Origin of the sequence: Aeromonas encheleia, from assembly GCF_900637545.1 — a bacterium.
Taxonomy (GTDB): domain Bacteria; phylum Pseudomonadota; class Gammaproteobacteria; order Enterobacterales; family Aeromonadaceae; genus Aeromonas; species Aeromonas encheleia.
The window spans coordinates 3,780,001-3,892,723 of record NZ_LR134376.1; the positions used below are offsets into that span (position 1 = coordinate 3,780,001).

Consider the following 112,723-nt stretch of genomic DNA (forward strand, 5'->3'; position numbering starts at 1 on the left):
AGCCGCACCGAGAAGATGAGGAACAGGGTCGCCATCGCATACTCATCGCCCATCAGGTGCGGGATCAGCTCGGTCCCGCCCCCCGTGACCGAGGGAGCAAACAACGACAGCACGCCGAAGGTGCCCGCCACCAGCATGCCGATGGCGACGAAGCGGTGGCGCTTGTTCTGATGCAGGGCCAGATAGCCGTCCTGACAGGCGAGCACCAGCTTGTTGAAGACGAATCCCAGCACGCCGAAACAGCCACCCATGAAGAGGAACAACCAGAGCGCCTTCAGGGTAGGCGCATCGTAGTGAGGCAGGCTGATCACCGGCGCCTGCCCCTTCATGTTTTGCAGCATCAGGGTCGCCATCACGGCCGAGATCCCCACCGCCTTGATGGCGAGGAAGGAGTAACGGAACTGGGGCCGCATCTCCTCCATCACGAACAGGATCCCCGCCAGCGGCGCATTGAAGGCGGCGGCGAGGCCTCCCGCCGCCCCCGCCGCCAGCAGGGCATGGCCATGTTCCTTGGGCAGCCGGAAGATATCGGCCACCATCTTGCCCAAGTTGCCGCCAATCTGTACCGAGGGCCCCTCCCGCCCCAGCACCATGCCCGAACTCAGGGTGCAGATGCCGCCGAAGAACTTGACCGGCAATACCCGCCACCAGCGCACCGGGCGCAGCTCATCCATGGCCCCTTCGATCTCGGGGATGCCGGAGCCGCCCGCTTCCGGGGCAAAGGTGTGGGTGAGGAAATAGCCGACCAAGCCCAGCAGGGCACTGAACCCGAACCCCAGCAGGCCAAGCTGCCACCAGGGGCGATCGGCCAGCAGCGCGAGACGCTGCTCGGCCATCCAGTGCACGCCGGATTCAAACAGCCCGCATACCAGCCCGGCCAGCATGCCCACCAGGGCGGCGAGCAATAGCACCAGCAGCGGCATCTTGTCCTGCTGGATGAGGCGCCGCAGGGCGGGCGGGCGACGCGGCGGCGGAGATTCAGAAGAGGGGGGCACTTGTTGCTGCATGGGAGACCACGTTCATATCTTACCAGTTTCAAGAAACACCCGGCCCATGGCCCGGCTGCCCTGCACAGCGGCTTTCTGCTATAGTCGGCCCGTTTTCCTGTGTCACGGAGCGAGCCAGCGGCCCGGGTAGCGAGAGCGCAAAGCATACTCCTCCCATCCCTGGCTGCCGAGCCGCAATCGGCTACCGCCCCCAGTGTGACATCCAAAATCCCATTAAGGATGATCCATGTCAAAATCAGATCAGCTGTTTGAACAGGCCCGCCAGACCATTCCGGGCGGCGTCAACTCACCGGTCCGCGCCTTCAATGGGGTCGGCGGTACTCCCCGCTTCATCGATCATGCAGACGGTGCCTATCTCTATGATGTGGATGGTCAGGCCTATGTGGACTACATAGGTTCCTGGGGCCCCATGCTGCTCGGTCACAATCACCCCGCCATCAAGGCCGCGGTGATCAAGGCGGTGGAGAAGGGGCTGAGCTTCGGCGCCCCCACCGAGATCGAGGTGCTGATGGCCGAGAAGGTGCGCCAGATAGTGCCCTCCATGGAGCAGGTACGGATGGTGAACTCCGGCACAGAGGCGACCATGAGCGCCATCCGGCTGGCCCGCGGTTACACCAACCGCGACAAGATCGTCAAATTTGAAGGCTGCTACCACGGTCACGCCGACTCCCTGCTGGTCAAGGCCGGCTCCGGCGCCCTCACCCTGGGTCAGCCCAACAGCCCGGGCGTGCCCGCCGACTTTGCCAAGCACACCCTGACCTGCGTGTTCAACGATCTGGCGTCGGTGCGCGAGGCCTTCGAACAGTACGGCAGCGAGATCGCCTGCATCATAGTCGAGCCGGTGGCCGGCAACATGAACTGCATCCCGCCGGTGCCCGGCTTCCTGGAAGGGCTGCGCGCCATCTGCGACGAGTTCGGCGCCCTGCTGATCCTGGATGAGGTGATGACCGGCTTCCGCGTCTCCCTGCGCGGGGCGCAAGGTCACTACAACATAGAGCCGGATCTCACCACCCTCGGCAAGATCATCGGGGCCGGCATGCCGGTCGGCGCCTTCGGCGGCAAGAAAAAGGTGATGCAGTACATAGCCCCGACCGGTCCTGTCTACCAGGCCGGTACCCTGTCCGGCAACCCGGTGGCCATGGCCGCCGGCCTCGCCATGCTGGATCTGCTGCAAGAGCCGGGTCTGTATGAGCAGCTGAGCGCCAAGACCGCCCGGGTGGCCGAGGGGCTGAAGGCCGCCGCCGCCAGGCACGGCATCCCGCTCGCCATCACCCACGTGGGCGGCATGTTCGGTTTCTTCTTCACCGACGAGACCGAGATCACCCGCTACGAGCAGGTGACCCGCTGCGACATGGAGCGCTTCAAGCGTTTCTACCATCTGATGCTGGCAGAGGGGGTCTACCTGGCGCCGAGCGCCTACGAGGCCGGCTTCCTGTCGCTGGCGCACGGTGACAAGGAGATCGAGCACACCCTGGCTGCCGCCGATCGCAGCTTCGCCAAGCTGGCAGGCTAAACCGCACCTAAATAGCAAAGGGCCCTCAGGGGGCCCTTTTTTTTCATCCTCGCCCCGACAAGGCCCTCCCCTCACGCAACTCCCCTTTCTGGTGCGATCTCAGGGCGCCCCACCGCGCTTTGCCACCCCTTGGTGCAACATGCGCCACTCTGGCTGTCATAAAGCGGGCCCACTATTTGCACCAGCTAGTGCAGGAGCCCACTTGACCGAGGTCTATATGGCAGAGATGAGCCCCATCGATGTGCTGCGGCGCTATCAGGAATATGAAGCCGAGCTGGCCCCCCTGTTGCTGGGCCTGCTCACCCTGCCCCAGGATTCCCTCAAGGGCTATCCCTTCGTGCAGAGCATAGGCCAGAGCCAGGCCGCGCCGGCCATACTGGCCCCCGTCCCCGCCCCACAGGCACAGCTGCGACTGGTGGTGCAGGGCCATGGCCGCGAGCTCGGCATCAACCTGCATCAGCTGATCGCCTGGCTGATGGGGGACAGGGAGCGGCGCCGCGCCATTCCCTGGTTCAGGGCGGTGTACGTGGTGCTGAGCCTGGCGCTATTTCTCATCGTCGCGACCCTGATCTGGCATGGCCTTGAGCAGATCTACCTGCTGCTGTGCGGCACCCAGCCGAACCGGCTCGGCGCCTTCAGCGCCATCATCTTCCTGACCCTGGCGCTGGCGGTGTTCGATCTGGGCAAGACCATTCTGGAGGAGGAGGTGCTGCTGCATAAGGACATCTTCCGCCACAGCGCCATCCGCCGCACCATCACCCGCTTCATCGCCGCCATCCTGATCGCGGTCTCCATCGAGGGCTTGCTGCTGCTGTTCAAGGGATCGCTCGGCCAGATCGAGCTGCTCTGGCCGGCGGTGGGGGTGATGGGTTGTGCGGTGGGGCTGCTGCTGGCGCTGGGGCTCTATGTCTTCCTCGGCGCCAAGGCCGAGGCGGCACTGGTGCAGGCCAGCCTGCGCCGCCCACCCGCGGAGGAGAGCGACGCCGGCCCACTCGCCAGGAGGCGCGGCTGGTCCAGGAGACATAAATGATGGCAGAGACCATCCGCCGTGCCGGCATCCCCTTGACGGGCTGTGTCCATGTACCCCGGCCAGCCCAGTCCTATACCCCTGCTAGCCTGCGCTCTCGGCCAGCTGGGAGCGGGGCTGATGGCGCGCCGCGCGCCAGGAGGCGTACATGGTCCAGGAGGTATAGATGACGACGAAGGCCACCAGCCATTTCAGCATCTCCATGTCCATGGACTGCACCACCATGGCGGCCAGCACCACCCCGAGCGGGCCGAAGATGGCCACCGCCAGCACGGCCCTGGCATCGAAAGCCCCCCGCCGGATGAAGGTACCCGCCGAGAAGACGCTGAGCACGGCGGTGGAGCCCATCATGATGGGGAAGGCCGCCATGGGGTTCATCCCCAGCAGATAGACCAGGGTCATGCAGGGGGCGAACAGGCCTATGCCGACGTTCATCAACACCCCGAACAGGAAGTTGCCGAGCAGGGCTATGGCCAGCTTGTAGCCCGTCAGCCCCATGGCCTCGCCGCCGAGGGGGAAGAGCCCCAGCAGCCCGGCGAAGATGAGCCCGGCCACCACCAGCAGGGAGACCGCCATCACCAGGCGGATGGTCTGCCGGTCGAAGGCCGCGACACGACTCGCCCCCCAGGCGGCTCCCGCCGCCGCCGCCGCCATCATGCCGATGAGGGTGAGCGGATCCACCTTGACCGCGCCGATGAAGATCAGGGACTGGGTCACGGTCGGCAACACGCACTGGCCGTTGAGGGTGCCGGGCAGCAGCCGATCATCGATCAGCTTGAACTGCTTGTAGCAGGCGGTCTTCACCGCGAAGCTGCCGACCCCCAGGGTATCGAGAAAATTGGCGACGAAGCCGATGCCCGCCACCGGCCAGAAGGGGGTGGGCTCCAGCTCGCCCAGGCGCCGCTTGTGCCACCAGGCATGGATCAGCATGAAGATGAAGACCAGGGCGCAGCCGATGAAGAGCAGGCGCAGCAGATTGATTAACATTGGGGTTCTCCAGCAAGGGCGGCGATTCTAAGGCAGCAGAAATAAAAAAATCTTGGTCAGGATCAACCATTCACCCCATGCCAACGATTCAGGGGGCCAGGTCCGGGCAGACGAGTTCGAACGGCTCTGCTAATACTTGTCGATGAGGGCGCAAGCCCGGGGTCATCGGTCGTAATTATGGTCATTTCGCGACGACCACAGTCGCCGATGGTGCATAACCAAAAGAAGGCGGTTTTCAGCTGCCTTCTTTTTTATTGCGCCCCCCTCAGCCTCGTAGCCGATGGCCCAGGGGCAACCAGCGGGGCAGCCAGGGCTCGAGGCGGTCGATCAGCCGATCCGAGCAGGGCGTCAACAACAGCAGCGGCAGACAGAGCAGGGCGAGACAGAGCGCACCGACATAGATATCCGTCAGCCAGTGAGCACCGGCGAGAATGCGGGGCGCCGAAAACAGCGGCACCATCAGCACCGCAAGGATGCCGGCCCAGCGCGGCAGATAGCGCAAGGCAAACCCGGCGAAGATCATCAGAAACAGCGCATGATCGCCGGGGAAGCTGTCACCGGCAGCATCCTTGGTGGGGATGGCACTGAGCTCGGTCAGCCGCAGCGCCCCTGCCACCGTCAGGGTGGGACTGGGACGCTTGACCGGCAGCAGATGACCCAGCTGGTTGATCAGCAAGGCCCCCAGCAACATGACAATCCCCATCGCCACCAGACGACGGCGCTCCTGCCCATAGGCCCGGCCGAAGCAGGCTGCCAGGATAGCGCCCATGCAGGTCAGCGTGGCCAGATCGAACAGACGGTTGTTGGTGATGGCGACCAGATCGGCCCAGCGGGAGTATTGGCCCAGCCAGCCGTTGACCAGCCGGAAGGTGGAGAGATCCCATTGGTCCCATGGACCATGGCCCGGCAGGGCGGCCCAGCTGATGGCGATCAGGCCCCCGACCAGATAGAAAGGTACGAACTTGCTCATGCGAGCCTCCCTTCGAATGCGAAAAAAGGTCACATGTTAAAACATAAAATTCGTGATTCAAATCACAAATTCGTGGAAGGCAATGGGAGAGGAATACCCTGCGAAATCTTATTCCGGCCACGCCAGCTGACACCCACGCCGGATGGAGACACCACCTTGGCTCGCCCCCCCGTTGCGGCTAGTATGACCACTCCCTCTCTTCAGGATGATGACGATGCGCAGTTACCTTCGCATGATGCTGTTTGCGCTCGGTTTGCTGGCGGGTGTGCAGATACCTGGGCTGATCGATCTCTACTACCAGCGGCTGGATGCCCGCCTGCAGCAGGCCGACCTCAGTCTGGCGCCCTTCCAGGGCACCGCGGATCGGTATTTCGGCGGCGATCTGGCGGCCCTGGTCGACCACTACAGCACCAACCCGGATCCGGTGTTTGCCCAGGATGCCGCCAGCCTGCAGCATCTGGTGAGCCAGCAGCAGCGCCTGCAACAGGAGCGCGCCTTCCAGGACAAGCCCTGGTACCAGCAGCTGTCCCACCTGCTGCTGCAACCGGATCCCCGGCTCTGGCAGGATACCCTGCACAACTACAGCTATGTGGTGCCGCTCAAACAGGCCGCCATCTTCTGTGGGGTGGTGGGGGGTCTGCTCGCGGCCCTGCTGGGGGATCTGCTGCTCGGCATCCTCTGGCTGCCCTTCCGCCCACGCCAGCCCGCACCGCGCCATGGCCTGCGCTGAGCCGGCGTCAGTTCAGATCAGCAAGAGGGGCCCCAGGGCCCCTCTTGCTTTCCCCCTCCCCCGAGGCGGCTACTCGAAGGGCTCGAGATAGGCCTGAATGGCCTTCTTCAACCAGGCCAGCACCTTGCCATGGTGGGCATTCTCCGACAGATAGACCCCGTAGTCCCGCCACTGCAGGCTGAACTTGTGCTTCAGGGTCAGCAGCTCCCCCTGCCGCAGCTGGCTCTGGATCAGCGGCGACGGCAGCACCGCCCAGCCGAGCCCGTCCAGCACCGCATCCCGCATCAGCTCGAAGCTCGACAGGCCGATGTGCTGGCCGCCGATGGGCAACAGGCTCTTGACCGAAAACTCGTCGACGTAGGAGAGCGTGACCTGGGTATGGCCGGTCAAGTCCTGCTGTAGCACCCGCTTCAGGCCGGCCAGCGGGTGGCTCGGCGCCACCACCATCAGGGTACGGATCGGATTGAGCACGTCGATATTGAGACCGCTGCGCTCCTGCTCCTCAGTGATGAGGCCAAAGGCGGCATCCACGAAGCCCTCCTCCACCAGAGCGGGCAGCTCGGGGGGCGAGGCCAGCACCAGGGAGATGCTGGTGCCGGGGAACTGGCGACGCAGGTTGCCCAGCAACTCGCGCCAGACCGGCTCGGGGATGGCGTCGTCCCGCGCCACTCGCAGCGCCACCTCGGCGCCGGAGGCGTGATGCTCGCACTTGAGTTTCAGGCTGTTGGCCGCCTGCAGCAACCGCTTGCAGTCGTCCAGCACCTGCTCACCGATCTCGGTCAGCCGGCTCTGGTTGGCCCCTCGTTCGAAAAGGTCGACGCCAAGCTCGATCTCCAGTGCGGCGATCGCCGTGCTGACGGCGCTGCGACTCTTGCCAAGACGCCTGGCCGCGTTGGCGATCGAGCCGCTGTCTGCTGATTCTACAAAGAGTTGTATCTGATAAAGCTTCATGATCGCGCTCTGATGGCGGAGTGTTCCAGAGTCAGATTACCCACCCCCTTTTGGCAAGGCAAACCGTCAGCGTTCGAATAGTCGACGCTCAGCGATTCCTGCGCCCCGCCCCAGCCCGGCTATCCTCTCTCCCGTCGCAGCAACAAAAGGAAATTTTATGTTATTCAGACCGCTGTTTTTAGCGCGCACCTTCTTGACGGGCGCCATCCTGACCGAGGTGGCAGGCACCTCCAGCATGGCGCTGATCCCGGAGAATGACGCCGGTTGGCTCAACTACCTGCCGATGTGGCTGCTCATCTCCTTCTCCTATCTGCTGCTGGCCAAGGCCGCCAAAACAATCTCCATTGGTATTGCGTTCGCGCTCTGGGAAGGGCTGGGGATCGCACTGATCACCACGGTCTCGGTGCTGTTCCTGGGCCATGACCTGAATGCCCAGGAGTGGGTCGGGCTGGCGCTGGCAATAGTGGGTATTGTTATGGTGACTATGGGTGAGAGCCACGACGCGCCGCTGGCCCGTCAGGCTGAGCCCACGGGCCCGTTCGGCGGGGAGGAGGCGACATGCACCCCTTGATCATAGTGCTGGGCGCGGCCCTGCTGGATGTGGGGGCCAACATGGCCATCAACCGCTCCCTCGGTTTCCGCCACAAGGGCTGGGGTTTTCTCGGCATACTGCTGGTGCTCTGCGCCTTCACCATGCTCAGCGAAGCGGTGAGCACAGGCCGGATCGATCTGGCGGTGGCCTATGCCACCTGGGGCGCCATCGGCATACTCGGCACGGCGCTCGGGGGCCTGCTGCTGTTTGGTGAGCGGCTCAAGCCCGTCGGCTGGGCCGGCATCCTGGTCATGGCCCTCGCCGTCGGGCTGCTGACCACGGCCTGACCTTCGCCACTCGCCCATTAAAAAAGCCGCCAGGCAACGCCTGGCGGCTTTTTGGGTTTGTGGCAGCCCGCGAGTAGGGTTAGCGGCCCGTCTCGTAGAGCTCAAGCGGCAGGCCATCGGGATCGGCGAAGAAGGTGAAGCGCTTGCCGGTCAGCTCATCGACCCGCACCGGCTCCACCGCAATCTGGTGCCGCTGCAGATGGGCGATGACGGGCTCGAGCGCCTTCACCCGAAACGCCAGGTGGCGCAGGCCGCAGGCCTCCGGCCGGGAGGGCCGCGCCGGCGGCGCCGGGAAGCTGAACAACTCCAGCTGGCTGCCGTCGGGCAGCGCCAGATCCAGCTTCCAGGACTCGCGCTCGGCACGCAGGGTCTCGTTGATGATGGGCAGCCCCAGCAGCTCATGATAGAAGTGACGCGAGCGGCCATAGTCGCTGGCGATGATGGCCAGGTGATGGATGCCATCGAAGAGGGAAACCGTCATATTCACTCCAGAGAGACGGGCGGCCAGGCCGCCCGTCGTCGTTAGTTGAAGAAACCGCTGAACCAGTTATCCAGCGCGTTGACCGGGTTGATCACCGGGCTGGCGCAGCTGGCGGGTGCAGGCAATCCTGCCAGCTTGGCCGGCACCTGCAGACTGCCTGGGCAATCGCTGGCGACCCGGGCGCCGCTGGAGCGGGAGAAGTTGGCCCAGCTCACCCCTTCCGGCATCTTCAGCCCCAGGCTGTTGACCCCGCGCTGGCTCATGTAGCCGCTGAACAGCTGCAGGGCACCGCTGGCCCCGGTCAGCCCGGCGGGCTGGTTGTCATCCCGGCCGACCCAGATGCTGACCAGCTCGTTGTTGTCCATCCCGGCAAACCAGGAGTCCCGCAGCTCGTTGGTGGTGCCGGTCTTGGCGGCCATGGTGGCGCCGGGGAACTTGGCGCTCAGGGCGCGGGCCGTGCCCTGGCTCACCGTCTTGGTCATGGCGAACAGGGTCAGCCAGCTGGCCTGCTGGTCCGTCACCCGCTTGGCGGCCTGATCATGCTGATAGAGCTGGCTGCCATCGCTGTTGATGACGGCGCGGATGGCCGACAGCGGCTGGGTCAGCCCCTGGTTGGCGATGGGCAGGTACATCTGGTTCACCTCCATCGGCGACAGTGCCACCGCCCCCAGCACCAGCGACGGATAGGGCTGGATATCCTGATCGACCCCCAGCTTGTGCAGGGTGTCCACCACCTTGTCCAGCCCCACCTGCAACCCCAGGTTGACGGTCGGCACGTTGAGGGAGCTGGCCAGCGCCTCCATCAGCGGCACGCTCTGGCGGAACTTGCGATCGTAGTTCTGCGGCGTCCAGATCTGGCCATCCTGACCACGGATGCGGATAGGCTGATCCTTGAGCGGGGTGCCCAGGGTCAGGCCATTGGAGAGGCCGGTGAGATAGACCGCCGGTTTCACCAGGGAACCTATCTGGCGACGGGCATCCAGCGCGCGGTTGAAGCCGGCGTAGCGCGGATCCCGGCCACCCACCATGGCGACCACCTCCCCCTTGTGCCAGTCGGAAACCACCATGGCCGCCTCCAGCTTCTTCTTGCCACGCTGCTTCTCGATGAGGGCGAGGCCGGACTCCACCGCCTGCTCGGCGGCGTGCTGGGCGATGGGATCCAGGCTGGTGAAGATCTTGAGGCCGGACTGCTTGAGCAGATCCGGGCCGAAGCGGCTCTGGATCTCGCGCTTGAGCAGCCCCATGAAGGCCGGGGTACGGCCATAGCTCATCTGGCCCCGGGCGATGATGCCGAGCGGCTGCTTGCTGGCCAGCTCATATTCGGCCGGTTGCAGGCTGCCATGATCCATCAGCAGCTTGAGCACCAGATCCCGACGCGCCTTGGCTCGCTCGGGGAAGCGCCAGGGATCGTAATAGGAGGGGCCCTTCACCAGCCCCACCAGCAGCGCCACCTGATCGATGTCCAGCTCGTTGACCGGGATGCCGAAGTAGAAGTAGGAGGCGAGCCCGAAGCCATAGACCCCCTGGGAGAAGTTCTGCCCCAGATAGACCTCGTTGAGGTAGGACTCCAGGATCTCGTCCTTGCTGTAGCGGTAGTCGATCAACACCGCCATGTAGGCTTCCTGCAGTTTCCGCCACAGGCTGCGCTCCCGGGTCAGGAAGAAGTTCTTGGCGAGCTGCTGGGTGAGGGTACTGCCCCCCTGTACGGTGCGACCGGCCAGCAGGTTGGCCGCCATGGCGCGCATGATGGCCACCGGCGAGACGCCGCCGTGCTGGTAGAAGTCCCGATCCTCGGTGGTGAGCAGGGTGATCAGCAGGCTGTCCGGCACCTCGGCGATGCGCACCAGCAGGCGATCCTCCCGATCCTCGGTGTTGAGTCGGTCCAGCAACACCGGGTCCATCTGGGCATAACCCAGCTGGCGCTGGGTCTCCAGGGACTGGATCCCCTCCAGCCGGGCGCCGTTGAAGGTGAGCCGCAGGCCGCGGGCGCCGTCGGCGCCGTCAGAGAATTCGAACGGACGGCGGACCAGCTCGATGCGATTGCCGTTGATGGCGTACTCGCCCGGGGTATGGGGCTGGCGCACCTGCTTGTAGCTCAGCATGTTGAGCTCGCGCAGCATCTGGGCCTGGGAGATGCGCTGGCTGGGATAGAGCTCCAGCGGACGGCTGTAGACCATCACCGGCAGCTGCCATTTCTCCCCGTCGAAGCGCTCGCGTACCTTGGTATCGAGGTAGATGCCAAATACCACCATGAAGGCGCCCACCACCAGGGAGAGCTTGAAACCAAGCCAGAACAGCTTGCGCCAGATGGTGCGGTTGGGCGCCGCCTTCTTGGGGGTACGCTTGCGTTGTTGCGTTGCCATGAATCCTCTTTGCTATTCGTTATGTCGCCATCGCGGGCGTAGTCATTATCTCATTGGTCTTGGCGAGAGCCGTAGGGCCGATTGCGCTTCGCCAATCGAGCCTGACTTCCTCTACATGCCCATCTTCTTCTTGGTCACCCGGGTCGGCATCGCCTCGAGGGGATTGTCCGGCCAGTAGTGACGGGGATAGCGCCCCTTCATCTCTTTCTTCACCAGCGCATAGGAGCCGGCCCAGAAGGCGGCCAGATCGGCGGTGATCTGCAGCGGCCGCTGGGCCGGCGAGAGCAGCTCCACCACCAGCGCCACCCGGCCATCGGCCACGCAGGGGGTGCTGGCCTGGCCGAACATCTCCTGGATCCGCACCGGGATCACCGGCGCCTGACCCGGCTGATAGCGGATCCGCACCCGGCTGCCGGTCGGTGCGGCAAAGTGACTCGGCAGTGCCTCGTCCAGCCGCCTCGGCAGCGGCCAGGGCAGGGACTGGCGCAATATGTCCACCAGGTTGAGCCGCTTCAGCTGCTCCAGCCGGGTCATGCCACTCAGGGCAGGCAATAACCACTCTTCCAGCCGGGCCAGCAGGCTCTCGTCGTCCATGGCGGGCCAGCCCTCATCCGGCAACCAGTCGGCAGCGCAGCGCAGGCGGGCCAGCAGCCCTTCACTCTGCTCATCCCAGGGCAGCACGTGCAACCCCTTGCGGCGAATGCCCTGCAGCAGGCAGCGCCCCTTCTGCTCGTCCGACAGCTCGGTCAGCGGCCGCTGGCTCAGCACCAGTTCGCCGAGCACCTGCTGGCGCTCGGCCCGCACCCGCGCCTCCCGCTCGTCCCAGTCGAACCACTGGCGCTCGCTCACCAGCTCGGGCAGCAGGCGGACCAGCTCGTCCAGCTCCACTGGCTCGGCGATGAAGATGCGGCTGCCGCGCTCGTTCTGCCCCATCTCGATGGCGATCAGGGCGCCTTGTCCCTGGCATGGATGACCTTCTACCAGATCGCAGCTCACCCCACCACTGAGTTGATAGCGGGTGGCGCTGCGCAACTTGCCGATCCGATCCGGCCAGGCGAGGGCGCACAGCAGCCCCAGCCACTGCCCCTGAGCCTCCCGTGGTGCAGAGCCGGGCCGCACCCCGAGCCGCTCGAACCAGCGGGCGGCGCCCTGACGCAGGGCTCCCAGGCGGCGGTGGAACAGCACCGAGAGGCGCTCGGATCCTCGCAGATCCTCTTCCAGCAGCGCCACCAGATAAGCGGCATCGGCGACAATCCCTGTCAGACCCTCGGCTTCCAGCTCCCGAGCCCGCAGCAGCAGGCGCGCCAGCCGGGGATGAGTGCCGAGCGCCGCCATGGCTCTGCCCTGGGGGGTGAGTTGTTGATCGCTGCCCGGCTGCATGGCCCCGAGGGCCACCAGCAGACGCTGGGCGCCGGCCAGCGCGGCGGCGGGGGGCATATCCAGCAGCGGCAGGCTCTCCACCCTGGCCCCCCACTGGGCGGCATCCAGCAGCAGGCCGGTCAGCTCCTGGGTCAGGATGTCCGGTGGGCTCTGCTCGGCGAGGCGCTCCTGCACCTCGCCGCTCCACAGTCGGTAGCAGACACCCGGACCGAGACGACCCGCGCGGCCCGCCCGCTGGGTGGCGGAGGCCCTGGCGATCTGGCGGGTCTCCAGCCGGGTGACACCGCTCTTCAGATCGAAGGAGGCGCTCCGCTCCAGCCCGCTGTCGATGACGACCGAGACCCCCTCTATGGTGAGGGAGGTCTCCGCCACATTGGTGGTGAGCACCAGCTTGCGACTGCCCGCAGGCGCCGGCTCGATGGCGGCCTGCTGCGCCGCCATGTCGAGGCGGCCATAGAGCGGCGCGAGGCGCACGTCATCGGGCAGCCGTCCCGCCAGCCACTGGGCCAGCCGCTCTATCTCCCCCTGCCCCGGCAGGAACACCAGGGCGCTGCCGGCGTGGCTGGCCAGCGCCTCCAGCACCACGGCGCCCAGCTGGGGCTCCAGCCACTGCTGACGATTGGCAGGACGATAGTGATAGTCGATGGGGAAGCCGCGCCCCTCGGAGCGGATGACGGGGGCGTCCGGCAGCAGGCTCTCCAGCGCCATGCCATCCAGGGTGGCGGACATGATCAGCAACTTGAGATCGTCGCGCAGCCCCTGCTGGCTCTCGATGGCGAAGGCCAGGGCGGTGTCGGCATGCAGGCTGCGCTCGTGGAATTCATCGAAGATGATCAGGGAGACGCCAGGGAGCTCGGGATCCTGCTGCAACATCCGGGTCAGCACCCCCTCGGTCACTATCTCCAGCCGGGTCTGGGCACTGACTCGGCTCTCGCCGCGCACCCGCAGGCCGATGCGCTCCCCCACCTTCTCGCCGAGTTGGCGGGCCAGAAAGCCGGCGATGTTGCGCGCCGCCAGCCGACGGGGCTCCAGCATGATGATCCGACCGGGCAAGCGGGCCTGGCGCACCAGCTCCAGCGGCAGCAGGGTCGACTTGCCCGCGCCGGGCGGCGCCTGCAGGATCACGCTGGCGTGGTGGTCGATGGCATCAAACAGCCCGGACAGCACCGAAACGATGGGGAGTTGGGACAAAGCGGCGAAAACCTTCTGTGATGACCTTAAAAACGGCGTCTATTCTGCCATAGAATGGGGCCATGTTATGAGCGTGAAAAAAAGGCACCATCACCCGAATGGCCAAACTCTTCTTTGCCCTGCCCCTGCACGAGACTGCCCCCGAGCTGATCGACTGGCGTGACCGACGCCCCTGGCCCGGCCTGCCGGTGCCGGAGATCAACCTGCACCTGACCCTGGCCTTTCTCGGTGAAGCCGACGAGGTCACCCAGGCCAGGCTGATGGCCGCCGCCGAGCGTCAACACTGCCCGCCGCTGCGCATCCCGCTGGATCAGACCGGCTGGTTCCATCGCGCCAAGGCCGCCTGGGTGGGGCCCAGCGAGTGGCCGAACGAGTTGAATGTGCTGGCCAAAGCGCTGCGGCGCCACGGCGAGAGGCTGGGCCTTGGCAACGGCGAGCAGGGTTATCGCCCCCACGTCACCCTGTCGCGCAAGGCCGGCGAGGCCCCCGCCGAGCTGCCGGCGCCGGATTTCGTGCTGACCGCCGATCACTTCTGCCTCTATCGCTCCGTCAGCACGCCGGACGGGGTCTGCTACCAGCCGCTCGCCTGCTGGCCCCTGCGCGCCCGCGCCAAGGCGGACACGCGAGAAGACCTGGCCTGATGAGCCATCCCCTTTGCAACCCAGCCCGCGGGTTGCTCCCCCAGAGAAACAAACAATAAGAAAGGACTGCGCCCCATGATTTTCGATCCCCCTCTGCAATCCGGCCTGCTGGTCTCCCGCTACAAGCGCTTCCTGACCGACGTGCTGCTGGACGATGGCGAGCAGATCACCATCCACTGCGCCAATACCGGTGCCATGACCGGTTGCGCCGATCCGGGCACCCGGGTCTGGTACTCCACCTCCAACAATCCCAAGCGCAAGCTGGCCCACAGCTGGGAGATCGCCGAAAGCCCGGCGGGGCACTTCATCTGCGTCAACACCGCCCGCGCCAACCAGATTGCCCGCGAGCTGATCGAGCAGGCGGCGCTGGCCCCCTTGGCGGGCTATGCCAGGCTGCGCACCGAGGTGAAATATGGCGAGGAGAACAGCCGCATCGATCTGCTGCTGGAGGATGACCACAAGCCCGATTGCTACATAGAGGTCAAGTCCGTCACCCTGCTCGACGAGCGGGCGGCGCCGGGGATGGGCTACTTCCCGGATGCGGTCACCACCCGGGGCGCCAAGCACCTGCGCGAGCTGATGGTCATGAAGGCGGCGGGGCATCGCGCCGTGTTGTTATTCATGGTATTGCACTCCGGAATAGCGCGGATGCGTCCTGCAACCCACATAGATCCGCACTATAGTCAGCTTATTGAGCAAGCCATGGCGGCAGGGGTTGAAATTTTATGCTATCGCCCCCATGTTGGGGTGCAGAGCATGGTGGCCCAAGGCTTTATTCCGTTTGAATCTGGCCACCTGCAACCCGAGGGCAGCGAATAAATGCTGGAATGGGTAACATTATTGGCAAGGCTTGTTTGCCTCCAGTTGACCCTTCTGCTATAGATACCGCCCTCAATTTACGGATGGCACGAGTAGCGTGCTGAATTAGGAGACAGGGCATGCCAACAGGCGAAAACAGGAAATCTCTGGGCCCCCTGGCCATTGCGGGTGTAGAGCCTTACCAGGTGAAAGCCGGTGAGGAGTACATGAATGACCAACAGAAGGTTCATTTCCGCAAAATCCTGGGAGCCTGGCGTAACCAACTGATGCAGGAAGTTGACCGCACCGTTGACCATATGAAGGATGAGGCTGCCAACTTCCCGGATCCAGTCGATCGCGCCGCGCAGGAAGAAGAGTTCGCGCTCGAACTGCGTACCCGCGACCGTGAACGCAAGCTGATCAAGAAGATCGAGAAGACCTTGCTGCTACTCGAAGAAGACGACTTTGGTTACTGCGAACACTGCGGTATCGAAATTGGTATTCGTCGCCTCGAAGCCCGTCCGACCGCCGACCTCTGTGTCGACTGCAAGACACTGGCTGAAATCAAGGAAAAACAGATGGCCGGCTGATGCCGACCCTCGACATAGTCAAAAAAGGGAGCTTGCGGGCTCCCTTTTTTATTGAGCTTTTAGCACTGGCATCCCAGAATGCAGCCTCAATGCATCGTCTACCCGAATCTTCATGGCCCTGACTCCCCTCTCCCGACCCTATGTCGGTCGCTTCGCTCCCTCCCCGTCCGGCCCGCTCCACTTCGGTTCGCTGGTGGCGGCCCTCGGCAGCTTCCTGCAGGCCAGGGCGCAAAGGGGACGCTGGCTGGTGCGCATCGAAGACATAGATCCGCCGCGGGAGATGGCCGGGGCCAGTGAGCTCATCCTCTATACCCTGGAGGCCCATGGCCTGCACTGGGATGGGGAGGTGATGTATCAGAGCCGGCGCCACGCCCGCTATGACGAGATCATCGAGCGGCTCTACCGGGCGGGGGACCTCTACTGGTGCCGCTGCACCCGGCGCGAGATCATGGCTGGCGGCGGCCTCTATGGCGGTCACTGCCGCGAGTTGAGGCTGGCACCGGCAGGCTGCGCCGCCCGCCTGCGCCAGCGACGCCCCGTCTATCATTTCGATGATGCGCTGCAGGGGAGGATAGCCGTGCCCGCCGCCCTGGCGGAGGAGGACTTTATCGTTCGCCGCCGCGACGGGCTCTATGCCTACAACCTGGCGGTGGTGGTGGATGACATGGACAGCGGCATCAGCGAGATAGTGCGCGGCGCCGATCTGCTGGAGCCCACGGTGCGCCAGATCGCGCTCTACCAGACGCTGGGGGCCGGCGTGCCCGACTGGGTACATTTGCCGCTGGCGGTGCTGGCGGATGGCAACAAGCTCTCCAAGCAGAACCACGCCCCGGCACTGTCCCTCGACGAGGTGAGGCCGGCGCTGTGGCAGGCGCTCGCCTTCCTCGGCCAGTGCCCGCCCCCCGAGCTGCGAAGCTGCCGCATCGAGGAGATCATCGGCTGGGGAATAGAACACTGGCGGCTGGAGCTTGTCCCCCGCCAGCCAAAGATCGCCCTGGCGAGCAGCTGAGCAGGTTCAGACTAGAGGAGCAGACAGAGCTGTTGCTTGTATGACCAGGCCCGAATAAGGGAAGCAGGCCACACCGTTTCTCATTTGGTCAGGCCTGAGCTATGATAGGCCGCTATTTTTTGGCCTCCCGTCAATTTGAAGTCATGAAGAGGTGTACCATTTTTTCCCAGATCGCAAACTTTTGCCGCAAGGTGCTCGGCAAGGACGACGGCGAGCAGTCGGTTGAATCTACCCTGCCGGTCCACGTAGCCGGCCAGCGTCGAACCTTGAGCCGCGACCAGCACCCCATCTCGCGCAAAGAGATCAGCGAGAATGCGCTCAAGGTGCTCTACCGCCTGAACAAGGGTGGCTATGACGCCTACCTGGTCGGGGGTGGTGTCCGGGATATTCTGCTCGGGAAGACACCAAAGGATTTCGACATCGCCACCAACGCGACGCCGGAGCAGATCAAGGCATTGTTCAGCAACTGCCGCCTGATCGGCCGCCGTTTCCGCCTGGCGCACATCGTCTTTGGTCGTGACGTGATCGAAGTGGCCACCTTCCGGGGTCACCACCATCAGGTCAATACCAGCAAACATGTGTCGGCCCAGTCTGATGAAGGCATGCTGCTGCGCGACAACGTCTACGGCACCATCGAAGAGGATGCCGAGCGCCGTGACTTTACCGTCAACGCCCTCTACTACAGCGCCAAGGATTTCACCCTGCACGATTTCGAGGGTGGCATCGAGGATCTCGCCCAGCGCAAGCTGGAGCTGATCGGTGACCCCGAGACCCGCTACCGGGAAGATCCGGTGCGGATGCTGCGGGCCGTGCGCTTCGCCGCCAAGCTGGACATGAACATCAGCCCGCGTACCGCCGCCCCCATCAAGGAGCTGGCGTCGCTGCTGCAGGATATCCCGCCCGCCCGCCTGTTTGAGGAGACCCTCAAGCTGTTCCTGGCTGGCGATGGCCTGGCGACCTACAAGCTGCTGCGTGAATACGGGCTGTTCCAGCCGCTGTTCCCGCAGGTGGCCGCCCTGTTCACCCCCCATGGCAACTCGCCGTTCGAGCAGTTCATCGAGCTGGCGCTGATGGACACCGACACCCGGGTGCGTGAAGACAAGCGGGTCACCCCCGCCTTCCTCTACGCCTCCCTGTTGTGGGGCGCCGTCGAGGCCCGTGCCCGGGTGCTGGAAAACGAGAGCGGCCTGCCCTGGCACGACGCCTTCATGCTGGCCATCAACGAGGTGCTGGACGCCCAGGTACGGATCATCGCCGTGCCGCGCCGCTTCACCACAGACGTGCGCGACATCTGGGCGCTGCAACAGCGGCTGACCCGTCGTCAGGGCCGTCACCCCGAGCGGGCCATGGAGCATCCGAAGTTCCGCGCCGCCTTCGACTTCCTGTTGCTGCGCAACCGGGTCGAGCGTGGCCTCGGCGAACTCGCCAGCTGGTGGGAACGCTATGTGGAATCCAACCCGGATGTGCGCCCGCAACTGCAGCGGGAAGCGACCCGGGGCGGTGAGCGCACCCTGCAGCGGGAAGCGACCCGCGAGGGTGAAGGCGCACCGGCACCGGCTGGCGAGAAGCGCAGCGGCAACAGCAACAGCCGCAATCGTCGTCGCCCCCGTCGTCGCAAACCGAAAGCGGCCGAGTGATAAAAAAGTGATGACCGAGGTCTTCGTTGCCATCGGCTCCAACCTGGGGGATCCCATCGCCCAGGCCAGGCGCGCCGTCACCGCATTGGCGGCGTTGCCACAGACCGAATTGCTGCAGGCCTCATCGCTTTACGGCAGCCGCCCCATGGGCCCTGCCGATCAGCCGGACTACGTCAATGCCGTGGTGCGGCTCAATACCCGGCTCGGCCCCCTGGCCCTGCTGGATCAGCTGCAAAGAATCGAGTTGGAACAGGGACGTGTGCGCAAGGACGAGCGTTGGGGTCCAAGGACCCTGGATCTGGATCTGTTGCTCTATGGGGAGCAGGTCATCCAGCATGAACGCCTGACCGTCCCCCACTACGGCATGAAGGAGCGGGAATTCGTGCTGCTCCCCCTCGCCGAACTTGCGCCCGCTCTGGTACTGCCCTGCGGTACCCCGCTCTCCGAACTGGTCGCCCGCTGCCCGCGCAATGGTCTCGTGATCCTTGCCGACGCCACGGGTGCGTAGACGAGTCGCCGTCATGAGCAAGATTGCCACCACCATCCTGCGCCAATCCAGGCCGACCCGTCAGACATTCACCGCCATCGCGACCCCGAAGATCATTCCCGACCTAGTGGGCGAGTAGGAGCAACCTAATGAGCAAGATCACCACCACCAGCCTGCTGAAGATGAAGCAGGACGGACAAAAAATCACCGCCATCACCGCCTATGACGCCAGCTTCGCCAAGCTGTTCGACGACGAGGGCGCCCAGGTGCTGCTGATCGGCGATTCCCTGGGCATGGTGCTGCAAGGGGGAGAAGACACCCTGGCGGTCAGCATGGACGAGATGGTCTACCACACCCGCTGCGTGGTGCGTGGCACCAGCAAGGCGCTGGTGGTCAGCGACATGCCGTTCATGAGCTACGCCACCCCGGAGCAGACCTACCAGAACGCCGCCCGGCTGATGGCCGCCGGTGCCCGCATGGTGAAGATGGAAGGGGGGGACTGGTTGTGTGACAGCATCCGCCACCTGACCCGCAACGGCGTCCCGGTCTGTGCTCACCTGGGCCTGACCCCGCAATCCGTGCACGTGTTTGGCGGCTTCAAGGTACAGGGCCGCGATGAGTTCCACGCCCAGGAGATCTACCGCCAGGCGCTCGAGCTGCAAGCGGCCGGGATCCAGCTGCTGGTGCTGGAATGCGTGCCGGTCAGCCTGGCCGAGCGCATCACCAAGGCGCTGCGCATCCCGGTGATCGGCATAGGTGCCGGCCCGGCCACCGATGGCCAGATCCTGGTGATGCACGACGCCTTCGGCATCACCTCCGGCTATGTGCCCAAGTTCACCAAGAACTTCCTGGCCGAGACCGGCGATCTGCATGCCGCCGTCCGTCTCTACGTGAAACAGGTCAGCGAGGGCACCTTCCCCGGTCCCGAGCACTGCTTCAACTGAGCAAGGCCTCATTCATGGCAACGGGGGCATCAGCCCCCGTTTCGCCATCCATATCCAGGCTGATTTAACCCCTCTCTCTTTGATGTATCCGAAGGTAACCGCCGATGTTGGTTGTGAACAATCCCGTCGATCTGCGTGAACAGATCGGTCAATGGCGCCGTGAAGGGCGCACCATCGCATTCGTGCCCACCATGGGCAATCTGCACCAGGGCCATCTCACTCTGGTTGAACAGGCGCGCCGCCACGGCGAGAAGGTGGTGGTCAGCATCTTCGTGAACCCGCTGCAGTTCGACAAGGCCGATGACCTCGCCAACTACCCGCGCACCCTGGAGCAGGATTGTGCCGCCCTGCAAGGGGCCGGCGTGGATCTGGTGTTCACACCGACCCCCGAGCTGATGTATCCCCACGGCCTGGCCAGCCAGACCTTCGTCGAGGTGCCCGGTCTCTCCGGCCTGCTGGAAGGGGCGCTGCGCCCCGGCCACTTCCGTGGCGTCAGTACAGTCGTCGCCAAGCTGTTCAACCTGGTCCAGCCGGACCTGGCCTGCTTCGGCCAGAAGGATTACCAGCAGCTGGCGCTGATCCGCAAGATGGTGGCCGACATGGCCATCCCGGTCGAGATCGTCGGCGTGCCGACGGTGCGAGCGCAGGACGGGCTGGCGCTGTCATCGCGCAACGGCTACCTCAGCGCCGCCGAGCGGGCCCTGGCCCCCGAGCTGGCCCGCACCATGAACTGGGTCGCCGAGCAGATCGAGGCCGGTGATCACCACCTGCCCTCCCTGGTGGCCCAGGCCAGCCAGCGCCTCGATAACGCCGGCTTCAGGACCGACGCCATCGACATCGTCGATGCCGATACGCTCGAATCGGCCACCGAGGCCAGCGAGCGGCTGGTGATCCTGATGGCCGCCTATCTGGGCAAGGCCCGCCTCATCGACAATTGTGTGGTCACGCTCGGGGCCTGACAGGTCCCGACAAGGAGAAAGAGATGTCCAAGAAGGTTTATTGCATCGCCCAGTTCCAGCCCAAGGCCGGTCAGGAGCAGGCGCTGTTCCAGGTGCTGCAGGGGCTCGAGCCCAACACCCTGCGGGAAGATGGCTGCCAGCAGTACATAGTCACCCGCCACATCCCCAGCCCCTTCGCCGAGGGCGAGAGCTTCCCCATCGCCTTCAACGAGATCTGGCGCGACATGGCGAGCTTCGAGGCTCACTGCCAGCGCGCCGAGATCAAGACCTTCTTCGAGCGCCATTGCCTCGCCGAAGACGGCATAGTTGCCAAGTGGAACGTCTGCATCTACAGCGATGAACCGGCGCACTACGACGCCCCCGTCTTCTGATCCCTTCAAGTCCAAAACAAAAGGCGCCCGCGGGCGCCTTTTTTCATGGTGACAGCACTCAGTGCCGCAGCCCGGTACCACGGGAGATCAGCCACCAGGCCAGGCCGTAGAGCGCGACGATGAAGCCGATGATGATGAGGTAGGCGGTGCCGAGCGGCACGTCGGAGATACCGAGGAAGCCGTAACGGAACGCGTTCACCATGTAGATGATGGGGTTCACCTGGGAGACCCCCTGCCAGAACGGCGGCAGCAGCGTGATGGAGTAGAAGACCCCGCCGAGGTAGGTGAGCGGCGTCAGCACGAAGGTGGGGATGATGCTGATGTCGTCGAAGGTCTTGGCAAACACCGCGTTGATGAGCCCGCCCAGGGAGAACAGGATCGAGGTCAGCAGCACGGTGAAGCAGACGCTGAACAGGTGGTGGATCTGCAAAGGCACGAAGAACAGCGACACCAGGGTGACGATGAGGCCGACGCAGAGGCCACGCGCCACGCCACCGCCCACGTAACCGGCGATGATGATGTAGTTCGGCACCGGTGCCACCAGCAGCTCCTCCACGTTGCGCTGGAACTTGGCGCTGAAGAAGGAGGAGGCGACGTTGGAGTAGGAGTTGGTGATGACCGACATCATGATGAGGCCGGGCACGATGAACTCCATGTAGCTGAAGCCCCCCATGTCACCGATGCGCGAACCTATGAGGTTGCCGAAGATGACGAAGTAGAGGCTCATGGTGATGGCCGGCGGCACCAGGGTCTGCAACCAGATCCGGGTGAAGCGGACCACTTCCTTGGTCAGTATGCTCTTGAAGGCGATGTAATAGGTGTTGGCGTTCATGCTTTACGGCCCTCTTCCACCAGGTTGACGAACAGCTCTTCCAGCCGGTTGGCCTTGTTGCGCATGCTCTGCACCTGCACCCCCTGGGCGGACAGCTGCTCGAACAGGCTGTTGAGGGACTGGCTCTTGTCCAGATCCACCTCCAGGGTATGCTCATCCTGCATCCGCCCCTGGAATTCGGGCACATGGGGCATGGCACTGCCGGGCGCCAGATCCAGCATGAAGGTCTCGCGCCCCAGCTTGCCGAGCAGCGCCTTCATGCTGGTATTCTCGATGAGGCGGCCCTTGTCGATGATGCCGATGTTGCGGCACAGCATCTCGGCCTCTTCCAGATAGTGGGTAGTGAGTATGATGGTGACCCCCTGCTCGTTGAGCTGCTGCAGGAACTGCCACATGGAGCGGCGGATCTCGATGTCCACCCCGGCGGTCGGCTCATCCAGGATCAACAGCTTGGGCTCATGCATCAGGGCGCGGGCGATCATCAGGCGGCGCTTCATGCCACCGGAGAGGGTGCGGGCCGGCGCGTCGCGCTTGTCCCACAGATCGAGCTGGCGCAGGTACTTCTCGGCCCGGATCTTGGCTTCGCCACTCGGTACGCCGTAGAAGCCGGCCTGATGGATGACGATCTGGCTCACCTTCTCGAACTGGCTGAAGTTGAACTCCTGCGGCACCAGGCCGAGCTGGGCCTTGGCCTGCTCCAGCTGGCCGTCGATGTCGTAGCCGAACACCTTCACCTTGCCGGCGCTCTTGTTCACCAGCGAGCTGATGACGCCTATGGTGGTGGACTTGCCCGCCCCGTTCGGGCCGAGCAGGGCGAAGAAGTCCCCCTGCTTGACGGTAAGATCGATGCCCTTAAGGGCTTCGACGCCCCCCTGATAGGTCTTTTTCAGGCCGCTGATTTCCAATGCGTTCATTGCAACCCCTGTGATGGAATGGCCCATCTCGAGACAGAAAAGGCGGCCAAGGCCGCCTGCAGACAGTCGATGGCGAGCGGCCATGCTGCCTATGTCACTGCTGAGCCTTGCTTATTCTTGCGGAACTACCTTGCCGATGAACGGCAGATTACGATACTTCTGGGCGTAGTCGATACCACAGCCCACCACAAATTCGTCCGGAATGGAGAAGCCGATCCAGTCCACCGGCACATGTACCTCACGGCGGGACGGCTTGTCCAGCAGGGTGCAGATGGCCAGGGATTTCGGCTCGCGCAGGGAGAGGATCTCGCGCACCTTGTTGAGGGTGTAACCGGTGTCGATGATGTCTTCGACCAGCACTATGTCCTTGCCCTTGATGTCGTCATCCAGATCTTTGAGGATGCGCACATCACGGGTGCTGTGCATGCCGGAGCCATAGCTGGAGGCAGTCATAAAATCCAGGGTGATGGGCAGTTGGGTCTGACGGCACAGATCGGCCAGGAAGACGCAGGAGCCACGCAGCAGGCCAATCATGACCACTTCATCGGAACCCTGGTAACGGGCGGTGATCTCTTCACCCAATTTGGCGATCCGGGCGGCGACGTCGGCCTCGGAGATCATCACCTCGACAGTGTGTTTCATCACATACTCCATTCATGGCCAAAGGGTTATTGGCCGTTCATTTGCATCAAAACCGAGGATTCTACCATTCCAGCCGGGAGGCGTCAGGCATACGTGATGCTTTTATCGGCTTATTTTAATTGATAGAGTTAGCGGGCCTTTGGGCATTATCGGTGACAATACTATAAACACCATAATCAATAACTATTAGATGAAAAAACTATGGAACCACGCGCAGAAATAAGACGTCGAACCCGGCTTTCGCCGGAGGCTCGCCGTGACCAACTGATGGAGTGTGCCATCGAGGTATTCTCCCGCCGCGGCATTGGCCGTGCGGGACATGCCGAGATCGCGGAACAAGCCAAGGTATCGGTCGCGACCGTATTCAACTATTTCAACACCCGTGAAGATCTGGTCGATGAAGTGCTGGCCGAGATCGAGCGCTTCGTGCAACAGATCCTCGAGCAGGCTTATACCGGCCAGGGTCCGGTCAGCGACAGCATTCACCGCCACGTGAAGCTGTTCGTCGACGCCGCCTACGATAGCCCGGACCATGCCAGCATCTGGCTGGAATGGAGCTCGTCGGTGCGGGAAGAGGTATGGCCCCGCTACACCCGCTTGCTGGACCGGGCGCTGGAACGCATAGCGCCCCACCTGCAGGCCGCCATGGACAGTGGCGAGATCCAGAGCGTGCTGTCGGCGCAGGATCTGGCCCGCTCCCTGACCGGGTTTGGCTACGTCATGATGCAGATGATCAATCAGCCCCAACGCCCATCCCGGGAAGAGGTGACCGATTTTCTGTTCAAGTATGTGACGGCCCCCATTCAGGTCGCCTAACCCGCCTCGCCAATAAAAAAGCGGCGCCGGACTGTTCAGGTCGGCGCCGCTTTTGTTTGCCTGTCATCTGGCTCAGGGCTGGGCATAGCCCCAGCGCCGGGTCAGCGCATGCTCGACCCCAAGGTGATCCAGGATCCTGGCCACCATAAAGTCCACCAGATCCTCGATACTTTTCGGCTCATGATAGAAACCGGGGGCGGCCGGCATGATGGTCACCCCGAGCCGCGCCAGCTTCAGCATGTTCTCCAGATGGATTGCCGAGAAGGGGCTCTCCCTGGGCACCAGGATGAGCTGGCCACGCTCCTTGATCACCACGTCCGCCGCCCGCTCCAAGAGGTTGTCGGAGGCGCCGTTGGCGATGGCGGAGACTGTGCCCATGGAGCAGGGGCAGACCACCATCTGTTTCGGCGCCGCCGAGCCGGAGGCCACCGGCGAGAACCACTCCTCCTTGCCGCAGGCCACTATCTGCCCCTCCCTGGCGCCATACTGGCGGCAGAGGTAGGCAGACAGCTCCTTTGGCGAGCCGGGCCAATCCTGCTGCTGCTCGGTCTTGAGCACCACCCGGGCGGCGGAGGAGGCCAGCAGATAGACCCTATAGTCCGCCTGTACCAGGCATTGCAGCAGGCGCAGGGCGTAGGGGGCGCCGGAGGCACCGGTCAGCGCCAGGGTGATCTGTTTGCTCATGACTTGCCTTGCTTGAGGCGGGCGAGCAGCTTGTCGTGAATGCCGCCGAAGCCGCCGTTACTCATGATCAGAATATGATCGCCGGCGCGGCTCTCGGCCACCAGCCGGTCGATCAGGGTCTCCAGATCGTCGAATACCCGGGCCGGACGGCTCATGTGGGCCGTCACCTCGGCCAGATCCCAGCCGATGTTGGCCGGCTGGAAGAAGAGCACCTCGTCGGCGCCGTCGAAGCAAGCGGCCAGCTCCTCCTTGTGCACCCCCAGCTTCATGGTGTTGGAGCGCGGCTCCAGCACCGCCAGAATGCGGGCCTTGCCCACCTTGGCGCGCAGGCCACCGAGGGTGGTTTCGATGGCGGTCGGGTGGTGGGCGAAGTCGTCATAGACGCTGATGCCCGCCACCTCGCCCTTGAGCTCCATCCGCCGCTTCGGCGACTTGAACTGGCACAGGGCAGCAATGCCGTGCTCCACCATGACACCGGCGTGACGGGCGGCGGCGATGGCCATCAGGCCGTTGCTGACGTTGTGCTCGCCGATGCACTCCCAGTGCACCTCGCCCTGCTTCTGCCCATCCAGCCACACCTCGAAGGCGGAGCCGTCGTCTGCCAGCTTGACCGCCTTCCACTTGGCGTCGTCCTGACCCACCAGCTCGACCTCGCTCCAGCAGCCCATCTCGCGTACGGCGCCGAGGTTCGCATCGGCCTGAGGGAACAGCACCCGGCCATTGCTCGGCACTGTGCGCATCAGGTGGTGGAACTGACGCTGGATGGCGGCGAGATCCGGGAAGATGTCCGCGTGGTCGAACTCCAGGTTGTTCATGATCAGGGTGCGGGGATGGTAGTGCACGAACTTGGAGCGCTTGTCGAAGAAGGCGCAGTCATATTCGTCCGCCTCGATGACGAAGAAGGGAGCGTCCCCCAGGCGGGCGGAGACCGGGAAGTTGCCCGGCACGCCACCGATGAGGAAGCCCGGCGCCAGTTTGGCGTACTCCAGCACCCAGGCCAGCATGCTGGCGGTGGTGGTCTTGCCATGGGTGCCCGCCACGGCCAGCACCCAGCGATCCTGCAGCACGTGCTCCAGCAGCCACTGGGGACCGGAGATATAGGGCAGATTGCGATCCAGCACATACTCCACGCAGGGGTTGCCACGGCTCATGGCGTTGCCGATCACCACCAGATCCGGCGCCGGATCGAGCTGGGACGGATCATAGCCCTCGGTCAGCTCTATGCCCTGCTGCTCGAGCTGGGTGCTCATGGGGGGATAGACGTTGGCATCGGAGCCCGTGACTCTATAACCCAGCTGCTTGGCCAGCACGGCGACGCCGCCCATGAAGGTGCCGCAGATACCGAGGATGTGAATATGCATACCGCTTCCCGTTCCTGTAGAGAGAGCGAGCATTCTAGCAAGATGGCGCCAATTTGGCAGACCCAAGCTGACCGGCTGCAGCCAACTCTGTCGCAGTGCCCTCGAAATATGGTCATTTGATTCGACATCGCTATAATATCGGCCTGCAAACTTGACTCCAACACTGAAGGAAACGTCATGAGCCTGAACCTGGTACCGGCTGGCAAGAGCCTGCCTGACGACATCTATGTCATCATCGAAATCCCGCAGAACGCCGACCCGATCAAATATGAAGTCGACAAGGACAGCGGTGCCATCTTCGTTGATCGCTTCATGTCCACCCCGATGTTCTACCCGTGCAACTACGGTTACGTGAACGCCACCCTGTCTCTGGATGGGGATCCGGTCGACGTGCTGGTGCCGACTCCTTACCCGCTGCTGGCCGGCTCCGTCATTCGCTGCCGCCCGGTCGGCGTGCTGAAGATGACCGACGAATCAGGTGAAGATGCCAAGATCGTGGCCGTGCCGCACTCCAAGCTGACCAAGCAATACGATCACATCAAGGATGTGAACGATCTGCCTGAGCTGCTCAAGGCCCAGATCCAGCACTTCTTCGAGCGTTACAAAGAGCTGGAAGCGGGCAAGTGGGTCAAGGTGGAAGGTTGGGGCGACAAGGCCGCAGCAGAAGCCGAGATCGTCACTTCTGCCGAGCGTTACGCCGCCAAGTAAGCGTATTTCTCGCGATAAAAAGGCGCCTCATGGCGCCTTTTTATTTGCTCTGGGCTGATGACCCGGCGTCAACCCCGGCGGATCGCCCTGAATATAGATGTCGCGCCCATTCTGGCGGTAGGGACGGTAATAGCTGTCGCCACAGTGGTAATCCTCGCCCCGGCCCCCCACCAGCTCGCAGTTGACCGGCAACACCTCCAGCCACTTGACCGCCTGCTGCAGACGCAGCCACTCCTGCCACTCGTGCTCCCGCGCCAGCTGATCCCGCAGGGCAAAGGTGTCTGCCGTGGACATTCCCTGATTGACGATCACCTGGCCCGCCAGCGCCGGCAGCGTGACCAAGCTCAGCAAGAGCATCGAGATAGGCTTCATGATCGCTCCCTGTGCGACTTATTTTCAGAATTAAATTTAAAGCTTTATCAGGCGATTACCAACTTCAATGCAATTGAAGTAATCCAAAACCTGCCGCCTCACCTAGTTGTTTAGTATCTATCGGCGCGGGATGCAGCATCATGAAACTGGCACAAGGAGTGCTGTGGAGTCTAGTGTTTGCCGCCGCGGCCGGTGCTCAGGAGGTCAACCTCAGCTGGCAATGGCAGTCCGCCGACGGCCAGCTCAAGCACCTGCAGCTGAGCACGGATGAGCGCGTCATCTCGGCCAGCCGTCATGAGATGACCCTGCTCGACGCCTCCCTCAACTATCCGCTGGAGACCCTCTACTCCTACATCAGCCCGCGGCTCTACAACAGCATCAACCAGATCAACCAGAGCAGCCCGGAGACCGCCACCAAGTTTCGCAACCTGGAGCAGGCTTTCACCCTGCACGACGACAGCCTGGAGTCGAACCAGTTCTGGCAGGCCTATCAACAATATCAGGAAGATGCCTTCTACCAGATGCGGGTGCTGCCCTGTGTGCACCCGGCCAATCGCAAGCTGCCCTGCGTGCGGCCCAACTACTCCCAGCTGTTCTATCAGTTCAAGGGTGACCTCAAGCCGCTGGCCCAGCAGTTTTCGGCCAAGGATCTGGCCACCAGCGTCAATCTGCTGCAGGAGTGGTTAAACGGCATCCCCACCCCTCCCGAGCAGATGGATCACTTCGCCCCCCCGCTGCAGGCGCTGCAGGACAACAAGGCCGACAGCGACGAGAAGGCGCTGCTGATGGCCAGCCTCTTGGCCGAGCTGGCGCCCCAGTACATGCTCAGCATCATCTATCCCAACATCAGCATCGGCAGCGTCTCCCCGGCCTGGCTCGCCATCACCGCCGACAGCGGGCTGAAAGGTGACACCCTGGTGATCGGCAATCAGCGCCACGTGCTGCTGACCGGCTCCCCCCTGCTGGCCCAGCAGATGACCATGGCCCAGATCCCGCTGGTCAGTGAACCGCTCTACTGAGCCAGACTCCTCAAACCAGTTGATAAGGCGTTGATTTTTATCGACTGCGTGCCATCCTAGCCGCCCTTGCCAGCCGCTAATCTGCGCTGGCGGACGGTGCGATCCTAACGCCCACCACATTATTTAACACTTTTTAAACAGATCCGATCAGTTTAGGATGAGTACTGTCCCATTCCCTCAATCATGAAATCGTTATAACATAACAAAGGAGTGTCATCAGGATGAAACATCTCGTACTTACCCTGGCGCTGCTGCCAGGCCTGGTCATGGCCCACAACATCAAGGAATCTGCCCAGGTACCGCCGGTCAACATCGGTGACAAGGGTGAGCTGGTGCTGCAGGACAAGGCGATAAGCTATCAGCCCTGGCAGAGCAAGGTGCTGGCCGGCAAGGTCTTCTTGATCCAGCACATCGCCGGCCGCTCCAGTGCCAAGGAGTTGAATGCCCCCATGATCGAGGCGATCAAGGCGGCCAAGTTGCCCCATGATCAGTACCAGACCGTCACCATCATCAACAGCAATGACGCCATCTGGGGTACCTCCGGTTTCGTGAAGAGCAGTGCAGAAGACAGCAAGAAGGAGTTCCCCTGGTCCGTCATGGTGCTGGATGCCAAGGGCATGGCCCGCAACGCCTGGGATCTCGCGCCGGAGAGTTCGGCCATCATACTGCTGGATAAAGAGGGCAAGGTGCTGTTCGCCAAAGATGGCCAGCTCGATGCCACCAACATCGCTACCGTGATGGGGCTCATCAAGTCCCATCTCTGAATCAGAGAGTAAGGGCGCTGATGGCGCCCTTTCCATAAGGGTCTATGGGTCGTTTCAAGCTGAAAATCTGGTTGTTGCTGCTGGGCTGGTTGTGGTTGCAACCGGCACTGGCGCAGCATCCGCTGGAAGCGAGCCTGCCTGACCACGGCCACCATTGCCTCATCTGCGCCCTCCATCTGGATGGCAAGCTGGCCCTGACGCCCACTCCTCTTGCCCCTGCCCCGCAGTTTTCTACTTTTCCGCCTGTCATCCCCGGTTTCCCCCTGCTCGGCAGCCCCGCCTCGCCTCACTACAGCATCCGCGCCCCGCCGGCCTCCCATCGTTGAACCAACTGAATATTTCTCTTATTAATTGATGGTTTAAAAGGATAAACGATGAAAGCAGTCACCCTGTTACTGGCGGCCGCCGCCTTCGGCGTACAAGCCAATCACGACGACCATGAGAGCCATGGCCACGGGGCCCACGAGCATGGCCACGGCCACCTCAATCTGGTGCTCGATGGCAACCAGCTGATGATCGAGCTGCAGGCGCCTGCCGCCGATCTGGTGGGCTTCGAGCATGCCGCCAGGAGCGATGAGGAGAAGGCGCAGTACGCCAGGGCGCTGACTAGGCTCCAGCAGCCGGATGCCCTGTTCCGCCTCGATCCTGCCGCCGGTTGCACCCTGACCCGGCAGGAGATCAATGCCGCCAAGGAAGAACACGACCACGCTCATGACCATGAAAAGGCGGACGGCGATCAGGATGAGCACCACCATGATGAGGCGGGTCACGCCGACATGGGCGCCATGTACACCTACACCTGCGAGGCCCCGGCCAAACTCACTGGTCTCGAGGCCACGCTGTTTGCCGTCTATCCGAGCCTGGAGAAGCTGAGCGTGCAGGGCATCTTGCCCAACGGCCAGACCGCGGCCGAGTTGACCCCGTCCGCCTACCAACTGAGCTGGTGACACCATGAAAAACGCCGTGGTTGAGATCCGCGATCTGGCCTTTGCCTGGCCGGGTCACGAGGCCGTACTCGATCTGCCCGCCCTGTGCATCCAGCAGGGGGAGCGGGTCTTCATCAAGGGGCCCTCGGGCTCCGGCAAGTCCACCCTGCTCGGCTTGCTGGCCGGGATCCAGACCGCCAACCACGGCACCCTGGAGGTGCTGGGCCAGCCATTGGCCCAGCTCTCTGGCCGCGCCCGTGATCACTTCCGGGCCGCCAATCTGGGTTACATCTTCCAGCAGTTCAACCTGCTGCCGTTTTTATCCGTGCTGGACAATGTCACCGCCGCCCTCAGCTTCTCGCCCCAGAAGCGAGCCCGCCTGCAAGGGAGCCCAGAGCTGGAGGCACGCCGGCTGCTGGGAGAGCTGCAACTGCCAAACGAGGCGCTGCACAGACCCGTTCATGCCCTCAGCATCGGCCAGCAGCAGCGGGTCGCCGCCGCCCGCGCGCTGATCGGCTCGCCACCTCTGGTGATCGCCGACGAGCCCACCTCGGCCCTCGATACCGACAACAGAGCCGCCTTCATCAAGTTGCTGTTCGAGGAGTGCGACAAGCAGGGCAGCACCCTCATCTTCGTCAGTCACGATCCCTATCTCGAGCCACTCTTCCCCCGGGTAGAGAATCTGCAACAGCTCAACCGGAGGGCCGCATGATGACGCCACATGATCACCGCCGCCCGACCGTATCCGCCCCGGCGGACCAGTCCTCCTCCAGGATCTGGAGGCCGTCATGCTGAAACTTGCCCTGCAGAGCCTCTGGGCCCGTCGCCTCACCGCCGGGCTCACCCTGCTGGCCGTGGCCATCAGCGTCACCCTGCTGCTCGGGGTGGAGCGGGTGCGTATGCAAGCCCGCGAGAGCTTCTCCAATACCGTCTCCGGCACCGATCTCATCGTCGGCGCCCGCTCCGGCCAGGTGAACCTGCTGCTCTACTCGGTATTTCGCATCGGCAACCCCACCAACAACGTCGGCTGGGATACCTATCAGACCATCAAGCAGAGACCGGGAATCGCCTGGACCATTCCCCTCTCCCTCGGCGACTCCCACAAGGGATTCCGGGTGCTCGGCACCAACGGGGACTACTTCCTCCACCTGAAATATGGCCAGCAACAGTCGCTGCAACTGCGTGAGGGGCGGGCCTTCGAGACGCCGTTCGAGGCGGTACTCGGCGCCCAGGTGGCCGAGAAGCTGGGCTATCGACTGAACCAGTCCATCGTCATCGCCCATGGCGCCGGCAACACCTCCTTCAGCCAGCATGACAACCTGCCGTTCAAGGTGGTGGGGATACTGGCACCGACCGGTACCCCCATCGATCGCACCGTGCATGTGCCGCTCGCCGGGATTGAGGCCATTCACCTCGGCTGGGACAGCGGCCGTCACAGCAAGAACGTCACTGCCGAGCAGGCGCTGGCGCAGGATCTCACCCCCAAGACCATCACCGCCTTTATGGTGGGTCTCAGCAATCGAATATTGGCGTTCCAGCTGCAACGGGGCATCAACACCTACCCCGGTGAGCCGCTGATGGCCATTCTGCCGGGCGCCGCCCTGCAGGAGCTGTGGGGTCTGATGAGCGTGGCCGAGACGGCGCTCTCGGTGATCGCCGGCTTCGTGGTGGTGGCGGGCCTCATCGGCATGCTGACCACCCTGTTGGCGGGGCTCAACGAGCGGCGCCGGGAGCTCGCCATACTGCGCTCCCTCGGCGCGGGCCCATCCCACCTGTTCCTGCTGCTGGCGCTGGAGGCGATGGCGCTCACCACGATCGGGATCGTCCTCGGGGTGGCGGTGCTCTACCTGGGACAGGGGCTTGCCACCCCCTGGCTGCTCGGCCACTATGGCCTGCAATTGAGCCTGGGGCTGCCGAGCGCCTATGAGTGGCAGCTGCTGGGGCTGGTCTGGCTGGCCGGCATGGTGATCGGCCTGCTGCCCGCGGCCCGCGCCTACCGCTACAGCCTGAGTGATGGCATGAGTATCCGGATATGAGGATGACGAGGTGGATGAGGCCAATGCTGTGGCTCGCCCGCTACCGGCGGCCCGCGTCCACCATTCGCTACAGCCTGAGTGATGGCATGAGTATCCGGATATGAGGATGACGAGGTGGATGAGGCCAATGCTGTGGCTAGCCCGCTACCGGCGGCCCGCGTCCACCATGCGCTACCGCCTGAGCGATGGCATGAACATTCGCGTCTAGTGACCACACCGGAATAAACACAGAAGGACAGATGATGAAGTGGAAGATAATGGCGCTGCTGGCCAGCCTGCTGGTGCTGCCGGCCCTGGCCGCCGACTACAAGACCATCGACTGGGATATCCTGATCCCGGAAGGTGAAAAACTTCTGCCGCCCCCCCAGGTCAGCCACGATGGCAACCTGGCCTCGGTGCCGCAGCCGGTCGGCGGCGTCAACAAGAAGCTGGATCAGCAGGATGTGCGCATCCCGGGCTTCGTGGTGCCGCTGGAGGGCGACGCCAAGACTATCACCGCCTTCCTGCTGGTGCCCTACTTCGGGGCCTGCATCCACGTGCCGCCCCCGCCCACCAATCAGGTGATCTATGTGAGTTATCCCAAGGGTGCCCCGGTGGATGATCTCTGGGACGCCATCTGGGTGAAGGGCAAGATGCGCACCATCAGCTCCAGCCACGAGATGGCCACCGCCTCCTACTCCATGGATGCAGTCGAAGTCAGCGTCTACGAAGAAGAGTGAGTCCGGCCATAAACCGGCGAAAGTGGTCGGGGCCACGCCAACCAAGCAGTTGTGGCGCTGACCATAGACAACATCGCCATGATGGCCTCCCGCGGGAGGCCATTTTTTATCCTGTGACAGCCCGGTGACGGGCCCCTGCCTGAGGGATTGTTCGCCCGCCCGGTTGGAGTAACATTCAATACCAGCCCTATTCAACCCCTGGATCATGGAGCCAGCATGGCCGATCTGCCGCCCCCCAAGAAAGAGAGTTCCATCCTGAGCAGCCAGGAGCAGACCCTGCGCCTGGCCCGCAGCCGTGGCATAGACGGCATGCTGGCCCGCAACAGCGACAGCACCTTCGAGCAGCGCGCCACCTTCCGCCAGCTGGCGGATCAGGCCGCCCGCCAGCGCAACCTGGAAGCCATCATGGTGATGGCATCCCGCCACTGCGAGGAGACGGCCGCCGGCGGCGAGATGGACAGCGACTGGCTGACCCGCTTCCTGCAACTGGCCGAAGACATCAGCATGGTGCCCATGCAGCAGCTGTGGGGGCGGATCTTCGCCCTGGAGGTGGCGACCCCGGGCCGCTTCTCCATCCGGGCCATCAACACCCTCAAGGAGATGACCCAGCGCGAAGCCCAACTGTTCCAGCGGATCTGCGCCCTCTCCTGTCACTACGAGGGCAGCGACGAGCAGCGCCTGCTGCTGGGCATGCACAAGGGGGCTGGCCTGCTCAGCCGCGCCAAGGTCACCCGCATGGGACTTGGCAAATACCGGGTCCCCTACAGCGCCCTGCTGCTGCTGTGCGATCTCGGCCTGATGCACCGCGGCGAATTGGAATCCGGCCCCCTGCCTGCGGACGGGGTCGAGCTGGCCTTCGGTAACCAGCGCTGGCGCCTGCGCCAGCGCCAGAGCAACCTCACCCTGCTCTATTACCGCCTCACCCCCATAGGCAACGAACTTGCCCTGCTGCTGGAAGAGCCCCCCCTGGAGGAGTACCTGCAGGACTTGAAGACACTGCTCTCCACCAACCTGCAGATAGAGACCCTGATGCTGGCCCCGGCCGGCGAGCCAGATCTCCCCAGCTGATCCCGGCGGGCGCCCTTGGGCTTCTCACTGACAGCCCAGCTGCCGACAAAGGCCATGGGCCCGGTATGGTCACAGATACCGGGCCCATGAGCATGACAAGGTCAGCGTGAGCGCAATCCATTTCTTGATCTTGTCCATAAAACCACCCTATCCCGCTTCCCACACCAGCTCCGTTCGGTAACATAGTCGCTCTAGGTAATGTCTCGTCGGAGTCAGCAATGAGCCAGACCAGAGCAAAACCCCAATTAAATACCAGCAGACTGGAGGCTGTGATTCAGGGGCGGTAGCGTGGTTTTTGTAGGGTGGCGCAGAGCGTAGCAAAGCCCAACAGACGAGCATTATCACGCCAACCAGAGCGGTATAAACATGGATTGGGTCGCTCGGTAATACAAATTTGCAGATACGTTTCGCGGTAAATGTTGGGCTTCACTTCGTTCAGCACCAACCTACGATTTTTAGCCCAACATACGAGATAGGGAATATCTTGGGTTATGAACCCACGGGTTTAACGCTCTCGACAGTAGGCAGTTCTGTGTATCGAGTTGGCGGAAATAAAATTGTTAAATACTGGATTCAGCATGAAAATTAGGGTTTGCATAATCAGCTCGAATTACATCTTGGGCAATTCAGCTAACAAACACCTCAAGAAGGACTGTCAACGCGTGGCGTTTCCAGTTCCATTGAACAGCGATAGCTACATTTATAGTCGTTGAGTTTAGTGGCAGTGCGTTGCCAGCCCCTTGGTGGGCGTTACAAATCACAAGGACGTGTCATGAAAATATTATTTATTGGAGCCGTGTTTTTACTTAGTTCAAGTGCGTTAGCCAACCCATATAAAAGTGAATTTGTTGAGGTAGCATTTCAAATACAAGAAGGCAAGAATACATTTCAACTGGTCTGTCAGCCCAAGCTCACCATGGGGGAGCTGCCCAAAAACTGGGTGGATGCTTGCAATGATATTGGCAAGAAATTTTTGGAGTTAGCTGTCGAAAGCGGAATGAAGGTAGATCCCGTTGACAACGCGTTTGGTTTGGCTGGTGAACTTGCTCAAAAAATGTCGAGTGACTTACCAGATAATGTTGTCCCCACACAAATTATTAGCCGTGAATTTGGTGGTTAATCGCTTATAACAAGGTGCGAGTACCAATAAAAGCCAGACTGGGGCGGTTTTCACTACGCTTCCTCAGCCCTTTATCCATTCAAGAGGAATGAAGGTTTCAGCACCTATTAGCGCACAGCCTTTTTCTCATCACTATTAGGGGATAAGATGCAAATCTGGGCAATATCTTTACTCTTGTTCTTTTTGACATGTTCGGTGAGCGCGAAAGATACCATGACTCGCACTGCGAGCAGGGATGATGGTTCGCCTATCTCCTATTATCTTGTCCAACATGCCCATGACGCAGATACCTTGCTGTTGATCCTGCAAGGCTCTGATTGCAATAGTGTCTTGAAAATAGAGTCCATACTCACCGAGTATAAAAATGTTTGGCCAGAAGCTGATATTTTGCTCATCGAAAAGTACGGCATTGATAATAAATTAAAATACAGTGCTGACACGGCACGCAAGGACTGCCCTGCTCAACACCTTGAAAATGACAGCCCTGCACAACGAGTCGCAGATATTAAGGTGGTGCTCGATATCGTTCGAAAAGATGGGCCATACAAGAAATTTGTCCTCTTGGGCGGCAGTGAAGGTGCTGTTATCGCCAACCTGGTTACCGCAGACGTTGACTATATCGATGCCACTATCGCCTTTAATGGAGGTGGTCGCTGGTTTATCGATGACGTCTCACACAGTATCGCTGCAAAGTATAAAAAACCCGAAGAGGCGAGAAAAGATATCGACGGTTTTACAGGGTTTTCCGAGCATGTTCTTAACAGCAAACCATTTGAGCTTGAAGTTAGTGGGCATGGCTATCATTGGTGGCATCAGATGCTCTCCATCGATCAACTTGATACCCTGAAAAACGTAAAATCCCCTTTGCTGATCGTTCAGGGAGGGAGAGATACCTCGGTATCACCTCAGAAAACTGATAAAATGATGCAACATCTTAAAGACCTTGGGAAAAGTAATATTGAATATCGGCGTTATGAAGAACTCGACCATGGATTGAAAAATAGTGACGGGAAAAGCCTGCGCAAGGAGGTTATCAGCGATATTAATATATGGTTACAGTCCAAGTTAGGCGCCCCGAAGAAGTACAACGTTCACTGATTGAGACTTACTGGTGTCGCATTGATTTAAATTCTTATTTTTTATCACGACTGTCAGAGTGGAAGGGGGTTATAAACAGTGGCACTAATGAGTGAGCACCACCTTCCTTCCAATCACTGCTATACAAAAAACCAATACGGACATAGGAATGGTAATGGAACAAGAAAGTTTAGTTGAGATAGCGATTGAGTATTTCAAGAAAGTAGATGCAGGTGACCCCAGCTATCTTGACCTGTTCTCGGAGAATGTTGACTTTTTCTTCACCAAATTTGGGCAGGCTGAAGGAAAGGATGCATTAGTTGAGTTTGGTAATAGGATTGGTAGCTCACTCACCAGCATCCGGCACGACATAGATGGCTTTAAGATAACGACTGCTGGCAACACTGTGATTGTCGAGGGGCAAGAGGGGGGAGTGATGAGTGATGGCACCTCTTGGCCGGACAATAACATCTCCATGGGGCGGTTTTGTAGTGTATTCGAATTTACTGGAAAACTAATAAGTCGTATGTATGTGTATGTAGACCCCGACTTTCCGAGTAGAGATTTGGAAAGGGTTGCAGTGTTGTCAGGGGAAATTAACGCATAACAAACTGTTCAAAAGCGATTCGCAACGCATGGTATTTTTACTATGCGTTACATTTTGTGTTTGAGCTGGTTTGCAGCGGCATCGACATTGCATTTCTCACACCTTAACAGGGTGTTATATGCTTGGAGGAAAAATGGACGACATCCTAGATTTAGCATTGGAGGATCTGAAAGAAAAATATGCGCCTCATACAATCATTCTTTATGGTTCTCATGCACGCAATGAAGCAACTGAAACGAGTGATATAGACTTAGCGTGTTTCTGTAATCGCCCGGATGAACAGAAAGATGCAAGGTTATTTCACGGTGTTTATCTTGATGTATGGGTTTACCCAACCGCTTTTCTAAACTCAATTCCCAAAGAAGCTCTTCGCTTCGGAGATGGAAAGGTAATTCATGATACACAAGGTTTAGGAAGCGACTACTTAGCTAAAGTGAAACAAAAGCTCGCAGATGGCAAACCGCCAATGTCTGATGCAGATAAGGCACACCTTCAAGAGTGGGTAATGAAAATGCTAGGGCGTGCGCATGATAAAGACTTAGATGGTAATTATCGCCGTACTTGGCTCCAACATGATCTTTTAGAAATATATTTTGAAATTCGTGGGTTGTGGTATTTAGGCTCAAAGAAAAGCTTCAATCATTTACAGCAGCACGACCACCCCACTTTCAGTTTATTTGAAAAGACGTACAAAGATCCGTCAAACCTTGATTTGTTGGCAGCCTTAGCAAAGCAAGTAGTACGCATATAACAAACTGTTTAAGAGTGATTCGCAACATATGGCATTTTTACTATGCGTTGCGTTTAGTGTTTAAGATGGTTTACAGAGACTTTTGTATTGCGTCGCTCACACCTTAACAGGGCGTTATACAAAAGGGTGAGATCGGAATACTGAGGAATTCGCGAGTCAGTTAAAAACCGAATTGGCCCCCTCACCTTTTGAGTGCAGCATAGCGGCCAGATGAGCTACGACCTTCCCTCACGTTAGAACGGGCACGGGTATGAAAAGCCCTGCATGAGATTCGCGGTGCAATTTACAGCGCTATTGCGCCCTGCATCTCAAAAGCGCCCAGCGGATAAATGGCGGCGACAAAGGGAATAGCCGGGTGGAAACAAACGAGGGGGCAAATGCCCCCTCGAAGATCAATGTTCGGTGCTGGCAATCTCTCTCAGTCGAGCAGCCCACGCTGCCGCAGAGCGGTCAGCAACTCATCCACCAAGGCCGCCACAGGTTTACCGGCGTTAAGCAGGTGAATTTCCGGTTGTTCCGGTGCCTCATAGGCGGAGTCGATACCGGTGAAGTTACGGATCTCCCCCGCTCGCGCCTTCTTGTAGAGCCCCTTGGGATCGCGCTCTTCACAGACGGCGAGCGGCGCATCCACAAACACCTCGACAAACTCGTCGGCGCCCAGCAGATTGCGCACCAGCTCCCGCTCGGTGCGAAACGGCGAGATAAAGGCGGTGAGCACGATAAGGCCCGCATCCACCATGAGTTTTGCCACCTCGCCGACCCGGCGGATATTCTCCTGACGGGCGGAGTCGTCAAAGCCGAGATCGCCACAGAGGCCGTGGCGCACGTTGTCCCCATCCAGCAGATAGGTGTGCTTGCCTCGCGCCGCCAGCGCCTGCTCCAGGGCCCCCGCCAGGGTGGATTTGCCCGCCCCCGACAGCCCGGTGAACCAGATCACCAACGGTTTTTGCCCCTTCAGCTCGGCCCGGCTCTCTTTGTCGACGGCATGGGCATGCCACACGATATTGCTCATCCAATACTCCTTGATTGGCGCTCACGCCTCAACACTGAAACTCTCTGGAACCACGGGGAGCCGACTCGGACTGTCAGCCGACAACTTGCTGATGCCATGGTATTGCTCATTCAAACTCCTTGCGAGGCAGCAGGGCCCCAAAACGAAGAGGGTGGCGCCTCAGAATGGAAACAGCAGGGGCACCATGCAGATCACTCCCAGGCTGTAGGCCAGCGACACCGGCAGCGCCAGCTTGAGGTAGTCCGGCATCTTGTAGTTGCCCGCCGCATAGACCATCAGGTTGGTCTGGTAGCCATAGGGCAGTATGAAGCTGGAGCTGGCACCAAACAGCACCGCCAGGATGAACGGCATGGTCGACACGTCCATGCTGAGCGCCAGTTGGTAGCCCATGGGGAAGGCCAGGGCCGCCGCCGCGTTGTTGCTCATCAGCTCGGTCAGCACCAGGGTGAACAGATAGATGCCGATGAAGGCGATGAGCGGGCTGGCGCCGTTGAACTCCCCCATCAGCCAGTCGGCGATGACCCGGGCTAGACCGCTGTGCTCCAGCTGATCGGCGATGGCGAGCGCGCCCCCCACCACCAGCCAGATGTCGAGGGGGAAGCGACGACGGATCTCGTCCAGGGTCAGAATGCGGCTGAACAGCAGCACCACCAGCATCACCAGCAGCCCCTTGAACAGCGGCACCAGCTCGAACACCGACAGCGCCAGCACCCCGAGAAAGCCCAGGATCACGGCGGCACTGCGGCTGCCATCGAGCCGGGTGGAGGCCTCCAGCCCGCTCACCACCACGAACTCCCGCGACAATGACTTGTTGCTGGCAAACTTGGGGCCGGGAGCCAGCAGCAGGGTGTCGCCGGCGTGCAGCTCAATCTGGCCGAGGCCGCCGGTGAGCTGGGTCTCGCCACGGCGCACCGCCAGCACCACCGCATCGAAGTGGGTGCGAAACTCGGCATCCTTGATGGATTGCCCCACCAGTCGCGAGCTGTGGCTGACGATCACCTCCACCAGATGCTGGCCATTGAGCCGGTGCTGGCCGTAGAGATCCAGCCCCTTGAGCTCCTGCAGCACACCGACGCTCTCCACGTCGCCGCAAAACAGCAGCATGTCCCCCTCGTGCAGCTCGTGTTCCGGCTGCACCGGGCAGATCACCTGATCGCCGCGAATGATCTCCGCCAGATAGAGGCTCTTGAGGCTGCGCAGGCCGTTCTCCTTGACGCTGCGCCCGGCCAGCGGCGAGCCGGGGCCCACCTTGGCCTCGAGGAAGTAGCCGGACTCCCGGCTCATCTCGGTGTCCTGCTCCGGCAGGTGGCGCGCGAACAGCAGCACGGCCACCAGACCGGTCAGCAAGGTCCCAGCCCCCACCATGAAGAAGTCGAACATGCCGAGCGGCGGGGCCCCCATCTTGATGAGGAAGCTGTTGACGATGAGGTTGGTGGAGGTGCCGATCAGGGTCAGCACGCCGCCAAAGGTGGCGGCGAAGCACATGGGCAGCAGCAGCCGGGAGGGGGCATGGTTGGGGTTGCGCTTGACGGCCCCCAGCATGGAGGCCACCACGGCGGTGTTGTTGACGAAGGCCGACAGGAAGGCGGTGGAGAACCACACCTTGACCAGCACCTTGTTGAAGGAGCCGGTGCCCACCAGGTTGGCGAACCAGCTCATGACCCGGGTCTTCTCCACCGCCAGCGACACCAGCAGCAACAGCACCAGGGTCAGCAGGGCGCTGTTGGTGTAGCCCGCCACCACGGCGTTGATGTCCGCCAGCCCGCTCAGGTAGGTGATGAGCACGGCGCCCGAGAACAGCAGCGCCGGACGGAGTTTGCCCTGGATCAGCAGGGCCACGAGCGCAGCCAGCAGACCCAGCACCAGGGATTGTTGCCAGGTCATGGGCTTATTCCTTTCCGATGGCGAGGGCTTGCCAGTGCGGGAAGTGCTTGCGCACCAGGGCGTTGAGCTCGATCTCGAACTCGCTGTATTGCCCTGCTCTGCCAGCAAGAGTCACCACCTTCGCGGCCAACCCTTCCACTATCATGCCCGCCCCGACGGTGACGTTGGTCAGCCGGTCGATCAGGATGAAACTGCCGGTGTCGCGGATATCCGTATAGGGATCGTACGCCACCGGGTCGGTCAGGCTCAGCTCGCACAGGCCGATCTCGTTGAGTTTCAGCTCGCTCGCCGCCAGCTCGCCCAACTTATTGATCTCGATGCGATGGCGGATGGCCTCCACCTGACCGCGGCTCTTCTTGGTGGCCAGCTTGACGTCATAGACCCGGCCCGGTTGCAGGGACTCCTCCCCCATCCAGACGATGTGGGCCAGCAGGTTCTGGGTGACCTGAGGTTGGCGTGCGGCATCCACCAGCAGATCGCCGCGACTGATGTCGATCTCGTCGGCGAAGGTGACCGTTATGGCCTGGCCCGGCAGGGCGTAGTCCAGATCCCTATCGAAGGTGACGATACGAGTGACTGTGCTCTGCTTGCCGGACGGCAGCACCGTCAGCCGGTCACCGACCCGCAGGATGCCGGCGGCGAGGGTGCCCGCGAAGCCGCGAAAATCCAGGTTGGGGCGGCTGACATACTGCACCGGCAGGCGCACCGGATGGCGCTCCAGTTCGCGCTCCACCTCGGCATTCTCCAGCAGGGAGAGCAGGGTCTCCCCCTGATACCAGGCCAGCTTGCCGCTCGGGTTGACCACGTTGTCACCGTCCAGCGCCGAGACCGGCACAATCTGGATGTTGTCGACGCTGAGCTTGCTGGCGAACTCCCGATACTCGGCGCTGATGCGCTCGAACACCTGCTGGCTGAACTCCACCAGATCCATCTTGTTGACCGCCACCACAAACTGTTTTATCCCCAGTAAACTGGCGATGAAGCTGTGGCGGCGGGTCTGATCCAGCACCCCCTTGCGAGCATCGATGAGGATGATGGCCAGATCGCAGGTGGAGGCACCGGTCGCCATGTTGCGGGTGTACTGCTCATGGCCCGGGGTGTCGGAGATGATAAATTTGCGCTTGGCGGTCGAGAAATAGCGGTAGGCCACGTCTATGGTGATGCCCTGCTCGCGCTCGGCTTGCAGGCCGTCCACCAGCAGCGCCAGATCGAGTTTCTCGCCGGTGGTGCCGAGCTTCTGGCTGTCGGATTCCAGCGCCTTGAGCTGATCTTCATAGATCTGCTGGGAGTCGTGCAGCAGGCGACCGATGAGGGTGCTCTTGCCGTCGTCCACGCTGCCGCAGGTGAGGAAGCGCAGCAGGCTCTTGTGCTGCTGGGCGTGCAGGTAGGCTTCGATGCCCTGCTCGGTGATGGCGGTCTGAATATGGTTGTTCATTCTGTTAGACATGGCGGACTCCTTAGAAATATCCCTGACGCTTCTTCTGCTCCATGGAGCCGGCCTGATCGTGGTCGATCAATCGTCCCTGCCGCTCGCTCGAGGTGGTCAGCAGCATCTCCTCGATGATCTCCGGCAGGGTGGTGGCATTGGACTCGATGGCCCCGGTCAGCGGGTAGCAGCCGAGGGTGCGGAAACGCACCAGCTCCTGCTTCACCTCGTCTTCCGGGCCTATGGGCATGCGCTCGTCGTCCACCATGATCTTGATGCCGCTGCGCTCCACCACGGGGCGCACGGCGGCGAAGTAGAGCGGCACTATGTCGATGTTTTCCAGATAGATGTATTGCCAGATGTCGAGCTCGGTCCAGTTGGAGAGCGGGAACACCCGGATGCTCTCCCCCTTGTTGACCTGGCCGTTGTAGACCCGCCACAGCTCGGGCCGCTGGTTCTTCGGATCCCAGCGGTGGGACTTGTCACGGAAGGAGTAGACCCGCTCCTTGGCACGGGACTTCTCCTCGTCGCGACGGGCACCACCGAAGGCGGCATCGAAGCCGTACTTGTTGAGCGCCTGCTTTAGCCCCTCGGTCTTCATGATGTCGGTGTGCTTGCCGCTGCCGTGCACGAAGGGGTTGATGTCCATGGCCAGACCGTCCGGGTTCTTGTGGACGATGAGATCCAGCCCGTACTTCTCGGCGGTCTCGTCGCGGAACTTGATCATCTCCTTGAACTTCCAGTTGGTGTCCACATGCAGCAGCGGGAAGGGGATCTTGCCCGGATAGAAGGCCTTGCGCGCCAGGTGCAACATGACGGAGGAGTCCTTGCCGATGGAGTACATCATCACCGGGTTTTCGAATTCGGCAGCCACCTCGCGGATGATGTGGATGCTCTCGGCCTCCAGTTGCTGCAAATGTGTCAGTCTTTCACGATCCATGTCTTGGTCCTCGGTATTGCTGTCACGCCGGGGGCGTGGTTCGGGTTCAGTTCGGTGCCGCCATGGCCGCACCGTCAAATCGATTCGTTTCGCTATGCGGACTCAGGCCAGCTTGACCAGCTTCAGGTCACTGCCGTTGAGGTCGGGGCCGGTCTGCTCGCCACTCCTCTCCCCAAACCAGGCCAGCTGCTGGCGCAGGGCCACCACCTCGCCGATGACGATGAGCGACGGACTCTCGGCCTGAGCGGCCAGGACAGCCAAGTCGGCGAGCGTGCCGGTCAACACCCGCTGGCACGGCTGGGTGCCCCGCTCGATGATGGCAATGGGGGTGGCGGCGCTGCGACCGTGGTTCACCAGTTGCTGCTGGATGTGTTCGGAGCGCATCAGCCCCATGTAGACAACTAAGGTCTGGCTGGTGGCGGCGAGCTGCTGCCAGTCGGGCTCCTTGCCCTCCTGCTGGCAGTGGCCGGTGATGAAGACGGCGCTCTGGGCGTGATCGCGATGGGTCAAGGGGATGCCGGCATAGGCGGTGGCACCGGCGGCGGCCGTGATGCCCGGCACCACTGAGAAGGGGATGCCTTCTGCGGCCAGCACCTCCAGCTCCTCGCCGCCACGGCCGAACATGAAGGGATCGCCCCCCTTGAGCCGCACCACCCGGTTACCCGCCTTGGCGTATTGCACCAGCAGGCGGTTGGTCTCCTCCTGGGGCACGCTGTGGGCGCCGGCCTTCTTGCCGACCGACACCAGGGTCGCATCCCGGCGCACCAGATCCAGGATCTCCGGGGAGACCAGCTGGTCATAGAGCACCACTTCGGCCTGCTGGATCTGTTGCAGCGCCTTGAGGGTCAGCAGGCCAGGATCGCCGGGGCCCGCCCCCACCAGCACCACCTCGCCGACCTCGCTTTGGGCCTTGTCCAGCCCCTCATTGAGCCAGCGTTCGGCACCCTGCCAGTCCTGCTTCTCGATCAAACTGGCGAGGGTGTTGGAGGCGAAGGCCCGCTCCCAGAAGCGACGGCGATCCGAGATGGACGCGAGCAGCTGCTTGGCCTTGCCGCGCACCCGGCCGGAGAGCTCCGCCAGCCCGCCCAGATGGCGGGGCAGCAGACTTTCGAGCCGCTCGCGCAGCAACCGCACCAATACAGGAGCCTTGCCGCCGCTGGAGACGGCGACCATCAGCGGGGATCTGTCTATGATGGAGGGGAAGATGAAGCTGGAACGCACCGGGTCGTCCACCACATTGACGAACAGGCCGAGCCGGTTGGCGCTCTGGTAGACGAGGGCATTGACCTCGAGATCGTCGGTGGCGGCCACCACCAGCTGCTGGCCCGCCAGATGCGCTGGGGTGAAACGCTCGGCAAGGTGGGTGAAGCGGCCGGCAAATTCATGGAAGTCGTGCTCGATCTCGGGGGAGACCAGGGTCAGCCGGGCACCCGCCGCCAGCAGCAGGCGCGCCTTGCGCAGGGCCACCTCGCCCCCGCCCACCAGCAGTACCGGGCGGCCTTCCAACTTGGCAAACATAGGTAAATAATCCATTTCGACCCATTCCTCGGCACACGACGACATCTGGGGCGACTATAGGCAGGCTGCTTATTCCTTCAAAATAATAAAAAATGCTCTTTAATGCGTTTTAGTAATTAGCAAAGCCGTGTCATGGCAAAGCCGAGCGAATGTCCTTGTGGTGTTTCCCACCAGACCCTAGGCTAGTGAAAGTGTTTCATAAGGAGCTTAATAATGAATGAGTCATTGATTGTATTGGGGATCTTCGTATTCCTGGTACTCGCTACCCTGAGTGCCGGCATCAAGATAGTGCCCCAGGGTTACAACTGGACAGTGGAGCGCTTCGGTCGCTACACCCGCACCCTGACCCCCGGTCTCAACCTGCTCATTCCCTATGTGGACAGGGTCGGCCACAAGATCATCATGATGGAGCAGGTGCTGGATATCCCACCGCAGGAGGTGATCTCCCGGGACAACGCCAACGTCACCATAGACGCCATCAGCTTCGTGCAGGTGGTGGATGCCCGCAAGGGCGCCTACGAGGTCAACGACCTGACCAGCGCCATCAGAAACCTCACCATGACCAACATGCGGACCGTGCTGGGCGCCATGGAGCTGGACGAGATGCTCTCCCAGCGCGACACCATCAACGAGAAGCTGCTGCGCACCATGGATGCCGCCACCGCCCCCTGGGGCATCAAGGTAACCCGGATCGAGATCAAGGATGTGCGCCCACCGCTGGCGCTGGTGGAGGCCATGAACGCCCAGATGAAGGCCGAGCGGCAGAAACGGGCCGAGATACTGGAGGCCGAAGGGGTGCGTCAGTCCAAGATCCTGAAGGCGGAAGGCGAGAAGCAGTCCCAGATCCTCAAGGCCGAGGGTGAACGTCAGGCCGCCTTCCTCGCCGCCGAAGCCCGGGAACGCGCCGCCGAGGCGGAGGCCAAGGCGACCAACATGGTCTCCAAAGCCATCGCCGAGGGGGATATGCAGGCCATCAACTACTTCGTGGCCCAGAAATACACAGAGGCACTGGCCCGCATCGGTGAAGGCCCCAACAGCAAGATCATCATGATGCCGCTGGAGGCGGGCAGCCTGATCGGCTCGGTGGCCGGCATGGCCGAACTGTTCAACAAGGATGGCAAGGGCAGCAAATCATGACAGCCCTGCTGGAGGGGCTGACCCACTGGCACTGGCTGGGGCTCGGCTGCGTGCTGCTGGCCATAGAGGTGCTGGGCTCGGTGGGCTTCCTGCTCTGGACCGGCATAGCCGCGCTGGAGGTGGGCTTGTTGCTGCTGCTCTGGCCCTTCGGCTGGCAGGCGCAGCTGCTGCTGTTTGCGGCGCAGTCCCTGCTGACCACCTGGGCCTGGTGGCGCTGGCAGCATCAACGGGATCGCTCGGGGCAAGATGCCGCCGCCCCCATCAACGAGCGGATGCAGAGCTATCTGGGGCGGGAGCTGACCCTGCTGGACGCGGTGGAACAGGGCATGAGCCGGGTCCATCTGGACGACACCGTCTGGACGGTGCGCTGCCCGGTCACGCTGCCGGCGGGCAGCCGGGTCAGGGTGGTGGGGGCCGACTCCCACATCCTGCTGGTCGAGCCGCTGCCCTGATCGCCGCCGCGCTGCCGGCCAGATCGGCTCTTGCCCATAAAAAAACGGGCCCGGCGTTACCGCCGGGCCCGTTTTCAGATGAGGTGCAGGCTTAGTTGGCCTTGGCATCGCTCACTGCAGCTTCCGCCTTGGTGGCTACGTCAGCAGCAGCTTTCTCGACGGTAGCAGAGGCTTCGGAAGCAGCCTTCTCTACGGTAGAAGCAGCTTCGCTAACAGTTGCAGCAACGTCGGCGGCCGGAGTAGCAGCCGGAGCGGCAGCTTCTTCTTTCTGACCACAGGCGGTCAACATCAGACCCAGGATACCGGCTACCAGTACTTTGTTCATGTGCATACCCTCAAAAAAAGTGGAGAGATGGTCTTGATAACCATCACTGTGCGTCCTCACCCCCGGTAAAAGAGCCATACACCGAGGGCCAAGAGGCGCGCGAAATATAGCGCCATATGCCGCCAATGAAAACGCGTATCACAATAATATTTTCTCGTTGCCTGGATGAAAAGAACTACTGCAACGACAACTGTTAATGTAATACGCCACGATTGAGGCGCTCTCCCATGACAAAACAGCGCCATCAGGGCAATTGTTAGCCATCAATTGCCTTTTTATCTCGCCGGTCCGAGCCGACTCAGTCAGACAGCTTCTGACAAATCAGCCGTTTACCCTGGCTATGGCTCTCCTGAGCCAGATCCAGCAGCGCCATCACCGCCAGGGCTTCCGCCGCCGGCACCGGATTGGCCCCCTTGCCGGTGATGGCGGCACAGATACCGCGGTAATAGGCGCCATAGTCACCCGCTTCGCCCGCCACTGCGGTTTGCTGCGGCTGACCATCCAGGATGCGGCTGAGCAGACCCGGCTCGGGATCCCGGCCCCAGTCCGCCAGAGGCGGCCGCAGGCCGAGCTTGAGCTGCTCCTCCTGCACGTCCATGCCGAACTTGATGAAGGAGCCCGTGCTGCCGTGGATCACGAAGCGGGGCATGGTGGCGGACACCAGGCAGCTGCCGTGCAGGATCACCCGCAGCGCGCCATAGCCCAGCACCACGTGGAAGTAGTCATCGCTCAGCGCGCCCGGACGCTGCTGCGCCAGGTCCGCCTGGATCCAGTCTGGCTGACCGAACAGTTGCAGCGACTGATCCAGGATGTGGGGACCGAGATCGAACCACAGACCCGATCCCGGGCCGCCCGCCTCCCGCCAGCGCTGGCGTACCTCGGGACGATAGCGATCGAAGTGGGATTCAAACTGGGCGATCTGCCCCAGTGCCCCCTCCGCCAGCAGGCGGCGCACCGTGAGGAAGTCCCCGTCCCAGCGCCGGTTGTGGAAGATGCTGAGCAGCAACTGTTGTTTATCCGCCAGCGCCACCAGCGCCTCGGCCTCGGCCAGATCCAGGGCGAACGGCTTGTCGATCACCACGTGCTTGCCGGCCAGCAACGCCTTGCGGGCGATGGGGGCATGGGTATCGTTCGGCGTGGCGATCACCACCAGATCGACAGTGCTGTCGGCCAGCACCTCCTCCAGCGAACCCACCAGGCAACCGGGTAACTCGGCCTGCACCTTGGCCGCATCCCGGCTCACCACCCAGCGCAGGGAGAGGCCCGGCGTGCTGGTCAGGAAGGGGGCATGAAAGGTCTGGCCTGCGAAACCATAGCCCACCAGGGCGGCGTTGATTGTCTGACTCATGGGATTCTCCGCTGAACTCTGTCCATTATGATAAGCGTCTGGCGACTGCGCGCCCAAAAAACAAGGGGGCCGAAGCCCCCGCTTGCACTCATCAGAGCACAGGATTTATTGCCAGTACAAGCGCCGTTATCCATCAAGCCGCGGCGCTGTCAGCCCCTGTCATCAGGCTGCAGCGGATCAGGGCTGCAGGCAGAGCCGACGACCGCGCCGGGTCAGCAACAGCAGCAGAGGCGGCAACAGCAGCCACATGTGCAGCGCCAGCTGATTGAGGGGATCCGGCATCAGCCAACCGGTCAGTCCAACCAAAGCACCGGAGCCGCTCATCTGGAACAGGCCGAGCAGGGCCGCCGCGGTGCCGGCACAGTGGCCAAAGGGGGCCAGCGCCATGCCAGCCGCCGCTCCCAGCACCATGGCGAAGCCGATGCTGGAGAAGAACACGGGTCCCATCATGGCCAGCGGATGCTCGATGTGCTGCACCAGGGTCAGCGCGATGGCCGACAGGCAGATCACCAGCAGCCCGATGCGCAGGGTGCGCCTCGGTCCCACTCTGGCGATGAAGCGCGGCGCCAGGAAGCAGGCCAGGATGTTCAGCGCCGCATTGGCGGTAAACCAGTAGCTGAAACCGCTCATGTCGAGGCCGAGCTTCACCATCAACTGCACAGGCGCGGCTGTGACATAGGCCAGGATCACCGCCATCGCCAACATGCAGAGGCTGGCGTTGAACAGGAAGCTGGGGGAGCTCAGCACCGGGCGGTAACGAGACCAGCTGATAAGGGCCCCCTCGCTGCTAGTCTCCTCGGGGCGGGTCTCCGGCATGCGCCACAGCAGCCAGCTGCCGACCACCACCGCATAACCGGCCATGAACCAGAAGTTCGCCGACCAGCCCGCCTTGGCGGTGAGCCAGCCGCCGAGCAGCGGCGCCAGCGCGGGGATGAAGCAGATGGCGCCGTTCAGGTAGGAGATCATCTGGCCGCTCTTCTTGGGGCCATAGCTGTCACGCACCACGGAGAAGGCGGCGACCGAGGTGGCGCAGGCCCCGAAGCCTTGCAGCACTCGCGCCAGCATCAGCTCACCCAGGCTGGCGGCGAAGCCGGCGGCCAGGGCGCTCAGGCCATAGAGCAGCACGCCGCCCAGGGCGATGGGCTTGCGGCCATAGCGGTCGGCGAGCGGCCCCACCAACAGCTGGCCCAACCCCATGCTGAACAGGAACCAGGTGATGGTGCCCTGCATCAGCGTCACCTCGGCACCGAGCCGCTCGGCCATCTGCGGGATGGCAGGCAGATAGATGTCGATGGCCAGCGGGCTGAACAGCACCAGGAGTACAAGCAGAAGAATCAATGGCATCAGTCACCTCAAGCCTAGGGAATATCGATTGGTGCGCGAGTCTACTGACTCAGAGTAATGAATTGAAATGGTATTTAATCACTTTGGTTATTCCTATATGGAAACATGCATCTCATCCACTCCTCCGAGCAGCCCAGCTGCGACGCGGCATGCTCCCCTGTCGGGGGTAATTGGCGCTTTGACTAAACGCCCGCCCCGCATAGAATGCGCAGATTATTTTTTCGGAGGTGCGTGATGAGCAAGCTTGTCCTGGCAACAGGTAACCAGAAGAAGGTGAAGGAGTTGGCCGCCATGCTGGCCGATATGAAGATCCAGGTGATCCCGCAGAGCGAATTTGCGGTCTCCGATGCCGAAGAGACCGGCACCACCTTCGTCGAGAATGCCATCATCAAGGCCCGCCACGCCGCCCGCATCACCGGTCTGCCCGCCGTCGCCGACGACTCCGGCCTGGAAGTGGATCTGCTGCACGGTCGCCCCGGCGTCTACTCCGCCCGCTTCGCCGGTGAGCAGGCCAGCGACAAGGACAACATCGACAAGCTGCTGGGGGAGCTGCAGGGTGCCCCCGACTACCTCAAGAGCGCCCGCTTCTGGTGCGTGCTGGTCTATATGCGCCACGCCGACGATCCCACCCCCATCATCTGCCAGGCGAGCTGGGAGGGGATGATCATCGACGAACCCCGCGGCCAGCACGGCTTCGGTTACGATCCCGTGTTCTTCGTGCCCGATCACGACTGCACCTCGGCCCAGATGCCGAGCGAGCTGAAGAACCAGCTCAGCCACCGTGGTCAGGCGCTGGCCAAGCTGAAGGCCGCGCTGGCCGCGGCGCACTGAGCCCGGACAAGGCGCCGGGATACTCCGGCAAGCATTTCATCTACAATGGGGGCCGTCAGCCCCCGTTTTGATTTTTGATTATTGGAAACCCCATGCTGCAACTGCCGCCCCTCTCCCTCTATATCCATGTGCCCTGGTGCGTCCAGAAGTGCCCCTACTGCGACTTCAACTCCCACGCCCAGAAGGGGGAGCTGCCCCACCTCGAGTACGTGGCCGCCCTGCTGGAGGATCTGGATCTGGATCTGAAGTGGGCCCAGGGGCGCGCGCTCTCCTCCATCTTTATCGGCGGTGGTACGCCGAGTCTGTTGAGCGTGGAAGCCATGCAGGCCCTGCTGGACGGGGTGCGGGCGCGCATCGCGCTGACCCCGGATTGCGAGATCACCATGGAGGCCAACCCCGGCACCGTGGAGGCGGACAAGTTCGCCGGCTTCAAGCGGGCAGGTATCAACCGCATCTCCATCGGGGTGCAGAGCTTCCAGCAAGAAAAATTGACCCGGCTCGGCCGCATCCACGGCCCGGAAGAGGCACGCAAGGCCGCCGCCCTGGCCCACGCCATTGAGCTGCCCACCTTCAACCTGGATCTGATGCACGGCCTGCCGGATCAGAGCCTGGACGATGCCCTCTACGATCTGCAGCAGGCCATCGACTGCGCGCCGCCCCACCTCTCCTGGTATCAGCTCACCATTGAGCCGAACACGGCCTTCGCCTCCAAGCCGCCGCGGCTGCCGGAAGACGATCTGCTGTGGGACATCTATGAGCAGGGCCACGCCATGCTCACCGCCCAGGGCTACCACCAGTACGAGATCTCGGCCTACGCCAGGGAGGGCTATCAGTGCCGTCACAACCTCAACTACTGGCGTTTCGGCGACTACCTGGGGATCGGCTGCGGGGCCCACGGCAAGGTGACGGATCTCGCCAACCAGCGGATCCTGCGCAGCGCCAAGGTGAAGCATCCCAAGGGCTACCTGGACCCGGCCCGTCCCTACCTGGACAACCAGTGGCAGGTGACCGAGGACGATCTGCCGCTGGAATACTTCATGAACCGGTTCCGGCTGTTCGAACGGGCCCCCAAGGCGGAGTTCGAGGCCTATACCGGTCTGTCGCTGGAGCGGGTGGAGACCATGCTGGCCATCGCCCAGACCAAGGAGCTGATCGAAGACTTGGGGGATTGCTGGCAGCTGACGGCCCTCGGCCACCGCTACCTGAATGTGCTGCTCGAGCTCTTTATGGATGAGTGAGGCGGCTCCGGGCCTTCCTCCCTAACAAAACAGGGCGTCAATGACGCCCTGTTTTTGATCTGGCCGCCTCGGCCGGTAGAAACCCGCTCAGCAGCAGACGCGTTGCATCCGCTGTTGGCCGGGCTCCCACCGCTGGCCATGCTTGGCCTTGCGCTGATAACTGCCCTTGCCCTTCTTGCTCTGCTCGACCCGACCCTGGAACAGCGGTGAGGTCACCAGCGCCTTCAGGTGATTGTCGTGAATGACGCCGCGCTGATGATCGTGCGCGGGCTCGGCGGTGGCAGCAGCCACCTTCTGTTGTTTGGCCATATGACCCTCTTTCATTGACGAAGATAACGCCCCCTCTAGTTAACGAGGCGGTCAAAAACGCAGCGATTGTGCCTCCGGGCCGGGCACAGAGCAAGCCCAGTGCGCATACAGGCAACGCTCATGCGTGATGCCTTATGCGAAATGATAAACGACCCGCACCAGGCCACTCGGCAGCAGCTTGCTGCTCTGGGGCACCAGGGCCCCCGGCAACGGTTCGCCCCCGAACAGCGAGACGCCCTTGCCCAGCACCACCGGCACCCAGAACAGGATCAACTCGTCCACCAGCCCGGCTTGCAGGCCTTGCCGCACCACGGCGCCACCGTCCAGATAGAGATGCCGTGCCCCCTCCTGCCACAGCTCCCTCAGCACCAGTGCCAGCCCCCCCTGTCGGAAGGAGACGTTGGCGCGGGGCTCGGCGGGCCTGTGCGTCAGCACCACCAAGGGCTTGTCCCCGTAGATCCAGTCGGGGAAGGCCAGCACAGTCTCGTAGCTGTTGCGCCCCATCAGCAGGGCATCGGCACTGGCCATTAGCGCGCTGTAGCCGGTCTCCTCCTGGGAGTCGCCGTTATAGGGATCCAGCCAGGCGAGATCATTCCCCTCCCCCGCGATAAAGCCATCGAGGGAGAGGGCCAGGAAGGCGGAGACCCTGGGCCGCCGGCGCTCCTCGCCCATGGACTCAGTGCTCATGGTCGTGATGCTCATGGCGGGCCGGGGCGCCCGACTCCAGGGTCTCGAGGATGGCGCAGTGTTCGGCCGAGCGCGGCCCACCGCAGCAGATGTTGGAGAGCTCCCGCAGGTTCTCGCGAAAACGGGTCAGCTCGATGATCTTCTGCTCCACCTGGGTCAGCTTGGCGTCGGCCACCGCCTTCACCTCCTGGCAGGTCACCCTGGCCTTGTTGGTGTCGAGATCCAGCAATTCACCAATGTCGGCGAGGGAGAACCCCACTGACTTGGCGCGGATGATGAACTCCAGCCGTCGCCTGTCCTGCTCGCCATAGAGGCGGTAGCCGGACTCGTTGCGCAGGCCCGGCGAGATGAGCCCGCTCTTCTCGTAAAAGCGCAGGGTATCCGCCTTCACCCCGCACGCCTTGGCCAGTTCCCCGATCCGATACATGTCCCTCTCCCACTGGATATGGTACTCAATACAAAGCGGATTCCACTATCGCGCCTTTGCCTGTCGATTGCCAGCCAAAGGCAGGAAAGCGCTAGATAAAGGCGGACGGCAGGGTCATTTCCCGTCAAAACGCTGAAAAGACAAACGTTTCACAAAAATCGACTGGAAAACGTTTAACACCGCACCAGCCAAGGCTTTGTCACTTTAAAAAATCCACCACGGTTCACATTTTTTGTGTAGAATACGCGCCCACAAGAGAGCGTCGCGTCAAGCGGGCATTTCCTAAAACGCTTTTGCCAGCATCCGGGCTTTTGGGCGAGAGTGATTTGCGAAATCCCCCACTTCCATTTATTTGGGGACTCTCTGTGCTGGGTGCGGCCAACGTGCGCCTGCCTCCCATAGAAGTTCCCGCATGCTGAGGACGATAGTGTGATGGAACAAGCTCGACCCATTCGCCGTGCACTGCTGAGTGTGTCTGACAAGACTGGCATCCTGGAATTTGCCAAGGCACTCAACGAGCGTGGCGTGGCCCTGCTCTCCACCGGCGGCACCGCCAAGCTGCTCGCCGACGCGGGTCTGCCGGTGACCGAGGTCTCCGACTACACGGGCTTCCCCGAGATGATGGATGGCCGGGTCAAGACCCTGCATCCCAAGGTGCACGGTGGCATTCTCGGCCGTCGCGATCGGGATGACGCCATCATGGCCCAGCACAATATCTCCCCCATCGACATGGTTGTCGTCAACCTCTACCCCTTCGCCGCCACCGTGGCCAAAGCGGGTTGCACCCTGGCCGACGCGGTCGAGAACATCGACATCGGCGGCCCGACCATGGTGCGCTCCGCCGCCAAGAACCACAAAGACGTGGCCATAGTGGTCAAGGCCGCCGACTACAGCCGGGTGATCGCCGAGATGGATGGCAACGGCAACAGCCTGACCCTCGCCACCCGCTTCGATCTCGCCATCGCCGCCTTCGAGCACACCGCCGCCTACGACGGCATGATCGCCAACTACTTCGGCACCCTGGTGCCCTCTTACGACGACAACAAGGAAGGCGACGCCGAGTCCCGCTTCCCGCGCACCTTCAACAGCCAGTTCATCAAGAAGCAGGACATGCGCTACGGCGAGAACAGCCATCAGGCTGCCGCCTTCTATGCCGAGGAGCAGGCCGCACCGGGTTCCGTATCCAGTGCCATCCAGCTGCAAGGCAAGGCACTCTCCTACAACAACATCGCCGACACAGACGCGGCGCTGGAGTGCGTGAAGGAGTTCGCCGAGCCGGCCTGCGTCATCGTCAAGCACGCCAACCCTTGCGGTGTGGCCATAGGTGACGACCTGCTGACGGCCTACGATCGCGCCTATCAGACCGACCCCACCTCGGCCTTTGGCGGCATCATCGCCTTCAACCGGCCGCTGGACGGCGCCACCGCCGCCGCCATCGTCGCCCGCCAGTTTGTTGAGGTGATCATCGCCCCCGTGGTGAGCCAGGAGGCCCGTGACGCCGTCGCCGCCAAGCAGAACGTGCGTCTGCTGGAGTGCGGCCAGTGGACGGCACCGGCCCAGGGCTTTGACCTCAAGCGCGTCAACGGCGGCCTGCTGGTGCAGGAGCGCGATCTGGGCATGGTGACCCAGGGTGATCTGAAGGTGGTCAGCAAGCGTCAGCCGACCGAGGCCGAGCTGAAAGATCTGCTGTTCTGCTGGAAGGTGGCCAAGTTCGTCAAGTCCAACGCCATCGTCTACGCCAAGGACGGCCAGACCATAGGCGTCGGCGCCGGCCAGATGAGCCGGGTCTACTCCGCCAAGATCGCCGGCATCAAGGCCGAGGATGAAGGGCTGACAGTGGCGGGCTCCGTCATGGCCTCCGATGCCTTCTTCCCGTTCCGCGATGGCATCGACGCCGCCGCCGCCGCCGGCATCGCCTGCGTCATCCAGCCGGGTGGCTCGATGCGCGACCAGGAGGTGATCGACGCCGCCGACGAACACGGCATGACCATGGTGTTCACCAACATGCGTCACTTCCGTCACTGATGAGTCAGGGCCGCCACTGGCGGCCCTTTTGTTGTCTCTTTTCAACTGGCTATTTTCAACCGCTTGCCCCAAGCGGTGATCACAAATAGAAGCGAGCGATACGATGAAAGTACTGATCATTGGTAACGGCGGCCGTGAGCACGCCCTGGCCTGGAAGGCCAAGCAATCCCCCATGGTGACCCGGGTGTTCGTCGCCCCCGGCAATGCCGGCACGGCCCACGAGGGCAGCATCGAGAACATCGCCATCGAGGCGACCGACATCCCGGCCCTGCTGGCCTTCGCCAAGGCTCAGCAGATAGGTCTCACCATAGTCGGACCGGAAGCGCCGCTGGTGAAAGGCGTGGTGGATGCCTTCCGTGCCGAAGGGCTCGCCATCTTCGGCCCGACCGCCGCCGCCGCCCAGCTGGAAGGCTCCAAGGCGTTCGCCAAGGATTTCCTGGCACGCCACGCCATCCCCACTGCCGACTACCAGAACTTCACCGAGGTGGAGCCCGCACTGGCCTACCTGCGCGAGAAGGGCGCCCCCATCGTCATCAAGGCTGACGGCCTGGCCGCCGGCAAGGGCGTCATCGTCGCCATGACCCTCGATGAGGCAGAGGAAGCGGTGCGCGACATGCTGTCCGGCAATGCGTTCGGCGACGCCGGCGCCCGGGTGGTGATCGAGGAGTTCCTGGACGGGGAAGAGGCGAGCTTCATCGTCATGGTGGACGGCGAGCACGTGCTGCCCATGGCCACCAGCCAGGATCACAAGCGGGTCGGCGACGGCGATACCGGCCTCAACACCGGCGGCATGGGAGCCTACTCCCCGGCCCCCGTGGTGACCGATGCGGTGCATCAGAGGGTGATGGAGCAGGTGATCATGCCGACCGTGCGTGGCATGGCGGCCGAGGGCAACGTCTACACCGGTTTCCTCTACGCCGGCCTGATGATCGATGGGCAGGGCAACCCCAAGGTGATCGAGTTCAACTGCCGCTTCGGCGACCCCGAGACCCAGCCCATCATGCTGCGCATGCGCTCCGATCTGGTGGAGCTGTGCCTGGCCGCCTGTGCCGGCAAGCTGGATCGGGTCGAAGCCATCTATGATCCCCGCGTCGCCATCGGCGTGGTGCTGGCGGCGGGCGGTTACCCGGGTGACTACCAGCAGGGCAAGCCCATCAGCGGTCTGCCGGTGGAAGAGGCGAGCGGCGAGAAGGTGTTCCATGCCGGCTCCCAGCTGGCGGGAGACACCATAGTCACCGCCGGTGGCCGCGTGCTGTGCGCCACCGCGCTGGGCCACACGGTCGCCGAGGCGCAGCAACGTGCCTACCAGCTGGCGGGCCGCATCCAGTGGGACGGGGTCTTCTACCGCACCGACATTGGCTGGCGCGCCATCGAGCGCGAACAGGCCAAGTAAGTCCGGTCGTTCGTACCCTGATGCGAGTGGGGCCTGCGGGCCCCTTTTTGTGCCTGGGATCCGGGAGCGGGGCTACTGGCCTGTCGCCAGAGCCATAGGCCGCGCAGTCCCCTGCACCAGCTCGCGCTCGCCCCAGTGAGTGCCTACACCGGCGGCTCACGCTACCCCGCCGACGAGCCGAGCTCAGGCCGGCTTGCCTGCTATCCACCCAGCCCCATCAGACCGCCCGTCCCTTCTGTCCTGCTACATGTCGTCAGCACAATGCACACATTTCGTCACAATTAGTCGCTTTTCAGCCATACATTTGACCCATTTTCATGGCATCATGCTAAATTGACCGCACTCAAATGAGTGCCATAAGAACCCACAATGTCGTAGTCCCATAAGGAAATCCCATGTTGAAAACTGTGCGCCCCCTGCTGTTGCCCCTGATGTTTGGCCTGATGACCCTGCCCGCCATGGCAGGCGATCTGGAGCAGCCGATGAAGAAGATCGGCTTCAACTACAAACAGGCACTCAAGGCCAGCGATGCCGCCACCATGGAGAAGCACATCAAGGAGATGAAGGCCCAGCTCGACATCGCCAAAGAGCAGAACATGCCCACGGCCAAGAAGGAGAAGTTCCTCGAAGGCATGGGCGAGGTGCAGACCGAGCTGGACGCCAGCCTGGCCGCCCTGCAGGCCGGTGATGAGGAGAAGGCCCGCGCGCATCTGGCCAAGATCAACGACCTGAAGAAGGAGTACCACACCTATGCCAAGCAGAAAGGCTGAGCCTTTTCGCTGGGATAGCCTGGTCCGCCTCATTCACTGGGGGGTGGCGGCGGCCTGCGTCGCCAACCTCTGGTTCAACGAGGCGGGAGAGACCTGGCACGAGCGTCTCGGCTATCTGGCCATCATCCTGATCAGCCTGCGGCTGGGGTGGGGACTCTCCTTCGCCAGAGGCCACGCCCGCCTGAGCGCCCTCATCCCGAACCGGGAGGACTTCCGCCAGCAGGCCCTGGCGCTGCGTGAACGCGCCCCCGCCGCCCCCGGCCATCACGGCAGCGGCAAGCTGGCGGTCTGGGCACTCTGGCTGCTCATCCTGGCTACCGCGGGCACCGGCTGGTTTCAAAACACCGAGCCGGGGTTTGAACTGGGGGCCGACGACTGGCATGTCTGGTGTACCTGGACGCTGCAGGGACTTATTGCCCTGCACCTGTGCGCCATCGTCTACACCTCCTGGCGCCAGCGCAGCAATCTGTTGGCCCGCATGCTGCCGATGCGCCAGCGCGCCGCCCCGGTCCGACAGCAAGAACCACACTCCTGATCCCGAGAACCCATGGCAGGGCGATGTGCATTCGCCGCGCCCTGCCATCGCTGACCCGCTAACACCTTCACCTGCATAGGGGAGCACTCCCCTCCTCTCTCCCTGCTATTCCCCTCCTCACCACGACCGAAAACCCATCGGCACTGGCACCGGATGGCGGTGCTGAGCCGCCTCGTTCACCCCGCACAGCCGAGAGCCGACAAGTGCCATATGAAAGCATTTTCATTCACAGTTTTTAACTAATTACGCCTGCTCGATTTTCAACCAGCTGGATTTCATCAATGCTACTGAACCGAACGAGAGTTGTTCGTCGTCCGTTCGAGATTCAGGCAGTGAAAACCAATAACAAAATCGAAGGGAAAATCGTCATGCACAACACACTGTTTCGAACCGCCCTGCTCGCCGCGGCGCTTGGCTCATTCAGCCACTCCGCCACCGCCGAAGGCGTCATGGTCCATCTGTTCCAATGGAAGTTCAACGACATCGCCAACGAGTGCGAGACGGTGCTCGGTCCCAAGGGGTTCGGGGGCGTCCAGATCACGCCACCGGCCGAGCACAAGCAGGGGAGCGAGTACTGGTGGACCGTCTACCAGCCGGTCAGCTTCAAGAATTTCAACAGCTTCGGTGGCAGTGAGGCGGAGCTCAGGAGCATGATCACCCGCTGCAACGCCGCCGGGGTCAAGATCTACGCCGACGCCGTCTTCAACCAGCTGGCCTCGGGCACAGGCACCGCCACCGGCGGGGGCAGCTACAACTCCGGCCAGTTCCAGTATCCCCAGTTCGGTTACAACGACTTCCACCACAGCGGTGATATCACCAACTACGGCGACAGCAACAACGTCTGGAACGGCGCCCTCTACGGCATGCCGGATCTGAACACAGGATCCGCCTACGTGCAGGAGCAGATCGCCACCTACATGAAGACCCTGCTCGGTTGGGGAGTTGCCGGTTTTCGCGTCGACGCGGCCAAGCACATGGCCCCCAGCGAGGTGAAGGCGATCCTCGACAAGGCAGGCAGTCCCAAGGCCTATCTGGAGGTGATAGGTGCCGGTGGGGAATCCGCCGAGATCCAGCCCAACCGCTACACCTATATCGACAGGGTCACCGACTTCAAATACGGCACCAGCCTCGCCGCCAACTTCAACGGCCAGATCAAGAACCTCAAGACCCTGGGGGAGAGCTGGGGCCTGCTCCCCTCCGACAAGTCCTTCATCTTCGTGGTCAACCACGACCGCGAACGCGGCCACGGCGGTGGCGGCATGCTCACCTTCATGAATGGCACCCGCTATGAGCTGGCCAACGTCTTCATGATGGCCTGGCCCTATGGCTGGAAACAGGTGATGTCCGGCTACCGCTTCGCCGACATGGGCAAGTACGAGACCGACAAGGGCGCGCCGGGCAGCACGCCCTGCTCCGACAGCCAGTGGAACTGCGAACAGCGCCGTCCGACCATCATGAACATGGCCCTGTTCCACAACAGGACCGAGGGCACTGCGGTCAGCAACTGGTGGGACAACGGCAACAACCAGATCGCCTTCAGCCGGGGTGAGAAGGGCTTCGTCGCCATCAACAACGAGAGCGGCAGCCTGGTGGCCTCGGTGCAGACCGGCCTGCCGGCCGGCGAGTACTGCAACATCTTGAGCGGCAACGATTACTGCAGCGGCGCCTATATCCAGGTCGACGGCAGCGGCAAGGCCAGCCTGAACCTCGCAGGCATGAAGGCCGCCGCCATCCTGGCCGGCTGTACCAAGGCCAGCCCCTGTGGTGGGACGACCCTGCCGGGCAACAGGTTCAGCAGCCTGAACCTGCGCGGCACCCACAACGCCTGGGGCAACACCCCCATGCAGGTGGATGCCAACCGCATCTGGTCCGCCATCATCAACCTGACCGGCGCCGGTGATGCCACCGGGACCCAGCGCTTCAAGTTCGACGTCTTCGGCAACTGGACCGAAAACTATGGCGACAACGAAGGGGATGGCATCGCCGACAAGGGCAGCACCAAGGACATCTACCTCAGTGGCGTCGGCCAGTATCGTGTCTCCCTCAAGGAGAGCGATCTCAGCTACACCCTGACCGCCCTGAACGCCAACCAGGCCCCTGTCGCCGTCCTCTCGCCCAAGGCCATCAGCGTCAAGCTGGGGGAGAGCGTGGTGTTCGATGGCTCCGCCTCCAGCGACGATACCGGGGTAGTGAGCTACGGCTGGTCCACCGGCGGCAGCGCCCAGACCGAGACAGTCCAGTTCGATACCCTGGGCTCCCACACCGTCACTCTGACCGTCACCGACGCCGAGGGGCTGACCGCCAGCGCCAGCGCCACCGTGAACGTCACCGACAGCAACGGCAGCTACACCAGCGTGCTGCCGACCCTGAACTTCCGTGGCACCCCCAACGGCTGGGGCGCACTGGCCATGACCCTGATCGCCGACAATCAGTGGGAGGCGCAAGTCAGCTTCGACGGTCAGACCAACCAGCGCTTCAAGTTCGACGTCAAGGGGGACTGGAGCCAGAACTACGGCGATACCAACAAGGATGGCGTGGCCGAGCAGGCCGGTGCCGACATCGCCACCACTGTCACCGGCCTGTACCACGTGCGCTTCAACGACCAGAGCCTGCAGTACAGCCTGAGCCCGGTCAGCGTCGGCTATGCCAAGAACTTCGCCAGCCTGAACCTGCGCGGCACCCCCAACGGCTGGGGCACCACCCCCCTGACCCTGGTCGGCGACCACCTGTGGCAGGCCAGCGTCACCTTCAGCGGCGCCGGTGATGCCAACGGCGGGCAACGCTTCAAGTTCGACGTCAAGGGGGACTGGACCCAGAACTACGGCGACAGCAACCAGGACGGCGTGGCCGAGTCGGCAGGGGCCGACATCACCAGCGCGGTGATCGGTGCCTATCTGGTTCGCTTCAACGACCAGACCCTGGCCTACAGCCTGAGCGCCCAGTAAGCCGGCGAGGGGCGGTGACGCCCCGCGCCTGCATGCTCACCAGCATGGCCTCCTCCCCCTGGGCAGGAGGCCTTTTTTATCCGCGAGGTGCCCCATGCGATCAGCGTGCGGCCCGGCGGGACTCACCTCGAGAGACCCCCTGGCTTGCTCCGTCTCCAGCCGGCCTGACCGTCGCCATTGGCGCCCTCCTGCTGTTTGTCTCTGCCTGCACGGCGGATGCATGGCCCCTCTCTTCCCCATTTCCCGGCCGCTGACTCGCAGGCATACTGGAATTACATCCCCATGCAGGAGCGCATATGAAACAGCTGGAAACCCTCAGGGCCGAGGGACGGATTGAAGAGGCTCGCCAACACGGTCTGCTGCAACTCATCGAGCACCCGCAGCACGCCGAGCTGCATTATGAGGTGGCCTGCCTGCACGACACGCTCGGGCGCGAGACCCAGGCCATTCCCCTCTACCAGAAGGCCATAGCGCTGGGACTGAGCGAGGTCTCCTTGCGCGGCGCCTGGCTGGGTCTCGGCAGCTCTTATCGCAGCACCGGGCAGTATGCCGAGGCCCTGGCCGCCTTCGAGCAGGGGCTGGCCCGCTTCCCCGACGCCACCGAGTTCAGGGTGTTTAGGGCCATGGCCTGTTACAACCTGGGCCACCACAAGGAGGGAATGGAAAGCCTGCTGGCCGTGCTGGCCGTCACGACGACGGATCCCGACCTCACCCCCTATAGGCGCGCCATCGCGCTCTACGCCGAGGATCTTGACCGGCGTTGGTGAACGCCAGAAACGACAAAGCCGCTCATAAGAGCGGCTTTGTCTGAATTTGGTGGCCCCTGCCTGACTTGAACAGGCGACCAATCGATTATGAGTCGACTGCTCTAACCAACTGAGCTAAGGGGCCAGAATCTTGGTTTTGCGGCGTGGATTATAGGGGATGTGTGATAACCCGTCCATAGGCAGATCAACCACTTGGCGAGTTTTTGTCCACCCGTCAGCAAATCTCTCTGCGCCCTGGCTCCCGGATAAAACAAAGCCCCGCATGGCGGGGCTTTTGAGACAGCTCAGGGCAATGCTTCAGGACTATTCGTCCAGGAAGCTGCGCAGCACTTCCGAGCGGCTCGGGTGGCGCAGTTTGCGCAGTGCCTTGGCTTCGATCTGACGAATACGCTCACGGGTCACGTCGAACTGCTTGCCCACTTCCTCGAGGGTGTGGTCAGTGTTCATGTCGATCCCGAAACGCATCCGCAACACCTTGGCTTCGCGGGCAGTCAGACCGGCCAGCACTTCGCGAGTCGCGTTGCGCAGGCTTTCGCTGGTCGCCGCATCCGCCGGCAGTGCCAGGGTGGTGTCTTCGATGAAGTCACCCAAGTGGGAGTCTTCATCATCACCGATGGGCGTCTCCATGGAGATGGGCTCCTTGGCGATCTTCAGCACCTTGCGGATCTTGTCTTCCGGCATGCCCATGCGCATGGCCAGCTCTTCCGGGTTCGGTTCACGACCCATCTCCTGCAGCATCTGGCGGGAGATACGGTTGAGCTTGTTGATGGTCTCGATCATGTGCACCGGGATACGGATGGTACGGGCCTGATCCGCGATGGAGCGGGTAATGGCCTGACGGATCCACCAGGTGGCATAGGTCGAGAACTTGTAGCCACGACGGTATTCAAACTTGTCCACCGCCTTCATCAGACCGATGTTGCCCTCCTGGATCAGATCCAGGAATTGCAGACCGCGGTTGGTGTACTTCTTGGCGATAGAGATAACCAGACGCAGGTTGGCCTCGACCATCTCTTTCTTCGCACGACGGGCCTTGGCCTCGCCGATGCTCATGCGACGGTTGATATCCTTGATCTGGGCGATGGAGAGGCCGGTCTCCTCTTCGATCTGCTGCAGCTTGCCGATGGCGCGCAGCACATCTTCGTCCATCTCGACCAGACGCGGCGACCAGGCTTTGCCTGCCTGCTTCTGATATTCAAACCAGGCGGTCTCGCACTCATTGTTGGTGAAGGCCGCGACGAAGGTCTTCTTCGGCATCTTGGCCTGCTCAACGCAGAGCTTCATGATGATGCGTTCCTGCACCCGCACCCGCTCCATCATCTCGCGCATGTTGTTGACCAGGCGATCGAACTGCTTGGGCATCAGGCGGAATTGACGGAACACATCGGCCAGCTGGGCGATGGCAGCCTGGGTGTCGTCGTGGGCACGACCATTCTTCTGAATGGAGAGACGGGTGACTTCGTACTGGGCACGCAGTTCACCGAACTTCTCACGGGCGACTTCAGGATCCGGACCACCGTCCCCCTCGTCGTCGGAGTTGTCACCGTCTTCATCTTCGTCTTCGTCTTCGTCTTCGTCTTCGTCAGCCAGATCGTCTTCGCTGAGCTCGGAGCCAATATGAGTGGCGGTCGGCGCCACATCATCAGCCTCATTGGGGTCTATAAAACCGGAGATGATATCGGACAGACGCAGCTGCTCGGCTTCGTACTTGTCATACTGTTCGAGCAGGTAAGTGATAGCTTCAGGGTACTCGGCAACGGAGCTTTGTACTTGGTTGATACCGTCTTCGATCCGCTTGGCGATGTCGATTTCGCCTTCGCGGGTCAGCAGTTCGACGGTACCCATTTCCCGCATGTACATGCGGACGGGATCGGTCGTGCGACCAATCTCAGATTCAACAGATGCCAGAGCCTGGGCCGCTGCTTCGGCAGCGTCCTCATCGGCGGTACCACCTTCGGCCATGATCAGATCATCGGCGTCCGGGGCGTTTTCCACCACCTGGATACCCATATCGTTGATCATCTGGATGATGTCTTCGATCTGGTCAGAGTCGACAATGTCTTGCGGGAGGTGATCGTTCACCTCGGCATAGGTCAGGTAGCCCTGTTCTTTACCTTTGGCAACGAGGAGTTTAAGCTGAGACTGCGGGGTTTGCTCCATAGAACTCATCCGGTTGGTGTTGCTAGGTTGCGCGTACAGTGCGCTGCTGCGCAAATAGCCAATTCTAATAGAAAACCGCCAGACATGCTATGTCTGGTTGCGGCGTCGGTCATGAGAAACCCCTGCCCGCAGTATTGTCGGGGCCAGGCGGTTATACAATATTTGCTTTTAATCCCGTCGATTCGGGCAACGGTATTTATATTGAGACTAAACACTCAAATATCAAGCCCCACTCTCATTTCTTTTCTCAATCTGCACCTCTCTGATCAGCATCATCAGCTCCTGCCTCTCCTCAGAGCTTAGCCCCTCCTGCGCCACCTTGGCCTGCAACTCTTCGATCCGTTGCTTCAGAAACTGGTTGATGAAACCGACGAAGGTATCCTGCAGTTCACCCAGGATATCCGGCTCCTGATCCAGCCTGATCTCTTCAAACAGGTCGTGCATCGCCAGCTGGGCCAGGATCTCTCCCTCCTTGGTGCCGCGCCAGTGCTCCAGCAAGATGCCGGTGGTGACAGCCGGCTGAGACAGGATCTGCTGATGCAGTTGCAACAGGAACTTGATGCCCTGCACCCGCAGCCCGGCCAGCTCCGGCATGGGTGGCAACTCGGCCGTGACCGACGGGTACTGGATCATCAGCGCCAGTGCTCGGCGCAGCGGTGTCAACTTGGCGGCCTTGGGTTTGTTGACCTCCCCCTTGGGCTGGCTATTGCGGGCAAACAACTCGGCGATCCGCTGCTTGTTCTCACCCCAGCGCATCATGCTGGAGAGCCGGGTGATCAGCCCCTCCCGGGTGAAGCCTTCCGGCACCCGGCGGATCAGCTCGGCCGCCTTGTTGGCCACCTCGAACTTGCCCGCCTCACCGGAGAGGGCCGCATCCCGTCCGAGGCGCTCGAACATGAAATCGGCGAAGGGCTGAGCCTCGTCCAGCAGGGCCTCGAAACCCTCCTTACCGATCTGGCGCACCAGCGAGTCCGGATCCTCTCCATCCGGCAGGAACACGAACTTGAGTTCGCGCCCGTCCTGCAGATGGGAGAGGGCATTATCCAGTGCCCGCCAGGCCGCCTCACGACCGGCTTTGTCACCGTCGTAGCAGCAAACCACCTCGGCCGTGGTACGAAACAGGGTGTGGATATGGTCGCTGGTAGTGGCGGTGCCCAGCGCGGCCACCGCATAGTCGATGTCGTACTGACCGAGCGCCACCACGTCCATATAGCCTTCCACCACCAGGATCCGGCGAGGATCCTTGTGTGCCTGCTTCACCTCGTAGAGGCCGAACAGCTCCCGCCCCTTGTGGAAGATGGGGGTCTCCGGCGAGTTGAGGTACTTGGGAGTGCCATCGCCCAACACCCGTCCACCGAAGCCGATGACCCGGCCCCGCTTGTCACGGATCGGAAACATGATGCGATCGCGGAAGCGATCATAGCTGCCGGGGCCGCTGTCGCGGGGGATCAGCATGCCGCCGGAGATGAGCAGCTGTTCGTGATCCCGACTGGATCCAAAGCGCCGCCTGACCTGATCCCAGTCACCCGGGGCATAGCCGATGTTGAAACGCTTGACCACTTCCCCGGTCAGACCGCGTCCCTTCAGGTATTCCACCGCCTGAGGAGCCCCCTTGAGATTGCTCTCGTAGAAGCGGGCAATCTGGCTCATCAGCTCATAGAGATCCTTGCTGACGGCGGGTTGGGAACTGGCCGAGCCCCCCAGGCTCTGCTCGCGAGGCACCTGCATACCCTGCATGCTGGCGAGCTCTTCGATGGCATCGGGAAATTCGAGTCCGTCGTACTCCATGACAAAGCCGATGGCGTTGCCGTGGGCGCCACAGCCGAAACAGTGGTAGAACTGCTTCTCCTGGCTGACGGTGAAAGAGGGGCTTTTTTCGTTATGAAAAGGACAGCAAGCCTGATAGTTCTTACCGGCCTTTTTCAGCCGCACTCGCGAGTCGATCAACTCGACGATGTCGGTGCGTACGAGCAGATCATCGATAAAGGATTGTGGGATCCTGCCTGCCATAACCGTCCTGTTTCATTACTCGGAAAAATAAAAAAGCCGCGCATTCACAGGGAAGCACGGCTTCTTTCGACTAACAAGAGAAATGCCTGTTACGCCAAGCGGGTTTTCACCTGAGCACTGACGGCGCCGACATCGGCACGCCCCTGAATCTTCGGCTTCAAGACAGCCATGACCTTGCCCATATCAGCCATGACGGCAGCACCACTTTCAGTGATGGCTTGCTCGATCAGTGCGGCAATTTCGTCTGCGGTCAGCTGTTGCGGCAGAAATTCCTGCAACACCAAGATCTCTGCGGACTCTTTGTCGGCAAGATCCTGACGACCGGCAGCTTCAAATTGGCTGATGGAATCGCGGCGCTGTTTGACCATCTTGGTCACGACAGCGAGGATATCCTCATCATTGAGCTCGATACGGGTATCAACTTCACGCTGCTTGATTTCTGCCATCAACAAACGGATCGTCCCCAGGCGAGCCTTATCTCTGGCAAGCATGGCGAGTTTTTGTTGATCCTTGAGTTGATCCTTCAGAGACACGGCATGATCTCCCGATTAGTACAGGCGGATACGACGTGCGTTTTCGCGGGACAGCTTCTTGGCGTGACGCTTAACGGCAGACGCTTTGGCGCGCTTACGGATGGTAGTCGGCTTCTCGTAGAACTCACGGCTACGAACTTCAGACAGGATACCGGCCTTTTCGCAAGAACGCTTGAAGCGACGCAGAGCAACGTCAAACGGCTCATTTTCACGGACTTTGATTACTGGCATGTGCCTTTCACCTCAGTGATATATTGTTAGCTGACCATCAGTCGATCAGCATGTCTTAAAATGGTGCGAAATTATACTCTGGACAGGGAATGAAAGTAAACCCGCAGAGATCGCTCTGGTTTAAAAAACCCGCGAAGGTTACCATAGCCGTCTCATTTTAGCAGTGAAATTTTTTAGCAATGCGTGTATTGGGCATAGAGACATCCTGTGACGAAACCGGGATCGCGATCTTCGACGATCAAAAAGGGATCCTTTCCCATCAATTATACAGTCAGGTCAAGCTGCATGCGGACTACGGTGGCGTCGTCCCCGAGCTCGCCAGCCGGGATCATGTCCGCAAAACGATCCCCTTGATCCAGGCCGCATTGCAAGAGGCGGGACTGGGTAAAGACGACATCGACGGCATCGCCTACACCGCGGGTCCAGGTCTGGTTGGCGCCATCCTGGTCGGCGCCACCATAGGCCGCTCGCTGGCGATGGCCTGGGGTAAACCCGCTATCGCCGTGCACCACATGGAGGGCCACCTGCTGGCGCCCATGCTGGAGGAGCGGGCCCCCGACTTCCCCTTCGTGGCACTGCTGGTCTCCGGCGGTCACTCCATGCTGGTGCGAGTCGATGGCATCGGTCGCTATCAGCTGCTGGGCGAATCCATTGATGATGCCGCCGGTGAGGCGTTCGACAAGACCGCCAAGCTGATGGGGCTGGATTATCCGGGCGGTCCCCTGCTCTCCAGACTGGCCGAGAAGGGCACCACGGGACGCTTCACCTTCCCACGTCCCATGACCGATCGGCCCGGCCTCGACATGAGCTTCTCCGGTCTCAAGACCTTTGCCGCCAACACCATAGCCGCCAATGCCGACGATGAGCAGACCCGTGCCGACATCGCCCGCGCCTTCGAAGATGCCGTGGTCGATACCCTGGCCATCAAGTGTCGTCGCGCCTTGAAGGAGACCGGCCTCAAGCGCCTGGTGGTGGCCGGTGGCGTCAGCGCCAACCGTCACCTGCGCGCCCAACTGGCCGAGCTGATGGAGAGCCTCAAGGGCGAGGTGTTCTACCCGCGTACCGAATATTGCACCGACAACGGCGCCATGATCGCCTACGCCGGCATGCAGCGCCTCAAGGCAGGGGTGTTTGAGCCGCTGGCGGTCAAGGCGGTGCCACGCTGGCCGCTTGACACCCTGGATCCGGTCTGATCCTGAGGATCCTGTCGCAATGAAAAGGGGCCAATGGCCCCTTTGTTGTCTCTGTCGGTTGCTCCGCGACCATCAGTTGGTACGGACTAATTGGTTCTAAACAGGGCCTCAATGGAGAGACCCTGCCCCAGCAGGATCTCCCGCAAGCGACGCAAGCCTTCCACCTGGATCTGGCGTACCCGCTCCCGGGTCAACCCGATCTCGGCGCCCACGTCTTCCAGGGTAGCCGGCTCATAGCCGAGCAGGCCGAAGCGCCGGGCCAGCACCTCACGCTGCTTGGGATTCAGCTCCTCCAGCCAGTGGACTATGCTGCTGCGCATGTCGTCCTCCTGGGATTCCAGCTCGGGCCCCATGCCGCGCTCATCAGACAGGACATCGAGCAAGGCCTTGTCGCGATCGCCACCGATGGGGGTGTCCACCGAGGTGATCTTCTCGTTGAGCTTGAGCATGCGGTTCACGTCATCGACCGAACGATCCAGCGCATGGGCAATGTCCTCGGCGGTGGGTTCATGATCGAGACGGTGCGAGAGCTCGCGGGCGGTACGCAGGTAGACGTTTAGCTCCTTGACCACGTGGATCGGCAGCCGGATGGTGCGGGTCTGGTTCATGATGGCCCGCTCTATGGTCTGGCGGATCCACCAGGTGGCATAGGTGGAGAAACGGAAGCCGCGCTCGGGGTCGAACTTTTCGACCGCGCGGATGAGACCGAGGTTGCCCTCTTCGATGAGATCCAGCAGCACCAGGCCACGGTTGTTGTAGCGTCGGGCGATCTTGACCACCAGCCGCAAGTTGGACTCGATCATGCGCTTGCGGGCGGCTTTGTCACCGCGCAAGGCACGACGGGCGTAATAAACTTCCTCTTCAGCCGTGAGCAAGGGGGAGAACCCAATCTCCCCCAGGTAGAGCTGGGTGGCATCCATGACCTTGTTCAGTTCCGGCACCATCAATTCGTCGGAGATAATCTCCTCAACCTCGGCGGCAACTTCCTGAACCTCTTCTTCCTCATGGGTTTCCAGCTCTTCGTCGAACTCTAATTCTGCATCCTGCATTACCAGTTGTTCTTGGCTCATGATATGTCTCCCTGACCTGAACCAGAGTAAGACCTAGCTCTCTGGGTTAACGCTTTGGCAAATAGCTCATCGGGTTAATCGACTTGCCTCTGTACCGGATCTCGAAGTGCAAGCGCACATCCGGTGCGTCCGTGCTACCCATATTGGCGATGACCGTGCCCCCTTTGACGGAGTCACCCTCCTTCACCCGCAACTCATCGTTGTGGGCATAAGCGGAGAGGTAGTCATCATCGTGCTTGAGAATAATCAGCTTGCCATAGCCCCGCAGCGCGCTGCCCGCATAGACAACCTTGCCACCACTCGCGGCGTAGATGGGTTGCCCCTTCTGACCCGAGATATCGATGCCCTTGTTGCCCTGCTCCGCGACAGAGAAACCTTCGACGACCCGGCCTTGAGTCGGCCAGTGCCATGAGAGCTTCGACTGGGAGCTGCTTGTTTTTTGTTCTTTGACCTGAGCGTATGCTGTTGAAGATGATGGAGCAATCGTTTTCTGTGCGATGAACGGAGTGGTCGTACCTGCCGGAGCGGTCGCCATAGGCTTGGGACCCGAACTGGCCACTACCGCCGTCGCCACCACCATCTGGCTGCCTCCGGTCGCGCTCGACCCGACCTTGAGCACCTGCCCCACATTCAGGGCATAGGGCGCCTGCAGGTTGTTGCGCTGCGCCAGGGTCTGGTTCGACACGTTGAACTGACGCCCAATGCTGCTCAGGGTGTCGCCGCGGCGCACCTCATAGGTACCAGCGCCACTGACGGCGCTGCCGGTGCTGGCCACCGCGGCAGAGGAGCCATCCAGCCTGAGCTGCTGGCCCGGGTAGATGTTGTAGGGGGGGCTGATCCCGTTGAGGCTGACCAAGGACGCGACATCCATGCCCGAACGGAAGGCGATGGAGTAGAGGGTATCCCCCTTGACCACTGTGTAACCGCCGCCCTGCATGCCCGGATTGGCCATGTTTTGACGAGTCGGGATGGTCGAGGCAATGGGGTCATTGCCGAGACTCTGTACCGGGGCAGCAGTCTTGCTGGAAGAGCAGGCAAGCAGTAGCCATGACAACACGACGACACTACTTCCTTGCCAAACACGCGAACGCATAGTGGATCCTTAACGACTAAACCAGAAATAGGCCGCAATGGCCAAACCAATACAGAGCCAACCCAGCACATCCACATAGTGCATCAGCCTGCGCTCCATCTTCTCACCGCCCCAGCGCATCAGGCCCGCCACCAGGAAGAAGCGCATGCCACGCCCAATGATGGAGGTCACGATAAAAGGCAGTAGCGCCATATGGAGCAAGCCCGCCGTGACGGTAAACACCTTGTAGGGGATCGGCGTGAAACTGGCAATGAAAATCACCCAGATACCCCATTGTTCGAACCACTGCTCAGCCAGGGCGATCTTGTCCTCATAGCCGACAGAGACCACCAGCGGCTGCACCACCGGCTCCCACAGGGCGTAGCCCAGCAGGTAGCCAAACACCGCCCCCAGCACCGAGAACAGGGTGGCCAGGCCGGCGTAGTGCCATGCCCGGTGGGGTTTGGCCAGCGCCATGGGCGCCAGCATCACGTCCACCGGGATGGGCCAGAATACGGATTCGATAAAGGCGGTGATCGCCAGATAATAAGGCGCGTACTTGTGGCGCGCCCACTGCATCACCAGCACATAGAGGCGGGAAAACAACTTCACTCAACATCTCCGTCAATGAGGGGAACAAAACGCACCGGCTCCAGGATCCGGCTGGTCAGCTGGGAGCCAGAGCGTTCGATAAGCTGCAGCGTCTGTTGGCTGTCGCCCACCGGCAGCACCAGCCGGCCACCCTCGGCGAGCTGATCGGTCAGGGCCTTGGGCACCTCGCTGGCCGCCGCCGTCACCAGAATGGCATCGAACGGCCCCTTGTTGGGCCAGCCCAACCAGCCGTTGCCGTGCTTGGCCGAGACATTGTGCAGATCGAGCTGACGCAACCGGCGCCGGGCCAGGAACTGCAGCGACTTGATCCGCTCCACCGTGTAGACATGTTCCACCAGATGAGCCAGCACCGCGGTCTGATAACCGGAGCCAGTGCCGATCTCCAGCACATGAGCCGGATTGTTCTGGATCAGCAGCTCGGTCATCCGCGCCACCATGTAGGGTTGCGAGATGGTCTGACCGTGGCCGATGGGCAGGGCCGTATTGTCCCAGGCCTTGTGCGCCATGGCCTCGTCCACAAACAGCTGGCGTGGCACTTTCGCAATCGCCGCGAGCACGCGGAAATCGCGAATATCCTGGGCAATCAGCTGATTCAAAAGGCGTTGTACGATCACACCTTCATCCCTGCAGATCTAGCCAGGCTCCCAGACCCGCCAGACTGCTGTAGGCAGTCATGTCGATGGTCAATGGGGTGATGGAGACGTAACCCTGCTCGATGGCCGCGAAATCCGTACCCTCCCCCGCATCCTGCTGGCTGCCGGGGGGGCCGATCCAGTAGATGGGTTGACCACGAGGATCCTCGGTGCGGATTACCGACTCGGCGCGATGGCGATTGCCAAGACGAGTCACCTTGATCCCCTTGATCTGACTGAGCGGCAGATCCGGCACATTCACGTTGAGGATCTGATCGGCGGGCAGCGAGTGCAGCATCAGGCCCCGCACCAGCAGGGCGGCATAGTGGGCCGCCGTGGCGAAGTGGGTCCTGCCCACCAGCGAGATGGCCAGGGAAGGAAAACCGAGGTGGCGCCCTTCGGTCGCCGCCGCCACAGTACCGGAGTAGATGACATCATCCCCCAGGTTGGCACCGTGATTGATGCCGGCCACCACCATGTCTGGCTCGGGCCGCACCAGCTCGTTGACCGCCAGGTGCACGCAGTCCGTCGGCGTGCCCTTGACCGCATAGCTCTCGATCCCATTAAAGCCGGATTCGCTGAGGCGGGTGACCCGCAGCGGCACCTCCAGCGTCAGGGAGTGACTCGCGCCGCTGCGGTTGCGATCCGGCGCCACCACTATGACCTCGCCACAGGCAGTCAGCGCAGTGCTGAGGGCACGAATGCCCTCGGCGTGTACGCCATCGTCATTACTGACCAGAATTCGCATCGGTTGGGTTCCTGAAACCGTGATCGGCCTCTTCGGCCTGCATTAACTCGCGCACCACGCTGGTGGCAAAGGCCCCGGCCGGCAGGAAGAACGACAGGGTCAAGGCCTCGGCGTCCAGCGTCCAGCTCATCCCCTCCGGCAGCAGCAGCAGCGGACGTCTGTCCTGATCCAACCCGGCCTTCTCCAGCCCAGCGCACCAGTCGCCATAAGCCGCCAGCACCCCTTGTTCAAACTCGGCGGCGGCCCCCTGACTGGCCAGTCGACCACGGCCCCACTGGGGGGCGGTCAGCTGCACGTCGCCGGAGGCCAACCGCGCCTCCAGCTCGGGGGTCAGCGTCTCTTCACTGAAGATGGAGTGACTGCCCTTGAGCATCACGCAGTCGCCGGCCAGCAGCTGATGGGCCAGCCCCTGCTCGATACGGGCACTGACGATGGCGTTGAACAGCATGCTGCGGGCGGCGGAGAGATAGAGGGAGCGCTTGTTGCGATCATTGATCCGCTTGCCGGCGAACATCGCCTTGGCCGCCTCCAGGTTGTTGCCGCCACGGCCGAAGCGCTGCTCGCCGTAGTAGTTCGGCACCCCCTGGCTGGCGATGGCCTGCAGACGGGGCTCCAGCCCCTCGGTCTGCTCCAGCCCGGTCAGGCGCAGGCGGAAGTGGTTGCCCTTGAGGTAGCCGACCCGCAGCTTGCGGTTGTGACGCTTGGCCTGCAGGATCTGGATGCTGTCGCTCTGGATGACCGACAGATCCGGCTCGGCCTTGCCTGGCAGGTGAATGCCGAACCACTGCTCGGTCACCGCGTGGCGATCCTTGAGGCCGGCCCAGGTCACCGCGTTGCGATTGACCCCGGCCGCATCGGCCAGCAGGCCCGCCACCCAGGCGGTGTTCTCGCCGGTCTTGCGCACCCGCACGAAGATGTGCTCCCCTTCCCCGCAGGGCTCGAAACCGAGATCCTCATTGACCACGAAGTCGCCGGCCTCGGCCTTGAGGATACCGCGGGCAGTCGGTGCCCCATGCAAATAGCTAAGCTGTTCCAACATCATTGTTTCACCAGTAAGACGACGGCTTCGGTGGCGATCCCTTCCTTGCGCCCCGTGAATCCAAGCTGCTCTGTGGTGGTCGCCTTGACATTCACCCGGTTCAAATCACATTTCAAATCCGCCGCCAGCACGGCGCACATGGCCTCGATATGGGGGGCCATCTTGGGGGCCTGGGCGATGATGGTCACGTCCAGATTGCCGATGGCATAACCCGCCTGCTGCACCCGGGCAAATACGTCCCGCAGCAGAATGCGGCTGTCGATCCCCTTGAACTCGGCGGCGGTATCGGGGAAGTGGCGGCCGATATCACCGGCACCTATCGCCCCCAGCAGCGCATCGCTCACCGCGTGCAGCACCACATCACCGTCGGAGTGGGCCAGCAGCCCCTGTTCGTACGGCACCGCCACCCCGCCCAGCATGCAGGGGCCGACCCCGCCAAATCGGTGTACATCAAAACCATGTCCAATGCGGATCATGATGGCTCCTTGAACGATGAATCGGGTTGTGCCTGCTGGCGCCCATTCTGTTGATCTAAAAAGAGCCCCGCCAGGAAGAGATCCTCCGGCCGGGTCACCTTGATATTGTCGGCGCGACCTTCCACCATGCGCACCGCGAAACCGGCGCGCTCCATGGCGGAGGCCTCATCGGTGATGGTGGCGCCCAGTGCCAGCCCCTCCTCCAGCGCCCGCCTCAAGGGAGCAGTGGGGAACATCTGCGGGGTCAGGGCATGCCAGAGCTGCTCGCGCTCTACGGTCGCCACTATGTTGCCCTGCTCGTCGGTGCGCTTCATGGTGTCGCGCACCCGGCTGCCGAGGATGGCGCCATCGCACACCAGGGCTGTTGCGATCAGCTTGTCGAGATCGCCGTGACAGAGGCAGGGACGAGCGGCATCGTGCACCAGCACCCAGTCCCCGCTCGCCACATGCAGGGCATTGAGGACCGAATAGGCGCGCTCGCTCCCCCCCTCGACCCGCAGGATGCGCGGATCGGCCGCCACCGGCAGGGCATCGAACCAGCCGTCATGGGGGGCCAGCGCCACTATCACCTGAGTGATGGCCGGATGGGACAGCAGCCGGGCGAGGCTGTGCTCCAGAATGGTCTGGCCGGCCAGTTGCAGATACTGCTTCGGGCAATCGGCCCCCATCCGGCTGCCAATCCCGGCGGCGGGAACGATGGCGGTCAGCCCGGTGTGGCGATCAGTCATCGTAGGGCGCACCGTCCGGCTCCGTCTCCTGGCCATTATCCTTGGGAATGATCCGGTAGAAGGTCTCACCCTGCTTGATGTAGCCGAGATCGTTGCGCGACAGCTCCTCGATGGCCTCAAGGCCCGAGGTCAGATCGTCAATCTCGCGATAAATCAGGTTGTTGCGGTCCTTGAGAACCAGATTGTCCTGCTGCTGCCGGTGAATGGCATCGGAGAGTTCCCGATAGTCGGAGAGGCCATTCTTCCCCAGCCAGAAGTCATATTGCAGCCCTCCCAACAGGAAGAGCAGGATAAGAGTGAGTAGCCGCATGCACTGAGTCTCCTTCAAGCGGCCTAGTTTCCCATATTCGCAGGCAAGACAAAAGGAAGCCGGTGATCCAGACGGGCAGGGCCGAACAAAAAAGGCGAAAAGACCATGGGCCACCACCGAAAACATCTCACCCGACATCTGCCCGGACTGTGGGCAAACCAGTCTGTGGACATAAAAAAACCCCGCCAGAGTGGCGGGGTTTTTCAACAGCTTAAAAAGTGCAGGCAGTAATTACTGGCCTTTCACTTCTTTCAGACCGCGGAACGGAGCCTTGGCACCCAGGGCTTCTTCGATACGGATCAGCTGGTTGTACTTGGCAACACGGTCAGAACGGCTCATGGAACCGGTCTTGATCTGGCCAGCAGCGGTACCCACGGCCAGGTCGGCGATGGTCGCGTCTTCGGTCTCACCGGAGCGGTGGGAGATGACGGCGGTGTAGCCAGCGTCTTTGGCCATCTTGATGGCAGCCAGAGTCTCGGTCAGGGAACCGATCTGGTTGAACTTGATCAGGATGGAGTTGGCGATGCCGTTGTCGATGCCGCGCTTCAGGATCTTGGTGTTGGTTACGAACAGGTCGTCACCCACGATCTGGATCTTGCTACCCAGTTCCTTGGTCTGGTAAGCGAAGCCGTCCCAGTCGGATTCGTCCAGGCCATCTTCGATGGAGACGATCGGGAACTTGGTGGTCAGGTCGGCCAGGTAGTCGGAGAACTCGTTGGAGGTGAAGATACGACCTTCGCCCTTCAGGTTGTACTCTTTCTTCTCGGCGTCGTAGAACTCGGAAGCGGCGCAGTCCATGGCCAGGGTGATATCGGTACCCAGCTTGTAACCGGCAGCGGCAACGGCTTCGGAGATCACTTCCAGTGCTTCGGCGTTGGACTTCAGGTTAGGTGCGAAACCACCTTCGTCACCCACTGCGGTGGCGTAGCCCTTGGACTTCAGTACCTTGGCCAGGTTGTGGAAGACCTCGGCACCCATGCGGATGGCTTCTTTCAGGGTCTTGGCGCCAACCGGCTGGATCATGAACTCCTGGATGTCGACGTTGTTGTCGGCGTGCTCACCACCGTTGATGATGTTCATCATCGGCAGCGGCATGGAGTAAACACCCGGGGTACCGTTCAGCTCGGCAATGTGAGCGTACAGCGGCAGGCCCTTGGCGGCAGCAGCAGCTTTGGCGTTGGCCAGGGAAACAGCCAGGATGGCGTTGGCGCCGAACTTGGATTTGTTCTCGGTACCGTCGAGGTCGATCATGATCTGGTCAATAGCGGCCTGGTCCTTGGCATCTTTACCCAGCAGAGCCTGAGCGATCGGGCCGTTAACGGCTTCGATGGCTTTCAGCACGCCTTTACCTAGGAAACGGCTCTTGTCACCGTCACGCAGTTCCAGCGCTTCGCGGGAACCGGTGGACGCGCCAGACGGAGCGGCTGCCATACCAACAAAACCACCTTCCAGATGAACTTCGGCCTCAACGGTCGGGTTACCACGGGAGTCGATGATTTCACGACCGATCACTTTAACGATCTTGGACATGTGTATTTCCTCAGGTTTCGTAAAAAAACAACAAAAATATGCCAAAAAAAGCGGCTGTGGCACAGAGCCTCAACCGCATTTATTTTCAATTACTTCAGATTACGCTTCTGATACTCACCGGCGGCCTTCACGAAACCGGCAAACAGGGCGTGTCCATCACGGGGAGTCGAGGTGAACTCCGGGTGGAACTGCGCCGCTACAAACCAAGGGTGATCCGGAATCTCGATAATTTCCACCAATTTCTTGTCGGCGGAGAGACCGGTCACCTTCAAGCCGGCCGCTTCGATCTGCGGCAGCAGCTTGTTGTTCACCTCATAACGGTGACGGTGACGCTCATAAATGGTCGGGCTGCCGTACATCTGGCGCACCTTGGAGCCTTCTACCAGGTGGCAGAGCTGGGAGCCCAGACGCATGGTGCCACCCAGATCGGATTTCTCGGTACGGGTCTCGACGTTGCCTTCTTCATCCACCCATTCGGTGATGAGGCCAACGACCGGGTAGGCGCAATCTTTCTTGAATTCGGAGGAGTGAGCCCCTGTCATGCCGGCCACGTTGCGAGCGAACTCGATCATGGCAACCTGCATCCCCAAGCAGATACCCAGGTAGGGGATCTTGTTCTCACGGGCATACTGGGCGGCCAGGATCTTGCCTTCCACGCCACGCTCGCCGAAGCCACCCGGTACCAGGATCGCATCCAGACCTTCCAGCAGCTCGGAGCCACGGGTCTCGATGTCCTGGGAATCGATGAACTTGATGTTGACGGACAGACGGGTCTTCAGGCCACCGTGCTTGAGTGCCTCGTTGACGGACTTGTAGGCATCCGGCAGGGAAACATACTTGCCGACCATGCCGATGGTCACTTCCGCGGTCGGGTTGGCCTCTTCATAGACAACCTGTTCCCACTCGGACAAGTCGGCTTCGTTGCACTTCAGGCCGAAACGGGCGATGAAGTAGTCATCCAGATTCTGGGATTTCAGCAGCGCCGGGATCTTGTAGATGGAGTCGACGTCTTTCATGGAGATGACGGCGCGCTCTGGCACGTTGCAGAACAGGGCAATCTTGGCACGCTCGTTGGCCGGAATGGCGCGATCGGAGCGGCAGATCAGCACGTCTGGCTGGATCCCGATGGAGAGCAGCTCTTTGACCGAGTGCTGGGTCGGCTTGGTCTTCACCTCGCCGGCGGCGGCCAGGTAGGGAACCAGGGTCAGGTGCATGAACATGGCATTGTCGCGGCTCACTTCGGCGGCCAGCTGACGAATGGCTTCGAGGAACGGCAGGGACTCGATATCGCCCACTGTACCGCCCACTTCGACGATGGCCACCTGATGGCCTTCGGCACCGGCAATCACCCGCTCCTTGATGGCGTTGGTGATGTGCGGGATGACCTGGATGGTGGCACCCAGATAGTCACCACGACGCTCTTTGCGCAGCACGTCGGCGTAGATGCGACCTGTGGTGAAGTTGTTGCGACGGGTCATCTTGGTGCGGATGAAACGCTCGTAATGGCCCAGATCCAGATCGGTCTCGGCCCCGTCCTCGGTTACGAACACTTCACCGTGCTGGGTCGGGCTCATGGTGCCCGGATCCACGTTGATATAGGGGTCCAGTTTCATGATGGTCACATCCAGACCACGGGCTTCCAGAATGGCTGCCAGAGAAGCTGCGGCAATGCCTTTGCCGAGGGATGAAACAACGCCACCAGTTACAAAAATATATTTTGTCGTCATGCTGAACCTGAAAGAAGTTTAGGGAATTTTAAGGGGTGCTTCGGGGATGAAGCAGGACGGGGAAACAGTATACCAAAACCCCCTCTCCCAAACAATGAACAAAAATCTATCAGGCTCCCCGCCTCCCCGTCTTGCGCCAAATCAACTTTGTTCGGTTTCCTTGGCCTTGTCCCAGGCGGCGTCCAGCTTCTCCAGGGAACAATCGGTCATTTTCAGCCCTTCCGCGGTAATAAACTGTTCAACCTGACGAAAACGACGTTCGAACTTGGTGTTGGCGGCCCGCAGCACCTGCTCCGGATCCTTGCCCAGATGGCGCACCAGATTGACGGTGGCAAACAGCAGATCGCCGAGCTCATCGCTGACCCTCTCTTCGTCAACGTCGACCATCAGCGCCTCCTCCATCACCTCCTCGATCTCCTCGTGGATCTTGTCCACCACGGGGCCGAGCGTCTTCCAGTCGAAACCGACGGTGGCGCAGCGCTTCTGGATCTTGGCGGCGCGGGTCAGGGCCGGCAGCGCGAGCGGTATGTCGTCCAGCACGCTCTCCTTGTCGAGCGCGGCGCGCTCCTTGGCCTTCTCCGCCTCCCAGTTCAACTTGACCGCCTGCTCGTCACCCAGCTCCGCATCGGAGAACACATGGGGATGGCGGCGGATCAGCTTCTCACTCACCGTAGCGACGATATCGGCGAAATCGAACAGCCCCTGCTCCTTGCCCAGCTGGGCGTAGAACACCACCTGGAACAGCAGATCGCCGAGTTCGCCCTTCAATCCTTCCCAATCCCGGGTTTCGATGGCATCGGCCACCTCGTAGGCCTCCTCCAGGGTGTGGGGCACTATGGTCTGGAAATCCTGCTTGAGATCCCAGGGGCAACCCCCTTGCGGATTACGCAGTTGAGCCATGATCTCGAGCAGTTGGGGCAGGTCGTAACGTTGGGACATGGGCTCTTCACTTTCGATTCGTTCAAGAAGGGTCATAAAGAACAACCGGCCACGGGGGCCGGTCACCTTTTATCAGGCATTAGAGGCGCTTGGCGCTGATCACATCGTTGAGCTGGCTGAGCTTGGCGAGGGCCCGGTTGAAGGCGTTGATGTTGTAGATCTCCAGCTCCATGTCGATCTCCGCGGTCTGCTCGCGCACGTTGGAGCGCGAGCGCACCCCCATCACGTTGATCTTCTCGTTGGCGAGCACAGTGGTGATGTCGCGCAACAGGCCGGATCTGTCGTTGGAGAGGATGCGGATGGTGAGGCCATAACCGCCGGAGTAGTTCTCCCCCCAGACCGCCTCGATCAGCCGCTCCGGGTTGCGGCGAGACAGCTCTTTGAGCTGCTCGCAGTCCTCCCGGTGGATGGAGACGCCGCGCCCCATGGTGATGAAGCCCTGGATGCCGTCCCCCGGAATGGGCTGGCAGCAGCGGGCGATATGGGTCATCAGATTGCCGACCCCTTCCACCACTATGTGATCCTTGGGCTTGGGCCGGAACGGCAGATTGGCCTTCTGCTCCAGCTTCTCCAGCAGGCGGCGATCCTCTTCCTCGGCGGTCGGCTTGTTGTAGCGGGTGTCCAGGTAGTTGAGCAGCTGGTTGATGCGAATGTCGCCGCTGCCGATGCCGGCCAACAGATCGTCGAGCTCCTCGGCATGGAAGCGCTCAAGCACCACCTTGTCCACCTTGGAGAGGGTCAGGTTGTGCCTGTCCAGCTCCTTCTCAAGCAACTCCTTGCCGGCGGCGATGTTCTTGTCCCTATCCAGCTTCCTGAACCAGGTCGCGACCTTGGCCCGCGCCCGGCTGGAGCGCAGGAAGCCGGCGTTCGGGTTCATCCAGTCGCGGCTCGGGTTCGGCTCCTTCTGGGTGATCACCTCCACCTGATCGCCGGTCTGCAGCGTATAGGTGAAGGGCACTATGCGACCATCCACCTTGGTGCCGATGCAGCGGTGGCCGATCATGCTGTGCACGTGATAGGCGAAATCGAGCGGGGTGGCCCCCGCCGGCAGGTCGATGACATCCCCCTTGGGGGTGAACACATAGACCCTGTCCTCGAACACCTGGCTGCGCAGATCGTCCAGCAGGGAGCCGCTCTCGGAGAGATCCTCCTGCCAGGCGAGCAGCTTGCGCAGCCACTCGATCTTGTCCTCGAAGGTGCTGGTCTTGGCAGCGGCCTGGGCCCCTTCCTTGTAGCGCCAGTGGGCGGCGACGCCGAGTTCGGCATCCTGGTGCATCTGCTCGGTCCGGATCTGGATCTCGATGGTCTTGCCTTCCGCCCCTACCACCACGGTGTGGATGGATTGATAGCCGTTCGGCTTGGGGTTGGCGACATAGTCGTCGAATTCACGGGGAATGTGGTGGAAGTGGGTATGGACTATGCCGAGCGCCGCGTAGCAATCCTGCAGCCGCTTGGTCACCACCCGCACCGCACGCACGTCGAACAGCTCGTTGAATTCGAGGTGCTTCTTCTGCATCTTGCGCCAGATGCTGTAGATGTGTTTGGGGCGGCCGTAGACCTCGGCCTCGACCCCGGCCTCGGCAAGCGCATCGCGCAGGGACTGCACGAACTCGCGGATGTAACGCTCCCGATCGAGACGCTTCTCGTCGAGTTGCTTGGCGATCTGCTTGTAGGTGTCCGGGTGCAGGTAACGGAAGGCGAGATCTTCCAGCTCCCATTTGAGCTGACCGATGCCGAGCCGGTTGGCGAGCGGCGCATAGATGTTGGTGATCTCCTGGGCCATCAGCACCCGGGTCTCTTCATCCGCCTTCTTCGCTTCCCGCAGGCAGGCGATCCGCTCCGCCAGCTTGATCACCACGGCGCGCACATCCTCGACCATGGCGAGCAGCATGCGCCGCACATTGTCGACCTGCTCCGGCGAGGTTTCGCTGCGGTGCAGGGTCTGCAGGGAACGGATGGCCTCCATCTCCAGCACCCCTTCCACCAGCTTGGCGATCTTGGGACCGAAGTCCTCGCTCATCCGCTCCTGATTGAGGAGCCCGGCCTCGACGAAGGGATAGATGATGGCGGCCTTGAGGGTGGCAAGATCCATGCTGAGCATCAGCAGGATGCCGACCATCTCGACCCCGCGCACCAGCAGGCGGCTGGTGAGCGCCTCGTCACCGAGCGTCAGACAATACTGGTAAGCGGTTCGCAGTTGATTCTTGTCATTCTCACTCAGAGTCAGTGAACTGACCCACTCCTCCAGAGTGAAATTGTCTTTCAAATGAATATCGCGCACCGCAACCATGGTATCAATCCTTTAAATTGTGGGGCCGAAAGCCGATGCTTCCAGTCCCTCATCTGCTGATGACTGCCTCAAATGGGGATGTGAGAGAGACTTTTCAAGGCATGCCACCTTCCAGGTGACAGAGTTCTCCACACCGCCGGCCAATTTTTGAGGATCTAGATTACCCCAATCATTCCTGCTCAAACAGCGCCATAGGCATCAGAATGCCCCAGCCGCAGGAGCCGGATTACCTTAATCCATGCCTGCTAAAGCAGCGCCATGGGCGTCAGAAGGCCGACATGGCGCAACATCTCTTCCCCCCGAACCCAGCGCCGGATTACCTTAATCAATCCCGCTCAAATAGTGCCATGGACTCCAGGTGGCCGGTGTGGGGGAACATGTCCAGCATCCCCAGGCGGGCCAGTCGATAACCCCCCTTCACCAGCACCTGGCTGTCCCGCGCCAGGGTGACAGGGTTACAGGAAACATAGACCACGCGTTTGGGCGAAAGTGCCACCACATGGCTCATCACCTCCAGCGCACCGGGCCGGGCCGGATCCAGCAGCACCAGATCGAAACCTTCCCGCGCCCAGGACATGCCGACGATGTCACCGCTCAGGTCCGCCTTGTAGAAGCGGGCGTTGTCGATGCCATTGCGACGGGCGTTCTCCTCGGCGCGGGTCACCATGGCCAGATCCCCTTCGACCCCGACCACCTCGCGGGCCTGACGGGCCAGCGGCAGGGTGAAGTTGCCGATGCCGCAGAACAGATCCAGCACCTTGTCCGCCTTGGTCGCCCCGAGCCATGCCAGCGCCTGGGCCACCATGCTCTGGTTGATGGGGCCATTGACCTGAATGAAATCCCCGGGGGCGAATGCAAGAGACAGGCCATCTAACGAGTAAGCGGGCTGGAATTGCTGGCGCAGCGGCTCGATGCGCTCGTCGGCCGCCTGCAGATAGAGATCGATCCCCTGAGCCTCGGCAAACTCGGTCAGCAGCGCTCGATCCGCCTCGTTGGGACGACCGGTGTGGCGCAACAGCAGCAGTATCCCCTGCTCGGCCTGGATCAGTTCCGCATGGCCCAGCTCGCGCTGGCTCTTGAGGCGATTGAGGCATTCCCGCAGCGGGCTGATGAGCGCCGACAGCGAGGCGGTCAGGACAGGGCAGCTGGTGATCTCCACCAGATCGTTGGACTGGCGGCGACGAAAACCGACCCGGGTGCAGCGGCCATTCTTGTCAAACTTGATGGCCAGACGGCAGACCCGGCGATAGGCGCGAGCCTCCCCGGTCAGCACGGGTTCGAGGGCCGGCGCCTTGATCTGACCCAGTCGCTCGAACAGGCTGACCAGTCCGGCCGCCTTGGCCGCCTGCTGATCCGCCTCACTCAGGTGCTGGGCGTTGCAGCCGCCGCACTCGCGATAATGGGCACAGAAGGGGGCGATGCGATTGTCGGCGGGAGTCACCAGCTGTTGCAGGGCTGCGTGAGCGTACTGCTTCTTGTCATCGATGATGCGAGCCTTGACCCGCTCACCGGGCAGCGCCCCCTCGACGAAGATCGCCTTGCCCTGATGACGGCCGATCCCGACACAGTGGTGATCCAGACTGTCTATCGTAAATTCAATACGTTGGGGCTGGGTGGATTTCTTTTGGGGCTTGAAAAACTGGGCCATAAAACTTGGTGCCTATAGGTGGCTATGTCATGATTGTGGAATCTGCTGCAGGCCATTGTCCCACAAGAATAATAGTATGACCAAATACGGCCTGAGGGCTCTCGCTGTGGCATCGACCCCCTTGCCCATTCTGACCCTGGTCGGCGGTTTGTGCTCATGACCAGAGACGGCCTCAGAACCCTGGTGGCAGCAACATTTTTATATTGCCAACCCTCATCGTCGGCGGTTTGTTCTTATGACTAGATACGGCCTCAGAGCCAGAGTGCTGGCATTTACCATATTGCCAACCCTGATCATCGGCGGCCTGATTGCCGGTTACTTCACCTTCCACCGCTATCACCAGCTGGAAAACAACCTGATCGACCAGGGCATCAACATCATCGAGCCCCTGGCCATCGCCAGCGAATACGGCATGACTCAGCACAGCCGCGAGTCCCTCAAGCGCCTGATCGGGCTGACTCACCGCAAGAACTCGCCCTTCATCAAGTCCATCGCCGTCTTCACCCAGGACAACCAGCTGTTCGTCACCTCCAACTACCATCGTGACTTCGGCCAGCTGCGCCTGCCCGATGGCACTGCCATCCCTGAGCTGACCAGCGTCTCCTTCAACGGTGACGACATCATACTGCGCACCCCCATCCAGGCCGAGACCAGCCTGGACGGCTTCCCCTTGCCAAGCGACCTGGAGCCGCCGGTGATCGGCTACATCTCCATGCAGCTCGCCACGGACAGGGCCATAGTCCTGCAGTATCGCGACGCCTTCTTCGCGGTGGTCATGGTGCTCATCGGCCTCGCCGTCAGCACCCTGTTTGGCTTCCGGCTGGTCAAGAGCGTGACCCAACCCATCACCGATATGGTGCAGGCGGTGCACAGGATCAGGGAGGGGCGGCTCGATACTCGGGTCAGCGGCCAGCTCACCGGCGAGCTGGACATGCTGAAAAACGGCATCAACGCCATGGCCAAGGCGCTCTCCGAATACCATGAGGAGATGCAGCAGAACATCGATCAGGCCACCTCGGATCTGCGGGAGACGCTGGAGCAGATCGAGATCCAGAACGTCGAGCTCGACATGGCGAAGAAGCGGGCGCAGGAGGCGGCCAGGGTCAAGTCGGAGTTCCTTGCCAATATGTCCCACGAGCTGCGTACCCCGCTCAACGGCGTCATCGGCTTCACCCGCCAGCTGCTCAAGACGGCGCTGACCCCGAGCCAGACCGACTACATGCAGACCATAGAGAAATCGGCGCGCAACCTGCTCGGCATCATCAACGACATCCTCGACTTCTCCAAGCTGGAGGCGGGCAAGCTGCAGCTGGAGCACATCCCGTTCAGCCTGCGCGACACCCTCAACGAGACCATGCACCTGCTCGGCCCGAGCGCCCACGACAAGCAACTCGAGCTGTCGCTGCAGGTGGATGCCGAGGTGCCGGACTACCTCACCGGCGATCCCATGCGGCTGCAGCAGGTGCTGACCAACCTCACCGGCAACGCCATCAAGTTCACCGAGCGCGGCAACGTGGACGTGCACATCCAGCAGAGCGGCAGCGCCAGTGGCAACAAGGTGCGGCTCAACGTGCTGATCCGCGATACCGGCATCGGCATCTCGGAGGAGCAACAGCGTCAGCTGTTCCAGGCCTTCAACCAGGCCGACTCCTCGATCTCGCGCCGTTATGGCGGCACCGGCCTCGGCCTGGTCATCACCCAGAAGCTGGTGCAGCAGATGGGCGGCCAGATCCGGTTCGAGTCAGAACTCGGCAAGGGCTCCGTCTTCTCCTTCAGCCTGGATCTGGACATCTCCCCCCTGCCCCAAAGCGAGCGGCTGCCGCTGGATCGCATCCAGGGCAAACGGCTCTGGTTGCTGGAGCCGGATCCCTTCGCCCACGCCTCCCTGCTCGCCCTGCTCGCCGAATGGCAACTGGATGTGCAGGCGCTGAGCATAGATGCCGAGTGGCCAGAGATGAGCAGCCAGGACATGGTGATCATCGGCAGCAGCACCCTGCACACGCCACAGCAGGTGATCACCCGCCTCGATGGCTTGAGCGGGCAGCAGAACACCATAGTGCTGCTCAGCAGCCACGAGCCCGCCCTCTATGAGGCCATGCTGGCCCACGGCGCCGAGCACTGCCTCTCCAAGCCCATCAACCATCGCAAGCTGCTGCATGCCCTGCTCTCCCCCGAGGCGACCAAGCGCACCCCGCTGCCCGCCGCCTCCCCCCGCCGGGTGCAGGCGGTCAAGGTATTGGCGGTGGACGACAATGCCGCCAACCTCAAGCTCATCGCCGCCATGCTCAAGGAGATGGTGAGTCAGGTGGTGGTCTGCAAGAACGGCAAGGAGGCGGTCAACCTGGCCCAGAGCCAGCCGTTCGACATCATCTTCATGGATATCCAGATGCCGATCATGGATGGCATCAGCGCCACCCAGGCGATCCGCCGTCACTCCCTCAACACCGAGACCCCCATAGTCGCGGTCACCGCCCACGCCATCCCCGGCGAGCGGGAGCGGTTGATCCGCCAGGGCATGGACGACTATCTGGCCAAGCCCATCGACGAGGGCATGCTGGCCCAGCTCATCACCGACTTCACCCATCGTCGCCACCAGAATCACGGCGATCAGCAGATAGACTGGTCGTTGGCGGTGCGCCAGGCCGCCGGCAAGACGGAGCTAGCCCAAGAGATGCTGACTATGCTGCTGGCCAGCTTCGATGAGGTGGAGCCGCTGCTGGAGGCGGCGCTGTCCGGCCAGGCAGACGATGCCGAGGTGCTGGCACAGCTGCACCGTCTCAACGGCGGCTGCGCCTACTCCGGGGTGCCCGGCCTGCAGCGCCTGCTCTCCCAGCTCGAGCAGCAGTTGCGCGATGGTGTGCCGGTCGGCGAGCTCGAACCCGAGTTGCTGGAGCTGCAGGATGCGCTGGAGCAGGTGCGTCAGGAGGCCCCCCGCTACCTGGCCTGAAGGCTTTTGATGCAAAATCAGCATCATCGGGTAGTGGCAAGGGGCTCATCGCCACCCGAGCGAGGCGGGCTGACCCGCTTTTTCTGACGAAGAGTCCGGTAAATGGTAAAGTTGCGCCGTTTCTACAGGAGTCAACATGACGAACAACGATATTCTGCGCCGTCTGCGCTACGCCCTCACCATCAGCAATGACCAGATGGTCGACATGTTTGCCAAGGGCAACCTGACCGTCGATCACGCCCAGCTGCACAGCTGGTTGCTGAAAGGCGCCGAGGAAGGGGAAGAGCAGGACCCGGGCTTTGTCGCCTGTCCCGATGCGGCCCTTAGCCAGTTCCTCGACGGCTTCATCATCACGCGCCGTGGCGTGCGGGAAGGGGCGCCGACCCAGGTGATCCCGAACCGGATCAACAACAACCTGATCCTGCGCAAGCTGCGCATCGGCCTCGACTACAAGGAAGAGGACATGCTCGGCACCCTGAAGCTGGCCGACTTCAACCTGTCCAAGTCTGAGCTGAGTGCCCTGTTCCGCTCCAAGGATCACAAGCACTATCAGGATTGCGGGGATCAGATCCTGCGCAACTTCCTCATCGGCCTGACCACCAAGTACCGCGCCTGAGCCATGGGCCAGCGTGTTCGCCCCCCGTCAGCCCACCCCGAGGTGGCCGGTGGGCGGCGCTGGCCATCACTCTTCTCCCGCCTCGGACGGCGTAGCGGGTGGCACAGCCTGCTGTCATGCTGCCTGCTCCTTGGCTTGAGCGCCTGCCAGCCCGCCTCCTATCGGCTCGATTCCCGCTATGCCAGCGCCAACCAGAATGAGCGCATCGCCTTCCTGATCCTGCACTACACAGATGAAGACGACACCCACTCCCTGCGCCTGCTGACAGAGCCGCAGTACAAGGTGAGCGCCCACTACCTGATCCCCCGCGACACAGACCAGACGCCACTGCCCATCTACCAGCTGGTGCCCGACAGCCAGCGTGCCTGGCATGCGGGTCGCAGCCGCTGGCATCAATATGCCGGGCTCAACGCCAGCTCGCTCGGCATCGAGATCGTCAACCTGGGCTACGAGACCGGGCAGGAACTGCTCCCCGTCCAGCTGCGCCACTGGCAGCCCTATACCCAGGCCCAGATCGCCGCCGTCGGCGCCCTGGCGCAGGAGCTCATCCGCCGTTACCAGATACCGCAGACCCAGGTGCTGGGCCACAGCGATGTCGCACCCGAGCGCAAGCAGGATCCCGGTCCGCTCTTCCCCTGGCGCGAACTCGCCCTGCAATACGGCGTTGGCGCCTGGCCGGACGAAGCCAGGGTCGAGCAGTTGCGCCAACAGCCGGCCCCCGCCTGGGACGCCCTCGCCTGGCAGCAACAACTCGCCCGCTACGGCTACGGCATAGCCCCGAGCGGCGACTGGGATGAGCAGAGCCGCACCGTGCTGAGCGCCTTCCAGCTGCATTTCCGCCCGGCCCTCGTCAACGGTGAGCCAGATGCCGAGAGCCAGGCCATTCTCAGCGCCTTATTGGAGCGTTACTTCCCCGAGTCTCGCTGAACTGTGCACATCTCCGGCGCAGCCCCACTTCTCACCCACCCTCATCAGCGGTGAGCCGGATGCCGAGTGCCAGCAGGCATCCCTCACCGCCCTGTGGAGCATGACTTCCCGATGCCCTGAACCCGCCTATCTCCTGACAACGAAGAGGGACGCCGCGGCGTCCCTCTTGCTATCTCATCCATCCATCATCAATGACGATCAGATCCCCTGGCGGGCTTCCTGCATCAGCAGACGCATGTCGCTGACCGCCTTGGCCAGGCCGTCGAAGGCGGCACGGCCTATGATGGCGTGGCCGATGTTGAGCTCATAGAGCTCGGGGATGGCGGCGATGGCCTTGACGTTGTGGTAGTGCAGGCCGTGGCCGGCATTGACCTTGAGCCCCTTGCCGGCGGCATAGGAGGCACCGGCGGCGATGCGCTTGAACTCGGCGTTGCGCTCGGCATCCGTGGTGGCATCGGCGTAGCGGCCGGTGTGGATCTCGATGAAGGGGGCACCGCTGGCGGCGGCGGCGTCGATCTGCAGCGGATCCGCATCGATAAACAGCGACACCTGGGCACCGACGGCCGCGAGGCGGGTCACCGCATCGGTGATCTTGTCTAGCTGGCCCGCCACGTCCAGGCCCCCTTCGGTGGTCACCTCGGTGCGCTTCTCAGGCACCAGACAGACGAACTGGGGCTGGATACGGCAGGCGATGCCGATCATCTCCTCGGTCACCGCCATCTCCAGGTTCATCCTGGTCTGGATGGTCTGACGCAGGATCTCGACATCACGGTCGGTGATATGGCGGCGATCTTCCCGCAGGTGAACGGTGATGCCATCGGCACCGGCCTGTTCGGCCACGAAGGCGGCCTGTACCGGATCCGGGTACTGGGTGCCGCGGGCATTACGCAGGGTGGCGATATGGTCGATGTTCACACCCAGGTAGATCTCGCTCATTGCTTACTCCTTGATACAGGTCATCTGTTAACTGTGTGGCTGGCGGCAGACCCCCAGCCTCTGATATCCGTATGTCAGCTCGTAGGTTCGATTAGCGCAGCGTAATCGGACGTCGGTAACATTCTTACCCTGTCGGGTAACGCCGCAAAACGGTTAGCCCAAGCTACTTCGCCGCTTTAAAAACAACTCCCGGCTCTTCAACTGGCGTTTGCTGAAACATGAGAGGCTGCAGCGCCAATCCGCGTTAGCTTTTCCGTTTCAAAAACAACTCCCGGCTCTTTAACTGGCGTTTGCCGAGATAGGGCTGCAGTGCCAGCCGGCTGAAACGCTTGGCCGCCTGCAGCAAGGGGGGACTGTCGAAACGCCCCTCGGCGAAGGCCAACAGGTGGGCGCCGAGGAACAGGGTACGGGGATCCGGCGCCCGCTCGCAAGCGACAAAGCCGAGCTCGCGCTCGAAGCCGTATAACAGCTCGGGTCGGATCGCGGACTCATCGTCGGCGGCATATTCGAAGTCCACCGCGTAGCCGAGCGCCTGCAGCAGCAGGAACTCGAAGCGACGCAGGGGCAGCTCGGGTGTCTCGCCATCCGCCAGCGCCATCAGGGCACGGGCATAGGCATCGAACACCTCGGGAAAGGGGGTATGGGCTTCCAGCAGGTAGTAGACCAGCTCGTTGAGATAGAGGCCGTAAAACAGGCGGTCGCCGCCGAGACGCAGGGAGTGATCCGGGCATTCGACCTGGGCGAGGTTCTTGAGATCGCCCTTGCCACGCCAACTCAGGGTGAGCAGGGTGAAGGGTTGCAGCAGCCCCTTCAGAGGGGAGCGTGGCCCGCGAGAACCGCGAGCCACCAGGGTAAAGCGGCCACTATCCTGGGTGAATACCTCGACCAGCTGGCTGGTCTCCCGATAGGGCCGACTGTGGATGACGAAAGCCGGACTCAGCAATCGCTCAGCGCCACTTAGTCATCGCCATAGCCGAGACTGCGCAGGGCGCGCTCGTCATCGGCCCAGCCCGATTTAACCTTGACCCACAGCTCCAGGTGAACCTTGTTCTGGAACAGCCGTTCCATGTCGAGACGTGCCTCTGTGCCTATGGTCTTGATCTTCTCGCCCTTGTTGCCGATGACCATCTTCTTCTGGCCTTCACGTTCAACCAGGATCAGGCCGTGGATATGGTAGAGACCGTTCTCCTCCACCTTGAAGCGTTCGATCTCCACCGTCACCGAGTAAGGCAGCTCCTCACCGGTGAAGCGCATCAGCTTCTCACGGATGATCTCGGAGGCCATGAAGCGCGACGAGCGGTCGGTCACGTAATCTTCCGGGAAGAAGTGGTTGTTTTCCGGCAGCAGATCCTTGGCCCACTCGCGGATCTTCTCCACGTTGGTACCCTTCTCGGCACTGATGGGCAGGATGTGGGAGAACTTCATCTGTTGACCCAGCCACTCCAGGTGCGGCAGCAGGTCTTCCTTGTCCTTGACGTTGTCTACCTTGTTGACCGCCAGCACCACGGGGCAGGGCAGATGGCGCAGCTTGCCGAGCACCATCTCGTCATCCTTGGTCCAGTGGGTACCGTCGACCATGAATACCACCATGGCCACGTCCCCCAGCGAACTGGTGGCGGCGCGGTTCATCAATCGGTTGATGGCCCGCTTCTCCTCGATGTGCAGACCCGGGGTATCCACAAAGATGGTTTGATAGTTGTCCTCGGTGTCTATCCCCAAGATCCGGTGACGGGTAGTCTGGGGCTTCTTCGAGGTGATGCTGACCTTCTGGCCGAGCAGCTTGTTGAGCAGGGTGGACTTGCCCACGTTGGGGCGGCCTACGATGGCGACAAAGCCGCAATAGGTGGTATCTGTATCTGTCATGACAGTCTTTCCAATGCTTGCTGCGCCGCGGCCTGTTCGGCCTTGCGACGGCTGGTGCCGACCCCGACCAGCGGACCATCCAGGCCATCCACGTCACACTGGACGGTGAACTCCTGGTTGTGGGCTTCGCCCTTGACGTTGGTCACTGTGTAGGTCGGCAGGGATTTACGGCTTCCCTGCAAAATTTCCTGCAGCCGGGTCTTGGGATCCTTCTGCTCAATGCCTGGCTTGATCTCGTCCAGGCGGCTGGCATACCAGCTCAGCAGCAGGGTCCGCACCGTCTCCAGATTGGTATCCAGATAGACTGCGCCGATCACCGCCTCGACCGTGTCGGCCAGGATCGACTCGCGGCGAAAACCGCCGCTCTTGAGCTCACCCGGCCCCAGGATCAGGTGATCCCCGAGATCGAACTCCCGGCCGAGCTCGGCCAGGGTCTTCTCCCGCACCAGGGTGGCGCGCATCCGGCTGAGGTCCCCTTCCGCCGCTTGCGGGAAGCGGTGGAACAGGTCGTCGGCAATCACCAGACTCAGGATGGAGTCACCCAGGAATTCCAGTCGCTCGTTGTGACGGGAACCGGCGCTGCGGTGAGTCAGCGCCCGGGTCAATCGGTCTTGATCTTGAAAGACATGCCCGAGACGGGACTGCAGTCTGTTCATCTTGATATTCATTTACTTGATTCCGCCAATGCGGTTGAAGCGCACACCAGTCGGTACCCAGCTTGGCAAACTGGAACCTTCCTCGCGCTCGAATTCGAAACTGATCCAGATGGCGACCGCCTTGCCCACCAGGTTCTGCTCGGGCACGAAGCCCCAGAATCGGCTGTCGGTACTGTTGTCGCGGTTGTCGCCCATCACGAAATACTGGCCTTCCGGCACCACCCACTCATCGGGGTAGGTCCCCGGCTGGCGGTAATAACGGTCGACCAGATCGGGCATCAGGGGGTTGCGCAGGGTCTCGTGAGAGACGCTGCCCAGCTGTTCGGTGTACCGATCCAGCGGGATCCCCATCTGGCTAAATTCGCCCCTTTGTTCAAACTTGACGTCGAGCTTCTTGAAGCCCGGGCACGTTTTCCCTTCCTGCTCCTCGCACTTGGGTCTGATCATCAGCTCCTTGTTGCGATAGATGACCCTGTCCCCCGGCATGCCGACCACTCGCTTGATGTAGTCCACCCGGGTATCCAGCGGATACTTGAACACCACCACATCGCCACGCTCGGGGGCGCCTGTCTCCAGGAACTTGGTGTTGGTCACGGGATCACGCAGGCCGTAGGCGAACTTCTCCACCAGGATGAAGTCGCCCACCAGCAGGGTGGGCATCATGGAGCCAGACGGGATCTGGAACGGTTCGAAGATGAAGGAACGCAGGATCAGCACCAGCGCAATGACCGGGAAGACCCCGCCGGTCTGTTCGATCCAGACCGGCATGGGGGCCACCTTGGCCAGCGTCTTCTCATCGATGTTCGGGCCGGCGTTGGCACGGGCTGCCGCAATCTTGGCCGCCCGTTGCTTGGACCAGACCAGCTTGTCGACGGTCCAGATGATGCCGGTCAGTACGGTGACAATCGCCAGGATCAGGGAAAAGGTGCTAGCCATCGATTAGTCCTTGCCTACGTGGAGGATCGCGAGGAAGGCCTCTTGCGGCACGTCGACACGGCCCAGGGACTTCATCCGCTTCTTGCCTTCTTTCTGCTTGTTCAGCAGCTTCTTCTTCCGGCTCACGTCACCGCCGTAGCACTTGGCGGTCACGTCCTTGCGCAGGGCCTTGACGGTGCTGCGGGCGATGATCTGGTTGCCGATGGACGCCTGAATCGCGATGTCGAACATCTGGCGCGGGATCAGCTCACGCATCTTCTCCACCACCTGGCGACCGCGATACTGGGCGTTCTCCTTGTGGGTGATGATGGCCAGGGCATCGACCCGCTCACCGTTGATCATGATGTCGAGGCGCACCATCTCGGAGGTCTCGAAGCGCTTGAAGCCGTAATCCAGCGAGGCGTAGCCGCGGCTGGTGGACTTGAGGCGATCGAAGAAATCGAGCACCACTTCTGCCATCGGGATCTCGTAGGTCAGGGCCACCTGCTTGCCGTGATAGACCATGTTGGTCTGCACGCCACGCTTCTCGATACAGAGGGTGATGACGTTGCCCATGTACTCCTGCGGCAGCAGGATGTTGCACTCGGCGATGGGCTCACGCATCTCTTTGATGTTGTTGACCGGGGGCATCGCAGACGGGCTGTCGATGTGGATGGTCTCGCCATTGTTCAGCTCGATCTCGTACACCACGGTCGGCGCCGTGGTGATCAGATCCAGATCGTATTCCCGCTCCAGGCGCTCCTGGATGATCTCCATGTGCAGCATGCCGAGGAAGCCACAACGGAAGCCGAAGCCAAGCGCGGTGGAGCTTTCCGGCTCGAAGAACAGGGAGGCATCGTTCAGGGAGAGCTTGTCCAGCGCATCACGGAATGACTCATAGTCATCGCTGGAGATGGGGAACAGGCCCGCATAGACCTGCGGCTTGACCTTCTTGAAGCCCGCCAGCGCCTTGTCGGCACCGTTCTTGGCCTGAGTCAGGGTATCGCCCACAGGCGCGCCGTGGATGTCCTTGATGCCGCAGACGACCCAACCTACCTCGCCACAGCCCAGACCCTGGGTATCCACCTGCTTGGGGGTGAAGATACCGATGCGATCCACGCCCCACACCTGACCGGTGCTCATCACCTTGATCTTGTCGTTCTTCTTGAGCGAACCGTTCTTGATCCGCACCAGGGAGACGACGCCAAGGTAGGAGTCGAACCAGGAGTCGATGATCAGCGCCTGCAGCGGGGCATCCGGATCCCCTTCCGGGGGCGGGATGCGGGCGACGATCTCTTCCAATACCAGATCGACCCCCAGACCGGTCTTGGCGGAGCAGCGCACCGCATCGATGGCGTCGATACCGACGATGTCTTCGATCTCTTCCGCGACCCGCTCGGGTTCGGCGGCTGGCAGGTCGATCTTGTTCAGGATCGGCACCACTTCCAGCTCCATCTCCATGGCGGTGTAGCAGTTGGCCAGAGTCTGTGCCTCAACCCCCTGACCGGCATCCACCACCAGCAAAGCCCCTTCACAGGCCGCCAGGGAGCGGGAAACCTCGTAGGAGAAATCCACGTGGCCCGGGGTGTCGATAAAGTTCAGCTGATAGGTGTTACCGTCTTGTGCCTGGTAGTTCAGGGTCACACTCTGTGCTTTGATGGTAATGCCGCGCTCGCGCTCCAGATCCATGGAGTCAAGCACCTGAGCCTGCATCTCGCGGGAGGACAGGCCGCCACAAGTCTGGATCAGACGGTCCGACAGGGTCGATTTACCGTGGTCGATGTGCGCAATAATCGAAAAGTTACGAATGTGTTTCATCGAGCAAGAATCACTCAAAATTAAGTTAGGGTCGGATATGAGGGCAGGATTTTACTGGATAACCCGGTCGACGGCCAATCTTTAGTCGACGGGCACCAGAAATAGCGCCTTGTCTGGCAGGCGTTAGGCACCATTTCGGGCACAAAGAGGCCCGAAACAGGATCTTGCCACTCAGGAGAGGTGACGGGTATTGAGTACCACACCGAGCATGCGAGGACCGTATTCCCCTTGCTCGAGCCGAGCAGAAAAGTAACGAACCAGTAAAAAACCTATGGTGCCGCCCAGCAGGCAGCTGAGGATGGTCACCCCCTCTCCCGCCGACAGCAGCGGTGCCAGCCAGAGCTGTCCGAGCAGGGCCCCCAGCAACAGACAGAACAGCGGCAGTACATAGACCAGGGCGGCCCCCCGCAAGATGCTTGCCTGCAGGATGCCGAGCCGGATCTGCTGACCCACCATGACTTCGGCGGTCAGCGCCACCCGCAGTCGCTGCGACTTCAGGGGAAAGGCCTTGGCGACGGTACCGGTGCCGCAGTTGGACTGCTGATGGCAACCGCTGCAGGCGGAGCGCCGTTCGCACTCCACCCAGGCATGTTGGCCATCGATGGCCACCACGGTCGCCAGCTCTTCACTCATTTCACTCACCAGAGGGCTCCAGACTAGCAGCAACAGATTTATCCAATCTGAACACGGCCGCCCCGCCCGGGCAAGTGGAATGGCTCAGTCTCATTGCACCGCCTCGTTGCGCGCCAGCGGCTGCACCGACTCGGCGATGCGCTTGGCCGTCTCGGCCGGGACTTCCCCGACCACGGTGATCTCCACCCCGACCTCGTTGACATAGCTGACCAAGGAGGTGGCTCCCTGCCGGATCAGCTGCTGGCGCACCGCCTGCTTGGGATCGACCCTGGCCACATAGACAGAGAGATCCACCAGTCCATCCGACAACATCATGTAGTCCACCGGCAGGCTGGTGCTGACCAGCTGGTGGCGGTCCTGGGACAATACCTTGAAGCCGGCCGGCAGCCAGGTCAGATGCCAGTTCAGGGTCTGCTGGGGGGCAGGATAGGCATCCTCCAGCTCCAGCGCCTCGGGCAGCTTGCTGTTGACCAGGGTCACCAGCCAGGGCGCCGGCGCCGACTGACGGTCCAGATCGACCCCCAGCACCTGCTCCACCAGGCTGCCTTCCCGATCCACCATGTCCACCCGCAGCAGCAGGTGGCTCTGTTCATCTATCCAGAGCACGAAACCATATTTGTCAGTCTCTTTCGGCACCAATCTGACGACCTGTGCCACCAGACCGGCCACCCGGCTGCGGCCAGCCAGCACGGGATCATAGCTTTCCAGCACCCGGGGCAGCGGCATCTTCACCAGGGTCGACCACACACCAGGGAAGCGCGCGCCCTTGAGCGTGTAGGGTTCGTGGGTGTTTTCGAAGAAGGTGTATTCATTCTGGCGCTGCAGGTACTCCACCGTCTTGCCATCGAGATAGCTCAGATGGGCCACCTCTTTGCCGTCGATCACCCCATGACTGAAACGAATGGGTTCGAGGCGCCCCTGACGGGCCTTGACCATGGATAATTCGAAATTCTGTTGAGAGACGGCACTCTGCATCTGCTGCAACAAGGCCTCGGCCGACAGTTCGTCGGCCGAGGCCTTGGCACAAATTAGCAGGAGAGAGGCCAGCAAGATACGGCTGGACTGGCGCACGATCTGATCCCTAAAAATGCGTTATTCCTGGATCTGCTTGTCTTGTAGCAGACGTTGTTGCAACTGATGATCACGCAGGAAGGCATTGATCCGCTCACGCTGCTCTTGCATCTGTTGCTCGTTCAACCCTTGTTGACGAGTCGTGGCGCGGTTCCCATCTTGCGGATAGTGCACGCTCACCGGCGTCGCACTGCCACCTACGGGTATGGTGTTGAGCACCGGGTTGGCCGGCATACCGTCCTGACCCTGATATTGCTGAACCCCGAAGATGACGGCGGCGGCAACCGATGCGGCGATGGCATACTGCCCCACCTGCTGGCTGACGCGACGCAGCAAGGGCAACACCTTGGCCCTGTGCACCTGTGGCGCGGCTGGCTGTACCGGCTTGGGGGCCAGTATGGTCGGTTCGTCTTCCAGCGCCAGCATGATGCTGTCGCTGAGATCCAGTTGCAGATTGACCGGCAGGTCCCCCCGCATGGCATCACCGATCAGATGGTAGCGAGCCCAGGTATCCTGCAGTGCCGGATCCGTTCCCAGCTCATTCAGTACCTCGACATCGCTCAGGTCGCCATCCATCAGGGCTGAGAGTTGCTCTTGATTTGCCATAAGTTTGCCTGTCTTTCCCCAGTTTAATTCTCGATCAGAGGTTGCAGCTTTTTGTCGATTGCTTCCCTCGCCCGGAAGATACGGGATCTCACCGTACCCACTGGACAATCCATGATCTCCGCAATCTCTTCGTAGCTCAGCCCTTCCAGTTCACGAAGGGTGATCGCTGTTCTCAAGTCTTCAGGCAAGGCTTCTATGGCGGCAAACACGGTACGCTTGATCTCATCGGTCAGCGCCAAGTTTTCCGGGGTGGCCACCTCTTGCAAGGCTTCACCACCACCATAATATTCAGCCTCGTCTGCTTCGACATCACTGCTGGGCGGTCTGCGCCCCTGTGAGGTCAGGTAATTTTTGGCCGTGTTGACGGCGATCCGGTACAACCAGGTGTAAAACGCGCTCTCGCCACGGAATGTCGGTAACGCACGGTAAGCCTTGATAAAGGCCTCCTGCGCCACATCCGGCACATCGCCCGGATTGTTGACATACCTGGCCACCAGGTTGACCACCTTATGCTGGTATTTTTTTACCAACAGGTTGAATGCATTTTTATCGCCACGCTGGACCCGTTCAACCAGCTGTTCGTCCAGTAGATTCTGGTCGCTCATCAGAGCCGTAAAACCCCCATCAGGTTATCGTTTTTCTTTTCCGGCCCTTTCTAAGCGCACAAGTTCAGACAGGAGGAATCAGAGAAAGTTCGCTTGCATTGAAAAAAATGTGATGCGAGCTGCATCACAACCCCCCTTGGGCTACCATGGGGCCAGTTCTTTATCCAGGCCAATGATACTTATGAAAGCAAGTGTTGAATACCTTTGCGACGTACTGATCATTGGCAGCGGTGCCGCCGGTCTGTCTCTCGCGTTGCGATTGGCAGATCAGGCCAAAGTCCTGGTTCTGAGCAAGGGGCCCATCAGTGAGGGGGCCACTTTCTATGCGCAAGGAGGCATCGCTGCCGTGTTCGACGAGACCGACAGCATCGAATCCCACGTGAGCGACACGCTCAACGCCGGGGCCGGGTTATGTGACCCGGCCGTGGTGGAGTTCACCGCCCGCAACGCCCGCGACTCCATCCAGTGGCTGATCCAGCAGGGGGTCCCCTTCGATCAGGAGGAGGATGCCGAGGGGGAGTCCCACTATCACCTGACCCGGGAAGGGGGTCATAGCCATCGCCGCATCTTCCACGCGGCCGATGCCACCGGTAAGGCGGTGCAGCTCACCCTGATCGATCAGGTGCGGGCCCACCCCAACATCCGGCTGATGGAGCGCTTCAACGCGGTCGATCTCATCACCACCCGCAAGCTGAACCTGCCAGGCAACAAGGTGCTCGGCGCCTATGTCTGGAACCGCAACGTCGAGCAGGTCGAGGTGATCCGTGCCCGCTTCGTGGCGCTGGCCACCGGCGGGGCCTCCAAGGTGTATCAGTACACCTCCAACCCGGATGTCAGCTCAGGGGATGGCATCGCCATGGCCTGGCGGGCCGGCTGCCGGGTGGCGAATCTGGAGTTCAACCAGTTCCACCCCACCAGCCTGTTCCATCCGGACGACCCCAACTTTCTGCTGACCGAGGCGTTGCGTGGCGAAGGTGCCTATCTGCGCCGGCCCGATGGCAGTCGTTTCATGCTGGACTTCGACGAGCGCGCCGAGCTGGCGCCGCGTGACATAGTCGCCCGCGCCATCGACCACGAGATGAAGCGGCTCGGTGCCGACTGCATGTACCTGGACATCAGCCACAAGCCGGCCGACTTCATCATCAAGCACTTCCCGACCATCCACGAGCGCTGCCTCGCGGTGGGGATCGACATCACCAAGGAGGCCATGCCCATAGTCCCGGCGGCGCACTACACCTGCGGTGGCGTGATGATAGATGGCAGTGGCCAGACCGATATTCCCGGCCTCTACGCCATCGGCGAGGTGACCTACACCGGCCTGCACGGCGCCAACCGCATGGCCTCCAACTCCCTGCTCGAGTGCGTGGTCTATGCCCATCAGGCGGGGGCCGACATCCTGGCCAAGCTGCCCATGAGCGTGGAGCCGCCCAAGCTGCCGGCCTGGGACGAGAGCCAGGTGGATGACTCGGACGAACAGGTGGTGATCCAGCACAACTGGCACGAGCTGCGCCTGATGATGTGGGACTACGTGGGGATAGTGCGGACCAACAAGCGCCTCGCCCGCGCCAAGCGCCGCATCGACCTGCTCAAGCAGGAGGTGCAGGAGTACTACGCCAACTTCCGGGTCTCCAACAACCTGCTGGAGCTGCGCAACCTGTTGCAGGTGGCCGAACTCATCGTCAACTGCGCCCTGCAGCGCAAGGAGTCCCGCGGCCTGCACTACAACCTGGACTATCCGGAGATGCAGCCGGACCCCAAGCCCACGGTACTGACACCGGATCGGGAATAACCCCTCCGCCAGTTGTCACCAAATGACCCCGCTCCGGCGGGGTCATCTATTGATAGGCCATTGGAAAATGCGGTTAACGAGGGGGATTGAGATGAATGGCGCGGGCCAGCGCCCGATAGTGCGCCGGCGCCAGCGCATCCGAGCAGAGCCAGAGTGATAGCTCGGGCAACTCGCCCTCTCGCAGCCGCAACCAGAGCACGCCGGGCAGGATGCGGCAGCGGGCCCCCAGCCGGTAACGCCGCCCCTGCCACTCCAGCCATTCACCATCCCAGATCAGCTCACCACGGATGAGCATGACCCGACGCCAGGCGAGCCAGAGACCCATCAGCCAGCAAGGCAGAAACAGCCCCCACTGCCAGCCCCGGATCAGGCTGGCGGTGGGCCACAGCAACAACAGAAATAGCATGAGCAGCAGCAGGCGCTGCCGTCGGGAGACGATGACGGGCATCACGACCCGCATCAGGGGACTGGCTGTGGTGACGGGCTGGGCCGCATGTCAGGCGCGGGGGATCAGCTTTGGCGGTCGTGACGGGCCTGGTTGCGCTCCAGGATCAGCGGGATCATGGCGGCGAAGGCAGGATCTTCCGGCACGCCGTGGCCCATGCACCACTTGAACAGATCCGGGTCATCGCTCTCCAGCAGGCGGATGAAGGTCTGTTGATCATCCTCGCCGAGGGCATCGAACTCGTGTTCAAGAAAAGGCATAAAGATCACATCCAGTTCGAGCATGCCGCGGCGGCAGGCCCATTTCAGGCGGGACTTTTCAATTGGACTCAACATAGCACTCTCCTTACAAAGACCCGGGGATGGTAGCAGCTGGATTTTCCGGCTGACAAACATTCCTTACGTCTTTACCATGCAGGTCACATACTTTCTGTCTCTGGAATACCATCGTGAGCCTGCTAACGCCTGTTTTTCCTGCCGAGCCAACCCTCTTCCCCCTGACTGACCTCGCCATCACCAGCCTGAGCGGCATCGATCGTGTCAAATATCTGCAAGGCCAGGTCACCTGCGATGTCAATGCGCTGCAACCGGGTCAGAGCACCCTCGGCGGCCACTGCGATGCCAAGGGCAAGCTGTGGAGCGATTTCCGTCTGCTCTGCCTCGAAGAGCATCTGCTGCTGCTGACCAAGTCCTCGGTGCTGGCGCGCCAGCTGCCCGAGCTCAAGAAGTTCGCGGTGTTCGCCAAGGTCGAGATCGCCGCCTATCCGGATCAGGCGGTCGGTGTGGCCGGCCAGGGAACGGATGCCTGGATGGCGGCGCAGTTCGCCATTGAAACGACGGCCCTCATCCCGGGCGGCATGGCGGTGCGGATCGAAACCGATCGCTGGCTGCTGGTCACCGAGCAGCCGCTGAGCCTCGGCCTGCCCGCCGGGCAGGAGTCACTCTGGTGGGGACTGGACATCAAGGCCGGCATCCCGCACCTGGAAGCCGTGCATCAGGGGGAATACATTCCCCAGATGCTGAACCTGCAGGCGCTGGACGGCATCAGCTTCACCAAGGGCTGTTACATGGGGCAGGAGATAGTGGCGCGCGCCAAGTATCGCGGCGCCAACAACCGGGCCCTGTTCGTGCTGGCGGGCTCGGCTGCCAATCCCGTAGCCAGTGGCGATGCGCTGGAGATCCGGCTCGGTGACAACTGGCGGCGCAGCGGCATGGTGCTGAACGCCTGGCAGCAGGATGGCCAACTGTGGCTCACCGCCGTGCTGCCAAAAGATACCGAGGCCGACGCCCAGTTCCGCCTCAAGCAGGAAGAAGCCTCCAGCCTCAGCCTGCAAGCGCTGCCCTACCCGCTGATCGACTGAGTTCGCGGCCCGACCATAACAGACACTCAGGAGGCGCGCCCCACCTGCTCACGCCGAGCATGCTGGATCAGCGCCTCCTTCAGCCAGCGCCCCGCGGCGCCAAGCGGCTGCGCCCGCTGCCACAGCAACTCTATCCCCATGCTCCACTCCTGATCCAGGAACGCAACGGGCAGTTTCACCACCTCGCCCCGGGTCAACGGCCCCTGCAGCAGGTACTCCGGCACCGAACCCCAGCCCAGCCCCCGCTTGATCAACTCCAGCACAGCACCGTCCCCCTCCACCCACCAGACATTGGGGGAGAAGCGAAACCGCTCCCGCTCCACGCCGCCCCGGCGGCCGGTCACCATCAGCTGGCGGGCGGTCTTCAGCTCGGCGAGTCCGATGGGGCCCTTGCTCGCCAGGGGATGGGTCGGGGCGGCGATGATGGGGAGATTCAGCCGGCCAAGGGAGTGAAAGGCCAGCGCCGGATCTTGCTGCAACCGCTCGTAGCTGATGCCGAGGTGCGCCCGCCCCTCCTGCAGCAGCAGGGTGAGATCCTCGAGCATGGGGAAGAGCAGCTCCAGCTCCAGCATGGGGAACTCGCAGGCGAAGCGCTCAAGCACCTCACTGATCCAGGGCAGCTGGGAGCCGTCATCGATGGCCAGGGTGAGGCGGGGCTCCACCCCGCCGTGCAACTCACGGGCCACCGCCTGCAACTGATCACTGCTGGCCAGCACCGACTGGGCTTCCACCCTGAGTCGCTCCCCCGCCGCCGTCAGCACCGGGTAGCGACCCGAGCGATCGAACAACTCGAGGCCGAGATCGATCTCCAGGTTGGCGATGGCCGTGCTCACCACGGATTGGGCCTTGCCCAGCCGGCGGGCGGCGGCCGAGAAAGATCCCGTCTCCGCCGCCGCCAGCAGCGCCTTGAGTTGTTCCAGTGAAAGGTTCATGTCTCAGTCTCCCTCATCAATGTATCTATTTTAACGATACATACTAACGAGCACCTATGCGTTTTTATGGATAGATTAGCCCCCATCATGTCGTTAGACACATTGCTTAGAGGGAGATGAATATGCGTAACACTCGCGACCGCCTGCGCCATGCCGTTGGTTTTGAACTGATTGGCCTGTTGATCGCCGCCCCCCTGGCAAGCTGGGTCACCGGCGTCGGCCTCAATCATATGGGTCCGCTTGCCCTGTTCTTCTCGGTGGTCGCCACCGTCTGGAACTATGTCTACAACATCGGGGTGGACAAGCTGTTGCTCCGCTATCAGGGCCACACCCACAAGTCGCTGTGGCAACGAGTCCTGCATACCTTCGGCTTCGAGGGGGGGCTGCTGCTGGTTGCCCTGCCGGTGATGTCCTGGTGGCTCGACATCAGCCTGCTGGAGGCGCTGGTGCTGGATCTGGGCTTCGTGCTGTTCTACCTGGTCTATGCCTTCGTCTACAACTGGAGCTATGACAAGGTGTTTCCCATCCCGGGCCAGTCGGCACAGCGAGTTACGGGTTAACAGAGTACGGGGATAAACGAGGCACCATCATGCGGCAGACATGATGGTGCTGAGAGGGCTGACGGGGAGACCCGTGCTCAGGCCTGGGCCTTCGCCTCTTCGGTGGGGGCCTCGGTCTGGGCCGCTTCCTGGTTCAGCATGGCCTCGAGATCGCTCTGGTACTGGTTCAGCATCCGCTGGGCCGCGACCAAGTCACCCTTGTGCAGACGCTCGAACAGATGGTGCTGCACCACGCCGTTGAGGTACTCCACCGTGATGGGTTGTTCCAGCGCCGACAGCAACTCCTCTTTCTCCAGCTCGGCGTTGATTTCATCGACGCTGGTACGCAGCAGACCGGCCAGTTGCACCAACATGCGGCGCTCGCCTTCACGCAGCAGGCTCAACATGCGGTTTCTCTGCTGCTCATTCTGTTGGGTCATACATTTCCTTACGTAGAGTGTGAACAAGCCCGCTCATTCTGCCCTGTCCTTTTCACAGCGTCTATCTCAGGCGCATCACTTATTTGTGCGCCGGGTGCCGGGCCCGCATCGGGTGCTATTTCCCCCTTTGCTCGGTATAGTAACGGCTGATCCAGAGGGCCGACTGGCCCCCTCAGACGAGACCTGTCATACCATGACCGACGCCATTCTGGTGCTCTGCACCTGTCCAGACGAGACCAGTGCCGACCTCATCTGCGAGCAACTGCTGACCAGGCACCTCGCCGCCTGCATCAATCAACTGCCAGGGCTCACCTCCGTCTATCGCTGGCAGGGGAAAATTGAGCGCGCGCGCGAAATCCAGCTCATCATCAAGTCCAGGGCCCCGCTGTTCGAGCCCCTGCGCCAGTGCATCCTCGAGCATCATCCCTATGAGGTGCCGGAAGTCCTGGCGCTCCCGACAAGCCAGGGCCATCAACCCTATCTCGACTGGTTAACACAGGAAACCTCATGATCGTGCTGCGCCTGCTCTCACCCCTGCTACTCCTGCTGGCCCTGCTGACATCCCCCGCGCAGGCCAGCAGCAACGACCTGCTGAGCTCCCTCGGCATCGAGGCCGGCACCCAACCCAAGTTCCTGAAGGTCGATGAGGCCTTCGTCCTGGACAGCGAACAACAGGGTGACAAGCTGCTGCTGAGCCTGCGCATCGCGGATGGCTACTATCTCTACCGTCATCGCTTCAGCTTCCAGGGGCAAAACCTCGCCTTCGACGCCCCCGAGTTGCCCGCGGGCACTGAGCACGAGGACGACTTCTTCGGCAAGACCCGGGTCTATTACCAGGAGGTGCAGATCCCCGTCACCCTGACCGAGGTAGGCCAGCAGGCCAGCCTCAAGATCAGCTATCAGGGCTGTACCGATGGCCTCTGCTACCCGCCCACCGACAAGCTGATCGAGGTGCAGCCCATCGCAGCCACCCCAGCCGTCAGCGCTGCGGGAGCGGCGAGCGCCGACCCAGCCACTGCGCCGGCCAGCAGCCAGCAGGATCGGCTGGCGGCCGCCCTTGGCAGCCAAGGCTTCTGGCTCAGCATCGCCGCCTTCTTCGCACTGGGGCTGGGGCTCGCCTTCACCCCCTGCGTCTTCCCCATGTACCCCATCCTGACCGGCATCATCGCCGGCGCCGGCCAGCGCCTCTCCACCCGTCGCGCCTTCCTGCTCTCCTTCGTCTATGTGCAGGGCATGGCGGTCACCTATACCCTGCTCGGGTTGGTGGTGGCCTCGGCCGGGCTCAAGTTCCAGGCCGCGCTGCAGCACCCCTATGTGTTGATCGGCCTCTCCGTCATGTTCGTGCTGCTGGCGCTCTCCATGTTCGGGCTCTACACCCTGCAACTGCCGAGCAGCCTGCAAACCCGGATCGTAGGCCTCTCCAATCGCCAGCAGGGCGGCTCGGTGGCGGGAGTCGGCATCATGGGCATGATCTCCGGCCTGGTCTGCTCCCCCTGCACCACGGCCCCGCTCTCGGGGGCGCTGATCTACGTGGCACAGAGCGGCGATCTCTGGCTCGGCGGTGCGGCGCTCTATGCGCTCTCCCTGGGGATGGGGCTGCCACTGCTGCTGCTCGGCACCTCGGGGGGCAAGCTGCTGCCCAGAGCCGGCGCCTGGATGGATGTGATCAAGCAACTGTTTGGTTTTGCGCTGCTGGCGGTGCCCGTGCTGCTGCTGTCCCGACTGTGGAGCGAGCAGGTCACCAGCCTGCTCTGGCTGGGCTGGGGCCTGCTGCTGTGCGGTTACCTCTACCATCATCAGCAGCGTCAGCCCCACTCCATCGGCAGGAGCCTGTGCGGCTTCGTGCTGCTGCTGGCGATGATGGGGGCCGTGGTGGCGGCCAGGGATCTGTTGCTACCCGACCAGCGGCCCCAGGCCAGCACCCAGACCCAGGCGCCGCCGTTTATCCGCATCAAGACCCTGGATGATCTCAGGACCCAGCTCGCCGCCGCCCGTGGCAAGCCGGTGCTGCTGGATCTCTATGCCGACTGGTGCGTGGCCTGCAAGGAGTTCGAGCACAAGACCTTCAGCGATCCCGCGGTGCGTGCCCGCTTCAACGACATGGTGTTGCTGCAGGCGGATGTCACCGCCAACGACGATGTCGACGTCGAGCTGCTCAACGGCCTGAACGTGTTGGGACTGCCGACCCTGATCTTCTTCGACAGCGCCGGTAATGAGGTCAGCGGTCAGCGGGTGACCGGCTTTATGGGCCCCGCCGAGTTCCTCGGCCAGCTCGACAAGCTGCGCTAACCAGAGGCCGGCTCGGAGCCCCTGAGTCGGCGTTCTCGTCAGCCGGCAGTCACTGATTTTTCTGACCATCCCTTGTATCTGCGGGGCGGCATGGCAAAATTCGCCCTTTCCCGTCTCGTTCGTCCGGAGTTTTGATGAAAAAGTGGTTCATCCCCCTGCTGGCCCTCTGGCTCTCTGGCTGCAATACGGGTCCAGGTGAAGAGGCGATCCAGAGCCAGGTCACAGCCAAGCTGCAGGCCGAAACCGATCCCAATCTGTTTGATATCAGTGACTTTACTGTACTTGGCAAGGAGGAGCGGATGGACGGCGTCTACCTGGTCAAGGTGAGCTACCAGGTGCGCTTCAAGCAGGGACTGGATCAGCTGCAGATCCTGCACGATGAGGATCTCGTCTACGACAGGGTCGGCCCCTTTCAGCAGGAGATGGCCCTGATGGAGCTGGAGCGCAAATACGGCGAGTTCGAGGCGGGACAGGCGCTGCCACAAGAAACCGAAGTCTGGATGATGAAGACGGAACAGGGCTGGCGCCTGGCGGTGCCAACCCAGCAAGCAGGTTGATGCCTTACCCTTTATTCTTCCAGGCGACCAGCGAGATGGCGACATCGTTATAATCGCCATCATTCTGGTCTTCGATGGAAATATTATATCCATAGCCAATGACAGAGCCGTCATTGGTCGTAATATTATAAGTGTTGATACTGCTGCTCAATGCTGCGGATTGAGGTTCATCTATCAGCAATTTGACCTGCCCATTCTGAACAAAGTCTGCCCCCTGCGCCAGCGGTGGATTAATATCCACGCTCTGCTTCTGATTATCAAAATATACCTTACTGCCATCATAGAGCTTCGCCTTCACTTGGAATCCAGCCTGAGTCGTCACAAACCAGGACATATAATAACCGGCAGGGAATGAGTCGATATTAAATATTTTACTCGCCATGATATTGCCCCTCAGGATTGGGTTGCCGACAAGAAATTCTGCCACTCGAAATTCATGGCCGTGGAGTAGATGCTCTGTGCCTTGTTTTCATCTATGGCTCCGGGATGTGCACGCTGGTATTGATCCAGAAAGTTGCCCATGGCATAGGCACCGGAGGTGCTGTCGTTACCCGTTATCCAGGGGCCATACAGGTTGCCGGGCGATGGTGGCATCAGCTGATTGGCGAGCCAGTACCAGAGGTATTCGCAAGGGATCATCATGATGAGGGTGTAGATGGGATCGGCATGGGAGGCCGTGTCCGACTCGAATTGGGCATAATCACGGCACGCGGGGGTGGGCACCACCCCGCTGGCATCACGGACATGCCATATAGTGGGAAACGCCTCGTTATACGTCTGGTATCTTTTATATTTCTCCAGCAGGAAAAATTTTAATCCCTCATCATCCGTGCGACTCTCCGCCGCCAAGTAACTCTGGGCACCGTTAAAACAATAATAAGCATCACTGACGTTGAATCCACCATAGATAACGGGGTCCAGATTGGCATTCTTGATACCGTCAATATAGGGGGTCACCAGTGTCTTCTGCGCAATAGGCAGACAGGGTTGCCATAAACGCCAGAATAGAGAGTCGACAGGAGGAGGGGCACTGGACAAGCCATGCCTCTCCAGCAACATATTGTCAAACTGGAGCCGTCTTGGGCTGAACATATTATTTTCCTTATATCCCGTGTCATTGCAGGAACGGGTCGCCATGGTGACTCCCGCGCCTTCCGTGCCAGCCACCAACAAGGATTCGTTCGTGAACAAGCCAGATCACTATAGCCAAGGAATAAGGTTTCATATGATGCTTAACCACCTTTCGGTGATCACACAGATCAGGAGGTTGATTTCCAATATGTTTTTGTTTGCCGGCCCTCCTGCCCATGGAGAGGCCGGCGCGAGATCACATCAGATCCTTCATCCTGTGCCACAGCATCCCCAGCGCCAGCAGGGGAGAGCGCAGGGCCGGGCCGCCGGGGAAGGTCATGTGGGGTACGGTGCTGAACAGATCGAAGCCGCGACTCTCCCCCACGATCGCCTCCGCCACCAGCTTGGCCGCCATGTGGGTGGCGTTGAGGCCATGACCTGAATAGGCCTGGGCGTAGAACACGTTGGGATATTCCTTGAGGCGCCCGATCTGCGGCAAGCGGTTGGCCCCTATGCCGATCATGCCACCCCACTGGAACTCGATGGCGGTGTTGGCCAGCTCGGGGAAGACCCGCAGCAGCTTGGGCAGCATAAAGGCCTTTATATCCTTAGGATCGCGCCCCGAGTAGTTGCAGGCACCGCCAAACAGCAGCCGGCCATCGGCCGACAACCGGTAATAATCGAGCGCCACGTTCTGATCGCACACCGCCATGTTTTGCGGCAGCAGGCGCTGGCGCAGCCGCTTCTCCAGCACCTCGGTGGCGAGGATATAGGAGCCGGCCGGCAGCACCCGGCCACCCAGCTCGGGATTGAGATCGTTGAGGTAGGCGTTGCAACCGATCACCAGATAGTCGGCGCTGACCCGGCCATGGGCCGTGGTGACCTCTACCCGATCGCCATAGTCGATGTCGATCACCCTGGACTGCTCGAACAGCGCCACACCGAGGCTAGCCGCGGCACGGGCCTCGCCGAGCGCCAGGTTGAGGGGATGCAGGTGGCCGGAGCCCATGTCGATCATGCCACCAATATAGCGCTCGGAACCGACCACCGAGCCCATCTCGGCCTGGGGCACCAGCCTGGTCTCATGCTGGTAACCCAGGCTGGCCAGATGCGCCATCTCCTCCTCGAATCCGGTCAGATGGCGCGCCTTGGTAGCGAGATCGCAATAGCCCCAGCGCAGGTCGCAGTCGATGTTGAAGCGCTCGATCCGCTCGCGCACCAGCTGCACCGCCTCCAGCCCCATCAGATCCAGCTCGCGTACCCCCTGCTCGCCGATCCAGCGGGCAAACTGGCTGGTGTCGTGGCCGATGCCACGGATCAGCTGACCGCCGTTGCGGCCCGAGGCGCCCCAGCCGATGCGGTTCGCCTCCAGCAGGGCCACCCTGTAGCCCGCCTCTGCCAGATTGATGGCGGTGTTCAGCCCGGTGAAGCCACCGCCTATGATGCACACATCGGCATCGAGCTCACCGCTGAGCTCGGGCCACTGCTGATGGTCGTTGCGGGTCGCCGCATAGTAGGAGGTGACGTGCTCCTGGTGTCCGTTGTGTCTTCCTGTCTGCATACTCAGCATCCTGCCTTGGTCGCACTCGTTTACTAAATTAAACAATCTGTCATCGATAATACCCACCCAATGGGCACTGATCCAGCCTGTCGGGATCACAGAAATGCAAAAGGTGCCCCAAAAGGCACCTTTTTATCCTCATCTCCTGGCTCAGCCTGCTCCCGGAGTGCTGTAGCACAGCAGGCGCCACTGATAAGAGCGCCTTGTCATCGCCACCAATCCTGACCCCATATGCCTCCGGAGCGCAGCAACGCAAAAGGCGCCCCGAAGGGCGCCTTTTATGCAATCAGCGACGGTAACGAATTACAGTACGTTGATGGCGTTCAGGTCGGAGAAGGCTTTCTCCAGACGAGCGATCATGGAAGTCTGACCGGCACGCAGCCATACGCGCGGATCGTAGAACTTCTTGTTCGGCTTGTCAGCACCTTCCGGGTTGCCCAGCTGGCCTTGCAGGTAGGCTTCGTTGGTCTTGTAGAAGTTCAACAGACCTTCCCAGGTAGCCCACTGGGTGTCGGTGTCGATGTTCATCTTCACGACGCCGTAGGAGATGGATTCGCGGATCTCTTCCAGAGTGGAACCTGAGCCACCGTGGAACACGAAGTCCAGGGACTTGGCAGGCAGACCAAACTTCTCGGAAACGAATTTCTGGGAAGCGTCCAGGATGGACGGGGTCAGCTTGACGTTACCCGGCTTGTAGACACCGTGCACGTTGCCGAAGGAGGCAGCGATGGTGAAACGCGGGCTGATCTTGGACAGACGCTCGTAGGCGTAGGCCACGTCTTCCGGCTGGGTGTACAGGGCGGATTGATCCATGTGGCTGTTGTCCACACCGTCTTCTTCGCCACCGGTGCAACCCAGTTCCAGCTCCAGGGTCATGTTCATCTTGGCCATGCGAGTCAGGTACTCACAGCAGATGTCGATGTTCTCTTCCAGCGGCTCTTCAGACAGATCCAGCATGTGGGAGGAGAACAGCGGCTTGCCGGTCTCGGCGAAGTGCTTCTCGCCCGCGTCCAGCAGACCGTCGATCCACGGCAGCAGCTTCTTGGCGGCGTGGTCGGTGTGCAGGATAACCGGAACCCCGTAGGCGGCAGCAACGGCGTGCACATGCTTGGCACCGGAGATGGCACCCAGGATGGCGGCTTGCTGACCTTCCAGCTTCAGGCCCTTACCGGCGGTGAACACGGCACCACCGTTGGAGAACTGAACGATGACCGGAGCCTTCACATTGGCGGCAGCTTCCAGTACAGCGTTGACGGAGTCGGTACCGACGCAGTTAACGGCTGGCAGAGCGAAGCCGTTTTCTTTGGCGATGGCGAACACTTTTTGAACGTCATCACCAGTGATTACGCCGGGTTTTACGAAGTCGAAAATTTTCTTAGACATGTTAAATCGTCCTGTTCTCGTATGCCGTTAATAAAAAATGGGGGGTTCATCATGAACCGGCACAGCGGTCACATGATAAACGAAACGGGAGGCTTTTGCCCCCCGTCCCGGGTCAATTAGGCCTTGGCGCGCTGTTCCAGCATCGCAACGGCTGGCAGTACCTTGCCCTCTACAAACTCCAGGAAGGCGCCGCCGCCGGTGGAGATGTAGGAAACCTTGTCAGCGATACCGAACTTGTCGATAGCGGCCAGGGTGTCACCACCGCCAGCGATGGAGAAGGCCGGGGAGGCTGCGATCGCTTCGGCGATAACCTTGGTGCCTGCCGAGAACTGGTCGAACTCGAACACACCGACCGGGCCGTTCCACAGAATGGTCTTGGCGTTCATGATGATGTCGGCCAGGGCCTTGGCAGAGTCAGGGCCGATGTCGAAGATCATGTCACCGTCGGTCACGTCAGCGACGGACTTGATGGTAGCCGGGGTGGATTCGGAGAACTCGGTACCCACGACCACGTCGGTGGTCACCGGAATGTTGGTCTCGGCGGCCAGTTTCTTGGCGGTGTCGAGCAGGTCGTGTTCGCACAGGGACTTGCCGACGTTGTGACCGGCAGCGGCGATGAAGGTGTTGGCGATGCCACCACCGACCACCAGCTGGTCAGCGATCTTGGAGAGGGATTCCAGCACGGTCAGCTTGGTGGAGACCTTGGAGCCGCCCACGATGGCAACCATCGGGCGCTCGGGCTTCAGCATGGCCTTGCCCAGGGCTTCCAGCTCACCGGCCAGCAGCGGACCGGCACAAGCAACGGGGGCGAACTGAGCCACACCGTAGGTAGAACCTTCGGCGCGGTGGGCAGTACCGAATGCATCCATTACGAAGATGTCACACAGGGCGGCGTATTTTTTGGCCAGCTCTTCGGTGTTCTTCTTCTCGCCCTTGTTGAAGCGGCAGTTTTCCAGCACAACCAGCTCACCGGCGGCGACTTCTACGCCATCCAGGTAATCCTTGGCCAGGCGAACCGGGCAGGACAGAGCGTCTTTCAGATAGTTGACAACCGGAGCCAGGGAGAATTCTTCGTTGTATTCACCCTCGGTCGGACGACCCAGGTGGGAGGTGATCATCAGCTTGGCGCCCTTTTCCAGAGCCAGCTTGATGGTCGGCAGCGTTGCCACGATACGTGCGTCGGAAGTGACCTTGCCGTCTTTTACCGGTACGTTCAGGTCAGCACGGATCAGAACGCGTTTACCCGCCAGATCCAGGTCGGTCATCTTGATAACAGACATATTCAGTCCTCTATATTTTCAGGTAATGTTAAAAACAGTAACCTTGCGCCCGGTGCAGGCTCTCAGCCTGCGGCCATCATGGCCCGGGTGGTATCCAGCATACGGTTGGCGAAGCCCCATTCGTTATCACACCACATCAACATCTTGACGAGGTTGGCATCGCTCACCCGAGTCTGGGTACCATCAATGATGCAGGAGTGTGCATCATGATTAAAGTCTACGGAGACCAAAGGCTCTTCCGTGTAATCCAGGATACCGCTTAATGTACCTCTGGATGCCCGTTGCAGGGCTTGATTTACGTCAGTAACTGTCACTTTTTTACGAACAGTAATACTGAGATCCATCGCCGTTACGTTGATGGTCGGCACCCGCACCGCGATCGCCTCGAACTTGCCGGCGAAGTGCGGCAGGATCCGCTCCAACCCCTTTGCCAGCTTGGTATCCACCGGAATGATGGACTGGCTGGCGGCGCGGGTTCGGCGCAAGTCGCTGTGGTAAGCGTCGATGACTTGCTGATCGTGCATGGCCGAATGAATTGTCGTAATAGTACCACAATTTATCTCGAACTCTCGATGCAATGTTTCGATGACGGGCACCACGCAGTTGGTGGTACAGGAGGCATTGGAGACGATCCGCTCCCTTCCCGTCAGCACCTGATGGTTCACCCCGAAAACGATTGTCGCGTCCACGTCCGCATCCGCCGGATGAGCGAACAGCACCTTGCCCGCCCCCGCGCCCAGATGGCGTTCGGCATCGGCCCGCGAGCCGAACACCCCGGTGCAGTCCAGTACCACGTCCACCCCCAGCGCCCGCCAGGGCAGATTGGCCGGATCCCGCTCGGCAAACAGGGGGATGAGATCCTCCCCCACCAGCATGCTGTGACCCGCCAGTTGCACCGGATGGCGGAAACGGCCGTGGCTGGTATCGAAGCGGGTGAGGTGCACCATGGCCTCGGGGGCCGCCAGTTCGTTGATTGCGACTATCTTGATGGTCTTGTCACGGCCGCTCTCGTAGAGGGCCCGCAGCACGTTGCGACCGATGCGCCCGTACCCGTTGATGGCAATCTTGATCATGGAAAATGGGTGTCCTTAGCGACGGCAAAAGAGGGCCTATGGATGACTCACGACAGCAGGGCATCCTGGAAGACGCCTCTGGCCAGCAGCGCAGCCCCGAAGACACCGGCGCTGTCCCCGAGTGAGGGCGCTATGATGGGGGTGGCGAAGCGGGGGTTGAAGAGGAACGGCAGCACCGTCTGACGACCCGCCGTATAGAGGCTCTGTACGTTGCCGACCCCGCCGCCGATGACGATGACGTCCGGATCCAGAATGTTGACCACGTTGGCCAGTGCCTGACCGAACAGCAGGTGCAGCCGGTCGATGGTGAGTTTGGCCACGTGATCGTGGGCGCTGGCCGCCGCAATCTGGGCGAGGGAGAGGTGGCGCTTGGCCTTGGCCTGATACCAGGCCTCCAGCGCGGGGCCACTGATGAAGGTCTCGACGCAGCCGCGCTTGCCGCAGTAGCACTCGGGCCCATCGGGAGAGAGCACGTTGTGGCCCCACTCCCCGGCGATGCCGTGGTGGCCGTTGAGGATCTGGCCGTTGATGACGATGCCGGAGCCGACCCCGGTGCCCATGATGATGCCGAACACGACTTTCGCATCCGGATGATGCTGGCGCACCGCCCCGAGATGGGTTTCCGCCAGGGCGAAGCAGTTGGCATCGTTGGCGATGAGCACAGGCACGCCGAGCCGGCGCTCCAGATCTTCCTTGAACGGCTTGCCGTTGAGCTCTGTGGTGTTGCAGTTCTTCATCAGCCCGGTCTGGGGATCCCGCGCCCCCGGTGTGCCCATGCCGATGACGGCCGGGCGCTGACCGAGCTTGCCGGCGCACTCGTCCACCAGCTTGGCGATCTGGCCTATCATGTGCTCGTAACCGCCACGGCGCTCGGTGGGGATGCGATGGCGCAACAGTACCTCGTCGCCATCGAGCACCACGCACTCGCACTTGGTCCCGCCCAGATCGATACCCCAATCCCACGACTTCTTGCTCATTCTGCCTCCTGCATGGCGAGCGAGACGGCCGATACGCGGCCTCGCACGCTGTCGCTCATCTTGTGTGTGGCCACCGCCACAGATGGCGCAGTGTAACCCGAGCCGGGGCCGGCGCGCAGTACCCAAAACAGTGCAAGGGCCAAAACGGCGCCTCCCCGGATAACACAACGGGGCCCTGGGGCCCCGTTGTCATGATGCTGATGCTGCGGTTCGACCTCAGCGGCCGTGATACTGGGCGGAGAGCTCGTGCACCGCGTTGACGAAGACGCCGGCGTGCTCAGGATCCACATCCTGATGGATGCCATGGCCCAGGTTGAAGACGTGGCCGTTGCCGCTGCCAAAGCCCGCCAGGATGGTGGCGACCTCTTCGCGGATGCGGGCGGGGGCGGCATAGAGCATGGAGGGATCCATGTTGCCCTGCAGCGCCACCTTGTCGCCGACCCGGCGCTTGGCGTCGGCGATGTCGGTGGTCCAGTCCAGCCCCAGGGCGTCGCAACCGGTGGCGGCGATCTGCTCGAGCCACTGACCGCCGTTCTTGGTGAACAGGGTCACAGGCACGCGGCGGCCCTCGTGTTCGCGGATCAGGCCGTCGACTATCTTGTGCATGTACTGCAGGGAGAAGTCGCGGTAATCGCGCGGGGTCAGCACCCCGCCCCAGGTGTCGAACACCATGACCGACTGGGCACCGGCCTTGATCTGGGCGTTGAGATAGGCAATCACGCTGTCCGCCAGCTTGTCCAGCAGCAGGTGCAGGGTCGTGGGCTCGGCGTACATCATCTGCTTGATCTTGGTGAACGCCTTGGAGCTGCCCCCCTCCACCATGTAGGTGGCCAGGGTCCAGGGGCTACCGGAGAAGCCGATCAGCGGCACCTCGCCCTTCAGCTCGCGGCGTATGGTGCGCACCGCGTTCATCACGTAGCCGAGTTCATCTTCCGGATCCGGCACGGGCAGCGCCTGCACGTCGGCCATGGATTTGATGGGACGCTCGAAGCGGGGGCCTTCGCCGTGTTCGAAGTAGAGGCCAAGCCCCATGGCGTCGGGGATGGTGAGGATGTCGGAGAAGAGGATGGCGGCATCGAGGGGATAGCGGCGCAGGGGCTGCAGGGTGACTTCACAGGCCAGCTCGGCGTTGCGGCACAGGGACATGAAGTCCCCCGCGACGGCGCGGGTCGCCTTGTATTCCGGCAGGTAACGGCCAGCCTGGCGCATCATCCACACCGGGGTCAGGTCCACATCCTGGCGCAGCAGGGCACGCAGGTATCGATCGTTCTTCAGCTCTTTCATCCCAGTTCCTGAGTCATATCCAGCATAAAATGGCGGATATGATACCACTTTGTGCGCGGCGGCGGGCGGCCCAAACGCACGATGCGGCCACCGGAGTGCAAAGATGTGAAGGGGCGCAAACAAGCGCCCCGTTTTTGTCCCGCCAGCGAACTCAGCCGACCCTCACGCTTCCTCGCCGAGACAGAGTGTGATCAGCCGCCGCGCTATGGTGCCGTGAGGGGGCAACCGTGGCAGCCGATCGGCGCCGAAGAAGTCGGCCGCCACCAGCTCCTCGTCCTGCACCCGGATCTCGCCACCCTCGTAGTCGGCGATGAAGCCCATCATCAGGCTGTGGGGGAAGGGCCAGGGCTGGCTGGCGACGTAGCGCACCTTGCCCACCCGGATGCCGCTCTCCTCGAACACCTCCCGTGCCACGCACTGCTCCAGGTTCTCCCCCGCCTCCACGAAACCGGCCAGCACCGTATACATGGGATCGTCCACCTGATAGTGACGGCGATGGGCAGCCAAGAGGATCTCCGGCCCCTTGCGCACCGCCACTATGATGCAGGGAGAGATCCG

General features: G+C 61.7%; 113 protein-coding genes and 1 tRNA gene (2 of these 114 running past the window's edge). 48 read left to right on the forward strand and 66 right to left on the reverse strand.

The annotated features are described in order from the left end of the window. On the reverse strand, positions 1-1,007 hold the 5' portion of the coding sequence (clcA, locus tag EL255_RS17395; protein WP_042652975.1) for a H(+)/Cl(-) exchange transporter ClcA. It extends 388 nt beyond the left edge of the window; 1,007 of the gene's 1,395 nt are visible here — the first part of the coding sequence; it begins with the start codon at positions 1,005-1,007; the stop codon falls past the left edge of the window. A 226-nt stretch (positions 1,008-1,233) separates the two neighbouring features. Here clcA and hemL point away from each other — a divergent pair, with 226 nt between their 5' ends. Both hemL and EL255_RS17405 read left to right on the forward strand, forming a co-directional pair. Next, positions 1,234-2,520 carry a glutamate-1-semialdehyde 2,1-aminomutase gene (gene hemL / locus EL255_RS17400; protein WP_042652976.1) on the forward strand — a complete coding sequence of 429 codons (1,287 nt, stop codon included), beginning with the start codon at positions 1,234-1,236 and terminating at the stop codon, positions 2,518-2,520. Between the two features lie 217 nt (positions 2,521-2,737). Continuing rightward, the gene (locus EL255_RS17405) at positions 2,738-3,550 is read left to right on the forward strand and encodes a hypothetical protein (RefSeq protein ID WP_042653308.1); all 813 of its coding nucleotides are present in this window, start codon (positions 2,738-2,740) and stop codon (positions 3,548-3,550) included. An 81-nt stretch (positions 3,551-3,631) separates the two neighbouring features. Here the strand turns inward: EL255_RS17405 and EL255_RS17410 are convergent, their stop codons facing one another. Beyond that, entirely contained in the window at positions 3,632-4,534 is a 903-nt protein-coding gene (locus tag EL255_RS17410) for a sulfite exporter TauE/SafE family protein (protein ID WP_042652977.1), read from the reverse strand. A 265-nt stretch (positions 4,535-4,799) separates the two neighbouring features. Beyond that, positions 4,800-5,504: a phosphatase PAP2 family protein gene (locus EL255_RS17415; RefSeq protein ID WP_042652978.1), complete on the reverse strand. Its 705-nt coding sequence runs from the start codon at positions 5,502-5,504 to the stop codon at positions 4,800-4,802. 214 nt (positions 5,505-5,718) lie between these two features. Between EL255_RS17415 and EL255_RS17420 the strand changes: the two genes are divergently transcribed. Further along, positions 5,719-6,234: a DUF2937 family protein gene (locus EL255_RS17420; protein WP_042652979.1), complete on the forward strand. Its 516-nt coding sequence runs from the start codon at positions 5,719-5,721 to the stop codon at positions 6,232-6,234. Between the two features lie 69 nt (positions 6,235-6,303). On the opposite strand, the gene EL255_RS17425 is transcribed toward EL255_RS17420, so the two are convergent. Beyond that, on the reverse strand, positions 6,304-7,185 hold the full coding sequence (locus EL255_RS17425) for a LysR family transcriptional regulator (protein WP_042652980.1): 882 nt from the start codon (positions 7,183-7,185) through the stop codon (positions 6,304-6,306). Between the two features lie 157 nt (positions 7,186-7,342). Between EL255_RS17425 and EL255_RS17430 the strand changes: the two genes are divergently transcribed. Both EL255_RS17430 and EL255_RS17435 read left to right on the forward strand, forming a co-directional pair. Continuing rightward, on the forward strand, positions 7,343-7,756 hold the full coding sequence (locus EL255_RS17430; RefSeq protein ID WP_042652981.1) for an SMR family transporter: 414 nt from the start codon (positions 7,343-7,345) through the stop codon (positions 7,754-7,756). Next, entirely contained in the window at positions 7,744-8,064 is a 321-nt protein-coding gene (locus EL255_RS17435) for an SMR family transporter (protein WP_042652982.1), read from the forward strand. Before EL255_RS17430 ends, EL255_RS17435 begins: the two co-directional genes overlap by 13 nt. Positions 8,065-8,143: 79 nt before the next feature. On the opposite strand, the gene gloA2 is transcribed toward EL255_RS17435, so the two are convergent. The 3 genes from gloA2 to hrpB all read right to left on the reverse strand — a co-directional run bounded on the left by gloA2 (position 8,144) and on the right by hrpB (position 13,479). Next, complete coding sequence (gloA2, locus tag EL255_RS17440) at positions 8,144-8,545, reverse strand: SMU1112c/YaeR family gloxylase I-like metalloprotein (RefSeq protein WP_042652983.1); 402 nt, start codon at positions 8,543-8,545, stop codon at positions 8,144-8,146. Between the two features lie 41 nt (positions 8,546-8,586). Beyond that, positions 8,587-10,908, reverse strand: coding sequence for a penicillin-binding protein 1B (mrcB, locus tag EL255_RS17445; RefSeq protein ID WP_042652984.1), 2,322 nt, complete (start codon positions 10,906-10,908; stop codon positions 8,587-8,589). A gap of 111 nt (positions 10,909-11,019) precedes the next feature. After that, entirely contained in the window at positions 11,020-13,479 is a 2,460-nt protein-coding gene (gene hrpB / locus EL255_RS17450; protein WP_042652985.1) for an ATP-dependent helicase HrpB, read from the reverse strand. A gap of 98 nt (positions 13,480-13,577) precedes the next feature. On the opposite strand from hrpB, the gene thpR reads away from it, so the two are divergent. The 9 genes from thpR (at position 13,578) to EL255_RS17495 (ending at position 20,915) form a co-directional block, all read left to right on the forward strand. Further along, entirely contained in the window at positions 13,578-14,120 is a 543-nt protein-coding gene (gene thpR / locus EL255_RS17455) for an RNA 2',3'-cyclic phosphodiesterase (RefSeq protein WP_042652986.1), read from the forward strand. Between the two features lie 75 nt (positions 14,121-14,195). Further along, positions 14,196-14,939, forward strand: coding sequence for a DNA/RNA nuclease SfsA (gene sfsA / locus EL255_RS17460; protein WP_042652987.1), 744 nt, complete (start codon positions 14,196-14,198; stop codon positions 14,937-14,939). 119 nt (positions 14,940-15,058) lie between these two features. After that, on the forward strand, positions 15,059-15,508 hold the full coding sequence (gene dksA, locus EL255_RS17465) for an RNA polymerase-binding protein DksA (RefSeq protein ID WP_005329052.1): 450 nt from the start codon (positions 15,059-15,061) through the stop codon (positions 15,506-15,508). Between the two features lie 112 nt (positions 15,509-15,620). After that, positions 15,621-16,517, forward strand: a complete 897-nt coding sequence (gene gluQRS, locus EL255_RS17470; protein WP_042652988.1) for a tRNA glutamyl-Q(34) synthetase GluQRS — start codon at positions 15,621-15,623, stop codon at positions 16,515-16,517. A 143-nt stretch (positions 16,518-16,660) separates the two neighbouring features. Continuing rightward, positions 16,661-18,154, forward strand: coding sequence for a polynucleotide adenylyltransferase PcnB (gene pcnB / locus EL255_RS17475; protein WP_042653309.1), 1,494 nt, complete (start codon positions 16,661-16,663; stop codon positions 18,152-18,154). Between the two features lie 10 nt (positions 18,155-18,164). Continuing rightward, positions 18,165-18,662, forward strand: coding sequence for a 2-amino-4-hydroxy-6-hydroxymethyldihydropteridine diphosphokinase (folK, locus tag EL255_RS17480; RefSeq protein WP_042652989.1), 498 nt, complete (start codon positions 18,165-18,167; stop codon positions 18,660-18,662). A 128-nt stretch (positions 18,663-18,790) separates the two neighbouring features. Beyond that, positions 18,791-19,585, forward strand: a complete 795-nt coding sequence (panB, locus tag EL255_RS17485) for a 3-methyl-2-oxobutanoate hydroxymethyltransferase (RefSeq protein ID WP_042652990.1) — start codon at positions 18,791-18,793, stop codon at positions 19,583-19,585. Positions 19,586-19,689: 104 nt separating this feature from the next. After that, the gene (gene panC / locus EL255_RS17490) at positions 19,690-20,544 is read left to right on the forward strand and encodes a pantoate--beta-alanine ligase (protein WP_042652991.1); all 855 of its coding nucleotides are present in this window, start codon (positions 19,690-19,692) and stop codon (positions 20,542-20,544) included. Positions 20,545-20,567: 23 nt separating this feature from the next. After that, positions 20,568-20,915, forward strand: a complete 348-nt coding sequence (locus tag EL255_RS17495) for a putative quinol monooxygenase (RefSeq protein WP_042652992.1) — start codon at positions 20,568-20,570, stop codon at positions 20,913-20,915. 58 nt (positions 20,916-20,973) lie between these two features. Here the strand turns inward: EL255_RS17495 and EL255_RS17500 are convergent, their stop codons facing one another. The 3 genes from EL255_RS17500 to hpt form a co-directional block, all read right to left on the reverse strand. Then, on the reverse strand, positions 20,974-21,747 hold the full coding sequence (locus EL255_RS17500) for an ABC transporter permease (RefSeq protein WP_042652993.1): 774 nt from the start codon (positions 21,745-21,747) through the stop codon (positions 20,974-20,976). Beyond that, the gene (locus tag EL255_RS17505) at positions 21,744-22,661 is read right to left on the reverse strand and encodes an ABC transporter ATP-binding protein (RefSeq protein ID WP_042652994.1); all 918 of its coding nucleotides are present in this window, start codon (positions 22,659-22,661) and stop codon (positions 21,744-21,746) included. Before EL255_RS17505 ends, EL255_RS17500 begins: the two co-directional genes overlap by 4 nt. Before the next feature lie 111 nt (positions 22,662-22,772). Beyond that, the gene (hpt, locus tag EL255_RS17510; protein WP_042653310.1) at positions 22,773-23,303 is read right to left on the reverse strand and encodes a hypoxanthine phosphoribosyltransferase; all 531 of its coding nucleotides are present in this window, start codon (positions 23,301-23,303) and stop codon (positions 22,773-22,775) included. Between the two features lie 201 nt (positions 23,304-23,504). On the opposite strand from hpt, the gene EL255_RS17515 reads away from it, so the two are divergent. Next, positions 23,505-24,119, forward strand: a complete 615-nt coding sequence (locus tag EL255_RS17515) for a TetR/AcrR family transcriptional regulator (RefSeq protein WP_042652995.1) — start codon at positions 23,505-23,507, stop codon at positions 24,117-24,119. Positions 24,120-24,191: 72 nt separating this feature from the next. On the opposite strand, the gene EL255_RS17520 is transcribed toward EL255_RS17515, so the two are convergent. Further along, positions 24,192-24,803 (reverse strand): flavin prenyltransferase UbiX, encoded by a 612-nt coding sequence (locus EL255_RS17520; RefSeq protein ID WP_042652996.1) that lies wholly within the window; start codon positions 24,801-24,803, stop codon positions 24,192-24,194. Continuing rightward, positions 24,800-26,164 (reverse strand): UDP-N-acetylmuramate:L-alanyl-gamma-D-glutamyl-meso-diaminopimelate ligase, encoded by a 1,365-nt coding sequence (gene mpl / locus EL255_RS17525; protein WP_042652997.1) that lies wholly within the window; start codon positions 26,162-26,164, stop codon positions 24,800-24,802. The genes EL255_RS17520 and mpl overlap by 4 nt, the downstream gene beginning before the upstream one ends. A gap of 177 nt (positions 26,165-26,341) precedes the next feature. Here mpl and ppa point away from each other — a divergent pair, with 177 nt between their 5' ends. Then, positions 26,342-26,872, forward strand: coding sequence for an inorganic diphosphatase (gene ppa, locus EL255_RS17530; RefSeq protein WP_005313216.1), 531 nt, complete (start codon positions 26,342-26,344; stop codon positions 26,870-26,872). 27 nt (positions 26,873-26,899) lie between these two features. Here ppa and EL255_RS17535 read toward each other — a convergent pair whose 3' ends face one another. After that, on the reverse strand, positions 26,900-27,244 hold the full coding sequence (locus tag EL255_RS17535) for a hypothetical protein (protein WP_042652998.1): 345 nt from the start codon (positions 27,242-27,244) through the stop codon (positions 26,900-26,902). Positions 27,245-27,384: 140 nt separating this feature from the next. On the opposite strand from EL255_RS17535, the gene EL255_RS17540 reads away from it, so the two are divergent. The 12 genes from EL255_RS17540 (at position 27,385) to EL255_RS17605 (ending at position 37,331) form a co-directional block, all read left to right on the forward strand. After that, positions 27,385-28,263: a hypothetical protein gene (locus EL255_RS17540; RefSeq protein ID WP_042652999.1), complete on the forward strand. Its 879-nt coding sequence runs from the start codon at positions 27,385-27,387 to the stop codon at positions 28,261-28,263. A gap of 221 nt (positions 28,264-28,484) precedes the next feature. Then, entirely contained in the window at positions 28,485-29,027 is a 543-nt protein-coding gene (locus tag EL255_RS17545; protein ID WP_042653000.1) for a YtfJ family protein, read from the forward strand. Positions 29,028-29,071: 44 nt separating this feature from the next. Continuing rightward, a complete protein-coding gene (locus EL255_RS17550) occupies positions 29,072-29,353 on the forward strand; it encodes a hypothetical protein (RefSeq protein ID WP_042653001.1) in 282 nt (93 codons plus the stop codon). Positions 29,354-29,401: 48 nt separating this feature from the next. Continuing rightward, positions 29,402-29,974, forward strand: a complete 573-nt coding sequence (locus EL255_RS17555) for a DUF2796 domain-containing protein (RefSeq protein WP_042653002.1) — start codon at positions 29,402-29,404, stop codon at positions 29,972-29,974. Positions 29,975-29,978: 4 nt separating this feature from the next. Beyond that, positions 29,979-30,665 carry an ABC transporter ATP-binding protein gene (locus tag EL255_RS17560; RefSeq protein WP_042653003.1) on the forward strand — a complete coding sequence of 229 codons (687 nt, stop codon included), beginning with the start codon at positions 29,979-29,981 and terminating at the stop codon, positions 30,663-30,665. Positions 30,666-30,741: 76 nt separating this feature from the next. Beyond that, a complete protein-coding gene (locus EL255_RS17565; RefSeq protein WP_042653004.1) occupies positions 30,742-31,989 on the forward strand; it encodes an ABC transporter permease in 1,248 nt (415 codons plus the stop codon). 239 nt (positions 31,990-32,228) lie between these two features. Next, positions 32,229-32,708 (forward strand): DUF3299 domain-containing protein, encoded by a 480-nt coding sequence (locus EL255_RS17570; protein ID WP_082029992.1) that lies wholly within the window; start codon positions 32,229-32,231, stop codon positions 32,706-32,708. 216 nt (positions 32,709-32,924) lie between these two features. After that, positions 32,925-33,776, forward strand: coding sequence for a TIGR03899 family protein (locus EL255_RS17575; RefSeq protein ID WP_042653005.1), 852 nt, complete (start codon positions 32,925-32,927; stop codon positions 33,774-33,776). Between the two features lie 772 nt (positions 33,777-34,548). Further along, the gene (locus EL255_RS17585; protein WP_042653006.1) at positions 34,549-34,896 is read left to right on the forward strand and encodes a hypothetical protein; all 348 of its coding nucleotides are present in this window, start codon (positions 34,549-34,551) and stop codon (positions 34,894-34,896) included. 147 nt (positions 34,897-35,043) lie between these two features. Then, a complete protein-coding gene (locus EL255_RS17590; RefSeq protein ID WP_042653007.1) occupies positions 35,044-35,994 on the forward strand; it encodes an alpha/beta hydrolase family protein in 951 nt (316 codons plus the stop codon). Between the two features lie 154 nt (positions 35,995-36,148). Next, the gene (locus tag EL255_RS17595) at positions 36,149-36,580 is read left to right on the forward strand and encodes a nuclear transport factor 2 family protein (RefSeq protein WP_042653008.1); all 432 of its coding nucleotides are present in this window, start codon (positions 36,149-36,151) and stop codon (positions 36,578-36,580) included. Positions 36,581-36,713: 133 nt separating this feature from the next. Beyond that, positions 36,714-37,331 (forward strand): nucleotidyltransferase domain-containing protein, encoded by a 618-nt coding sequence (locus EL255_RS17605; RefSeq protein WP_084228317.1) that lies wholly within the window; start codon positions 36,714-36,716, stop codon positions 37,329-37,331. Positions 37,332-37,749: 418 nt separating this feature from the next. On the opposite strand, the gene cysC is transcribed toward EL255_RS17605, so the two are convergent. From cysC to cysG, 5 genes are all read right to left on the reverse strand, one after another. After that, the gene (gene cysC, locus EL255_RS17615) at positions 37,750-38,343 is read right to left on the reverse strand and encodes an adenylyl-sulfate kinase (protein WP_042653009.1); all 594 of its coding nucleotides are present in this window, start codon (positions 38,341-38,343) and stop codon (positions 37,750-37,752) included. A gap of 159 nt (positions 38,344-38,502) precedes the next feature. Next, on the reverse strand, positions 38,503-40,227 hold the full coding sequence (locus EL255_RS17620) for an SLC13 family permease (RefSeq protein WP_042653010.1): 1,725 nt from the start codon (positions 40,225-40,227) through the stop codon (positions 38,503-38,505). Positions 40,228-40,231: 4 nt separating this feature from the next. Further along, the gene (gene cysN, locus EL255_RS17625) at positions 40,232-41,662 is read right to left on the reverse strand and encodes a sulfate adenylyltransferase subunit CysN (protein ID WP_042653011.1); all 1,431 of its coding nucleotides are present in this window, start codon (positions 41,660-41,662) and stop codon (positions 40,232-40,234) included. Between the two features lie 22 nt (positions 41,663-41,684). Beyond that, on the reverse strand, positions 41,685-42,593 hold the full coding sequence (cysD, locus tag EL255_RS17630) for a sulfate adenylyltransferase subunit CysD (protein WP_042653012.1): 909 nt from the start codon (positions 42,591-42,593) through the stop codon (positions 41,685-41,687). Positions 42,594-42,695: 102 nt separating this feature from the next. Beyond that, complete coding sequence (gene cysG, locus EL255_RS17635; protein ID WP_042653013.1) at positions 42,696-44,126, reverse strand: siroheme synthase CysG; 1,431 nt, start codon at positions 44,124-44,126, stop codon at positions 42,696-42,698. Positions 44,127-44,324: 198 nt separating this feature from the next. On the opposite strand from cysG, the gene EL255_RS17640 reads away from it, so the two are divergent. Together EL255_RS17640 and EL255_RS17645 are read left to right on the forward strand one after the other, a co-directional pair. Then, positions 44,325-45,248, forward strand: a complete 924-nt coding sequence (locus EL255_RS17640; protein WP_042653014.1) for an SPFH domain-containing protein — start codon at positions 44,325-44,327, stop codon at positions 45,246-45,248. Continuing rightward, positions 45,245-45,700 (forward strand): NfeD family protein, encoded by a 456-nt coding sequence (locus EL255_RS17645; protein WP_042653015.1) that lies wholly within the window; start codon positions 45,245-45,247, stop codon positions 45,698-45,700. Before EL255_RS17640 ends, EL255_RS17645 begins: the two co-directional genes overlap by 4 nt. Before the next feature lie 91 nt (positions 45,701-45,791). On the opposite strand, the gene EL255_RS17650 is transcribed toward EL255_RS17645, so the two are convergent. The 3 genes from EL255_RS17650 to EL255_RS17660 form a co-directional block, all read right to left on the reverse strand. Next, a complete protein-coding gene (locus EL255_RS17650; protein WP_025328222.1) occupies positions 45,792-46,025 on the reverse strand; it encodes a hypothetical protein in 234 nt (77 codons plus the stop codon). Between the two features lie 298 nt (positions 46,026-46,323). Continuing rightward, positions 46,324-47,373 (reverse strand): oxidoreductase, encoded by a 1,050-nt coding sequence (locus EL255_RS17655; RefSeq protein ID WP_042653016.1) that lies wholly within the window; start codon positions 47,371-47,373, stop codon positions 46,324-46,326. Between the two features lie 177 nt (positions 47,374-47,550). Then, positions 47,551-48,717 carry a multidrug effflux MFS transporter gene (locus EL255_RS17660; protein ID WP_042653017.1) on the reverse strand — a complete coding sequence of 389 codons (1,167 nt, stop codon included), beginning with the start codon at positions 48,715-48,717 and terminating at the stop codon, positions 47,551-47,553. 234 nt (positions 48,718-48,951) lie between these two features. Between EL255_RS17660 and EL255_RS17665 the strand changes: the two genes are divergently transcribed. After that, complete coding sequence (locus EL255_RS17665) at positions 48,952-49,548, forward strand: XTP/dITP diphosphatase (RefSeq protein WP_042653018.1); 597 nt, start codon at positions 48,952-48,954, stop codon at positions 49,546-49,548. Between the two features lie 92 nt (positions 49,549-49,640). After that, positions 49,641-50,786: a radical SAM family heme chaperone HemW gene (hemW, locus tag EL255_RS17670; RefSeq protein WP_042653019.1), complete on the forward strand. Its 1,146-nt coding sequence runs from the start codon at positions 49,641-49,643 to the stop codon at positions 50,784-50,786. Positions 50,787-50,873: 87 nt separating this feature from the next. Here hemW and EL255_RS17675 read toward each other — a convergent pair whose 3' ends face one another. The 3 genes from EL255_RS17675 to zntR all read right to left on the reverse strand — a co-directional run bounded on the left by EL255_RS17675 (position 50,874) and on the right by zntR (position 52,209). Continuing rightward, positions 50,874-51,095: an alternative ribosome-rescue factor A gene (locus EL255_RS17675; RefSeq protein ID WP_042653020.1), complete on the reverse strand. Its 222-nt coding sequence runs from the start codon at positions 51,093-51,095 to the stop codon at positions 50,874-50,876. A 132-nt stretch (positions 51,096-51,227) separates the two neighbouring features. After that, complete coding sequence (locus EL255_RS17680; protein WP_042653021.1) at positions 51,228-51,767, reverse strand: dihydrofolate reductase family protein; 540 nt, start codon at positions 51,765-51,767, stop codon at positions 51,228-51,230. A gap of 4 nt (positions 51,768-51,771) precedes the next feature. Further along, a complete protein-coding gene (gene zntR, locus EL255_RS17685; protein ID WP_042653022.1) occupies positions 51,772-52,209 on the reverse strand; it encodes a Zn(2+)-responsive transcriptional regulator in 438 nt (145 codons plus the stop codon). Positions 52,210-52,641: 432 nt separating this feature from the next. Here zntR and purH point away from each other — a divergent pair, with 432 nt between their 5' ends. The 6 genes from purH (at position 52,642) to EL255_RS17715 (ending at position 60,644) form a co-directional block, all read left to right on the forward strand. Continuing rightward, on the forward strand, positions 52,642-54,234 hold the full coding sequence (gene purH / locus EL255_RS17690; protein WP_042653023.1) for a bifunctional phosphoribosylaminoimidazolecarboxamide formyltransferase/IMP cyclohydrolase: 1,593 nt from the start codon (positions 52,642-52,644) through the stop codon (positions 54,232-54,234). A gap of 103 nt (positions 54,235-54,337) precedes the next feature. Next, positions 54,338-55,627, forward strand: coding sequence for a phosphoribosylamine--glycine ligase (gene purD, locus EL255_RS17695; protein WP_042653024.1), 1,290 nt, complete (start codon positions 54,338-54,340; stop codon positions 55,625-55,627). A gap of 395 nt (positions 55,628-56,022) precedes the next feature. Then, positions 56,023-56,397, forward strand: coding sequence for a cytochrome b562 (locus EL255_RS17700; protein WP_042653025.1), 375 nt, complete (start codon positions 56,023-56,025; stop codon positions 56,395-56,397). Beyond that, the gene (locus EL255_RS17705; protein WP_042653026.1) at positions 56,378-56,932 is read left to right on the forward strand and encodes a cytochrome b/b6 domain-containing protein; all 555 of its coding nucleotides are present in this window, start codon (positions 56,378-56,380) and stop codon (positions 56,930-56,932) included. Before EL255_RS17700 ends, EL255_RS17705 begins: the two co-directional genes overlap by 20 nt. Before the next feature lie 368 nt (positions 56,933-57,300). Then, the gene (locus EL255_RS17710) at positions 57,301-59,877 is read left to right on the forward strand and encodes an alpha amylase C-terminal domain-containing protein (RefSeq protein WP_042653027.1); all 2,577 of its coding nucleotides are present in this window, start codon (positions 57,301-57,303) and stop codon (positions 59,875-59,877) included. 296 nt (positions 59,878-60,173) lie between these two features. Beyond that, positions 60,174-60,644, forward strand: a complete 471-nt coding sequence (locus EL255_RS17715) for a tetratricopeptide repeat protein (protein ID WP_042653028.1) — start codon at positions 60,174-60,176, stop codon at positions 60,642-60,644. 47 nt (positions 60,645-60,691) lie between these two features. On the opposite strand, the gene EL255_RS17720 is transcribed toward EL255_RS17715, so the two are convergent. From EL255_RS17720 to rpsU, 5 genes are all read right to left on the reverse strand, one after another. Beyond that, positions 60,692-60,768, reverse strand: a tRNA-Ile gene (locus tag EL255_RS17720). A gap of 179 nt (positions 60,769-60,947) precedes the next feature. Continuing rightward, complete coding sequence (gene rpoD / locus EL255_RS17725) at positions 60,948-62,804, reverse strand: RNA polymerase sigma factor RpoD (RefSeq protein WP_042653029.1); 1,857 nt, start codon at positions 62,802-62,804, stop codon at positions 60,948-60,950. A gap of 222 nt (positions 62,805-63,026) precedes the next feature. After that, positions 63,027-64,814 carry a DNA primase gene (gene dnaG / locus EL255_RS17730; protein WP_042653030.1) on the reverse strand — a complete coding sequence of 596 codons (1,788 nt, stop codon included), beginning with the start codon at positions 64,812-64,814 and terminating at the stop codon, positions 63,027-63,029. Between the two features lie 89 nt (positions 64,815-64,903). Next, complete coding sequence (locus tag EL255_RS17735; protein WP_042653031.1) at positions 64,904-65,347, reverse strand: GatB/YqeY domain-containing protein; 444 nt, start codon at positions 65,345-65,347, stop codon at positions 64,904-64,906. A gap of 15 nt (positions 65,348-65,362) precedes the next feature. Continuing rightward, positions 65,363-65,578 (reverse strand): 30S ribosomal protein S21, encoded by a 216-nt coding sequence (rpsU, locus tag EL255_RS17740; RefSeq protein ID WP_005309452.1) that lies wholly within the window; start codon positions 65,576-65,578, stop codon positions 65,363-65,365. 179 nt (positions 65,579-65,757) lie between these two features. Here rpsU and tsaD point away from each other — a divergent pair, with 179 nt between their 5' ends. After that, positions 65,758-66,771: a tRNA (adenosine(37)-N6)-threonylcarbamoyltransferase complex transferase subunit TsaD gene (gene tsaD / locus EL255_RS17745; RefSeq protein WP_042653032.1), complete on the forward strand. Its 1,014-nt coding sequence runs from the start codon at positions 65,758-65,760 to the stop codon at positions 66,769-66,771. A gap of 86 nt (positions 66,772-66,857) precedes the next feature. Here the strand turns inward: tsaD and rpoS are convergent, their stop codons facing one another. The 14 genes from rpoS to rlmD form a co-directional block, all read right to left on the reverse strand. Further along, positions 66,858-67,841, reverse strand: coding sequence for an RNA polymerase sigma factor RpoS (gene rpoS, locus EL255_RS17750; protein ID WP_042653033.1), 984 nt, complete (start codon positions 67,839-67,841; stop codon positions 66,858-66,860). A gap of 46 nt (positions 67,842-67,887) precedes the next feature. Beyond that, positions 67,888-68,934: a LysM peptidoglycan-binding domain-containing protein gene (locus tag EL255_RS17755; RefSeq protein WP_042653034.1), complete on the reverse strand. Its 1,047-nt coding sequence runs from the start codon at positions 68,932-68,934 to the stop codon at positions 67,888-67,890. A 9-nt stretch (positions 68,935-68,943) separates the two neighbouring features. Then, entirely contained in the window at positions 68,944-69,525 is a 582-nt protein-coding gene (locus tag EL255_RS17760; protein ID WP_042653035.1) for a YqaA family protein, read from the reverse strand. Continuing rightward, positions 69,522-70,139 (reverse strand): protein-L-isoaspartate(D-aspartate) O-methyltransferase, encoded by a 618-nt coding sequence (locus tag EL255_RS17765; RefSeq protein WP_042653036.1) that lies wholly within the window; start codon positions 70,137-70,139, stop codon positions 69,522-69,524. Before EL255_RS17765 ends, EL255_RS17760 begins: the two co-directional genes overlap by 4 nt. Before the next feature lie 4 nt (positions 70,140-70,143). Continuing rightward, complete coding sequence (gene surE, locus EL255_RS17770; protein WP_042653037.1) at positions 70,144-70,905, reverse strand: 5'/3'-nucleotidase SurE; 762 nt, start codon at positions 70,903-70,905, stop codon at positions 70,144-70,146. Continuing rightward, positions 70,886-71,944, reverse strand: coding sequence for a tRNA pseudouridine(13) synthase TruD (gene truD / locus EL255_RS17775; RefSeq protein WP_042653312.1), 1,059 nt, complete (start codon positions 71,942-71,944; stop codon positions 70,886-70,888). Before truD ends, surE begins: the two co-directional genes overlap by 20 nt. Further along, the gene (gene ispF, locus EL255_RS17780; protein ID WP_042653038.1) at positions 71,944-72,420 is read right to left on the reverse strand and encodes a 2-C-methyl-D-erythritol 2,4-cyclodiphosphate synthase; all 477 of its coding nucleotides are present in this window, start codon (positions 72,418-72,420) and stop codon (positions 71,944-71,946) included. The genes truD and ispF overlap by 1 nt, the downstream gene beginning before the upstream one ends. Next, positions 72,417-73,148 (reverse strand): 2-C-methyl-D-erythritol 4-phosphate cytidylyltransferase, encoded by a 732-nt coding sequence (gene ispD, locus EL255_RS17785; RefSeq protein WP_042653039.1) that lies wholly within the window; start codon positions 73,146-73,148, stop codon positions 72,417-72,419. The genes ispF and ispD overlap by 4 nt, the downstream gene beginning before the upstream one ends. Next, on the reverse strand, positions 73,141-73,458 hold the full coding sequence (ftsB, locus tag EL255_RS17790; protein WP_042653040.1) for a cell division protein FtsB: 318 nt from the start codon (positions 73,456-73,458) through the stop codon (positions 73,141-73,143). Before ftsB ends, ispD begins: the two co-directional genes overlap by 8 nt. A 231-nt stretch (positions 73,459-73,689) precedes the next feature. After that, on the reverse strand, positions 73,690-74,988 hold the full coding sequence (eno, locus tag EL255_RS17795) for a phosphopyruvate hydratase (RefSeq protein ID WP_042653041.1): 1,299 nt from the start codon (positions 74,986-74,988) through the stop codon (positions 73,690-73,692). An 89-nt stretch (positions 74,989-75,077) separates the two neighbouring features. Then, on the reverse strand, positions 75,078-76,715 hold the full coding sequence (gene pyrG / locus EL255_RS17800) for a glutamine hydrolyzing CTP synthase (RefSeq protein WP_042653042.1): 1,638 nt from the start codon (positions 76,713-76,715) through the stop codon (positions 75,078-75,080). Between the two features lie 141 nt (positions 76,716-76,856). Continuing rightward, on the reverse strand, positions 76,857-77,654 hold the full coding sequence (mazG, locus tag EL255_RS17805; RefSeq protein WP_042653043.1) for a nucleoside triphosphate pyrophosphohydrolase: 798 nt from the start codon (positions 77,652-77,654) through the stop codon (positions 76,857-76,859). Positions 77,655-77,733: 79 nt separating this feature from the next. Then, the gene (gene relA / locus EL255_RS17810; protein ID WP_042653044.1) at positions 77,734-79,944 is read right to left on the reverse strand and encodes a GTP diphosphokinase; all 2,211 of its coding nucleotides are present in this window, start codon (positions 79,942-79,944) and stop codon (positions 77,734-77,736) included. A gap of 325 nt (positions 79,945-80,269) precedes the next feature. After that, a complete protein-coding gene (gene rlmD / locus EL255_RS17815) occupies positions 80,270-81,592 on the reverse strand; it encodes a 23S rRNA (uracil(1939)-C(5))-methyltransferase RlmD (RefSeq protein WP_042653045.1) in 1,323 nt (440 codons plus the stop codon). A 235-nt stretch (positions 81,593-81,827) separates the two neighbouring features. Between rlmD and barA the strand changes: the two genes are divergently transcribed. The 3 genes from barA (at position 81,828) to EL255_RS17830 (ending at position 86,082) form a co-directional block, all read left to right on the forward strand. Then, positions 81,828-84,539, forward strand: a complete 2,712-nt coding sequence (gene barA / locus EL255_RS17820; RefSeq protein WP_042653046.1) for a two-component sensor histidine kinase BarA — start codon at positions 81,828-81,830, stop codon at positions 84,537-84,539. 136 nt (positions 84,540-84,675) lie between these two features. Beyond that, entirely contained in the window at positions 84,676-85,155 is a 480-nt protein-coding gene (locus tag EL255_RS17825) for a YehS family protein (protein WP_042653047.1), read from the forward strand. A 3-nt stretch (positions 85,156-85,158) separates the two neighbouring features. Beyond that, on the forward strand, positions 85,159-86,082 hold the full coding sequence (locus tag EL255_RS17830; protein WP_042653048.1) for an N-acetylmuramoyl-L-alanine amidase: 924 nt from the start codon (positions 85,159-85,161) through the stop codon (positions 86,080-86,082). Positions 86,083-86,280: 198 nt separating this feature from the next. Here EL255_RS17830 and pdxJ read toward each other — a convergent pair whose 3' ends face one another. The 10 genes from pdxJ to rpoE form a co-directional block, all read right to left on the reverse strand. Continuing rightward, a complete protein-coding gene (gene pdxJ / locus EL255_RS17835) occupies positions 86,281-87,018 on the reverse strand; it encodes a pyridoxine 5'-phosphate synthase (RefSeq protein ID WP_042653049.1) in 738 nt (245 codons plus the stop codon). Positions 87,019-87,262: 244 nt separating this feature from the next. Next, complete coding sequence (gene recO, locus EL255_RS17840; RefSeq protein ID WP_042653050.1) at positions 87,263-87,961, reverse strand: DNA repair protein RecO; 699 nt, start codon at positions 87,959-87,961, stop codon at positions 87,263-87,265. 14 nt (positions 87,962-87,975) lie between these two features. Next, positions 87,976-88,881, reverse strand: a complete 906-nt coding sequence (era, locus tag EL255_RS17845) for a GTPase Era (protein ID WP_042653051.1) — start codon at positions 88,879-88,881, stop codon at positions 87,976-87,978. Next, the gene (gene rnc / locus EL255_RS17850; RefSeq protein ID WP_042653052.1) at positions 88,878-89,549 is read right to left on the reverse strand and encodes a ribonuclease III; all 672 of its coding nucleotides are present in this window, start codon (positions 89,547-89,549) and stop codon (positions 88,878-88,880) included. Before rnc ends, era begins: the two co-directional genes overlap by 4 nt. Beyond that, positions 89,550-90,473 carry a signal peptidase I gene (lepB, locus tag EL255_RS17855; RefSeq protein ID WP_042653053.1) on the reverse strand — a complete coding sequence of 308 codons (924 nt, stop codon included), beginning with the start codon at positions 90,471-90,473 and terminating at the stop codon, positions 89,550-89,552. A 3-nt stretch (positions 90,474-90,476) separates the two neighbouring features. After that, entirely contained in the window at positions 90,477-92,270 is a 1,794-nt protein-coding gene (gene lepA, locus EL255_RS17860) for a translation elongation factor 4 (RefSeq protein ID WP_042653054.1), read from the reverse strand. Between the two features lie 171 nt (positions 92,271-92,441). Further along, on the reverse strand, positions 92,442-92,903 hold the full coding sequence (locus EL255_RS17865) for a SoxR reducing system RseC family protein (protein WP_042653055.1): 462 nt from the start codon (positions 92,901-92,903) through the stop codon (positions 92,442-92,444). Positions 92,904-92,993: 90 nt separating this feature from the next. After that, positions 92,994-93,974, reverse strand: a complete 981-nt coding sequence (locus EL255_RS17870) for a MucB/RseB C-terminal domain-containing protein (RefSeq protein ID WP_042653056.1) — start codon at positions 93,972-93,974, stop codon at positions 92,994-92,996. A gap of 21 nt (positions 93,975-93,995) precedes the next feature. Beyond that, positions 93,996-94,580 carry an RseA family anti-sigma factor gene (locus tag EL255_RS17875; protein WP_042653057.1) on the reverse strand — a complete coding sequence of 195 codons (585 nt, stop codon included), beginning with the start codon at positions 94,578-94,580 and terminating at the stop codon, positions 93,996-93,998. A gap of 23 nt (positions 94,581-94,603) precedes the next feature. Next, on the reverse strand, positions 94,604-95,185 hold the full coding sequence (rpoE, locus tag EL255_RS17880; RefSeq protein ID WP_042653058.1) for an RNA polymerase sigma factor RpoE: 582 nt from the start codon (positions 95,183-95,185) through the stop codon (positions 94,604-94,606). A 181-nt stretch (positions 95,186-95,366) separates the two neighbouring features. Here rpoE and nadB point away from each other — a divergent pair, with 181 nt between their 5' ends. Beyond that, complete coding sequence (gene nadB, locus EL255_RS17885; protein WP_042653059.1) at positions 95,367-96,974, forward strand: L-aspartate oxidase; 1,608 nt, start codon at positions 95,367-95,369, stop codon at positions 96,972-96,974. 73 nt (positions 96,975-97,047) lie between these two features. Here nadB and EL255_RS17890 read toward each other — a convergent pair whose 3' ends face one another. Beyond that, entirely contained in the window at positions 97,048-97,422 is a 375-nt protein-coding gene (locus EL255_RS17890; RefSeq protein WP_126623535.1) for a protein YgfX, read from the reverse strand. A gap of 62 nt (positions 97,423-97,484) precedes the next feature. Then, on the reverse strand, positions 97,485-97,754 hold the full coding sequence (locus EL255_RS17895; protein WP_042653061.1) for an FAD assembly factor SdhE: 270 nt from the start codon (positions 97,752-97,754) through the stop codon (positions 97,485-97,487). 113 nt (positions 97,755-97,867) lie between these two features. Here EL255_RS17895 and ygfZ point away from each other — a divergent pair, with 113 nt between their 5' ends. Beyond that, the gene (ygfZ, locus tag EL255_RS17900; protein ID WP_042653062.1) at positions 97,868-98,779 is read left to right on the forward strand and encodes a tRNA-modifying protein YgfZ; all 912 of its coding nucleotides are present in this window, start codon (positions 97,868-97,870) and stop codon (positions 98,777-98,779) included. 26 nt (positions 98,780-98,805) lie between these two features. Here ygfZ and EL255_RS17905 read toward each other — a convergent pair whose 3' ends face one another. Then, entirely contained in the window at positions 98,806-99,711 is a 906-nt protein-coding gene (locus tag EL255_RS17905; RefSeq protein WP_042653063.1) for a LysR family transcriptional regulator, read from the reverse strand. 122 nt (positions 99,712-99,833) lie between these two features. Here EL255_RS17905 and EL255_RS17910 point away from each other — a divergent pair, with 122 nt between their 5' ends. After that, complete coding sequence (locus tag EL255_RS17910) at positions 99,834-100,271, forward strand: PACE efflux transporter (RefSeq protein WP_042653064.1); 438 nt, start codon at positions 99,834-99,836, stop codon at positions 100,269-100,271. A gap of 77 nt (positions 100,272-100,348) precedes the next feature. Here the strand turns inward: EL255_RS17910 and EL255_RS17915 are convergent, their stop codons facing one another. After that, positions 100,349-100,690, reverse strand: coding sequence for a hypothetical protein (locus EL255_RS17915; RefSeq protein ID WP_042653065.1), 342 nt, complete (start codon positions 100,688-100,690; stop codon positions 100,349-100,351). Between the two features lie 193 nt (positions 100,691-100,883). On the opposite strand from EL255_RS17915, the gene cutA reads away from it, so the two are divergent. The 3 genes from cutA (at position 100,884) to EL255_RS17930 (ending at position 103,536) form a co-directional block, all read left to right on the forward strand. Next, a complete protein-coding gene (gene cutA, locus EL255_RS17920) occupies positions 100,884-101,201 on the forward strand; it encodes a divalent-cation tolerance protein CutA (RefSeq protein ID WP_042653066.1) in 318 nt (105 codons plus the stop codon). Further along, on the forward strand, positions 101,198-102,979 hold the full coding sequence (locus EL255_RS17925; protein ID WP_042653067.1) for a protein-disulfide reductase DsbD: 1,782 nt from the start codon (positions 101,198-101,200) through the stop codon (positions 102,977-102,979). Before cutA ends, EL255_RS17925 begins: the two co-directional genes overlap by 4 nt. Before the next feature lie 134 nt (positions 102,980-103,113). After that, positions 103,114-103,536 (forward strand): hypothetical protein, encoded by a 423-nt coding sequence (locus EL255_RS17930; protein WP_042653068.1) that lies wholly within the window; start codon positions 103,114-103,116, stop codon positions 103,534-103,536. Between the two features lie 4 nt (positions 103,537-103,540). Here EL255_RS17930 and EL255_RS17935 read toward each other — a convergent pair whose 3' ends face one another. From EL255_RS17935 to nudC, 9 genes are all read right to left on the reverse strand, one after another. Then, positions 103,541-103,963 carry a hypothetical protein gene (locus EL255_RS17935; RefSeq protein WP_126623402.1) on the reverse strand — a complete coding sequence of 141 codons (423 nt, stop codon included), beginning with the start codon at positions 103,961-103,963 and terminating at the stop codon, positions 103,541-103,543. Continuing rightward, positions 103,930-104,673, reverse strand: a complete 744-nt coding sequence (locus EL255_RS17940) for a TenA family protein (protein WP_197720907.1) — start codon at positions 104,671-104,673, stop codon at positions 103,930-103,932. The genes EL255_RS17935 and EL255_RS17940 overlap by 34 nt, the downstream gene beginning before the upstream one ends. A gap of 190 nt (positions 104,674-104,863) precedes the next feature. Further along, positions 104,864-106,168, reverse strand: coding sequence for an NAD(P)/FAD-dependent oxidoreductase (locus EL255_RS17945; RefSeq protein WP_126623403.1), 1,305 nt, complete (start codon positions 106,166-106,168; stop codon positions 104,864-104,866). A 303-nt stretch (positions 106,169-106,471) separates the two neighbouring features. Then, positions 106,472-107,551, reverse strand: a complete 1,080-nt coding sequence (gene fbaA, locus EL255_RS17950; protein WP_042653072.1) for a class II fructose-bisphosphate aldolase — start codon at positions 107,549-107,551, stop codon at positions 106,472-106,474. Between the two features lie 116 nt (positions 107,552-107,667). Further along, the gene (locus tag EL255_RS17955) at positions 107,668-108,831 is read right to left on the reverse strand and encodes a phosphoglycerate kinase (RefSeq protein ID WP_042653073.1); all 1,164 of its coding nucleotides are present in this window, start codon (positions 108,829-108,831) and stop codon (positions 107,668-107,670) included. 62 nt (positions 108,832-108,893) lie between these two features. After that, positions 108,894-109,904 (reverse strand): erythrose-4-phosphate dehydrogenase, encoded by a 1,011-nt coding sequence (epd, locus tag EL255_RS17960; protein ID WP_042653074.1) that lies wholly within the window; start codon positions 109,902-109,904, stop codon positions 108,894-108,896. Between the two features lie 47 nt (positions 109,905-109,951). Then, positions 109,952-110,881, reverse strand: coding sequence for an ROK family protein (locus EL255_RS17965; protein ID WP_042653075.1), 930 nt, complete (start codon positions 110,879-110,881; stop codon positions 109,952-109,954). Between the two features lie 216 nt (positions 110,882-111,097). Continuing rightward, positions 111,098-112,165 carry a uroporphyrinogen decarboxylase gene (gene hemE / locus EL255_RS17970; protein ID WP_042653076.1) on the reverse strand — a complete coding sequence of 356 codons (1,068 nt, stop codon included), beginning with the start codon at positions 112,163-112,165 and terminating at the stop codon, positions 111,098-111,100. Between the two features lie 162 nt (positions 112,166-112,327). Continuing rightward, a protein-coding gene (nudC, locus tag EL255_RS17975) for an NAD(+) diphosphatase (RefSeq protein WP_042653077.1) crosses the window boundary here: on the reverse strand, positions 112,328-112,723 show its 3' portion. The gene runs 390 nt beyond the window's last position; only the last 396 of its 786 coding nucleotides appear in the window; its start codon lies beyond the right edge, outside the window; its stop codon occupies positions 112,328-112,330.

Bases quoted from the DNA above. Each gene is read 5' to 3' on its own strand.
- EL255_RS17405 (WP_042653308.1), top strand. From the start codon at position 2,738: ATGGCAGAGATGAGCCCCATCGATGTGCTGCGGCGCTATCAGGAATAT.
- EL255_RS17415 (WP_042652978.1), bottom strand. From the start codon at position 5,504: ATGAGCAAGTTCGTACCTTTCTATCTGGTCGGGGGCCTGATCGCCATC.
- EL255_RS17675 (WP_042653020.1), bottom strand. From the start codon at position 51,095: ATGGCCAAACAACAGAAGGTGGCTGCTGCCACCGCCGAGCCCGCGCAC.
- EL255_RS17410 (WP_042652977.1), bottom strand. From the start codon at position 4,534: ATGTTAATCAATCTGCTGCGCCTGCTCTTCATCGGCTGCGCCCTGGTC.
- relA (WP_042653044.1), bottom strand. From the start codon at position 79,944: ATGGTTGCGGTGCGCGATATTCATTTGAAAGACAATTTCACTCTGGAG.
- EL255_RS17425 (WP_042652980.1), bottom strand. From the start codon at position 7,185: ATGAAGCTTTATCAGATACAACTCTTTGTAGAATCAGCAGACAGCGGC.
- pdxJ (WP_042653049.1), bottom strand. From the start codon at position 87,018: ATGAGCGAGATCTACCTGGGTGTGAACATCGACCATATCGCCACCCTG.
- EL255_RS17585 (WP_042653006.1), top strand. From the start codon at position 34,549: ATGAAAATATTATTTATTGGAGCCGTGTTTTTACTTAGTTCAAGTGCG.
- ftsB (WP_042653040.1), bottom strand. From the start codon at position 73,458: ATGCGGCTACTCACTCTTATCCTGCTCTTCCTGTTGGGAGGGCTGCAA.
- EL255_RS17895 (WP_042653061.1), bottom strand. From the start codon at position 97,754: ATGTTGAGTCCAATTGAAAAGTCCCGCCTGAAATGGGCCTGCCGCCGC.
- purD (WP_042653024.1), top strand. From the start codon at position 54,338: ATGAAAGTACTGATCATTGGTAACGGCGGCCGTGAGCACGCCCTGGCC.
- ispD (WP_042653039.1), bottom strand. From the start codon at position 73,148: ATGACTGATCGCCACACCGGGCTGACCGCCATCGTTCCCGCCGCCGGG.
- EL255_RS17550 (WP_042653001.1), top strand. From the start codon at position 29,072: ATGGGTCGTTTCAAGCTGAAAATCTGGTTGTTGCTGCTGGGCTGGTTG.
- EL255_RS17715 (WP_042653028.1), top strand. From the start codon at position 60,174: ATGAAACAGCTGGAAACCCTCAGGGCCGAGGGACGGATTGAAGAGGCT.
- fbaA (WP_042653072.1), bottom strand. From the start codon at position 107,551: ATGTCTAAGAAAATTTTCGACTTCGTAAAACCCGGCGTAATCACTGGT.
- surE (WP_042653037.1), bottom strand. From the start codon at position 70,905: ATGCGAATTCTGGTCAGTAATGACGATGGCGTACACGCCGAGGGCATT.
- cysD (WP_042653012.1), bottom strand. From the start codon at position 42,593: ATGGATCGTGAAAGACTGACACATTTGCAGCAACTGGAGGCCGAGAGC.
- EL255_RS17430 (WP_042652981.1), top strand. From the start codon at position 7,343: ATGTTATTCAGACCGCTGTTTTTAGCGCGCACCTTCTTGACGGGCGCC.
- EL255_RS17650 (WP_025328222.1), bottom strand. From the start codon at position 46,025: ATGAACAAAGTACTGGTAGCCGGTATCCTGGGTCTGATGTTGACCGCC.
- EL255_RS17555 (WP_042653002.1), top strand. From the start codon at position 29,402: ATGAAAGCAGTCACCCTGTTACTGGCGGCCGCCGCCTTCGGCGTACAA.
- rnc (WP_042653052.1), bottom strand. From the start codon at position 89,549: ATGAATATCAAGATGAACAGACTGCAGTCCCGTCTCGGGCATGTCTTT.
- EL255_RS17905 (WP_042653063.1), bottom strand. From the start codon at position 99,711: ATGAACCTTTCACTGGAACAACTCAAGGCGCTGCTGGCGGCGGCGGAG.
- panC (WP_042652991.1), top strand. From the start codon at position 19,690: ATGTTGGTTGTGAACAATCCCGTCGATCTGCGTGAACAGATCGGTCAA.
- mrcB (WP_042652984.1), bottom strand. From the start codon at position 10,908: ATGGCAACGCAACAACGCAAGCGTACCCCCAAGAAGGCGGCGCCCAAC.
- EL255_RS17645 (WP_042653015.1), top strand. From the start codon at position 45,245: ATGACAGCCCTGCTGGAGGGGCTGACCCACTGGCACTGGCTGGGGCTC.
- EL255_RS17965 (WP_042653075.1), bottom strand. From the start codon at position 110,881: ATGAGCAAGAAGTCGTGGGATTGGGGTATCGATCTGGGCGGGACCAAG.
- EL255_RS17520 (WP_042652996.1), bottom strand. From the start codon at position 24,803: ATGAGCAAACAGATCACCCTGGCGCTGACCGGTGCCTCCGGCGCCCCC.
- lepA (WP_042653054.1), bottom strand. From the start codon at position 92,270: ATGAAACACATTCGTAACTTTTCGATTATTGCGCACATCGACCACGGT.
- tsaD (WP_042653032.1), top strand. From the start codon at position 65,758: ATGCGTGTATTGGGCATAGAGACATCCTGTGACGAAACCGGGATCGCG.
- epd (WP_042653074.1), bottom strand. From the start codon at position 109,904: ATGATCAAGATTGCCATCAACGGGTACGGGCGCATCGGTCGCAACGTG.
- EL255_RS17940 (WP_197720907.1), bottom strand. From the start codon at position 104,673: ATGGCGACCCGTTCCTGCAATGACACGGGATATAAGGAAAATAATATG.
- EL255_RS17660 (WP_042653017.1), bottom strand. From the start codon at position 48,717: ATGCCATTGATTCTTCTGCTTGTACTCCTGGTGCTGTTCAGCCCGCTG.
- EL255_RS17680 (WP_042653021.1), bottom strand. From the start codon at position 51,767: ATGGGCGAGGAGCGCCGGCGGCCCAGGGTCTCCGCCTTCCTGGCCCTC.
- EL255_RS17535 (WP_042652998.1), bottom strand. From the start codon at position 27,244: ATGAAGCCTATCTCGATGCTCTTGCTGAGCTTGGTCACGCTGCCGGCG.
- EL255_RS17700 (WP_042653025.1), top strand. From the start codon at position 56,023: ATGTTGAAAACTGTGCGCCCCCTGCTGTTGCCCCTGATGTTTGGCCTG.
- truD (WP_042653312.1), bottom strand. From the start codon at position 71,944: ATGTTGGAACAGCTTAGCTATTTGCATGGGGCACCGACTGCCCGCGGT.
- EL255_RS17595 (WP_042653008.1), top strand. From the start codon at position 36,149: ATGGAACAAGAAAGTTTAGTTGAGATAGCGATTGAGTATTTCAAGAAA.
- cysN (WP_042653011.1), bottom strand. From the start codon at position 41,662: ATGAACAACCATATTCAGACCGCCATCACCGAGCAGGGCATCGAAGCC.
- EL255_RS17825 (WP_042653047.1), top strand. From the start codon at position 84,676: ATGACGAACAACGATATTCTGCGCCGTCTGCGCTACGCCCTCACCATC.
- EL255_RS17910 (WP_042653064.1), top strand. From the start codon at position 99,834: ATGCGTAACACTCGCGACCGCCTGCGCCATGCCGTTGGTTTTGAACTG.
- rlmD (WP_042653045.1), bottom strand. From the start codon at position 81,592: ATGGCCCAGTTTTTCAAGCCCCAAAAGAAATCCACCCAGCCCCAACGT.
- pcnB (WP_042653309.1), top strand. From the start codon at position 16,661: ATGAAGAGGTGTACCATTTTTTCCCAGATCGCAAACTTTTGCCGCAAG.
- hemW (WP_042653019.1), top strand. From the start codon at position 49,641: ATGCTGCAACTGCCGCCCCTCTCCCTCTATATCCATGTGCCCTGGTGC.
- rpsU (WP_005309452.1), bottom strand. From the start codon at position 65,578: ATGCCAGTAATCAAAGTCCGTGAAAATGAGCCGTTTGACGTTGCTCTG.
- EL255_RS17605 (WP_084228317.1), top strand. From the start codon at position 36,714: ATGGACGACATCCTAGATTTAGCATTGGAGGATCTGAAAGAAAAATAT.
- EL255_RS17640 (WP_042653014.1), top strand. From the start codon at position 44,325: ATGAATGAGTCATTGATTGTATTGGGGATCTTCGTATTCCTGGTACTC.
- folK (WP_042652989.1), top strand. From the start codon at position 18,165: ATGACCGAGGTCTTCGTTGCCATCGGCTCCAACCTGGGGGATCCCATC.
- EL255_RS17755 (WP_042653034.1), bottom strand. From the start codon at position 68,934: ATGCGTTCGCGTGTTTGGCAAGGAAGTAGTGTCGTCGTGTTGTCATGG.
- EL255_RS17620 (WP_042653010.1), bottom strand. From the start codon at position 40,227: ATGACCTGGCAACAATCCCTGGTGCTGGGTCTGCTGGCTGCGCTCGTG.
- cysC (WP_042653009.1), bottom strand. From the start codon at position 38,343: ATGAGCAATATCGTGTGGCATGCCCATGCCGTCGACAAAGAGAGCCGG.
- sfsA (WP_042652987.1), top strand. From the start codon at position 14,196: ATGATTTTCGATCCCCCTCTGCAATCCGGCCTGCTGGTCTCCCGCTAC.
- panB (WP_042652990.1), top strand. From the start codon at position 18,791: ATGAGCAAGATCACCACCACCAGCCTGCTGAAGATGAAGCAGGACGGA.
- hemL (WP_042652976.1), top strand. From the start codon at position 1,234: ATGTCAAAATCAGATCAGCTGTTTGAACAGGCCCGCCAGACCATTCCG.
- gloA2 (WP_042652983.1), bottom strand. From the start codon at position 8,545: ATGACGGTTTCCCTCTTCGATGGCATCCATCACCTGGCCATCATCGCC.
- EL255_RS17435 (WP_042652982.1), top strand. From the start codon at position 7,744: ATGCACCCCTTGATCATAGTGCTGGGCGCGGCCCTGCTGGATGTGGGG.
- EL255_RS17875 (WP_042653057.1), bottom strand. From the start codon at position 94,580: ATGGCAAATCAAGAGCAACTCTCAGCCCTGATGGATGGCGACCTGAGC.
- EL255_RS17655 (WP_042653016.1), bottom strand. From the start codon at position 47,373: ATGAGTCAGACAATCAACGCCGCCCTGGTGGGCTATGGTTTCGCAGGC.
- ispF (WP_042653038.1), bottom strand. From the start codon at position 72,420: ATGATCCGCATTGGACATGGTTTTGATGTACACCGATTTGGCGGGGTC.
- pyrG (WP_042653042.1), bottom strand. From the start codon at position 76,715: ATGACGACAAAATATATTTTTGTAACTGGTGGCGTTGTTTCATCCCTC.
- rpoS (WP_042653033.1), bottom strand. From the start codon at position 67,841: ATGAGCCAAGAACAACTGGTAATGCAGGATGCAGAATTAGAGTTCGAC.
- EL255_RS17420 (WP_042652979.1), top strand. From the start codon at position 5,719: ATGCGCAGTTACCTTCGCATGATGCTGTTTGCGCTCGGTTTGCTGGCG.
- mazG (WP_042653043.1), bottom strand. From the start codon at position 77,654: ATGTCCCAACGTTACGACCTGCCCCAACTGCTCGAGATCATGGCTCAA.
- EL255_RS17865 (WP_042653055.1), bottom strand. From the start codon at position 92,903: ATGAGTGAAGAGCTGGCGACCGTGGTGGCCATCGATGGCCAACATGCC.
- EL255_RS17560 (WP_042653003.1), top strand. From the start codon at position 29,979: ATGAAAAACGCCGTGGTTGAGATCCGCGATCTGGCCTTTGCCTGGCCG.
- EL255_RS17665 (WP_042653018.1), top strand. From the start codon at position 48,952: ATGAGCAAGCTTGTCCTGGCAACAGGTAACCAGAAGAAGGTGAAGGAG.
- EL255_RS17575 (WP_042653005.1), top strand. From the start codon at position 32,925: ATGGCCGATCTGCCGCCCCCCAAGAAAGAGAGTTCCATCCTGAGCAGC.
- eno (WP_042653041.1), bottom strand. From the start codon at position 74,988: ATGTCCAAGATCGTTAAAGTGATCGGTCGTGAAATCATCGACTCCCGT.
- EL255_RS17955 (WP_042653073.1), bottom strand. From the start codon at position 108,831: ATGTCTGTTATCAAGATGACCGACCTGGATCTGGCGGGTAAACGCGTT.
- EL255_RS17945 (WP_126623403.1), bottom strand. From the start codon at position 106,168: ATGCAGACAGGAAGACACAACGGACACCAGGAGCACGTCACCTCCTAC.
- purH (WP_042653023.1), top strand. From the start codon at position 52,642: ATGGAACAAGCTCGACCCATTCGCCGTGCACTGCTGAGTGTGTCTGAC.
- EL255_RS17545 (WP_042653000.1), top strand. From the start codon at position 28,485: ATGAAACATCTCGTACTTACCCTGGCGCTGCTGCCAGGCCTGGTCATG.
- rpoE (WP_042653058.1), bottom strand. From the start codon at position 95,185: ATGAGCGACCAGAATCTACTGGACGAACAGCTGGTTGAACGGGTCCAG.
- EL255_RS17570 (WP_082029992.1), top strand. From the start codon at position 32,229: ATGATGAAGTGGAAGATAATGGCGCTGCTGGCCAGCCTGCTGGTGCTG.
- hpt (WP_042653310.1), bottom strand. From the start codon at position 23,303: ATGAAACACACTGTCGAGGTGATGATCTCCGAGGCCGACGTCGCCGCC.
- cysG (WP_042653013.1), bottom strand. From the start codon at position 44,126: ATGGATTATTTACCTATGTTTGCCAAGTTGGAAGGCCGCCCGGTACTG.
- EL255_RS17925 (WP_042653067.1), top strand. From the start codon at position 101,198: ATGATCGTGCTGCGCCTGCTCTCACCCCTGCTACTCCTGCTGGCCCTG.
- EL255_RS17915 (WP_042653065.1), bottom strand. From the start codon at position 100,690: ATGACCCAACAGAATGAGCAGCAGAGAAACCGCATGTTGAGCCTGCTG.
- barA (WP_042653046.1), top strand. From the start codon at position 81,828: ATGACTAGATACGGCCTCAGAGCCAGAGTGCTGGCATTTACCATATTG.
- rpoD (WP_042653029.1), bottom strand. From the start codon at position 62,804: ATGGAGCAAACCCCGCAGTCTCAGCTTAAACTCCTCGTTGCCAAAGGT.
- EL255_RS17710 (WP_042653027.1), top strand. From the start codon at position 57,301: ATGCACAACACACTGTTTCGAACCGCCCTGCTCGCCGCGGCGCTTGGC.
- era (WP_042653051.1), bottom strand. From the start codon at position 88,881: ATGACAGATACAGATACCACCTATTGCGGCTTTGTCGCCATCGTAGGC.
- EL255_RS17495 (WP_042652992.1), top strand. From the start codon at position 20,568: ATGTCCAAGAAGGTTTATTGCATCGCCCAGTTCCAGCCCAAGGCCGGT.
- lepB (WP_042653053.1), bottom strand. From the start codon at position 90,473: ATGGCTAGCACCTTTTCCCTGATCCTGGCGATTGTCACCGTACTGACC.
- dnaG (WP_042653030.1), bottom strand. From the start codon at position 64,814: ATGGCAGGCAGGATCCCACAATCCTTTATCGATGATCTGCTCGTACGC.
- cutA (WP_042653066.1), top strand. From the start codon at position 100,884: ATGACCGACGCCATTCTGGTGCTCTGCACCTGTCCAGACGAGACCAGT.
- EL255_RS17705 (WP_042653026.1), top strand. From the start codon at position 56,378: ATGCCAAGCAGAAAGGCTGAGCCTTTTCGCTGGGATAGCCTGGTCCGC.
- nadB (WP_042653059.1), top strand. From the start codon at position 95,367: ATGAAAGCAAGTGTTGAATACCTTTGCGACGTACTGATCATTGGCAGC.
- EL255_RS17565 (WP_042653004.1), top strand. From the start codon at position 30,742: ATGCTGAAACTTGCCCTGCAGAGCCTCTGGGCCCGTCGCCTCACCGCC.
- EL255_RS17540 (WP_042652999.1), top strand. From the start codon at position 27,385: ATGAAACTGGCACAAGGAGTGCTGTGGAGTCTAGTGTTTGCCGCCGCG.
- hemE (WP_042653076.1), bottom strand. From the start codon at position 112,165: ATGAAAGAGCTGAAGAACGATCGATACCTGCGTGCCCTGCTGCGCCAG.
- dksA (WP_005329052.1), top strand. From the start codon at position 15,059: ATGCCAACAGGCGAAAACAGGAAATCTCTGGGCCCCCTGGCCATTGCG.
- mpl (WP_042652997.1), bottom strand. From the start codon at position 26,164: ATGCATATTCACATCCTCGGTATCTGCGGCACCTTCATGGGCGGCGTC.
- EL255_RS17505 (WP_042652994.1), bottom strand. From the start codon at position 22,661: ATGAACGCATTGGAAATCAGCGGCCTGAAAAAGACCTATCAGGGGGGC.
- ppa (WP_005313216.1), top strand. From the start codon at position 26,342: ATGAGCCTGAACCTGGTACCGGCTGGCAAGAGCCTGCCTGACGACATC.
- gluQRS (WP_042652988.1), top strand. From the start codon at position 15,621: ATGGCCCTGACTCCCCTCTCCCGACCCTATGTCGGTCGCTTCGCTCCC.
- EL255_RS17515 (WP_042652995.1), top strand. From the start codon at position 23,505: ATGGAACCACGCGCAGAAATAAGACGTCGAACCCGGCTTTCGCCGGAG.
- EL255_RS17830 (WP_042653048.1), top strand. From the start codon at position 85,159: ATGGGCCAGCGTGTTCGCCCCCCGTCAGCCCACCCCGAGGTGGCCGGT.
- EL255_RS17500 (WP_042652993.1), bottom strand. From the start codon at position 21,747: ATGAACGCCAACACCTATTACATCGCCTTCAAGAGCATACTGACCAAG.
- EL255_RS17590 (WP_042653007.1), top strand. From the start codon at position 35,044: ATGCAAATCTGGGCAATATCTTTACTCTTGTTCTTTTTGACATGTTCG.
- EL255_RS17890 (WP_126623535.1), bottom strand. From the start codon at position 97,422: ATGCCCGTCATCGTCTCCCGACGGCAGCGCCTGCTGCTGCTCATGCTA.
- zntR (WP_042653022.1), bottom strand. From the start codon at position 52,209: ATGTATCGGATCGGGGAACTGGCCAAGGCGTGCGGGGTGAAGGCGGAT.
- EL255_RS17930 (WP_042653068.1), top strand. From the start codon at position 103,114: ATGAAAAAGTGGTTCATCCCCCTGCTGGCCCTCTGGCTCTCTGGCTGC.
- thpR (WP_042652986.1), top strand. From the start codon at position 13,578: ATGGCCAAACTCTTCTTTGCCCTGCCCCTGCACGAGACTGCCCCCGAG.